Annotated in this window: 95 protein-coding genes and 1 pseudogene (1 of these 96 only partly in view); 60 read left to right on the top strand and 36 right to left on the bottom strand. The window is 59.5% G+C overall.

Annotation, left to right across the window (positions count from 1 at the left end):
- The 4 genes from PZ897_RS19155 to ligD all read left to right on the top strand — a co-directional run.
- Positions 1–2,539: the final stretch of a glucoamylase family protein gene (locus PZ897_RS19155; protein WP_275754355.1), read on the top strand. 5,945 nt of this gene lie to the left of the window's left edge; the window shows 2,539 of its 8,484 coding nt (coding positions 5,946–8,484); the start codon falls outside the window, past its left edge; the stop codon is at positions 2,537–2,539.
- 205 nt (positions 2,540–2,744) lie between these two features.
- The gene (locus PZ897_RS19150) at positions 2,745–2,975 is read left to right on the top strand and encodes a hypothetical protein (RefSeq protein WP_275754354.1); all 231 of its coding nucleotides are present in this window, start codon (positions 2,745–2,747) and stop codon (positions 2,973–2,975) included.
- Between the two features lie 61 nt (positions 2,976–3,036).
- Positions 3,037–3,906 carry a Ku protein gene (locus tag PZ897_RS19145; RefSeq protein ID WP_275754353.1) on the top strand — a complete coding sequence of 290 codons (870 nt, stop codon included), beginning with the start codon at positions 3,037–3,039 and terminating at the stop codon, positions 3,904–3,906.
- A complete protein-coding gene (gene ligD, locus PZ897_RS19140; protein WP_275754352.1) occupies positions 3,906–6,392 on the top strand; it encodes a DNA ligase D in 2,487 nt (828 codons plus the stop codon). Before PZ897_RS19145 ends, ligD begins: the two co-directional genes overlap by 1 nt.
- A 73-nt stretch (positions 6,393–6,465) precedes the next feature.
- Here ligD and PZ897_RS19135 read toward each other — a convergent pair whose 3' ends face one another.
- Complete coding sequence (locus PZ897_RS19135) at positions 6,466–6,888, bottom strand: response regulator (protein ID WP_275754351.1); 423 nt, start codon at positions 6,886–6,888, stop codon at positions 6,466–6,468.
- Positions 6,889–7,109: 221 nt separating this feature from the next.
- Here PZ897_RS19135 and PZ897_RS19130 point away from each other — a divergent pair, with 221 nt between their 5' ends.
- On the top strand, positions 7,110–7,328 hold the full coding sequence (locus PZ897_RS19130; protein ID WP_275754350.1) for a hypothetical protein: 219 nt from the start codon (positions 7,110–7,112) through the stop codon (positions 7,326–7,328).
- A 307-nt stretch (positions 7,329–7,635) separates the two neighbouring features.
- Here the strand turns inward: PZ897_RS19130 and PZ897_RS19125 are convergent.
- Together PZ897_RS19125 and PZ897_RS19120 are read right to left on the bottom strand one after the other, a co-directional pair.
- A pseudogene (locus PZ897_RS19125) lies at positions 7,636–7,848 on the bottom strand (hypothetical protein); the annotation flags it as partial.
- A gap of 228 nt (positions 7,849–8,076) precedes the next feature.
- A complete protein-coding gene (locus PZ897_RS19120) occupies positions 8,077–8,970 on the bottom strand; it encodes a LysR family transcriptional regulator (protein WP_275754349.1) in 894 nt (297 codons plus the stop codon).
- 80 nt (positions 8,971–9,050) lie between these two features.
- On the opposite strand from PZ897_RS19120, the gene PZ897_RS19115 reads away from it, so the two are divergent.
- The 8 genes from PZ897_RS19115 to PZ897_RS19080 all read left to right on the top strand — a co-directional run bounded on the left by PZ897_RS19115 (position 9,051) and on the right by PZ897_RS19080 (position 16,996).
- Positions 9,051–10,226 (top strand): CoA transferase, encoded by a 1,176-nt coding sequence (locus PZ897_RS19115; protein WP_275754348.1) that lies wholly within the window; start codon positions 9,051–9,053, stop codon positions 10,224–10,226.
- Positions 10,223–11,359 (top strand): acyl-CoA dehydrogenase family protein, encoded by a 1,137-nt coding sequence (locus PZ897_RS19110; RefSeq protein WP_275754347.1) that lies wholly within the window; start codon positions 10,223–10,225, stop codon positions 11,357–11,359. The genes PZ897_RS19115 and PZ897_RS19110 overlap by 4 nt, the downstream gene beginning before the upstream one ends.
- A 65-nt stretch (positions 11,360–11,424) precedes the next feature.
- Positions 11,425–12,012, top strand: a complete 588-nt coding sequence (locus tag PZ897_RS19105) for a HutD family protein (protein WP_275754346.1) — start codon at positions 11,425–11,427, stop codon at positions 12,010–12,012.
- A 329-nt stretch (positions 12,013–12,341) separates the two neighbouring features.
- Positions 12,342–13,091 carry an ABC transporter ATP-binding protein gene (locus PZ897_RS19100; RefSeq protein ID WP_275754345.1) on the top strand — a complete coding sequence of 250 codons (750 nt, stop codon included), beginning with the start codon at positions 12,342–12,344 and terminating at the stop codon, positions 13,089–13,091.
- Positions 13,084–13,800 carry an ABC transporter ATP-binding protein gene (locus PZ897_RS19095; protein WP_275754344.1) on the top strand — a complete coding sequence of 239 codons (717 nt, stop codon included), beginning with the start codon at positions 13,084–13,086 and terminating at the stop codon, positions 13,798–13,800. Before PZ897_RS19100 ends, PZ897_RS19095 begins: the two co-directional genes overlap by 8 nt.
- A 95-nt stretch (positions 13,801–13,895) precedes the next feature.
- Positions 13,896–15,056, top strand: coding sequence for an ABC transporter substrate-binding protein (locus tag PZ897_RS19090; RefSeq protein ID WP_275754584.1), 1,161 nt, complete (start codon positions 13,896–13,898; stop codon positions 15,054–15,056).
- A gap of 75 nt (positions 15,057–15,131) precedes the next feature.
- On the top strand, positions 15,132–16,019 hold the full coding sequence (locus PZ897_RS19085; RefSeq protein WP_275754343.1) for a branched-chain amino acid ABC transporter permease: 888 nt from the start codon (positions 15,132–15,134) through the stop codon (positions 16,017–16,019).
- A 5-nt stretch (positions 16,020–16,024) separates the two neighbouring features.
- Positions 16,025–16,996 (top strand): branched-chain amino acid ABC transporter permease, encoded by a 972-nt coding sequence (locus PZ897_RS19080; protein ID WP_275754582.1) that lies wholly within the window; start codon positions 16,025–16,027, stop codon positions 16,994–16,996.
- A 111-nt stretch (positions 16,997–17,107) separates the two neighbouring features.
- Here PZ897_RS19080 and PZ897_RS19075 read toward each other — a convergent pair whose 3' ends face one another.
- Entirely contained in the window at positions 17,108–17,554 is a 447-nt protein-coding gene (locus tag PZ897_RS19075) for a universal stress protein (RefSeq protein WP_275754342.1), read from the bottom strand.
- A gap of 334 nt (positions 17,555–17,888) precedes the next feature.
- On the opposite strand from PZ897_RS19075, the gene PZ897_RS19070 reads away from it, so the two are divergent.
- From PZ897_RS19070 to PZ897_RS19060, 3 genes are all read left to right on the top strand, one after another.
- Positions 17,889–18,419 (top strand): TRAP transporter small permease subunit, encoded by a 531-nt coding sequence (locus PZ897_RS19070; protein WP_275754341.1) that lies wholly within the window; start codon positions 17,889–17,891, stop codon positions 18,417–18,419.
- Between the two features lie 62 nt (positions 18,420–18,481).
- Positions 18,482–19,540 carry a TRAP transporter substrate-binding protein DctP gene (gene dctP / locus PZ897_RS19065; RefSeq protein ID WP_275754340.1) on the top strand — a complete coding sequence of 353 codons (1,059 nt, stop codon included), beginning with the start codon at positions 18,482–18,484 and terminating at the stop codon, positions 19,538–19,540.
- 168 nt (positions 19,541–19,708) lie between these two features.
- Entirely contained in the window at positions 19,709–21,016 is a 1,308-nt protein-coding gene (locus tag PZ897_RS19060) for a TRAP transporter large permease subunit (protein WP_275754339.1), read from the top strand.
- 120 nt (positions 21,017–21,136) lie between these two features.
- Here PZ897_RS19060 and PZ897_RS19055 read toward each other — a convergent pair whose 3' ends face one another.
- The 4 genes from PZ897_RS19055 to PZ897_RS19035 form a co-directional block, all read right to left on the bottom strand.
- Positions 21,137–22,438 (bottom strand): FAD-binding oxidoreductase, encoded by a 1,302-nt coding sequence (locus PZ897_RS19055; protein ID WP_275754581.1) that lies wholly within the window; start codon positions 22,436–22,438, stop codon positions 21,137–21,139.
- Positions 22,439–22,731: 293 nt separating this feature from the next.
- A complete protein-coding gene (locus tag PZ897_RS20315; RefSeq protein WP_343217472.1) occupies positions 22,732–23,943 on the bottom strand; it encodes a sugar transferase in 1,212 nt (403 codons plus the stop codon).
- A 242-nt stretch (positions 23,944–24,185) separates the two neighbouring features.
- Positions 24,186–25,451: a SulP family inorganic anion transporter gene (locus PZ897_RS19040; protein ID WP_275754338.1), complete on the bottom strand. Its 1,266-nt coding sequence runs from the start codon at positions 25,449–25,451 to the stop codon at positions 24,186–24,188.
- A 117-nt stretch (positions 25,452–25,568) separates the two neighbouring features.
- Positions 25,569–25,841 carry a helix-turn-helix transcriptional regulator gene (locus PZ897_RS19035; protein ID WP_275754337.1) on the bottom strand — a complete coding sequence of 91 codons (273 nt, stop codon included), beginning with the start codon at positions 25,839–25,841 and terminating at the stop codon, positions 25,569–25,571.
- A 569-nt stretch (positions 25,842–26,410) separates the two neighbouring features.
- On the opposite strand from PZ897_RS19035, the gene PZ897_RS19030 reads away from it, so the two are divergent.
- The 5 genes from PZ897_RS19030 (at position 26,411) to PZ897_RS19010 (ending at position 32,850) form a co-directional block, all read left to right on the top strand.
- On the top strand, positions 26,411–27,793 hold the full coding sequence (locus PZ897_RS19030) for a hypothetical protein (protein WP_275754336.1): 1,383 nt from the start codon (positions 26,411–26,413) through the stop codon (positions 27,791–27,793).
- Positions 27,794–27,853: 60 nt separating this feature from the next.
- Positions 27,854–29,794: an asparagine synthase (glutamine-hydrolyzing) gene (gene asnB, locus PZ897_RS19025; RefSeq protein ID WP_275754334.1), complete on the top strand. Its 1,941-nt coding sequence runs from the start codon at positions 27,854–27,856 to the stop codon at positions 29,792–29,794.
- Between the two features lie 12 nt (positions 29,795–29,806).
- Positions 29,807–30,763 carry an NAD-dependent epimerase/dehydratase family protein gene (locus PZ897_RS19020; RefSeq protein ID WP_275754333.1) on the top strand — a complete coding sequence of 319 codons (957 nt, stop codon included), beginning with the start codon at positions 29,807–29,809 and terminating at the stop codon, positions 30,761–30,763.
- The gene (locus PZ897_RS19015) at positions 30,760–31,713 is read left to right on the top strand and encodes an NAD-dependent epimerase/dehydratase family protein (protein ID WP_275754332.1); all 954 of its coding nucleotides are present in this window, start codon (positions 30,760–30,762) and stop codon (positions 31,711–31,713) included. The genes PZ897_RS19020 and PZ897_RS19015 overlap by 4 nt, the downstream gene beginning before the upstream one ends.
- Before the next feature lie 81 nt (positions 31,714–31,794).
- Positions 31,795–32,850 (top strand): NAD-dependent epimerase/dehydratase family protein, encoded by a 1,056-nt coding sequence (locus PZ897_RS19010; RefSeq protein ID WP_275754331.1) that lies wholly within the window; start codon positions 31,795–31,797, stop codon positions 32,848–32,850.
- Between the two features lie 160 nt (positions 32,851–33,010).
- Here PZ897_RS19010 and PZ897_RS19005 read toward each other — a convergent pair whose 3' ends face one another.
- On the bottom strand, positions 33,011–34,021 hold the full coding sequence (locus PZ897_RS19005) for a transglutaminase domain-containing protein (RefSeq protein WP_275754330.1): 1,011 nt from the start codon (positions 34,019–34,021) through the stop codon (positions 33,011–33,013).
- 634 nt (positions 34,022–34,655) lie between these two features.
- On the opposite strand from PZ897_RS19005, the gene PZ897_RS19000 reads away from it, so the two are divergent.
- Complete coding sequence (locus tag PZ897_RS19000) at positions 34,656–35,798, top strand: transglutaminase-like domain-containing protein (protein ID WP_275754328.1); 1,143 nt, start codon at positions 34,656–34,658, stop codon at positions 35,796–35,798.
- Between the two features lie 42 nt (positions 35,799–35,840).
- On the opposite strand, the gene PZ897_RS18995 is transcribed toward PZ897_RS19000, so the two are convergent.
- The 16 genes from PZ897_RS18995 to PZ897_RS18920 form a co-directional block, all read right to left on the bottom strand.
- Entirely contained in the window at positions 35,841–36,236 is a 396-nt protein-coding gene (locus PZ897_RS18995; RefSeq protein WP_275754327.1) for a DCC1-like thiol-disulfide oxidoreductase family protein, read from the bottom strand.
- Entirely contained in the window at positions 36,233–38,056 is a 1,824-nt protein-coding gene (locus PZ897_RS18990; protein WP_275754326.1) for a hypothetical protein, read from the bottom strand. Before PZ897_RS18990 ends, PZ897_RS18995 begins: the two co-directional genes overlap by 4 nt.
- A gap of 181 nt (positions 38,057–38,237) precedes the next feature.
- Entirely contained in the window at positions 38,238–39,359 is a 1,122-nt protein-coding gene (locus tag PZ897_RS18985) for a DUF2793 domain-containing protein (protein WP_275754325.1), read from the bottom strand.
- Positions 39,360–39,570: 211 nt separating this feature from the next.
- Entirely contained in the window at positions 39,571–41,061 is a 1,491-nt protein-coding gene (locus PZ897_RS18980; RefSeq protein WP_275754323.1) for an ABC transporter ATP-binding protein, read from the bottom strand.
- Positions 41,042–41,788, bottom strand: a complete 747-nt coding sequence (locus PZ897_RS18975; RefSeq protein ID WP_275754322.1) for an ABC transporter permease — start codon at positions 41,786–41,788, stop codon at positions 41,042–41,044. Before PZ897_RS18975 ends, PZ897_RS18980 begins: the two co-directional genes overlap by 20 nt.
- 129 nt (positions 41,789–41,917) lie before the next feature.
- Complete coding sequence (wecB, locus tag PZ897_RS18970) at positions 41,918–42,982, bottom strand: UDP-N-acetylglucosamine 2-epimerase (non-hydrolyzing) (protein ID WP_275754321.1); 1,065 nt, start codon at positions 42,980–42,982, stop codon at positions 41,918–41,920.
- Positions 42,979–44,916 (bottom strand): asparagine synthase (glutamine-hydrolyzing), encoded by a 1,938-nt coding sequence (gene asnB, locus PZ897_RS18965; RefSeq protein ID WP_275754320.1) that lies wholly within the window; start codon positions 44,914–44,916, stop codon positions 42,979–42,981. Before asnB (PZ897_RS18965) ends, wecB begins: the two co-directional genes overlap by 4 nt.
- A gap of 56 nt (positions 44,917–44,972) precedes the next feature.
- Positions 44,973–47,771: a glycosyltransferase gene (locus tag PZ897_RS18960; protein WP_275754319.1), complete on the bottom strand. Its 2,799-nt coding sequence runs from the start codon at positions 47,769–47,771 to the stop codon at positions 44,973–44,975.
- A complete protein-coding gene (locus tag PZ897_RS18955) occupies positions 47,749–48,669 on the bottom strand; it encodes a class I SAM-dependent methyltransferase (protein WP_275754318.1) in 921 nt (306 codons plus the stop codon). Before PZ897_RS18955 ends, PZ897_RS18960 begins: the two co-directional genes overlap by 23 nt.
- Positions 48,670–49,215: 546 nt before the next feature.
- Positions 49,216–50,367: a glycosyltransferase family 4 protein gene (locus tag PZ897_RS18950; protein WP_275754317.1), complete on the bottom strand. Its 1,152-nt coding sequence runs from the start codon at positions 50,365–50,367 to the stop codon at positions 49,216–49,218.
- An 81-nt stretch (positions 50,368–50,448) separates the two neighbouring features.
- Positions 50,449–51,591, bottom strand: a complete 1,143-nt coding sequence (locus tag PZ897_RS18945; protein ID WP_275754316.1) for a glycosyltransferase — start codon at positions 51,589–51,591, stop codon at positions 50,449–50,451.
- A gap of 94 nt (positions 51,592–51,685) precedes the next feature.
- Positions 51,686–53,569 carry an asparagine synthase (glutamine-hydrolyzing) gene (asnB, locus tag PZ897_RS18940; protein WP_275754315.1) on the bottom strand — a complete coding sequence of 628 codons (1,884 nt, stop codon included), beginning with the start codon at positions 53,567–53,569 and terminating at the stop codon, positions 51,686–51,688.
- A 184-nt stretch (positions 53,570–53,753) separates the two neighbouring features.
- The gene (locus PZ897_RS18935) at positions 53,754–54,845 is read right to left on the bottom strand and encodes a glycosyltransferase family 4 protein (protein ID WP_275754314.1); all 1,092 of its coding nucleotides are present in this window, start codon (positions 54,843–54,845) and stop codon (positions 53,754–53,756) included.
- 5 nt (positions 54,846–54,850) lie between these two features.
- Complete coding sequence (locus PZ897_RS18930; RefSeq protein ID WP_275754313.1) at positions 54,851–55,990, bottom strand: DegT/DnrJ/EryC1/StrS aminotransferase family protein; 1,140 nt, start codon at positions 55,988–55,990, stop codon at positions 54,851–54,853.
- Positions 55,987–57,594: a Gfo/Idh/MocA family oxidoreductase gene (locus PZ897_RS18925; protein ID WP_275754312.1), complete on the bottom strand. Its 1,608-nt coding sequence runs from the start codon at positions 57,592–57,594 to the stop codon at positions 55,987–55,989. Before PZ897_RS18925 ends, PZ897_RS18930 begins: the two co-directional genes overlap by 4 nt.
- 40 nt (positions 57,595–57,634) lie before the next feature.
- On the bottom strand, positions 57,635–58,984 hold the full coding sequence (locus PZ897_RS18920; RefSeq protein WP_275754311.1) for a nucleotide sugar dehydrogenase: 1,350 nt from the start codon (positions 58,982–58,984) through the stop codon (positions 57,635–57,637).
- A gap of 633 nt (positions 58,985–59,617) precedes the next feature.
- Here PZ897_RS18920 and PZ897_RS18915 point away from each other — a divergent pair.
- The 4 genes from PZ897_RS18915 to lpdA are packed head-to-tail and all read left to right on the top strand — an operon-like array spanning position 59,618 to position 64,564.
- On the top strand, positions 59,618–60,844 hold the full coding sequence (locus PZ897_RS18915) for a thiamine pyrophosphate-dependent enzyme (protein WP_275754309.1): 1,227 nt from the start codon (positions 59,618–59,620) through the stop codon (positions 60,842–60,844).
- A gap of 2 nt (positions 60,845–60,846) precedes the next feature.
- A complete protein-coding gene (locus PZ897_RS18910) occupies positions 60,847–61,860 on the top strand; it encodes an alpha-ketoacid dehydrogenase subunit beta (protein WP_275754308.1) in 1,014 nt (337 codons plus the stop codon).
- A 3-nt stretch (positions 61,861–61,863) separates the two neighbouring features.
- Positions 61,864–63,168, top strand: a complete 1,305-nt coding sequence (locus tag PZ897_RS18905) for a dihydrolipoamide acetyltransferase family protein (RefSeq protein WP_275754307.1) — start codon at positions 61,864–61,866, stop codon at positions 63,166–63,168.
- 4 nt (positions 63,169–63,172) lie between these two features.
- Entirely contained in the window at positions 63,173–64,564 is a 1,392-nt protein-coding gene (gene lpdA, locus PZ897_RS18900; RefSeq protein WP_275754306.1) for a dihydrolipoyl dehydrogenase, read from the top strand.
- A gap of 47 nt (positions 64,565–64,611) precedes the next feature.
- Here the strand turns inward: lpdA and PZ897_RS18895 are convergent, their stop codons facing one another.
- Genes PZ897_RS18895 through PZ897_RS18865 form a run of 7 tightly spaced genes read right to left on the bottom strand, consistent with a single transcriptional unit; the run spans position 64,612 to position 72,470 of the window.
- Entirely contained in the window at positions 64,612–66,390 is a 1,779-nt protein-coding gene (locus PZ897_RS18895; protein WP_275754305.1) for an ABC transporter ATP-binding protein, read from the bottom strand.
- Positions 66,387–67,346 (bottom strand): acetamidase/formamidase family protein, encoded by a 960-nt coding sequence (locus PZ897_RS18890; protein ID WP_275754304.1) that lies wholly within the window; start codon positions 67,344–67,346, stop codon positions 66,387–66,389. Before PZ897_RS18890 ends, PZ897_RS18895 begins: the two co-directional genes overlap by 4 nt.
- Positions 67,347–67,354: 8 nt before the next feature.
- A complete protein-coding gene (locus PZ897_RS18885) occupies positions 67,355–68,965 on the bottom strand; it encodes an ABC transporter substrate-binding protein (RefSeq protein WP_275754303.1) in 1,611 nt (536 codons plus the stop codon).
- Between the two features lie 29 nt (positions 68,966–68,994).
- Positions 68,995–69,915 (bottom strand): ABC transporter permease, encoded by a 921-nt coding sequence (locus PZ897_RS18880; RefSeq protein WP_275754302.1) that lies wholly within the window; start codon positions 69,913–69,915, stop codon positions 68,995–68,997.
- A complete protein-coding gene (locus PZ897_RS18875) occupies positions 69,915–70,811 on the bottom strand; it encodes an ABC transporter permease (protein ID WP_275754301.1) in 897 nt (298 codons plus the stop codon). Before PZ897_RS18875 ends, PZ897_RS18880 begins: the two co-directional genes overlap by 1 nt.
- Positions 70,783–71,394: an ANTAR domain-containing protein gene (locus tag PZ897_RS18870; protein ID WP_275754300.1), complete on the bottom strand. Its 612-nt coding sequence runs from the start codon at positions 71,392–71,394 to the stop codon at positions 70,783–70,785. Before PZ897_RS18870 ends, PZ897_RS18875 begins: the two co-directional genes overlap by 29 nt.
- Positions 71,391–72,470, bottom strand: a complete 1,080-nt coding sequence (locus PZ897_RS18865) for a transporter substrate-binding protein (RefSeq protein ID WP_275754299.1) — start codon at positions 72,468–72,470, stop codon at positions 71,391–71,393. The genes PZ897_RS18870 and PZ897_RS18865 overlap by 4 nt, the downstream gene beginning before the upstream one ends.
- 598 nt (positions 72,471–73,068) lie before the next feature.
- Here PZ897_RS18865 and PZ897_RS18860 point away from each other — a divergent pair.
- Positions 73,069–74,190, top strand: a complete 1,122-nt coding sequence (locus PZ897_RS18860; RefSeq protein ID WP_275754298.1) for an LLM class flavin-dependent oxidoreductase — start codon at positions 73,069–73,071, stop codon at positions 74,188–74,190.
- Here PZ897_RS18860 and PZ897_RS18855 read toward each other — a convergent pair.
- Positions 74,187–75,068 carry a LysR family transcriptional regulator gene (locus PZ897_RS18855; protein ID WP_275754297.1) on the bottom strand — a complete coding sequence of 294 codons (882 nt, stop codon included), beginning with the start codon at positions 75,066–75,068 and terminating at the stop codon, positions 74,187–74,189. The genes PZ897_RS18860 and PZ897_RS18855 overlap by 4 nt on opposite strands.
- Before the next feature lie 57 nt (positions 75,069–75,125).
- Between PZ897_RS18855 and PZ897_RS18850 the strand changes: the two genes are divergently transcribed.
- The 7 genes from PZ897_RS18850 to PZ897_RS18820 all read left to right on the top strand — a co-directional run bounded on the left by PZ897_RS18850 (position 75,126) and on the right by PZ897_RS18820 (position 82,518).
- Positions 75,126–75,671 carry a flavin reductase family protein gene (locus tag PZ897_RS18850; protein ID WP_275754296.1) on the top strand — a complete coding sequence of 182 codons (546 nt, stop codon included), beginning with the start codon at positions 75,126–75,128 and terminating at the stop codon, positions 75,669–75,671.
- Between the two features lie 19 nt (positions 75,672–75,690).
- Positions 75,691–76,464 carry a 3-oxoadipate enol-lactonase gene (pcaD, locus tag PZ897_RS18845; RefSeq protein WP_275754295.1) on the top strand — a complete coding sequence of 258 codons (774 nt, stop codon included), beginning with the start codon at positions 75,691–75,693 and terminating at the stop codon, positions 76,462–76,464.
- Entirely contained in the window at positions 76,461–77,012 is a 552-nt protein-coding gene (locus PZ897_RS18840) for a carboxymuconolactone decarboxylase family protein (RefSeq protein WP_275754294.1), read from the top strand. Before pcaD ends, PZ897_RS18840 begins: the two co-directional genes overlap by 4 nt.
- Positions 77,013–77,122: 110 nt before the next feature.
- Positions 77,123–78,142 carry a TAXI family TRAP transporter solute-binding subunit gene (locus PZ897_RS18835; RefSeq protein WP_275754293.1) on the top strand — a complete coding sequence of 340 codons (1,020 nt, stop codon included), beginning with the start codon at positions 77,123–77,125 and terminating at the stop codon, positions 78,140–78,142.
- A 97-nt stretch (positions 78,143–78,239) separates the two neighbouring features.
- On the top strand, positions 78,240–80,204 hold the full coding sequence (locus tag PZ897_RS18830) for a TRAP transporter permease (RefSeq protein ID WP_275754292.1): 1,965 nt from the start codon (positions 78,240–78,242) through the stop codon (positions 80,202–80,204).
- Complete coding sequence (locus PZ897_RS18825) at positions 80,201–81,607, top strand: amidase (protein ID WP_275754291.1); 1,407 nt, start codon at positions 80,201–80,203, stop codon at positions 81,605–81,607. Before PZ897_RS18830 ends, PZ897_RS18825 begins: the two co-directional genes overlap by 4 nt.
- Positions 81,604–82,518 (top strand): polysaccharide deacetylase family protein, encoded by a 915-nt coding sequence (locus PZ897_RS18820; protein WP_275754290.1) that lies wholly within the window; start codon positions 81,604–81,606, stop codon positions 82,516–82,518. Before PZ897_RS18825 ends, PZ897_RS18820 begins: the two co-directional genes overlap by 4 nt.
- Positions 82,519–82,819: 301 nt before the next feature.
- Here the strand turns inward: PZ897_RS18820 and PZ897_RS18815 are convergent, their stop codons facing one another.
- The gene (locus PZ897_RS18815) at positions 82,820–83,530 is read right to left on the bottom strand and encodes a sulfate transporter family protein (protein ID WP_275754289.1); all 711 of its coding nucleotides are present in this window, start codon (positions 83,528–83,530) and stop codon (positions 82,820–82,822) included.
- Positions 83,531–83,778: 248 nt separating this feature from the next.
- Here PZ897_RS18815 and PZ897_RS18810 point away from each other — a divergent pair, with 248 nt between their 5' ends.
- From PZ897_RS18810 to PZ897_RS18720, 19 genes are all read left to right on the top strand, one after another.
- Entirely contained in the window at positions 83,779–84,891 is a 1,113-nt protein-coding gene (locus PZ897_RS18810) for a peptidase C39 family protein (RefSeq protein ID WP_275754288.1), read from the top strand.
- Positions 84,884–86,341 (top strand): RimK family protein, encoded by a 1,458-nt coding sequence (locus PZ897_RS18805; protein ID WP_275754287.1) that lies wholly within the window; start codon positions 84,884–84,886, stop codon positions 86,339–86,341. Before PZ897_RS18810 ends, PZ897_RS18805 begins: the two co-directional genes overlap by 8 nt.
- Positions 86,342–86,474: 133 nt before the next feature.
- Positions 86,475–89,324, top strand: a complete 2,850-nt coding sequence (locus tag PZ897_RS18800) for a [protein-PII] uridylyltransferase (RefSeq protein WP_275754286.1) — start codon at positions 86,475–86,477, stop codon at positions 89,322–89,324.
- A gap of 7 nt (positions 89,325–89,331) precedes the next feature.
- Positions 89,332–90,897 carry a murein biosynthesis integral membrane protein MurJ gene (gene murJ, locus PZ897_RS18795; protein WP_275754285.1) on the top strand — a complete coding sequence of 522 codons (1,566 nt, stop codon included), beginning with the start codon at positions 89,332–89,334 and terminating at the stop codon, positions 90,895–90,897.
- Positions 90,898–91,020: 123 nt separating this feature from the next.
- A complete protein-coding gene (gene trpS, locus PZ897_RS18790) occupies positions 91,021–92,085 on the top strand; it encodes a tryptophan--tRNA ligase (RefSeq protein WP_275754284.1) in 1,065 nt (354 codons plus the stop codon).
- Positions 92,086–92,356: 271 nt separating this feature from the next.
- Positions 92,357–92,848 (top strand): universal stress protein, encoded by a 492-nt coding sequence (locus PZ897_RS18785; RefSeq protein ID WP_275754283.1) that lies wholly within the window; start codon positions 92,357–92,359, stop codon positions 92,846–92,848.
- A 144-nt stretch (positions 92,849–92,992) separates the two neighbouring features.
- Positions 92,993–93,556 carry a NifU family protein gene (locus tag PZ897_RS18780; protein ID WP_275754282.1) on the top strand — a complete coding sequence of 188 codons (564 nt, stop codon included), beginning with the start codon at positions 92,993–92,995 and terminating at the stop codon, positions 93,554–93,556.
- A 97-nt stretch (positions 93,557–93,653) separates the two neighbouring features.
- Positions 93,654–94,337 (top strand): tRNA (adenosine(37)-N6)-threonylcarbamoyltransferase complex dimerization subunit type 1 TsaB, encoded by a 684-nt coding sequence (gene tsaB / locus PZ897_RS18775; RefSeq protein WP_275754281.1) that lies wholly within the window; start codon positions 93,654–93,656, stop codon positions 94,335–94,337.
- Positions 94,337–94,828, top strand: a complete 492-nt coding sequence (locus tag PZ897_RS18770; protein WP_275754280.1) for a GNAT family N-acetyltransferase — start codon at positions 94,337–94,339, stop codon at positions 94,826–94,828. The genes tsaB and PZ897_RS18770 overlap by 1 nt, the downstream gene beginning before the upstream one ends.
- 69 nt (positions 94,829–94,897) lie before the next feature.
- On the top strand, positions 94,898–95,323 hold the full coding sequence (locus tag PZ897_RS18765; protein WP_275754279.1) for a Fur family transcriptional regulator: 426 nt from the start codon (positions 94,898–94,900) through the stop codon (positions 95,321–95,323).
- A gap of 25 nt (positions 95,324–95,348) precedes the next feature.
- Positions 95,349–96,167 carry a 1-acyl-sn-glycerol-3-phosphate acyltransferase gene (locus PZ897_RS18760; RefSeq protein ID WP_343217471.1) on the top strand — a complete coding sequence of 273 codons (819 nt, stop codon included), beginning with the start codon at positions 95,349–95,351 and terminating at the stop codon, positions 96,165–96,167.
- Between the two features lie 43 nt (positions 96,168–96,210).
- Positions 96,211–97,620 (top strand): tRNA (N6-isopentenyl adenosine(37)-C2)-methylthiotransferase MiaB, encoded by a 1,410-nt coding sequence (gene miaB / locus PZ897_RS18755; protein WP_275754278.1) that lies wholly within the window; start codon positions 96,211–96,213, stop codon positions 97,618–97,620.
- A gap of 30 nt (positions 97,621–97,650) precedes the next feature.
- Positions 97,651–98,709, top strand: a complete 1,059-nt coding sequence (locus tag PZ897_RS18750) for a PhoH family protein (RefSeq protein WP_275754277.1) — start codon at positions 97,651–97,653, stop codon at positions 98,707–98,709.
- Complete coding sequence (gene ybeY / locus PZ897_RS18745; protein ID WP_275754276.1) at positions 98,706–99,221, top strand: rRNA maturation RNase YbeY; 516 nt, start codon at positions 98,706–98,708, stop codon at positions 99,219–99,221. The genes PZ897_RS18750 and ybeY overlap by 4 nt, the downstream gene beginning before the upstream one ends.
- Before the next feature lie 13 nt (positions 99,222–99,234).
- Complete coding sequence (locus PZ897_RS18740; protein WP_275754275.1) at positions 99,235–100,377, top strand: hemolysin family protein; 1,143 nt, start codon at positions 99,235–99,237, stop codon at positions 100,375–100,377.
- Positions 100,378–100,735: 358 nt separating this feature from the next.
- On the top strand, positions 100,736–102,331 hold the full coding sequence (lnt, locus tag PZ897_RS18735; protein ID WP_275754273.1) for an apolipoprotein N-acyltransferase: 1,596 nt from the start codon (positions 100,736–100,738) through the stop codon (positions 102,329–102,331).
- Positions 102,332–102,483: 152 nt separating this feature from the next.
- The gene (locus PZ897_RS18730) at positions 102,484–102,903 is read left to right on the top strand and encodes a helix-turn-helix domain-containing protein (protein WP_275754272.1); all 420 of its coding nucleotides are present in this window, start codon (positions 102,484–102,486) and stop codon (positions 102,901–102,903) included.
- A gap of 359 nt (positions 102,904–103,262) precedes the next feature.
- Complete coding sequence (gene metK, locus PZ897_RS18725; RefSeq protein WP_275754271.1) at positions 103,263–104,504, top strand: methionine adenosyltransferase; 1,242 nt, start codon at positions 103,263–103,265, stop codon at positions 104,502–104,504.
- A gap of 32 nt (positions 104,505–104,536) precedes the next feature.
- Entirely contained in the window at positions 104,537–105,241 is a 705-nt protein-coding gene (locus tag PZ897_RS18720) for a tRNA (guanine(46)-N(7))-methyltransferase TrmB (protein ID WP_275754270.1), read from the top strand.
- A gap of 16 nt (positions 105,242–105,257) precedes the next feature.
- On the opposite strand, the gene PZ897_RS18715 is transcribed toward PZ897_RS18720, so the two are convergent.
- Positions 105,258–106,049, bottom strand: coding sequence for a hypothetical protein (locus tag PZ897_RS18715; RefSeq protein ID WP_275754269.1), 792 nt, complete (start codon positions 106,047–106,049; stop codon positions 105,258–105,260).
- Positions 106,050–106,470: 421 nt separating this feature from the next.
- On the opposite strand from PZ897_RS18715, the gene rimP reads away from it, so the two are divergent.
- The 6 genes from rimP (at position 106,471) to truB (ending at position 113,893) form a co-directional block, all read left to right on the top strand.
- Positions 106,471–107,109 carry a ribosome maturation factor RimP gene (rimP, locus tag PZ897_RS18710; RefSeq protein WP_275754268.1) on the top strand — a complete coding sequence of 213 codons (639 nt, stop codon included), beginning with the start codon at positions 106,471–106,473 and terminating at the stop codon, positions 107,107–107,109.
- 102 nt (positions 107,110–107,211) lie between these two features.
- A complete protein-coding gene (gene nusA / locus PZ897_RS18705) occupies positions 107,212–108,888 on the top strand; it encodes a transcription termination factor NusA (RefSeq protein ID WP_275754267.1) in 1,677 nt (558 codons plus the stop codon).
- Positions 108,885–109,541, top strand: coding sequence for an RNA-binding protein (locus tag PZ897_RS18700; RefSeq protein ID WP_275754576.1), 657 nt, complete (start codon positions 108,885–108,887; stop codon positions 109,539–109,541). The genes nusA and PZ897_RS18700 overlap by 4 nt, the downstream gene beginning before the upstream one ends.
- Before the next feature lie 93 nt (positions 109,542–109,634).
- Positions 109,635–112,316: a translation initiation factor IF-2 gene (gene infB / locus PZ897_RS18695; protein WP_275754265.1), complete on the top strand. Its 2,682-nt coding sequence runs from the start codon at positions 109,635–109,637 to the stop codon at positions 112,314–112,316.
- Positions 112,317–112,509: 193 nt separating this feature from the next.
- Positions 112,510–112,956, top strand: coding sequence for a 30S ribosome-binding factor RbfA (gene rbfA / locus PZ897_RS18690; protein WP_275754263.1), 447 nt, complete (start codon positions 112,510–112,512; stop codon positions 112,954–112,956).
- 1 nt (position 112,957) lies between these two features.
- On the top strand, positions 112,958–113,893 hold the full coding sequence (gene truB, locus PZ897_RS18685; RefSeq protein WP_275754261.1) for a tRNA pseudouridine(55) synthase TruB: 936 nt from the start codon (positions 112,958–112,960) through the stop codon (positions 113,891–113,893).
- Between the two features lie 116 nt (positions 113,894–114,009).
- Here the strand turns inward: truB and PZ897_RS18680 are convergent, their stop codons facing one another.
- Entirely contained in the window at positions 114,010–114,723 is a 714-nt protein-coding gene (locus PZ897_RS18680; RefSeq protein ID WP_275754260.1) for a gamma-glutamylcyclotransferase, read from the bottom strand.
- Between the two features lie 137 nt (positions 114,724–114,860).
- On the opposite strand from PZ897_RS18680, the gene PZ897_RS18675 reads away from it, so the two are divergent.
- Positions 114,861–115,223: a hypothetical protein gene (locus PZ897_RS18675; protein WP_275754259.1), complete on the top strand. Its 363-nt coding sequence runs from the start codon at positions 114,861–114,863 to the stop codon at positions 115,221–115,223.
- Positions 115,224–115,343 lie beyond the last annotated feature (120 nt).

Raw genomic sequence — 115,343 nt, 5'->3', positions numbered from 1 at the left:
CCGGGTTGTGTTGCACACACGCAATGGCAAGCTGTCGGAACAGCTTGAGCGCATCGAGACCGTCTTTGGACAGTCAGGCGAGAAGGGAGACAAGCGGAGCCATGGCGCGCCGCAACTTATGTTGCCCTCGCCCGAAGGGTCTGATGATACGCGCCATCGGGGCGAAGCGATCTCCGGCACCGATCTGCTGTTTTGGAACGGCTATGGCGGTTTCGACCCCGGCAGCAATGAGTATGTGATCCGGCTCGCCGCCGGAGCAGCGACGCCGCAACCCTGGATCAACGTGATCGCCAACGAAAAATTCGGGTTCCACATTTCGGCGGAAGGGGCGGCCTTCACCTGGAGCCGCAACTCACGCGACTACCAGCTCACACCCTGGACCAACGATCCGGTCATCAACCGTCCGGGCGAGGCATTCTATATGCGCGACATGGACGATGGCTCGTTGTACGCGCCGATGGCAGCCTTGTCGGTGGATGGGGCGGCCACCTATGAAACACGCCACGGCCCCGGCCGCAGCATCATGACGATGACCTGTGACGGGCTGAGCTCCCGGTTGACGACGATCATCGCGGGCAAGGAACCGGCAAAGCTGGCCCGGCTCGAGGTTTCCAATGCCAAGTCGGCACCCCTGCGCCTGCGGGTCTATGCCTATGCCGAGCTGGTGCTGGGCAATGACCGCTCCAGGACCGCGCCCTTCGTGCAATGCCGCTTCAATCGGGCCGCCGAGGCCATGACGGCGACCAATCCTTACTCGCTGACGTTCCCCGAGCGCACCGCATTTCTTGCCGCAGACCACCCCGCTGTTGCCTTCACCGCGTCGCGCGGTGACTTCTTTGGGTCCGGCGGAACGATCAAGCGGCCAAGCATGGTGATGAGCGGCGCTGCCACCGCCAACGGCGCAGCAACCCGCGGCGACCCGTGCGCTGTCATTGCCTGTGACATCGAAATACCGCCTGGGGAAACGCGAAGCGTGGTCTTCATGCTGGGCGATGCGGAAAAATCCGCCGATGTCGGCCAGATGCTTGAAAGATTGCGTGACCGCGGCTTTGCTGAGTTCGAACAACAAACCCTGTCGCAGTGGCAGCGTTTCCTCGGAACGCTTCAGGTGGAAACGCCGGACAAAGCGTTCAACACGATGGTCAACACCTGGCTTCCCTACCAGAATCTGGCCTGCCGCATCACGGCGCGCAGCGCGTTCTATCAGGCCTCGGGTGCGTTTGGTTTTCGCGACCAGCTGCAGGACACGCTGGCGCTGCTGATGCACGATTCCGGCCTGGCACGGCGGCAGATCCTCAATGCCGCGTCCCGGCAGTTCAAGGAAGGCGACGTTCAGCACTGGTGGCTTCCCGACACGGGTGCCGGCGTGCGCACGAAGATTTCCGACGACGTCGTCTGGCTGGCCTATGCCGTCAGCCAGTATGTCTCGGTCACCAACGACGTGGCAATTCTGGATGAAATGGTTTCGTTCCTGTCTGGCCGGACTCTTGAGGAAGATGAGCACGACGCGTTTTTCGAACCATCCAGCTCGCGCACGAAAACCAGTGTTTATGACCATTGCGCCAGAGCGCTGAACCTGGCCATTGCCCGCACCGGGCCGAACGGGTTGCCGCTCATCCTCGGCGGCGACTGGAACGACGGCATGAACCGCGTCGGAGAAGCGGGCCGGGGCGAAAGCGTTTGGCTTGCATGGTTCCTGCTGCATGCGCTCGACCGGTTCATCCCGATCGCAGAAGCAAGGCAAGAAGCCGGCGACGTTGCCGAATGGCGCGCCCATGCGAAGAAGCTGACAAAGTCTATCGCCGGCGCCGGATGGGATGGCCAGTGGTATCGCCGCGGCTATTATGACGACGGGACCCCGCTGGGGTCTTCCCAATCGGAGGAATGCCGGATCGATTCGATCGCCCAGTCGTGGAGTGTGCTTTCCGGTAAAGGCAATGCGGAACGGTCTGCCCAGGCGATGGACAGTGTCACCGACAAGCTCATCGACACTGACGACGGACTCATCCGGCTGTTCACCCCGCCGTTCCAAGCCACGCCGAAGGAACCGGGCTACATCAAGGGGTATCCGCCCGGCGTTCGCGAGAATGGCGGACAGTACACCCATGCGGCGACCTGGGTTGTCTATGCCCTGGCGAAAATGGGCCGTACCGAAGACGCCTGGCGTGCCTTTTCCATGCTCAATCCGGTCAACCATTCTCTCGACCAGACCGCCGCCGACACCTATCGTGTTGAGCCCTATGTGGTGGCCGCAGATGTCTATGGCGCCGACGACAAGATCGGGCGCGGTGGCTGGACCTGGTACACCGGGTCCGCGGGCTGGCTCTATCGCACGGCGGTGGAGGCAATCCTGGGGATTGAAATTCGCGGCGGAGACCTTCAGGTCAACCCGGCCATTCCCGACGACTGGAACGGCTACACCGCGCATATCGAGATAGCTGGGAAGCGCCGGGAAATCAGGGTCGATCGTTCCGGGGACGGGAAGCTGACTGTCCGCATCGATGGTGAACTGACTCCCCACGGGGCGGAATCGGGGTAGGGGGAACCCGACTTCCGGATTGGCTCCAAAGGGCAGCTGCCGGTCGCGGGTCGACCGGCAGCGTCCGGCATGCGCATACAGGAATGTCCGGGCCATGTGACGGGGAGGCCGACCAGCTATCCAGCCGTAAAAATCCCCTCGCGCTAAAGCCGGCGGGAACCAGATCGCCGGCGCCGCGTTTATTTCCTGAACCAAGGAGACCGCCATGCGAACCCGTACATTCATCGCCGGCCTGATCGCCCTGCCAGTCAACGCGGTGCTGTTTGGCGCCGGGGCTGTTACGGTGCTGTCGATCCCGGCGCTGGCCGACCACGCCAAGTATCTGTTGCCGATGGTCATCGTGACCGGATTTGTGGCAACCGTACCAATAGCCTGGGCGTTGGCGCCGCGGCTGCGTGCCCGGCATCTCTATACGGAAAGTCACACAAGAGGCTGAGCACCTCTGCGGGCGGATTGAGGCTTGTTCCGCGCGTGGAAACCCGAGTTTGGAGCAGACCATGGCCGCACGACCGATCTGGAAGGGACAGCTTCGCCTCTCGCTGGTTTCGATCCCGGTGGAAATGTACTCCGCCACAAAGTCCGGTGCGCGTATCAGTTTCCGCCAGATCCATGAGCCCTCGGGAAAGCGGGTGCGCTATCAAAAGACTGTGCCCGGTGTCGGCCCGGTCGATGCCGGCGATATCATGAAGGGGTATGAGTACGAGAAGGACCAGTACTTGCTCATTGACCCCGAAGACGTCGACGAGATCAAGCTCGAGACAAAGAAGACCCTTGAGCTTGTCCAGTTCGTCGACGCCTGCGAGATCTCTCCGCTCTACTTCAACAAGCCCTATTATCTGGTGCCGGCCGACGATCTGGCAGAAGACGCTTACCGTGTCGTGCGCGATGCACTGCGCTCCACCGGCATGGTGGGGCTGGGCCAGGTGACGATGCGCGGCAAGGAGTATCTGGCGGCGGTCAAACCCTGTGGAGACGGGTTGTTGCTTGAGACGCTGCATTACGCGGAGGAAATCCGTGATGCCGATCCGCTGTTCGCGCAGATTGAGGACCACACCGCAGACGAAGACCTGCTTTCGGTTGCCAAATCGCTGATCGAGCGCAAGACCGGCCCATTCAAGGCCGATGCCTTCAAGGACAATTATGCGATCGCGCTCAAGGTTCTGATCGAGCGCAAGACCAAGAGCAAGGCAACCAAGCGGGTTCAGACGGAGGACAGTGATGCCGAGAGCGAAAGCGGTGACAATGTGATCGATCTGATGGCGGCGCTGAAACAGAGTCTCGCTAAGACGGAGGGCAAGTCATCCTCCTCCAAAAACTCCAGGGCGGGCAGGCGCACGAAGGCGGCGGCGAAGAAGAAGTCCGCGTGATGTCGGTGACCGCTCAGAAACTCGCCGATTATGTCGCCAAGCGCGACTTTTCCAAGACCGCCGAACCCAGCGGGGAGGCGGCCGGCAAAGCGTCGGATCGGCCGGCTTTCGTGGTTCAGAAACATGCCGCACGACGGCTGCATTACGATTTCCGGCTGGAATGGCAGGGGGTGTTGCTGAGCTGGGCGGTGACCAAGGGCCCAAGCGCGGTCACCGCCATCCGGCGGCTGGCTGTCCGAACAGAAGATCATCCGTTGGATTACGGCGGGTTCGAGGGCACGATTCCGGCAAAGCAATACGGCGCCGGTACAGTGATGCTGTGGGACGAGGGCTGGTGGGAGCCTCAGGAAGATTTCGCCAGGGGCCTGAAATCCGGAAAGCTGAAATTCATCCTGCACGGGCAGAGAATGAAGGGCCGCTGGACGCTTGTGCGGATGCGCACCAGGGAGAGCCGGGAAAACTGGCTGCTGATCAAGGAGCACGACGCTTTTGAAGAAAAGGACGAAGACGCTCTGGTCGCGCGTCACGTCACCAGCATTTCCACTGCGCGCAGCATGGAGGAAATCGCAGCGGGCAAACCCGGCCGCAAGCCGCCGGTCAAAACGGCGCGGCAGACGTCTGGAGCGACGACATTCACGCTGGCGACGCCAAAATTCCGCAAGCCGCAACTGGCAAAACTCAGCGACAGCGTCCCGGATGGCGACGGATGGCTGCACGAGACGAAATTCGATGGCTATCGCTGCCTCGCAGCGCTCGGCAAGGGCGGCGTGAAGCTCTACACCCGGTCCGGACTGGACTGGACCGACCGCTATGTCGGGTTGCCCGAGGCCTTCGCCGCGCTTGACTGTCGAAATGCGCTGATTGATGGCGAGGTGGTGTCCGCCGGCAAGGCCAGCGGTTCGGCCTTCTCGGCCTTGCAGGCCGATCTCGAACAGGGGCGGTCTGTCCTTTACATGGCCTTTGATCTCATCGAGCTCAATGGCGACAAACTCGACAGGCAGCCTTTGACCGACCGCAAGGAAGCGCTGGCGCTGCTGCTTTCGGGGCAGGAGAAGGGCGCACCGATCCGCTATTCGGACCATGTGAGAGGCCACGGAGCCGAGGTCTACACCGCGATCGGAAAAGCCGGCGGCGAAGGGATCATCAGCAAGGCCTGCGCCAGCGCCTATGCGGGAAACCGGAACGGAAGCTGGCTCAAGATCAAGACCAGGCTCAGACAGGAATTCATCATTGGCGGCGTCTCGCCGTCACCTGCCAGGCACCGCCCGTTCGCGTCACTGCTGGTGGGGACGCGGGAGAAGGGCGAGCTCAACTATCGCGGCCGGGTTGGCGGTGGCTTCAGCGAGACAGATCTCGACAGCCTCAGCACATTGATGCGCGGGCGCGAGCGCCAGACCAGCCCGTTTGCCGAGGTCCCGGCCGACATTGCCCGGTCGGCGCACTGGCTGAAGCCGGACCTTGTCGTCGAGGTGGAATATGCAGAACTGACAGATCAGGGCAGTATTCGTCACGGGGTGTTCAAGGGTGTGCGCGAGGACAAGGAGGCAACGGTGGTGAAGCTTGAGAAAACGGAAAATGCGACCGGTAAAACCAAGACGGTTCTGGGTGTCCGGATCAGCAGCCCCGACCGGGTGGTGTTTCCCGATGCGGGCTGCACCAAGGCCGACGTGGCCGACTACTATGCAAAGGCGGCAGACAGGATGCTGGCGCTTGCAGGGAACCGTCCGGTGTCCTTGCTCAGGTGCCCCGATGGCCGGGACGGCGACTGCTTCTTCCAGAAGCATGCTGGCAAGGGGTTTCCCGATGGCATCGGCACGGTCGATATCAAGGAAAGTTCCGGCAAGACCGAGCCCTATATGGTGATCGCCAGAAAGAAGGGCTTTGCCGCCGCTGCACAGATGGGAACCATCGAGTTTCACATCTGGGGTTCGCGCACCGATCTGCTGGAAAAACCCGACCGGCTGGTCTTCGATCTCGATCCGGACGAGGGATTGTCATTCTCCGACGTCAAGGCTGCTGCCAAAGACATCGAAAAGCTGCTTACGGCCATCGGGCTCGACAGTCTGCCGATGGTCACAGGCGGCAAGGGCGTGCATGTGGTCGTGCCGCTGCGCCGGACCGCAGATTGGGACACGGTCGCGTTCTTTTCCCGCACCGTCGCCAGCTACCTGGCGCGGTGCGAGCCAGACCGGTATGTGGCCACGATGTCAAAGGCGAAGCGCAAGGGGAAAATCTTTGTTGACTGGCTGCGCAACGATCGCGGCGCAACAGCGGTCGCGCCCTACTCGCTTCGCGCGCGCGAAGGCGCACCCGTGGCGATGCCTGTGTCCTGGCAGGAATTGTCGCGTCTGAAAGCGGCAAATTCATTTGCTCTGGGCCAGGCGCTGAAGCGGTTGGACAAGCCCTGCCCGCTTTTGTCGATGCCTGTGAACCAGTCCATATCGAAGGCGGTTGTCAGCGCTCTGGAGGACCGGATTACCGGCTGATGCGCCACTGTCAACGGGATCCGGGCGCGCCGCAACATCGACTTTGCGCCCATTGGATGCACGGTGCTGCGCTCTAATGCTCTTCCGCGAAGGCAGTGCAGGACCGCTGGATTGCACCTGCGTTTCCCTGAAGAGCAATGGCGAGAGGCTGGCTGGCCAGCTGGTAGAGACGATCAGCGAGCCGGTCATAGTCGACCGGTTTGGAAAAGCGCAGGTCGTCCCCGGCGAGCCGGGCGGAATGGACCGATGGCCCGTTGCCAAGCGTGATCACAGGGATGGTCGACCGGCGAAGCTTCAGAGCCAAGTGCACCGCAGTTTCGTTGGGCTGATGAAGATCGAACACGGCTGCATCAATGTCCTGCAGCTGCGGCCATGTTTCGCGTCCACCGGGTTTCATCGGCACAACGGCGAAGCCACGATCTTCGAGTTCGGACAACATGGTGACAATGAACATCGGCTCATCGGCAAAAACCAGAATTTTCGGAGTTCTCTCCATGTCTACTTCCTTCGTCACCGACAATTGATCGTGAAGCCTCAGGGCAATTGCCGGTTAGTTGTGCAGCCGGTTTCGATGATGATGGAAAAATACAACATTATAAAGGCCACGGTTGTGGTTCGGACGCACAAGGGTCCAACACCCCAAATTTAGTGACTTGAAAACATAACGGCACTTACTAACATACAGCAGGAAGCCACTTTAACTCCGGGGTTCAGCAGATGTACCGCGAAAGAAATGAACGCCTTCAGATCATGGTCTCTCCAGAGGAGCTGAGCGCCCTGGACGACTGGCGTTTTCAGCAGCGCATGCCGAGCCGCGCATCCGCGGTGCGCGAGCTGCTGCGCCGCGGCCTTGCCGCCGAAGGTGTCGAGATAGCCGAGGCGCACGAAAAATCCAGCGATTTCGGTGTGATCGAGAAGCGCGGTGACGTGGGGTAGCGCCATCAGACGAGAGTTGTGGCGCGGGTTGCCGCCGCACTTCCGCTGAAGGATCAGGAGTATCAACGGGCACCACTGTCCCCGATCGCCCGTGCGGCGACCCGACCGATATGCGGGCCTTGGATCAGGAGAGCGGGCAATGTCCGAATAGCCCGGCTAGCCCCGATGCCTCTGCAGATTGCGACAGGGCTCGGCAGTGTGGCCCTTTAACCTCGGCAAGGGCGATGATCAGGCCGAAGGCGGCGCTGCCTCATGCTTCCCGGATCAGCCCGCGCGGCCCCTGCACTCGGCCTTCCTCATCAAGGCTGACGTGATAGAGCTTGTCGTCGCGAAAGGCGCTGGCGAAATCGGTGGTTGTTCCGTCTCCCGGCTTGGCGTCGATATCGAGAAAATCGACTTCGGCTTCAGCGGCAACGATGCGGGCATCGGCGGGCGAAAAGGCGCGAACCCGGACGACGCCGTGATTGGGCGCATTGTCCCATCGCGGATCGTCCGGCCGGGCGCTTGGCTCCAGCCGGTATGTTTTGAGATCACCAGCGGGTTGGTGCGGCGACACAGGTTCGCCGAGAGAGCCGACTGCAGGCTGATGCGGATAATCGATCATGGGTCCAGATCCTTTTCTCAAACGGGGTTGATGAGAGAAAAACGGTTAAGACGCATTTTGGTTGCGGCTGGATTGACCGGGACCGTTGTCGCCAATTGCGGCAGACCGGAAACCTTGCCGGCTCGCCTGCGCCCGCAGACTTGATCAGGCTTTGAAGTAATGCACTGCAAATTGACAAAACAGGTCCACCAGAGGGCCTGGGCGCAATCGCCCCGATCTCGCCAGCGCAATCCGGTGCGGCGCCAGATTTCCCACAAGCGGCATCCGAAGGACGGGTTGGCAATCATAGGCGGTCTGGTGCGGGATATCGGTCGCCAGCAGCCCGACGCCCAAACGGTTTGCCACCATCGACCGAAGCATTTCGACCGAGCCGGTTTCATAGGCAATTCTGGGGCTGATGCCATGCATTTGAGCCAGGGTGAGAAAATATCCGCGACTGTGCGGCAGGCTCATCAGAATCAGCGGATCCTGCAACAGCTCGGCCATGCTCACGGACGTCCGGCCCGCCAGACGGTGCGAGCCCGGCAGAAGGCCATAGGGGCGCACATCGGCAAGCGGCGTGATTTCGAGGTTTGACGGCAGGCCGAACTCGTAGGTCAGCGCCACATCGATTTGCCCGGTCTCCAGCCAATCAGACAAGGTGTCGAGATTTTCTTCGTGCAGGCGAATATGGGTATTCGGATACGTCTCCTGAAACCCGCGAACCAGAGATGGCGCATAGCGTGGGCCCAGGGTTGAGAAAACCCCCAGATCCAGAATCTCGCGCTCGGGACTGTGTCCGGCGAGAACCTGCTGAGCCTGTGCGCGCAAAGTTCTGAACTCGCCAAGTTTACGCTGCCCGTAGGATGTCAGCGCCACGCCCTGCCCGGAAGTTCGCGCAAACAGGGGACGACCGAGGTGAGCCTCCAGTTTGGCGATCGCCATCGACACGGAGGGCTGTGACACGTTCAGCAGCCGGGCGGCGGCGGCTGTGCTGCCACCGTCGGCGGCGGCAATCACATAGTCGATCTGCCGCATGGTTACAGGTATAGGTTTCATCTATTGCCATATGTTTTTTTGATATTTGTTACTATAGCACCATCTGCCCTAATCTCCAGTCTGCAAAGCCGGAGATTTCAATGCAAGAAGCCGCAGCAGCCCCAACCACCAAACCTCTCGAAGGTGTGCGAGTTCTGGATTTCACCCGCGTTCTGGCCGGGCCGTATTGCACGGCCCTGATGGCAGACCTGGGGGCCGACGTGATCAAGGTGGAAGCAGCCCATGGCGACGACTACCGTCATGTCGGGCCTTTCCATAAGGGCGAAAGCCTGCTGTTCCAGGCCATGAACCGGGGCAAGCGATCGATCGTTCTGGATCTGAAGTCACACGATGATATTGCCACGATCAAGAAGCTGTTGCGCGAAACCGATGTGCTTGTCGAAAACTTCAGACCCGGTGTGATGGAGAAACTGGGACTTGGGGTGGATGCCTTGCGCAGCGAATTTCCAGGCCTGGTCTATGTGTCGGTTTCAGGCTTCGGCCAGACCGGCGCCAACGCCGCAAAGCCGGCCTATGACATCATCATTCAGGCCATGAGCGGCCTGATGGATGTGACCGGTGAGCCCGGCGGCTCCCCCACAATGATCGGCGAGGCGCTGGGCGATGTTGCCGGCGGGCTGTTTGCCGCCTGGGGGACGGTGGTGGCCCTGTTCGACCGCAGCCGGACCGGCAAGGGGCAATATGTGGATGTCGCGCTTTATGATTCGCTGACCGCGATGATGCCATTGCTGGCCTGCCGCACATTGATGGGTGGAGAGGCACCGACTCGCACCGGCAACCGTCATTCGCTTTCGGCGCCGTTCGGCACCTATCCCGCAAGGGACGGGCATTTCGCCGTAGCGGTTCTCAATGACCGCCTGTTCGCCACGTTCTGCGATGTCATTGAACAACCGGAACTGGCCGCGGATGCGAGATTTGCTTCGGACAGCTTGCGCCGCAAGAATGAACCCGCACTGGCGGAGCGGATCGACCGCTGGGCCGGTGGCCGGACCGTCAAACAGATTGTCGCCAGCCTGTCCGGCGCCGGAATTCCCGCCTCCGAAATCCAATCGATCGCGCAGGCCTGGGCGTCGCCACAAGCGATCGAGCGCGGTCTGGCATCAGCGGTCCTGCATCCTGTGCTCGGTCATCTCAATGTGCCGGAGCAACCGGTGCATTTTGGCGCTGCGCCGCGCGGTGGCCGTGTGGCAGCGCCTGGACTGAATGCCGACGCCGATGAAATTCTTGCAGGTCTCGACAAGGGAGTGACCCAATGACCTATCCCATTTCCGAGGACGAACGGGCCGTTATCGACCAGATCGAACGGTTTTGTGCTGAAGTGCTGGCTCCACAGGCCGCGAAACTGGATGAAGATTCGATATTCGCCACACTTCATTTGCCGGCCATGGCCGAATTGGGTTTGCTGGGTCTGAACTTGCCTGAAGAGATGGGCGGCATCGGCCTTTCGGGTCCCGCCCTTTATGCTGCGGTCGAGGCCGTCGCGGGCGCCTGCGGGTCGACAGCGTCGATGTTGACAGCGCATTTCCTGGCAACCGATTCCATTTTGCTCGGTGGAGACGCTCGGTTGCAGGCGCGCTTCCTGCCCGATGCGGCGGCCGGGGTGGCATTGGGGGCCTTTGCGCTGACCGAACCGCAAGCGGGCTCCAATCCCGCGGATATGACAACCTACGCAGTGCGTGAAAACGACGGATACCGGATCAAGGGCTCCAAGTGTTTCATTTCCAATGCCGGGGCCGCGGATTTCATCGTGGTGTATGCCAAGACCGACAAGAATGCCGGCGCGCGCGGCGTCAGCGCTTTCATCGTCGAACCGAAAACAAGCCCAGGCATAGATGTTGCGCCGCATGAACGAACCATGGGCCTCAAGGGTGGTCACGTGTTTGGTGTCAGCTTTGATTGCTGGGTGCCGGAGGCAAACCGGCTGGGCGACGAGGGGACTGGATTCCGCACGGCGATGAAGGTTCTGGACAACGGCCGCATCGAAGTGGCGGCGCAGGCAACCGGGATCGCCAACGCCGCCTTGCAGGCAGCGATTTCCTACGCCAGGGAGCGCAAGGTCGGCGGCAACCCCATCTCCGACTTCCAGGGTCTGCAGTGGATGCTGGCCGATAGCGCCACCGAACTCGCCGCCGCACGGGCGCTGTCGATGCAGGCGGCCGTCAAGCGCGGAACCGGTCAACGTTACTCGACCGAATCCGCCTTCGCCAAGCTTTACGCGACCGAAGCGGCATGGCGCATTGCCGACACGGCGCTGCAAATCCACGGCGGGTACGGCTATACCCGCGATTTCCCGTTGGAGCGCTACCTGCGTGACCTGCGGATTTTCCGCATCTATGAAGGATCATCGGAGATCCAGCGCACCATCATCGCACGCGGTCTGCTTGCCTGAGGACACATGAATTTGCTCTACTGAAACCCGCAAGCACCTTCGATATCCGAAGGGGAAGTGGTCCCGTGAAATTTCTGCGCTGTGAAAGTCTGGTTGAAGTTCCCTGGAAGAACGGCGGTGGCAGGACGCGCGAAATTGCCATGGGTATGGCGGGTGACAGATCCGTCTGGAGACTGAGCCGCGCAGATGTGACGCAAGACGGTGCCTTCTCCAATTTTGCCGGGTTGGTCCGCATCCTGACGGTTGTTTCCGGCCGGGGGATGATCTTGCAGCATCCAGACGGATCGATGGCGGCCGAACCCTGGACTCCCCTACGTTTTGACGGCGGCTTGGACGTCCATGCGCGCCTGAAAGACGGCTCGCTGACGGATCTGAACCTGATGTTCGATCCGGCCTTTTGCCAAGCAGACGTGATGGCCAAGCAGGGCCCGCTCCGACAAGTTGTCGCGCCGCCTGCGCGTGGCATCGTGGCGTTTCACGTCTTGTCAGGCGCGCCGATGGTCAACGCGCACGGCTTGGCAACAGGTGACACTGCCTTTGCCGGCACAACAGACGCGGCACTTACTCTTGCCCAGGGGGATGCTGTGCTCGAAATTGGCCTTCGTTATCTCGATCACAGCAATGCCATCAGGCTTTGCATCGCCGATGGCTAGCCCGCGATGTCGCCCGGCCGCGATGCCGGTCTGGCGCGAAGCCGCCGTGTCGGCGGGCATCTGAAGCTGAACCTTGGTCCCCGATTTCAGCGTTTCGCGGTGTTGGTTCGTTGATGATCGCCGCGGTTCTGCGGTTGCCGTTGGGCGCAATGGCGCAGCAGGCAATGTGCAAGAGGTGGGCGTCGCCGGCCTCGTCTGCGAAGAAACACGGACGAGGTCAAATCTGTGTTTACATTCAGTATCCAGATGCTAGTAGTTGTCCCTTCGACACGGCCTGGCCTTGCAACTTGCGCACGTGACACGAGGACGAATCACGACGTGGGGGAAGAATGGCAATCGCGCTGCAAGCGAAAGGATTGACGAAGGAGTTCAAGGGTTTCGTTGCCGTGAACGACGTCAATCTATCGATCGAAAAGGGTACCATCCACGCGCTGATCGGCCCCAATGGCGCCGGCAAGACAACCTGTTTCAATCTGCTGACCAAGTTTCTGCAACCCACCCGCGGCACCATCACTTACGAGGGGCGGGACATCACCCAGATGAAGCCCGCAGAAATCGCGCGGCTGGGCATGGTGCGGTCGTTTCAGATCTCGGCCATTTTCCCGGATCTGTCGGTCTTGCAGAATGTGCGCGTGGCGTTGCAGCGGACGCGCGGGGAAAGCTATGATTTTTGGCGCTCCGACCGCATCCTGTCGAAATTCGATGATCAGGCGCGGCAGTACATCGACGAAGTCGGGCTCACCAAATTCACCAACGAACGTGCTGCTGCCTTGCCCTATGGCCGCAAGCGCGCGCTCGAAATCGCGACCACATTGGCGCTGAGCCCCGACATGCTGCTGCTGGATGAACCGATGGCGGGCATGGGGCGCGAGGACGTGGAGCTGATCTCTCAGCTGATCCGCCGGATCGCTAACAACCGCACCGTGCTGATGGTGGAACACAACTTGTCTGTGGTGGCCGACCTGTCGGACCGCATCACCGTGCTGGCGCGCGGCGAAATTCTTGCCGAAGGCACTTACGCCGAGATTTCGAAGACCCCCGAAGTGATTGAGGCCTATATCGGAGCAAGCCATGACTGACGCGGCGAAGCTGCTATTGAAAGTCAGCGACCTTCAGGGCTGGTATGGCGAAAGCCATGTTCTGCACGGGATCAATTTCGAGGTGCATCAGGGCGAGGTTGTCACGCTGCTGGGCCGCAATGGCGCGGGTAAGACCTCGACATTGCTGGCGATCATGGGGATTTTGGCCAAGCGGACCGGTTCCGTCACATTTGCCGGAACCGAAATGATCGGAATGCAGCCACGGCATATCGCCCGGCTGGGCATCGCACTTTGTCCCGAGGAGCGCGGAATCTTCTCGTCGCTGAGCGTCGAGGAAAACCTGCTGCTGCCGCCGCGCATCGCCGAGGGTGGCCTGTCCATTGAGCGGATCTACGATCTGTTCCCCAACCTCAAGGAACGGCGCGCCAGCAGCCAAGGCACCAAGCTTTCGGGCGGCGAGCAACAGATGCTGGCGATCGCCCGCATTCTGCGCACCGGCGCCAAGATGCTGCTGCTGGACGAGCCCACCGAAGGGCTGGCGCCCGTCATCGTCCAGCAAATCGGACGCACCATAGCCGCGCTCAAGGAGGAAGGCTTCACCATCGTGCTGGTCGAGCAGAACTTCCGCTTCGCCGCATCGGTCGCTGACCGGCATTATATTGTCGATCAGGGAAAGGTCGTCGATATGATTCCCAACAGCGAGCTTGAACAGAATACCCAGAAACTTCACGACTATCTGGGTGTGTGAGCCAGCAGACACCAATCAACCGGCGCATCCGCGCTACAATCAGGAGGAAAGAAATGATCAGGAAACTCGCTATCTGCTCCGTTGCATGGGCGGCGATGACCGGTTCCCCGGCGCTGGCGCAGGAGATCGCTGTCAAGCTCGGCGTGCTCAACGACCGTTCGGGCATCTATGCAGACCTGTCCGGCGAAGGCTCGGTCGTGGCCGCACGCATGGCCGTCGAGGATTTCAAGGCTGCCGACAAGGGGATGAAGGTCGAAATCATCTCGGCCGATCACCAGAACAAGCCCGACATCGGCTCCAACATTGCGCGTCAATGGTATGACGTGGACGGCGTGAACGCGATTCTCGACGTGCCGACGTCGTCCGTCGCACTGGCCGTGGCAGACATCACCACTGAAAAGAACGGCGTTCTGATCGATTCGGGTGCGGGTTCCACCTCGCTGACCCGCGAACAGTGCCGCCCGACGACAGTCCACTGGACCTATGACACGGCTGCGCTTGCCACCGGCACTGGCGCCGCCATGACCAAGGCGGGCGGCAAGAAATGGTTCTTCCTGACCGCTGACTACGCGTTCGGCCATTCGCTTGAGGAAAACACCATCCGGGTCGTCGAGAACAGTGGCGGCGAAGTTGTCGGCAAGGTCAACGTGCCGTTCCCGGCGCAGGATTTCTCCTCCTTCCTGCTTCAGGCACAGGGCAGCGGCGCCGACGTGATCGGTCTGGCAAATGCCGGCGGCGATACCGTCAACGCGATCAAGCAGGCGTCGGAATTCGGCATCACGCAGGCCGGACAGAAAATGGCGGCCTTGCTGTTCTTCGTCACCGACGTGCATGCACTGGGGGCAGAGACCGCACAGGGACTGTCGCTGACCGAAGCCTTCTACTGGGATCAGAACGACGACACCCGCGCATGGTCCAAGCGGTTCATGGACATCCACGGCGCGCAGCCGACAATGGTTCAGGCCGGGGTCTATTCCGGGACGATGGCCTATCTGGCCGCAGTCGAGGCCGTAGGCAGCGCGGATGACGGCAAGGCCGTCGTCGCCAAGATGAAAGAGATGGAATTCAACGATCCGCTCTTTGGCAAGGTCACCGTGCGCGGCGACGGTCGTGCAATTCACGACATGTATCTGTTCGAAGTCAAGTCACCCGACCAGTCGGAAGGTGAATGGGATCTCTACAACCAGATCTCTTCCATCACCGGCGACGAAGCCTTCCTGCCGATGCTCGACGAGTGCGACTTCACCAAGATGTAAACCCGGCACCCTGTCCGCCCCGCCGATGAGGTGGGGCGGACAGTCTTTCACGAAACCGCGCAACAGGGCCAAAACATGTTCGAGTTATTGGGAGTACCACCGCAGGTTCTGCTGGGCCAACTCTTGTTGGGGCTGATCAACGGGTCGTTCTATGCGGTTCTGTCGCTCGGTTTGGCCGTGATCTTCGGACTGCTCAACATCATCAATTTTGCCCATGGTGCGCTGTACATGGCGGGCGCCTTTGCGGCCTGGATGCTGTTGCACTATCTCGGCATTGGCTACTGGCCTGCACTGATCCTGGCGCCGCTGATCGTCGGGGCCTTCGGCATCGTGCTGGAACGCACCATGCTGTCGCGGCTCTATCATCTCGATCATCTCTACGGCTTGTTGCTGACGTTTGGTCTGGCGCTGATCATTCAGGGCCTGTTCCGCAATTATTACGGCATTTCCGGTCTGCCCTATCAAATTCCCGATCTGTTGTCGGGCGGGCACAATCTCGGCTTCATGTTCCTGCCCAATTATCGCGCATGGGTCGTCGCCGCCTCTGTTCTGGTGTGCTTCGGGACCTGGTTCATGATCGAAAAGACCCGGCTGGGCGCCTATCTGCGCGCGGCGACGGAAAATCCGATTCTGGTCGGCGCCTTTGGTGTGAACGTGCCGCTGATGATCATGCTGACCTACGGGTTCGGCGTGGCGCTGGCCGGGTTCGCAGGCGTGCTGGCCGCCCCGATCTATTCGGTCAACCCGACCATGGGCGAGCAGTTGATCATCGTCGTCTTCGCAGTGGTGGTGATCGGCGGCATGGGGTCGATCATGGGCGCCATCGTGACCGGCTATATGCTCGGCCTCATCGAGGGTCTGACGCGGGTGTTCTATCCCGAAGGATCAGCCGTCGTGATTTTCGTCATCATGGCAATCGTGCTGATGATCAAGCCTGAAGGGCTGTTTGGGAGACCTGCCTGATGGCTATGAAAGACAAGACAATCGATGCCGCGCCCGTGGTGCAGACCGCCGGCATGCCGAGATTGCACAAGATCATCTTTTCCCTCCTGCTGGCCGGGCTGATCGTGCTGCCGTTTTTTGTCTATCCGGTCTTCGCCATGAAGGTGATGTGCTTTGCGCTGTTTGCGGCGGCCTTTAACCTTCTGCTGGGCTTTGGCGGGCTGTTGTCGTTTGGCCATGCCGCCTATTTCGGCGGCGCAAGCTATGTCGCTGCCCATGCCGCCAAGGTCTGGGGCCTGACCCCGGAACTTTCGGTGCTGTGCGGCGCCGCAGCCGCAGGTGTGCTGGGCCTGGCCATCGGATCGCTGGCGATCCGCAGGCAGGGCATCTATTTCGCCATGGTCACGCTGGCCTTTGCGCAAATGGTGTATTTTGTCGCGCTGCAGGCCGAATTCACCGGCGGCGAGGACGGAATTCAGAGCGTGCCGCGCGGCGACCTGTTCGGACTGATATCGCTGGCCGACAACATCGCGCTGTATTTCTTCGTGCTGGTGGTGACGTTCGGCGGCATCCTGCTGCTTTACCGGATCGTGCATTCGCCCTTCGGTCAGGTGCTCAAGGCGATCCGCGAGAATGAGCCGCGCGCAATTTCTCTGGGCTATGACGTGAACCGCTACAAGCTGATCGTGTTCACGCTGTCGGCGACGATGGCAGGTCTGGCCGGCGCCACCAAGAGTCAGGTGTTTCAACTGTCCTCGCTCACCGATGTGCATTGGTCGATGTCGGGCGAAGTCGTGCTGATGACCCTGCTGGGCGGCATGGGCACGATATTCGGCCCACTGGTCGGTGCGGCGATGATCGTGACCATGCAGAACTATCTCGCCACATTCGGTGCCTGGGTCACGGTCATTCAGGGCGTGATCTTCGTCATCGGGGTGCTGGTCTTCCGGGAAGGCATCGTCGGCGTCCTGTCGAGATGGCTGAAAAAGCCGCTTTAGGGGGTGAACCCGCCCCGGCATTTGCTGCGGCGTTTCCGGCCTTGGTCGCGAGGTGCTGTCCTGTGCAGATGAAGAAGGTCTATGCCGCACACAACCGTGGTGATCAAACTCCTACCGTATGACCAGCACCGGGGTATGGGTCTTGACCAACACCTCCGATGTCTGGCTTCCGAGCAGCATCTTTTGCACACCCCGCCGTCCATGGGACGACATCACGATCAAATCGCATTGGCTCAACTTGGCGACGCGGACGATGGCTTCGGCAGCGGACTCGTCAATCTCGTGGATCAGCTCCACCTTGATCCCGTGGTCCCGTGCGCGGTCCTCAATAAATGCAAACCGCTCCTTCATAAGGCTCTCAAGCTGTTGATCGTAGCGCGTGGCAGCATTGTGAACGCCTTCCAGTTGCGCCAGGCGCGCGGCTTCCTGGTTCAAGGGCTCTGACACAGTCAGGATCGAAACTTTCGCCTCCAGCAATTTGGCAAGTGCCAGCCCATGCTCAAGCCCCTTCAGGGCAAGTTCGGATTCGTCGGTCGCAACGAGAATGTGTTTGTACATCGGCTTTCCTTTTCGGAACTTGAAACGAGGTGTCCGGCGCATCGGCAACGCTTCAATTATCTTGATCCTGATCCTGTGAGAGGGCAAGCCTCAGCTTGGTTTGTCTGCCCCTGCGTCAATTGCGCTTCCGGTCATCCTTCATTCAGTCTGGCAATGACGAGTGTCGCTGGGCCCGAGTCTGCGTGAAGTCGAACAAAAGCACGCTGCAGGCGTAGGTCGGCCGGATCCGGGGCGGAACACTGCATGATTGCCAGATCTCGAAAATCCGGTTATCCGTATGATGCGTCTGAACTGAGAAGAGGTGGACTGACTACAAAGGCTGGGAGGCGACAGTATGTCAGATTGGTACGGTCGGAGCATCGACGCACTGTGCGAGTTGTTGGGATGGCTCGGCTGGATTCTCATCCTTTATTGCATGTGTTTCGGGATTACCGACGTCTTCCTGCGCTATGTGCTCAATGCGCCCTCGATGTGGATCGGCACATCGATCCAGGCTGCAATGGTGTTGATCGCCTGTGTTGGCGGAGCCTATGCGCTCAACCACGGATCATTTGTAAAACTCGATCTGTTCTATGCAAGTGCGAGTGCCCGCACCAAGGCCATTCTTGACATCCTGACGGTACCTTTCACCTTTCTGTTTCTGGGAATCCTGTTTTGGAAAGGCGTCGATGCGGCGCTTCTTTCCATCAAACTCAACCAGGTCACGCCGACAGGCGTGCCGATTCCGATCTACCCGATCAAAAGCGCGATTCCGCTTGCGGCTGTGGTGGTGATGCTGGTTGTCCTCAAGCAACTGGTTATCGACATCCGGACTCTGGTGACCGGACAGGCCTCAGAGGTGGAAAATGATGATGACTTGCTGTGATGGATTATCGGACAGACAAGCGACGACTGAAGGCCAGAATTGGCAAAGGGAGGAGAAACTTTATGAATATTCTGACTAACATTCTCAAGACAACATTCGTATCGGCAAGTGCGCTGGTGCTGGGTGGATCGATCGTGCTGGCGCAGGCAGAGGGCCCCCCGGACGAGGTGACGAATTGGGTGTTCCAGCCGGCTTTCGATTCAACCGATGCCGGGTGGGACAACGGGCTGATGCCCTGGGTCAAGGCTGTCGAGGAGGCCACCCAGGGCAGCGTCAAGATCCGCGTCGAACCGGCAGGCGCTCTGACCAGCGGCTCGGAAGCCTTCAGCGCCGCCGTTGCCGGGCAGACCGACGGTTATGCCGGCTGGGCCACGGTCTATGGCGGCGAGATGCCCGAAGGCATGCTGGCTTTCGGCATGGCGATGGGCGCGACCACCCCGGAGGAGGCATGGGAAGCCATGTGGGGCAATCCCGATTACCGGATTGGCGATATCGTCCAGGAGGCCGCCCATGCGCGGAACCTGCATTGGGCCGGCTGGTCGGACCAGGGCCCCAATGCCATGTTCACCAAGTTCCCGATCAACAAGCTGGAAGACCTTGCCGGCAAGAAGATGCGGGCTGGCGGACCGCAGGCGATTTTCCACGCTGCCATGGGCGGATCACCCGTCTCGCTGAATGCCGGCGACATCTATACGGCGATCAAGCTTGGCACCATTGAGGGCACCTATTGGGATACCGGCGGTATTGATGACATGTCCTACGAGGAGGTGATACAATACGCCAGCCTGCCCGGTTGGAACCCGGCGCAACATCAGGAAATCTTCATCAATCTGGACAAATGGAACGCGCTGACCGATTGGCAGCGCAAGCAGATCGACGGCATCTTTGAATCGACCTATTTCGAAACCAGCAAGATGCATCTCGACGGCGTCGAACATGCCTTGCAAGTGCTCAAGGATTCCGGTGGCGAAGTGATCACCATGGCAGACGAAGAGATCGCCCGCATGCGTGCGAAATCGATCAGCGAGGTCTGGCCGCAGGTCGGTGCCCTGTCGGATGGCAACGCAAAGGGCGTCGCCCTGTGGACGCAGTTCCTCAAGGACAAGGGCTATATCGAGTAAGACGCCGAGTGGAATTCGCACGCATTTGCCTGTCCCTGACATGAGCTGGGGACAGGCACCCCCCAGAAGCTTCCGGCCACGTCTCAGAACACGAAACGATATCGGTGCGGGCCCAGATCTCGCGGCAAATTCATTTCCTGAATTATCCCCTGTTTCATAGGATACCCCATGAGCTTGGAAGTCATTACCGCTCTTTATTTTCTGGTGCTGTTCGCGGTTCTTTTCATGGGGTTGCCGGTAGCATTCGGGCTTGGTGGTACGGCCGTCATCTTCGCGATGATTTTCGAACCCCGCGCGTTGTTTGCAGTTCCGAGCGCTTTTTACTACACGCCCTGGAATTCGATCCTTGTGACGGTCCCGCTGTTCCTGTTCATGGGAAGCCTGATCCGCTACTCAGGCATTGCCGACATGGCCTATGACGCCGTCTACAAGCTGATCGGTCATATCCATGGCGGCCTGGCGATGGGGACGGTCGTTGTCTGCACTATCTTCGCCGCTGTCACCGGAATTACCCCGCCGGCGACGATCACGATGGGACAGATCGCCTATCCGTCAATGATGAAATACCGCTATGATCGCAAGATCGCGATTGGCGCGATTGCTTCGGGTGGCGCATTGGGGGCATTGATCCCGCCGAGCGTGCCTTTCATTTTCTACGGCCTGCTGGCAAAGGTCTCGATCGGGGATCTGTTCCTTGCCGGGATTGTTCCGGGGCTGATGCTGGCCAGCTTTTACATCATTTACATCGGTGTGCGGTGCCGCTTGCAGCCGAAACTGGGCCCTGCGCTACCTCAGGAGCAGCATTTCAGCCGAACGGAAAAAACCCGGGCTGTCATCAATATCTGGCCGTTCGCCGTTCTGATCGTCCTCGTTCTGGGCGTTATCTGGGGAGGCGTGGCAACCCCGGCCGAAGCGGCCGCATTCGGTGCCACCGGTGCAGTGATCATCAACCTGGTCTACGGACGTCTTTCCTGGAATGTCTTCAGCAAATCCATTGCCACAACACTCAAGCTGACCGGGATGGGGCTCTGGATCCTGATCGGCGCTAACATCTATTTGAACGTGTTCAATACAATGGGAAGTCAGGATCTTTTGACGGAACTGGTGTTGTCGATGCCCGGCGGTACCAACGGGATCCTGGCAATGATGATGCTGATTATCCTGATCCTGGGAATGGTCATGGACGACTGGGCGATCATCATGCTGTGCACGCCGCTTTTCATTCCGATTGTGGATCAATTGGGCGTTGACAAACTTTGGTTTGGGGCCCTGTTCATTGTCAACATCCAGATCGCCTATCTGACGCCACCGTTCGGCTTCGTGCTGTTCTGGCTGAAGGGTGTCCTGCCAAGGAATGTCAGTTTTGGCGATGTTTATGCCTCGGTTGGGCCGTTCGTCGTGTTGCAGCTTGTCGGACTGGCCCTCATCTTCCTGTTTCCGGGAATTGCAGTCGGCCTTCCAAACCTGTTCAAGTAGAACGGAAGTCTGAAACCAAGGCCGGAATGGTGATTGAGTCAAACAGATAGCGTCCTTTGCGCATCCCATGGGATCCGCGGCGCTGTCGGTTGCTGTCACTGCAGCTCGGCTCTGACCGGCTTAGACGCCAAGCTTGTCGCGCAGCGCGTACCACCAGGACCCGATCACCGAGTAGGGAACACGGAACATGCGGCCGCCCGGAAACGGATACCACGGCACCTTGGCGAACACGTCGAACCGCGTCAGGTCGCCGTCAATCGCCTCGGAGAGGATACGCCCGAAGGTGTGGGATCCGGTAACGCCGTGGCCGCTGTAGCCATGGGCGAAATAGGTGTTGTCACCAATCCGGCCCATCTGTGGCACGCGGCTGAAGGAAAGCGCGAAATTGCCGCTCCAGGCGTAGTCGATCCTCACTCCCTTGAGCTGCGGGAACACCTTGTCCATGTTGGGCTGCAGCTTTGCCTTGATGTCGCTGGGATCGGCGCCGCCATAAACAGTCCCGCCGCCAAACAGCAGACGTTTGTCGCCTGACAGACGGTAGTAATCGAGGACATAGCGGATATCCTCGATGCAGATATCCGTCGGCAGCAAATCCCGCGCCCGCGCCTCGCCCAAAGGCTCGGTTGCCATCACCTGGGTTGACACTGGCATCACCCGCGATGTCAGCGTCGGCACGACGTGACCGAGATAGGCATTGCCGCACAGAACCAGCGTCTTGCAGGTCATCGACCCTTTGCTGGTTCTGACCACGGGCTGTGCCGCCGCATGATCCACATCGATCACCGGCGACATTTCATAGATCGTGCCGCCCTTCTGCTCAAACGCGGCCGCCTCGCCAAGGGCCAGGTTGAGCGGGTGCATGTGGCCGCCGGAGTGGTCGATCAAGCCTCCGGCATAGAGGTCGGAATTGACGTGTCTGCGCAGTTCATTCCTGTCCAGCATCTCCTGATTCCTGATGCCGTAGCTGGCCCAGAGCTTCATCCGATCTTCCAGTTCGCGCATATGGGCGCTGGTCAGGCCGGTAAAGATGTTCTTGTCCTTCAGATCGCATTTGATGTCATAGGTGCGGACCCGCTCGCGTATGATCTCGCCGCCCTCCTGCACCAGGCCGGCGACAAAGGTGGCGGTGTCTTGGCCATAGCGTTTCCTGATCGTCTGCAGGCTGGCGTTCAACCCGTTGACGATCTGTCCGCCATTGCGCCCGGAGGCGCCCCAGCCGACCCGCGCGCCTTCGATGATGGCGACCTTGTAGCCCTTTTCCGCCAGGTGCAGCCCGGTCGAGAGGCCGCTGTATCCGGCGCCGACGATGCACACGTCAATCTGCTGATCACCCGACAGCTCCGGCCGCCTTGGCGCCGGGTTGGCGGAAGCCGCGTAATAGCTTGTGGTGTGGCTGCCGTCGCCGGCGTAGGGATGGGTCATCGCATTCAACACACGGTCTCCAGATAGCTGTGATGCTCAAAATGGTCCTGGGCAGCGCGAACTTGCGCAATCCCTGCATATCGCATTCAACAAACATCGTCTGCAACCACCTGCAAAAAGATGGCGCATGTCAGATCCTTGGGCAAGGCGTCAATCGCCGTTGCCCGGTCCAGCAGCGGGGTGTCGAGTTTCATCGCTTAGGCACCGGTGATCGGGGCGATCCTCTGCCTGCAGGTCTCAAAGGCCCACGATACGGTGCCTTGCCCTTTAGGTGACTGACAGCGCCGCATCACCTAGACCAGGGTGCGATCGCCACCGCCTTTGCCCAGCGCCGTCGCTATGACCAGCCGCAGGTCAAGCAGGATTCCGCGCAAATCGAGATAGCGGCGGTCCCATTTCGCCAGCTTTTCCGGGTCGCTCATGTCGACGCCATTGAGTTGGGCAAGGCCGGTAATTCCGGGTTTGATCGCGAATATGCCGCGCCGTCGCCGCTCTCTCACAAGGTCGGTTTGCGACGGCAGACATGGCCGGGGTCCGACCAGACTCATCTCGTTTTTAAGAAGGTTTATGCATTGCGGAAGCTCATCAAGCTTCGTGCGGCGCAAGAACCTGCCCAATCGGGTGACCGAACTGACGGGAACCTCGTGTGTGCCTTTCTGCGGCGTGGACAGGTGCATGGTGCGAAACTTGTAGCAGAGGAAAGGTTGTTCGTTGCGCCCGACACGGATTTGCTTGAACAGGCCAGGCCCCGGAGAATCCAGTCGGACCAGCAGCCAGACAATGGCCATAAGCCACCACAGCAAGACCAGCACAAATATCGCCGCCGAAAGGTCCATCATCCGCTTGAGCGCGCCGTAAACACGGTTCCGGTCCTGATCATCGGTGACCAATTGCGCTTTCTCGGTGTCGATATCACCGGGATCTGGACGAACAATTGCCTCGACAAGCCGTTCGGCGTGAACGGTCGCCTTCAAAGCGGCAACGACAACGAGCAGGGACCGAGCCACAGCTTTCGGGAGGCTCTCCAGAATGCGCAATCGCCCCGAAAGACTGTCTCCGATGACTGGAGGCGAATAGAGCACGCGCACGTCGATTCCGCTGATACCGGCAAGCTGCTTGGCTGCGGCTCTCTTGCTTTGTGCGTAGTGGGATTGATTGTTGTCGTCGAGCGCATGAGTGGACGACACAAAGACGAAGCGCCCGACACCGGCGTTCTTCGCTCTGTTGCAGACCTCGACACTCAGATCGACATTGATCTTTTCAAACTCATCATAGGCTGCGGGCACATTGTTGTTAAGCGCTGTGAGGTGCAAGAAGATGTCGTAGCCCATCGCTGCCGTGTCTATTTCCGGGTGGGAAATCGCCTGACAACGGGGAAACAGTGCCTTGAGCTTTTCCGGATCTCTGCCAACGAGCAGCGGAACGATGTTTTCTTCAAGCAGAAGAGGAACGATCTTGCGTCCGACGTTGCCGCTTGCTCCCGAAACCACGACCTTCAAATCCATTCCAGACCTTGCTTGAATCGGTAGCCAACGTCACAGCGCACCAGGCCGCATTTCGTACACTTGCACAGTCTGCATTGATAAGACCCGAGCGGGTCGTGGGCGCGCCTGGCTTGATAGCGCGGATTGACCGCCCTGTTCCAGTGTTTTCTGGCTGTCGAATGCAGCTGCTTGGCAGCGGCGGGCTGTTGCCATGGGGCAACCGCAATGGCGCAGATTGCGGCCTTCAGCCCTCACGTCCGGTTTCACCGGTCAGGTGCATGCCAATCGGTTTCCACCGCATTGCGGCGGCTCAAGCGGAGGGCAAGGCCTATGGATACGCCTGTGCCGATGGCTACAGTCAGATCGACAAGGACCGTCAGGACCAGCGTGAGAAGCAGAAGCAGGATGTCGCTTGTCCTGCCGCGGGCGTATGTGCTCCATTTGTGTGGTTCGGTCATGTTCCAGGCGGTGACAATGAGCAGTGCGGCGAGGGCCGGCATGGCCAGGTAACTCGCCAGAGGCGCAGCAAAAACCATCACCAACAAAATGACGGCGGCATGGACGAGCCCTGCCACAGGGGTCATGCCGCCCGCCTTGATGTTGGTTGCGGTTCGCGCAATTGCGCCGGTTGCGGGAAGACCGGTGAACAGCGCGGAGCCGATATTGGCGATGCCTTGAGCCGTCAGTTCGGCATTCGGCCTGTGCTGTCCTTCGATCATCCGGTCGGCGACCATGGCTGAGAGAAGCGATTCAACCCCGGCCAGAAAGGCGATGATGAAGGCAGACGGCAGCAGCTCGATCATGCGCGAGAGGGAAAGGTGAGGCAGTTGCGGCCATGGCAACTGGCTTGGAAGGTCGCCGAAACGCGTTCCGAGCGTATCGACCGGCAAGGCCATGATGGCCACGAGAGCGGAGCCGACCCCAACGGCGACGATGAGGCCGGGAAAGCGCGGTGCGACGCGGCGCAGAACCACAATCAGGACAAGAGTTACAAGCGCTATGGCAAGACTTGTCATGCTGAGGCTATCACGCACCTCCCAGAGCACCGGAATTTTTTGCAGAAAATCAGCCGGTTCTTCGTCCACGGCCAGGCCGAGAAAGTCCTTGAGCTGGCTGGTGGCAATGATGACACCGATCCCGATGGTAAAGCCGTTGACCACCGCCTCTGGAACAAAAGCAATCAGATTGCCTGCCCGGAAATAACCGCCAACAAGCAGGATGATGCCGGCCATGAAGGTGGCCAGAACAAGTCCGTCATAGCCATATTGGGCGATGACGGAGAACACAACGACGATGAAGGCCCCTGTCGGGCCACCGATCTGAACCCGGCTGCCGCCAAACAGCGAAATCAGAAACCCGCCGACGATTGCCGTGACAATTCCCTTGTCCGGGCCGGCCCCCGACGCAATGGCGATGGCCAGGCTCAGCGGCAGCGCAACCATGGCAACGGTTGCGCCTGCCAGCAGGTCGGCGACAAAAAGCTGCCAGCTATAGGTCTGAAGTGTCGTGAAAATCTTTGGTTGGCGCATTTCGAGAGCCCATTGTTAAAAAAAACTGCCGTATTTCAGTTTTCTCTTTGTCCAGCTTCAAGTGGCGGGATCGTCGGCAAAGGCTGTCGGCGGTCGCCGTCGCGACTTGCGTGATGTTCAGAGCGGTTTTCCGGATACAGGTGTTGGTTTTTTCAGCCTGACCCCGCGCCCGCCAGTCTCGCTGCGCGCAAGATCGCCGATAAGTTCTATGCCGGCCTTGTCGAGGGCGTCAGTCACCTTGGTCAGGGTGTCGATGATGCCCCGGACATTGCCGTCGCTGGCTTCCATCCGTTGTACTGTTGGCAGCGATATGCCGGCCATCGCCGCGAGCGTTTTTTGATCTATTCCAAGAAGCGCGCGGGCAGCACGCAATTGTGTCGCGGTGATCATCGGTTTGTCGTCTCGCAGCAAGATTTAAAGTACCTGTATAAAACGCCCATAGTGACGTGTCAAACATGAGTAGTGAAGTATTTATCCGTATGTACGCAGCCTCTTCTGGCTCAAGCGTGGCGTTGGTGCCGTTGAGGCTCTGGCAGACGCGGCACGCAATTCCCCCTTGCCAAGGGGGCCGATCTCTGAATTTTTGTGGGTATGAAACGCACTGATTTGCAGCGGCTGAGCAAGAGGGTGGTGATCGAGATTGTGCCGGGGTGGCGCCCGAACTTGTTCCAAGCCCAGGTCAAGGCCCAACGTGCCCGCAAGCAGGGGCTGACGGGTCGGCACCATTTTAAAGGAGCTGGTGTCGGGTTTGCACGCCCGAACCAAAGCGCGCCACCTGCGACATTCAGACAAAGATGACAAACCGATATCGTGCTATGTGGGCTGTCGAGCCGGGCAAAGGCACGTACAACCCTCAACACCGCGCATCTTGAAGGCACAAAATCCTCCCAGACCATTGCGTTCGTCCTGGCATTGGCAGATATCACGGACCAGAGTCACGAATTCAGGTAGATTGCTACATGTATACAATGCGGGCGTTGGCTCTTTATGATCCCTATGCAGTTTTCACCAATGCTGTTCTTGAGCACTTGAACAGTTTCAGAATGATCCCCGGAGTCCGGGTTGCGTTCATGCCGTTCATGAAGCAAACGGTACCCAACGTCGAATTCGATTTCTTTGATATCGTGATGATACATTACAGCGTTCGGGTGGCATTTGAGAATTATCCACCTGATTTTGTTGAGATGTTGTCACGATATGCCGGTCTGAAGGTTCTCTTTGTACAGGACGAGTACGACTTTACCGAAACCACCCGCAGCTTTATTGAGCGCGCTGGAATCGATCTGGTGTTCACCTGTGTGCCCGCTGCCGAGATTGAGAAAATATATCCGGCCTCCCGCTTTCCAGACACCCGGTTCATCAATGTTCTGACCGGCTATGTTCCGGCCTCGGCCCCTGCGGATCTGTCCGGGACAAGACCCCTTGCCGACCGGCAGGTCGCGATCGCTTACCGGGGGCGGGAACTGCCCTATTGTTACGGCGATCTCGGCCGCGAGAAGTTCAGCATTGCGCAACTGGTCAAGAGCCACTGCGATTTGAAAGGTGTCCCTTGCGACATCGAGACCACCGAAGGGAAAAGACTGTATGGATCCGCCTGGTCCGAGTTTGTCGAAAGTTCCCGCGCGACCCTGATCACAGAATCCGGCGCCACGTGTTTTGACTGGGATGGATCGTTGCGGCGCAGTGTTGACGCGTTTTTGGCACGGAACCCCGGCGCTGACTACGATACTGTCCGGGCTGCCATTCCGGAGCTTGGCCGTGTTGATGCGTTGATGAATCAGATCTCCCCAAGGGTTTTCGAAGCTATTTCCAGCGGTACGGTGCTGATCGGCTTTGACGGCAACTATGCCGGCGTTTTGAAACCCGGCAGACATTTTATCCCGTTGAGCAAAGACGGGGGGAATCTGGATGAGGTTCTGCATCAGTTGAACGACCAGGATCTGGTTGAAAGGTTGAGGCGTCAGGCGTTCGAGGAAATTGTCACCACAGGCCGGTTTGGTTATCCGGCATTTGCCAGGACCATCGCCGAGGCGCTTGCGCAGACGCCGAAACTTTCCAAGCTGTTTGCCGATCCCTTGCCGCCGCAAGCCGTGCTCACGCCCGCCCAGGCTCTTTCCAGTCTGCCGTTCAGAACTCTCACGCCATTTCCGGGACTGGTGAGTTCGGTTCCTCTTGGGCGGCCAGAGCCGATTTTGGAAGGAATGTTGAGTCCGAAGGTTGCAAAACATTTGAAGGCCGTGATATCCGGCACAGTGCGCAGAATGCCGCCAAGTCTTTTGGAAGTTGTATTGCGTTTGATGCCGCGTGGTCTCAAAAATATACTGCGTCATTTGTCAAGTTAGCCATTGCGACAGGAAATTCGTCTGAACTGAATGGCACAGAACTGAAGGGTAGCAGATTAGATGTGCGGCATTGTAGGAATCGTGACGCTGCAAGGCGCCGGGCCGGAGGGCATCGAACGCCGCCTGAAGGCAATGAAAGCCTTGATCGCCCATCGTGGACCCGATGGCGACGGATCATGGATTTCGTCCTGCGATCGCATCGCTCTTGGGCACCGTCGGCTGTCGATCATCGATCTCAACGAGCGAGCGGCGCAGCCGATGGAAGGCGCGAACGGCGCCGTGATCGTCTATAATGGCGAAATCTACAATTTCGTCGAACTTCGGGAGCAACTGAAGACGTTCTGGGATTTCAAGACCCACAGCGACACGGAAGTCATCCTCGCCGCCTATGCCAAGTGGGGGCATGCCTGTGTCGACCGGTTGCGGGGCATGTTTGCCTTTGTGATATGGGATGGGTCGGAAGTCTTTGCCGCGCGTGATCCCTTCGGCATAAAGCCGTTCTACTACACAGTGGTTGGCGACACCTTTTATTTTGGCTCCGAGGTCAAGGCCTTGCTGCCGTTTTTACCGGAAATCGAGACCGACAAGGATGCGCTTGCGGACTATATCAGCTTCCAGTATCCGATTGACAACACATGCCTGTTTGCGGGCGTTTCATCGCTGCTTCCCGGGCACACCTTGCTCATCCGCAATGGCCAGGTGACGACGTCCCGTTACTGGGATGTTCATTACGATATCGACTATCATCATACTGCCGCGTATTTCGAGGAAGAGCTGACCGGCATGATCGAGGATTCGATCGCGGTTCATTTGCGCTCCGATGTGCCGGTTGGCGCCTATGTTTCCGGCGGGATCGATTCAAGCTTCATCGCGGCCATCTCGTCTGGCCAGCCGACATTTGCCAATTTGGGCTTTCACGGCAAATTCCTCGAAAGTCCCGATTATGATGAGAGCTCTCATGCGCGCGCCGCGTGCGACAAGGCCGGTATCGATCTCCGGCAGATCGCAATCACCAGCGATGATTTCCGCGACAATATCTCCAAGGTCATCTACCATCTGGACTTTCCCATCGCCGGCCCCGGCTCGTTTCCCCAGTTCATGGTCTCCAAGCTTGCCAGCGAACATGTCAAGGTCGTCATGGGCGGCCAGGGCGGTGACGAGATTTTTGGCGGCTACGCCCGATATCTGGTGGCCTATCTCGAACGGGTGCTGATGGCCTCGGTTGATGGCACTTATGAAAACGGCAATTTCGTCGTCACGCCGGAATCCATCATTCCGAACCTGTCGACCCTCAAGGAATACAAGCCGCTGATCCGGGAGTTCTTTTCATCGGGGCTGTTTGACGGAATGGATTCGCGTTACTTCAAGCTCATCAACCGTTCCAATGACATCAGGGATGAAGTCGATTGGCATGCGCTGGACATGGGCGGCGTGTTCGAGCGCTTCCAGAAAGTCTTCAATTCCCAGCGCAACGTGCGCAAGGAGGCCTATTTCGATTCGATGACGCACTTTGATTTCAAGTGCCTTCTGCCGGCGCTGCTGCAGGTCGAAGACCGCATGTCGATGGCGCATGGCCTGGAGGCGCGGGTGCCGTTCCTGGACAAGCGCATCGTTGAACTGGCGGCGACAATTCCGGCCGACATCAAGTTTCCGGGCGGCAAGCTCAAGCAATTGCTTCGCAACATCTCCCGGCCGCATCTGCCCGACAGCATCTATCAGCGCCGGGACAAGATGGGCTTCCCGGTTCCATTGCGTGAATGGTACACAGGCCCGCTCAATGAATTCGTCGGCGACATTTTCTCTGGTCAGAAAGCCAAGTCCCGGCCGTTTTTCAACTCCGATGCAATCATGGCCAATTTTGCCGATGGTGGCCAGTTCTCACGAAAGACATGGGGACTGTTGTCCCTTGAACTTTGGCATAAACTGTTTCATGACCGGGCCCATGAGTATCGGGCGATGATCACCACAGATGAGCCAGTCTCACCAACTTCCCAAATCTGAACGGATATTCCTATGAAAGTCTATATCACAGGTGGCTACGGCCAGGTCGGTTCCACGGTTGCGGCAATGTTCCTTGCTCGCGGCGACAGCGTCTTCTCAATTGACAATTTCGCAACCGGTCGGCGTGACAACCTCGTGGACCATCCCAACCTCACGGCCCTTGAGGGATCGATCATTGACGCTGATGTGGTCGACAAGACCATGGAAGAGTTTGGGCCCGACGTGGTCATCCATACTGCGGCCTCCTACAAGGATCCGGAAGACTGGTACTCCGATGCCCTGGTCAATGGCGTCGGCACGGCCAATGTTGCAAAATCCGCCAAGAAGCATGGCGTCAAGCGCTTTGTCTATTTCCAGACAGCACTGTGTTACGGCTTGCATCCGAAGGAGCAGCCGATCACTCTGGACCACCCGATCGAGCCGGACAATTGCTCCTATGCGATCTCCAAGACCTGCGGCGAGAATTATGTCCATTTGAGCGGCCTGGACTGGGTCACCTTCCGGCTCGCCAATGTGATCGGCGAGCGCAACGTCTCCGGACCGCTGCCGATTTTCTATTCGCGCCTGTCCGAAGGCAAGAAGTGCTTCGTCACCGAAGCCCGCCGCGATTTCTGCTATGCCGGTGATCTGGCCAAGGTCGTGGTCAAGGCATCCGACGGCATGGGAAGCGGCACCTATCACTTCTCCTCGGGCAAGGATGTGGCGATCCGCGAGCTCTATGATGCGGTGGTCAACGCCATGAAACTCAATGATTACCCGGAACCCGAAGTGCGCCCGCTCGGCCCTGACGACGCGGCATCAATCCTGCTTGACCCGTCGCGGTTGCGGGCCGATTTTGGCGATGTCGAGATCACCTCGCTGGCCGATATCGCTCAGGTGTCCGTGGATCGCTGGAGCCGCGAAGGCGTCGTCGGCGGCTACACCCACCTCAAGGAAGCACGTGGGGAAATCCGCAAGGAAGGCCAATGAGCATGCGCATCCTGATCACCGGCGGAGCCGGTTGCCTTGGCTCGAACCTCACCGAGCGGTATCTCGTGGCGGGTCATTCGGTGTGCGTTCTTGACAATTTCGCCACCGGCAACCGCGGCTCGCTGCCCGAAAGCCATGAAGGCCTGACCGTGATCGAAGGCGATGTCAGCGTTGGCGCTACAGTCGACCGCGCCTTTGAGGATTTTGCGCCGACCCATGTCATTCACAGTGCGGCGGCCTACAAGGATCCCGACGACTGGCTGACCGATGCGCGCACCAATGTCGAGGGCACGATTCACGTGATCAACGCCGCGCGCAAGGCCGGCGTCAAGCGGTTCGTGAATTTTCACACTGCGCTGGGCTATGGCCGTCCCGACACCGTTCCGATTCCGGTCGATGCGCCGGCGCGGCCCTTCACCAGCTATGGCATCTCCAAACAGGGCGGCGAGGACTATCTCGCCATGTCCGATCTGAACTGGGTGTCCTTCCGGCTGGCCAACGTCACCGGGCCCCGGCTTGCCATTGGCCCGATTCCGACGTTCTACACCCGGCTCAAGGCCGACAAGCCCTGCTTTTGTTCGCGCACGATCCGCGATTTCATCGACATGGACGATTTCTTCGCCATCACCGATCTTGCCCTGCAGGATGATGCGCCGGTCGGCCGCTACAATGTTTCGACCGGGACCGGCCACACGATTCGGGAAATTTTCGATATCGTGGCGGCGCATGTCGGCTGGCAGGGCGGCGAAGTTCCGGAAGTCGACCCCGGCGCCGATGATGTCCCGGCCGTCGTGCTCGACCCCTCGGCCACGACCAAGGCCTTCGGTTGGTCGCCACGCTACAGCTTTGCGGAAACGATCAGCCGCATGCTCTCCTGGTATGACGAGCACGGCGTTGTCGCCATCTTCAGCCATTTGCGGGCGCCTGAAGACGACGGCAAGGCGGGCTGAACCGGCCCCCGGCGAACGCCGTCGCGGACACCGGGGCGGTTCAAACAGATTTTCGGATGATGCGACGAGGGAAGCAAGTCGATGAGCTTTGAAGGCAAGAATGTTCTGGTGGTCGGCGGCGCCGGTTTTGTCGGGTCCAACCTGGTCAGAAAAATCCTCGAGCAGGCACCGCGAAAGCTGACCATCGTCGACAATTTCCTCTCCGCCGACCCGGCCAACGTCCCCGATCACAAGGCGGTCCACCTGGTCAGCGAAACCATCACCAACGACCGGGTGCTGCGCGGCATTGATGATGATCTCGATTATGCCTTCCATCTGGCCTGCTATCACGGCAACCAGTCCTCGATTGCCGATCCCATCGCCGATCACGACAACAACACGCTGACGACGCTGAAGCTGTTTGAGCGGCTGAAAGACATCAGGAGCCTGAAGAAGGTGGTCTATGCTGCGGCCGGCTGTGCCGTCGCCGCCAAGACCTTTGATGGCGCAAGCGCCACGTTTGAAGACGCGCCGGTGTCGCTCTACCACGACAGCCCCTATTCGATCTCAAAGCTGGTCGGAGAGATGTATGGCAATTACTACTGGGCGCGCCACGAGATGCCCTTCGTCAAGGCGCGGTTCCAGAATGTCTACGGACCCGGCGAAATCCTCGGAGCGGGGCGCTGGCGCGGGACGGTCAACACCGTCTGGCGCAATGTGACGCCCACCTTCATCTGGCGTGCCATGCATGGTGATGCCTTGCCGGTGGAGAATGGTGGCATCGCCACCCGCGATTTCATCTTCGTTGAAGACATGGCACGCGGTCTGATGGCCTGCGCGCTGAAGGGGGAGCCGGGCGAAATCTACAATCTCGGCTCCGGCGTGGAAATCACCATCCGCGAACTGGCCGAGCGGATCAATGCGGCAACCGGCAATGCAACCCCGATCGCACTGACTCCCGCGCGCGACTGGGACCGCTCCGGCCAGCGCTTCGCCGACACCACCAAATCGCTGGAAAAACTTGGCTTCAAGGCGTCGGTGGATCACGCCGACGGCATCAGGCGCACGGTCGAGTGGACGCAAGCCAACAAGGACACGATCCTGCGCTGCATGCTGCAGCACAAGCATTTCGTGCCGGAAGTGACGCGGTTTGTCTGAGACCGGGTCTAATAGCCAGACCATTGTTTCAACCTGGCGCTACGCACCCGCGAGCGGGGCAGGCGCTGTGGTTCGCCTATCGAAGCGATGGGGTGACATGGCGTTCAGCGATTAAGCCAGGCTGGCTCCCGCTGGCGTGCCGGCGTGTTGGGTTATTAGCCTATTCGATCTTCTTGATGTGAAGCTCTCTGAAAACCGCATAGCAGACACCATCCTGAGCCTTCACGCTCAAGATAAATGCCCCGTCGTCGCCCGTTTCAGCGGTAAAATCTATCTCGCCTTGGGAAACAACGTGACACGTGTCCTGCGTGCATATTTCCAGCCCGCCTGCGCAGCCACCGACATCCACCGCCCCCTTCAAACTGTATTTCCCCGGTTCCGGCGGTGTGATCCTGTATGTGTACCCGACGCCGTTCTCTTCAACCAGATTGTCACCAATAAAGTTTTGCCCGTAAGCTGTAATCAGGGTCCCGTCGGTATTGTCCCAGTTTATCAGCGGGCGAACGGTGCCCTCTCCATTGACGGCAACGTCGAGATCATCGGCATCCAGATACCCCAGCAAGTCATAGTCGGTGTAGAAGCGCGAAAAATTCCACGCCACATTGTTGTTGATGCTGACGTCCACATTTTTCCGGCCCAACGCAATCAGCTCTGCGATCGAAAGTTGACTGGCGGGGTCGTTGATATCCTTGAAGAAGATGGCGCCTGCAGTGGTGTCAAAATAGACCCATTTGCCATCGATCTTGGCTTCGGCGGCAATGTGGCTGTCATGGGAGCCGTCAGGATGGGAATACCATAGCTGCACGATGCGGGATTTGATACCCAGCTCATCCAGGATCGCAGAGAATACCATCTGATGTTGTCCGCAAATTCCATAGCCGGAATTCAGGTACACCTTGGGATCAAGGACTGGTGCGGGAAATGCCGTCCCGAGCTTGTTGGCGAGCAAAGCATAGCGCGCCGACGAAATGGTCAACTGAACGAAGCTGAGCGTTTCCAGCGCCGCCAGAAATTCAAAACTCGTCATGTCGCTGCCCACACTGCGTGCGCCTTCCGCCGCCATCCGGATGAGGCATGCATGCCGTTTCACAGGGTCTTCCTGCTGGCAGTCCGCCACCTCGGTGATCGTGCCAATCGGCGCTTCGTTGGTGATGTGCTCGGCGGAACTCATATTCACTCCACGAGAAAGAATTCCCCCGCATCACCACTACTGTATTTTCTCCGCCATGTTCAGTGTTTTTTCACGCAGTTTCGCCGCCATCAACTTGGCAGTCTGTTCTGCTCCGGAAGGAGTTACATGAGTGTAATCGATATACAATCCCCGGGAGCCAGTGTAGTGGTCTGAAATCGAGCCAACATCAAAATATAATATGTTTTCATCCGCAAAATATCTCGGCAAACGGCCGCGCACGAACTGCATGAATGGCGCGCGAGGGACATTTGCACAGAAGAAGCGCCAGTCTGTAACAACTCACGCCGGTTTTCTCAGTTTTGGCTTTGTCCGCCATGAGATGAAGGACGTGAAAACTTTGTCTGACGATCTGCCCGGGAACGTTCGTCATGCTTGATTTCATGGCGACCATGGGCCAAGCTAAATTATCCAACGCACGGTTGCCAAGCAACACAATGGGGACATGGTTCTGCGCTGTAAGGTGCGGCGAACGCATATTGCGCCGGAAACGATGTGGCTTGGATTGCGCTTCCGGGTGTGGGCAGTTGAAAATCAAACTACGCGATACACCGGTTGGGTGTTTTGGGGTGAGTTTAGGTTGCTTTTTAGAAGCTTTGCTACCGGAGAGTGATGAATGAGCGGTGTCTCCCGAAAAGTCGCAGCAACGATTTCGACCATTGGTCTTCTCTTGTCCGCGAGCTTCGCTGCTGCGTCAGAGGGCAGTCTCTATCAACCGGTCGACAAAGAGCAACTCGCGGCAGCTCAGTCCTGGCTCAAGCGCAATGACATTCCCCTTGCCAGGCTGCAATCGATGTCGCCGAGCGAGCGCGCGAAAATTTTGACATTTTACGTTTACAAACACTGCCGGGTTGGATCTGGAACGCCGGAAAATCTGGCCCAGCTCTACGACGATTGTGCGACCCAGTGCGGTGGCTATTCCTATGTATATCGTGGCTTGGCAGAAGCCGCGGGCCTGACAACACGGTATGCGCGCCTTTACAATATTCCCAATCAAGGCAATCACGTCGCCGTCGAAGTGCAGGTGGACAATGGCAAATGGGGCTATTTCGATCCAACCTTCGGTTCATATTTTTCCAATCCCGAATCGGCCGACCAGGTGTTGGATTTGCGGGAAATCACAACGGCCGCTTTGGAGACACTTGAAGCCAATGTGCATCAGGCAAACAAAGATCATCCGCTCAAAATTAACAAGCCGATCACCGAGATTTTCGATGGTATATTCGATCACCAATATATGAGCATCAACAATTACCGGGTCACCGAAGCTATTTCCAATGACAACCCGAATGAGCACGTCGTTCTGGAAATTCCTTTGGAACTGAAAGCGGGCGAAGCCAGCATGGGCAGCTTCGATCACACCGAATTTAGCGATCTATCAAAAGTCTGGCTGGAGCAAACCAACGCATCGTTGAATGATGATGATGAGTTCAACGATATTTCCTATGTTGCCAGTTACCTGACGAACACGCGGGAAGACCGCACGACGATGATCTCACTCAGCGATCTTGAGCCAGGCCAGAGTTACACCGGGAAATTGCGCTTGATCAACCCGTCCAATGTGGACCAAACCATCCAATTGAGCAGTCTTGGTCGTGGTCTGCAAGTATCTGGGTCCGGATTGATTACATTGCAGCCAGGCACGCAGGATGTGGATATCGTGCTGAAGGCCCGCCAGGCGTTTGGTCAATTTTATGTCCGCAAACTTGATCCGGGTGGAATCGCCTATTTGTTTGGTATCAAAATTGGCAAGCCCTAGAAGAGGATCTGAAGCCTTATTCGATAGCAGGTGCGGGCCGTTCTATTGGTCTATGAGTCTGCTTCCTCGAATGAAGAGTGTCGCCCGTCGTCCTGCCTTCAGGAACGGGTATAAGAAACTTGCCATGAGTCTGTTGGAAAATACGGCGCGATTGAGTTTGTTAAAAAATTTGCTGTCGGAGGAAAGCTGAGCCAGAATATTGACAGCCTTTGCCCCGTGATAAATCTCGCCATCAATGCTGGCAACCATCCCTTCATTCAGATCAATCCCCAAATCCTTTGCCGCCTGTACACGAGGATCGCCAGAGCGGGCATCGACGAGGTCGACTTTGCCCAACGTCTCTCGCAACGACACGAACTTGACGTAATTATTGCAGTAGATGCACTCGCCATCATAAATGATATAATTGCGGCTGGGGCTTTCCGTTGTGGTCGTCATCGATACAGTATTCCTCCGAAGAAGTCATGGTCCCCCGATATGGGATCGTTTACCCGAATTACAATTGGAAACCGCCCTTCGCCAATAGCTTCCAGCTCCTCCATTTTGAGCAGGTACTTGTTTTCGGTCCATTCGCCCGGAAGGGGGATCAAGGGGCCCGGGTCGTCGTTTCTCCAGGGGTCGTTGGCCAGATACATATCTATATCCGGTTCCGCAAAGCCCTGCTGAAGCACACGTATAGCTATGGACTTGGTGTCTGTGTCCCACGCATAGTCTCCCGCTGCGACCAGGTAAGTGTCCGAGTCGACATCATAGTGACCGACCAGAGCGCGTGAACCAATTTCAAACGACTCGATTTTCGTAGGGTAGCTTGGAACATGGAGAATAGACGAGTAAAGATCTATCGACTCAATTCCGTGCATCCGCACCTTGCCAGCGCAGTCTTGGATATAATGTTCAGCGTTTTCGTCCGGACCTTTCCGCCGATTTACGTTGTTGACCACACTTCTCAGCGCGCCATATTGCTGTTGTAATTTATTGTCTACATTTGTGTTCCGGAATGTCGCGAGGTATAGCGAATTGATCTGTGGTGTACAGAACCATTTGGTAGAGGTGCCGTCTTCATAGTTCAGTATAACCTCTCCGTAGGTAAACGGATAATGCTGGTGAACCGAGAAGGGTCGTTGAGCGCGAACGCCTGAATAGAAGTTCATCGACGAGAATGGGTACAGCAGGCTGGTGCCGCGATCATCATATCGCACCACGATAATCACCAGATTGACCAGTATAAAGGCGCTTGCAAATGCTGATGTCGCTAGAAGCTGAAGGCGCGGAGCGCGATGCGTGGTCTCGGAGTAGCCTTCGTAGCCAAAGCGCTTGCCCAGAAAATGGTCCCAATCAATGAAAAACACGGTCAGAAGCATCCATTCCGGATTCCACATCCCCATGGCAAACAGCAAGGCCGGGACGCCGGCCGCAAATACCGAACCTTCCAGGAGGCGGATCCACGGCTTGCGCATCGAGAACATGGCCAGAATGGGCAGTCCTTGCGTGGCCAGATGCGCCGCGGCGCCAAGCTTCCAGATAATGGGGTTGTTCACAATCCAGGCAACATTCCAGGGAAGCTCCTGACCGCGGATCAGCCACGGCAATGACATGGCGTTTCTCAGATTGTCAGACCAGACCCAGGAGAAATTATAGGTGAAATCCGGCGTTGACCATTTCGCGTAAAAGCCGCCGAAGTAGACTGTCGCAACGCCGAACATGCCGAGATAAACCGGCCAATAGTAGACCGGCCGGTCTGTGTTGGGGGGCTTCTTGAAGATCAGCTCGCGGACCAGCCGATCGACGGATAGAAAATCACCGGCGCGACCAAACATGAAGCCGATCCCGGCGATCAAGCCTGAGTTGTAAGGATGGGACCAGAGCGGCTCCCAGGCGAACTGCAGCGACGCAAGAAAGATCAGGCTGAGGACGCTGGTGATCATGGATAGGCGTGTAAAAAATCCGATTACCGCAGAAATTGTGGAGATTTTCGCAGTAAAAAGAATGGCCGCAACAATTTCAAAGCGAGGAGGACTGTTCGGGAACAGGAGAAAGAGTAAGGATTTCGGTGTATAAGCGTCAGTATTGACCCGTGAGTAGTAGGCTTCAGTTCCTATGCCAATGCCTTCAATGGCAGAAAAAACGTGTATGTATAGGTAGGTAAAGAGGGTTATACGGCAAATAGCAATGGATAGATGGCCGCCGTCCTTGAAAAGCACGGAGTGAAGTATATCCGGGGTGCGTTTCAGAGCAGTGACGTAATGATTGGTATTCATAATCTAATCAATTCGTGAGCATTGGGGGTGTGCCTTGCTACCGATTGTTGTAGTTGGTCGCTAAACACACCGAATAATTCAGAATGATAGATAGGAATATCGAAGTTGTGAAGTCAAGCCATATTCAACCGCCAAGAGTCGAGGCTGGTTGCAATTTTCCACTGGGAATGGAGCTGGAAAATCAACTCACCACTGTCCTGTCACTCACCCGCCGCCAGCTCGATCCATCGCTGAAAGCCATGATGGCGCCGCCTGAGGCATCGCTGACATAGATCATCGCCCCCGCACCATTCGCAGCAGCATCGGGCAGCGTCGACACGGTGTATTGGCCGTGGCGAATGGCGCCATTCACGCTCAACAGGGCGCTGGCGGTTGATGTGCCGATGCTGATGCGGCCGTCGCCATGGATGTACATCCGGTCGGTCGTGTCGGTGCGCAGAATCAGTGGCTTGTCGGCATAGGTGCCTAGGATCAGCCGTGCATTGGTATAGGCATAGACGGTGCCGGTGCCATAGAGTTGAAAACTGAAGTAGTGGCCATTGGCGGCGTTGAGCCGGAACGTCGAAGCCGCGTTGGCGCCGCTGTCGAGATTGGTGATCGAACATTCGGTGCGGGCATTCACATCTTCCCGTATCGCGAGCCTTTCGCTGCCCGGTGCGGTGTTGAACCCGACATTTCCGGTGATTGGCGAGACCGTGATGGCGTCCTTGAAGGATGCACCGTCGGCGCTGACCTTAACCCTGAAACTGGTGTCTTCACTGAAACCGACCTGTGCGCCGGTAACGTAGGCGGTCGAGAACTGGATCTGGGCGGATTTTGCCGAATCCGCCCGATTGATGCTCAAGACTGCATCGCCCGTGCCCGGAGTCTGGTCGTCATGGGAAAACAACACCGCATCGGATTTCACCGCCAGCCTGTTGCTGGTGTCGGGCGTGGTGTTGACGCCGAGCATCGTGCTGGTCCCGACACCGGACTGGATCTGCCAGTCGCCGCTATGAAACACCGCCAGCGCGCCTGGATCGGTTATCCAGGCGCGCCATCCCGGTTTGGGGGCCAGGAACCGCCATTCTCCGTCCTCAAAACTTGCAATCGCCCGGGCGTTGCCCGCCCAGGCGCCTTCGGGATCGGTGCCGACGATGTGCCGGTCCAGCGGCATCGGTGACGCGGGCGCGGTGTTGCTGCCGAGGGTGAGCGCCGCCAGTTGCACACAGTCATCGAGGATTTGCAGCGCTTCATTGTGTGTGACGTGTTTCTGCGCCTGTGACGGGGCCAGGTAGGGCAGGTTCAGGAAGGGGCTGTTCATGGCGGGCTCCAGGATCATGGGGTCGCGCCGAAACGAAGGGTCTCGGGCTCCGGGCGATCAGGGCCCAATGCTAAGTCCGATTTTCCGGGTGTGGATGAAACCCGACCCGCAGCACCTTCCGGTGATGTGATTATGTGAGAGAAATCAAGCGCCTGGCAACAGGTCACGGCCGATGGCGGACAATATCATCCACATTTTGCCTCGGTTGGTGCTAGCCCGAACTCTGCCCGGACCGCACCGCCGGCTGCCAGTTCCACTCGGAACTGTGGAAAAAATCCGCACTGATCGCGTTGAGGCTGTCGGGCAGCTCCACATCCACGACAAAGGAGCGGCTCAAGAGATCGTAGCGCTCCGCCGTGTTGACCTCTTCCAGCAGACCGTCGCCATGCACTGAGACGCCGAGCGTGTAGGTGCCGGGTCCGATCTGCAGCGGGTTAAAGGTGAGGTTGATCCGGTGAACGTCGTTCTTGCGCAGTTCCAGCGTCTCCAGCCGGGAAAAGCAGCGGACGATGGCCCGACCTTGCATCGTGTGAAAGGCAAGCCCGCACCGGCACGGGAAGACGCCATCTTCCTCGGCGCGAACGAAAATGCTGAAAGTTGCCGGTTGCAAGCTGGTCAGCTTGTCATTGATCCCGCGCGCGCTGGCTATGCTGAAGCCGACAAGCGAAAGGCGCTGGGTTCCCTCCCACCGCGACAATCCCCCCGGGGCCACAAGGTTCATTTCGGCAAAGTCGTCGTTGGGGACAAGCTCATAGGAGCACGGGTCAGTATGCGGAATGAAGGCCGGATCCTGCATTTTGTCGCGCATCTCGTTGCCGGCCATCGAGAGCGCATGAAAAGGACTGTCCGGCCGGGCGCTGGCGGTCTCTTCCTCGACAATCATCGGCGCCGTTTCCGCTTCCTCGCCGTCTGCAGCGCCATCCCGCTTGATCATCTCCTGGATCGGCGCAAACATGAACCCTTCATAGGACTTGATTACATCGAAACAGGCGCCCTCCTGACGGATCTTGCCGTTGTCGATCCAGATCGCCCGGTCGCACATCTCCAGAATCTGTGACATCGAATGTGACACCAGCAGCATGGTGCAGCCATTCGAAACGAGCTTCTCCATTCTCAGTTTCGACTTGGCGATGAAGTAGGCATCTCCGGCGCCCAGCACTTCGTCGACAATCAGGATATCGGGGTGAATCGCCGTCGCGCACGCAAACATCAGCCGCGCCTGCATTCCCATCGAATAGGTCTTGAAAGGCTGATCGATATAGGGTCCAAGCTCGCAAAACTCGACAATGTCCTCAACCGCCAGCTTTATCTGGCTGGAGCCGAGGCCGCTGTAATGCAGCGACGAGCGGATATTCTCCATGCCGGAATAATCCTGATGGAAGCCGCTGCCCATCGTCATCAGAGCCTGGATGGTTCCGTTGACCTTCACCGTACCGGATGTCGGCGCATAATTGCCGGTCAAGAGCTTGAGCAATGTGGTCTTGCCCGCACCGTTGCGGCCGACGATGCCAATGCGCTCGCCGCGTTTCACATTCAGCGTGATGTGATCCAGAGCCTGTTTCTGGATAACCGGGCCACGCTTTTTGCGGTTGAAACCGAACAGTTCCGGCAATGAGAACGCCATCGATCCGGTAAGGTCATAGGTCTTGACGACATCGGCGATCTCGATCGCGTAGTCGGTCTCAGAATTCGACGAAGACATGCTTGGCTCGCTTGAAAAACCGGAACCCGGTATAGAAAACAAAAACTGCAAGAAACAGGCTCACGCCGGCATCGAGCAACGTCGGAAGTTCCCCGAAACAGATCACGGATTGGAACGACCGCACGAAGTAGCTGAAGGGATTGACGTAGAGGATAAGCTTCATCCGCTCCGGCACCATGTCTGCGGTGTAGGCCGCAGGGCTCAACAGCACGATGAGCATGTTGAACAGTCCAAGGCCATGGGAAATGTCGCGATAGGCCAGCGTCAGCAGGGAAATGTACCAGGCCAATCCGACGATGAACATCAGAAGGACCACCCACATCACCAGCACCGCGGCGACAGCCCAAAACTGGGCGTATCCGAGAGCCGTGGAAATCAAGGTGATAATGATGATTGCCATCAGCATGGGCAGTTGCCCTGCCAGCACCGAGCGCACCGGCATCAGTTCAGCCGGGAACACGGTGTTCAGGAGCAGGGCCTTGTTCGAGATCATCGAGAACGCTGAAAGCGAAATCGTTTCGGCGTAGGTCAAGAGCGGCAGCAGCCCGCCGATAACCAGAAGCGTGTATCCGGTTTCATCCAGATTGCTTGGCCTTACCCGGAAAATGAAGACGTACAGCATCGCATAGATGCTCATCAGCCCGACGGGGTACAGCACGGACCACAGTATGCCGAGCCTGGATCCGACATAGCGTTGACGAAATTCCTCGCCTATCGAACCGATCAATCTCTGCCGGAATGTATAAATCAGGTGAAATGGACCTGGGTTTTTCAAAATGCGCATTGCTGGACGTTTCATGGCGACCGATCAAATAGGGGTGTTACGCGACAGGCTTCTTGTGACATCAGATCCATCTCACAGCAATCCAGACCGGGTGTCGAGATAGGTCTCGACCGAAGCCACGATCTTGTGCGCCGTGGTGCCGTCACCGAACACCGGTTCGCGGGACAAGGGCTCGTGGTGTGTCGCGGTCCAGAGACGGTTCCAGCCTGTCTCAATCGTCTCTGGCCATTCCGTCTCGTCGCGCAAGGTAACGCAACGGGTTTCACAGAACAACGCTTCCTTCTGCAGCCCGCCGGAATCCGTGTAGAGCTCGCTTGCATGCTCCAAAAGCGCGATCATGTCCAGATAGCCCACTGGTTCGATGCACCTGAACCCGTCTAGCGAGATCTTGAACTCCGCCAGCCGCTGCCGGGTTCTCGGATGTACCGGGAAAATCACCGGCTGACCCGCAGCCTGAGACCGGATGTAATCAATCATCGCCGCCAGCCGCACCGGTTCGTCCACGTTTTCTGCGCGGTGCAGGGTCATCAGCGCGTAGCCCTTGGACTGGAGTTCAAGATCGTCCAGCGGCGTTGACAATTTGGCATTGATTTTCCGGGCCAGAAGCACCGAATCGTGCATGATGTCGCCGACAACCTCCACTTTTCCGCGGATATTCTCGCGCTGCAGGTAATCGGCTGACAGTTGCGTCGGGCAAAACAGCAGCTCGCTTACCCGATCTGTCAGCACGCGGTTGATTTCCTCTGGCTGGTAGAAATTGAACGACCGGAGTCCGGCTTCGATATGGGCGACCGGAATGCGCAGTTTTGCGGCCGCCAAAGCCCCCGCCAGAGTGGAGTTGGTATCGCCGAACACCAGAACCATGTCGGGGGTGTTTTCCAGCAATATCTTTTCAATCCCCTCGAGCATACGCCCCGTCATCGCGCCGTGGTTGCCACCGCCCATGGCAAGGTTCCATCTTGGCGGCTCAATCCCCAACTGATCGAAAAAGATCGACGACATCTTGTCGTCGAAATGCTGACCCGTGTGCAAAAGGCGCTCGGTGGACCGGTCGGACTTGGTAAAGGCCGCACTCAAGGCCGCCGCCTTTATGAACTGCGGGCGTGCGCCAACCACGGTAACAATGGAAAAGGTCATGCTCTTTGCATTCCATCCTTGATATCAGGGCCAGGTGCCGGTTGTTCGGACGCCAACAAATTGCGGCGGAGATCGCCGCGGCTACGCATGTCCAGCCATTCGCTCAAGCTGATCCAGCGCCAGAACGCCCATGAGTTGTTCTGCGCGGAATTTTGGTGTGCATCCCAGAGCTCACGCATTTTCTCAGCGTCAAATCCATCCAGTTTGGCGGCTGCGCCATTGAACAACCGGTCTTCCGCCCAGCCTTTCATCGAACCCCGCATCCACCGGTCCAGCGGCGCAGCATAGCCGACCTTGTCTGCGCGCCAGGTCACGCTCTTTGGAATGTATCCCGCTGACGCGGCTCTGAGCGGATATTTTTGCCAGGCTTTGTGAAACAGGATATCGTCGGGAAGCGTCAAGGTGAAGTCGACAAGATCCGTATCCAGGAACGGCAATCGCGACTCCCGCGAGAAGGCCATTGAATTGCGGTCCGCATAGCGCAGCAATTGTGGCAAGCAGTTGTACTGCAAGGCTTCTGCCATCTGACGCCGGATTCTGCTGCCCGGCCGCAAGGGGGGAACGCCGACGGTGTAAGCGCCGCCATAGACGGGCCGCTCTACTCGCGCCTGGTTGATCAGGCTTAAAGCTGAAAGCGCTACGGTGTGGTCAAAACGACGACGCGACTCCGCGTAGCCACGGCTGGCAACCTTCAGCCGGCGGTTGAACAGCCACGTTTGCCACATTGCCGCCGCGTAGCGCCGCTGGTCAAGCAGATCGATCTGCCGATTTCGGTAGTAAAACTGATACCCGCCGAGAAGTTCGTCTGCACCCTGTCCGTCCAGCAGGACGGTGGTATCGTTTTCCTTTGCGATCCGGGCGACACAATATTGAAGGTAAATGGAGGCAGACAGGAACGGCTCCTCCTGATGCCAGTGCAGGCGACGCATCTCTTCAAGAAGCAACTCGGGATCGGGCGTCACCCTGTACGATTTAACATTGGTGTAGTTGACCACGTCATCGATGAATTCGCCCTCCGATATCGACGGATCGTCATCAAAGACAGCTGAGAAGGTGTTTTGTGTTGTGCTGGCAATACCGGCGGAACGGGCTCTGGAAATGACGCCGACGATAGCCGAGGAATCCAGCCCGCCAGAAAGGCTTGAACCGACGGGAACATCGGAACGCAGCCTCCGCGTCACCGACTGCCGAAACAGCCTGCCGAACTCCTCTACCGCATCAGCGCGGCTGATCTTTCGATCGATATGATCGTAATCGGGCGTCCAGTAACGCGAGATTGTTTTGATCGCCCCTTTACTGTCCGCAATCGCATAATGAGCCGGAGGAAGCCGTTTGATATGCGCAAACAGGGTCGATGCGCCATCCTCATAGTAACTGCCCGCCTGATAGGCCGCCAGGCTCTCCTCGTCGATTGCATCGGAGATGGACGGATCGGCGAGAATCGCCTTCATTTCAGAGGCGGCAATCAAGCCCTTCAGTTCGGACTGATGATAGAAGAATGGTTTTTCGCCAAAGCGATCGCGGGCCATCAACAATGTTTGTTCCACGGCATCCCAGAATGTGAACCCAAACATGCCATTGAGGCGAGGAAGAGCCGACAGGCCCCAACAGGTTAGCGCGGCCAGCAAAACCTCGGTGTCGGATTCGGTGCGAAAGGAATAGCCGTCCGCGCGGAGCTCTTCACGCAACTCGATGTAATTGTAGATTTCACCATTGTAATTGAGCACATAGCGCCGGTCGGGACTGACCATTGGCTGGTCGGATTGCTCTCCGGGATCAACAATCGAGAGTCGTCGATGTCCGAAACCGAAACGATCGTAGGTCACTTCGCCCGCTGCATCGGGACCCCGATGGGTCAGGTTGTCACGCATTTTCGCCAGCAGCTGACTGCAAACCGGTTCATATTTGTTGATGATCGTTACAAAACCACACATAGCCAACTTTCTCTCGTTAGTAGCACCACTGCTTCACTCCCGAATTGGGCAGGCATCTATTCGGAAAAGACCCGGCTTCCAACAAAACGTTTGAGGCGGGAAGGTAAAATTCGCCAGGCGCGGCGCGCCAGTCGATACTTCAGGGGTTGCCGCTCGGCTCCTCGCACCAATTCCGCCCGGACGCCGACGGATTTCAACCAGCTTTTCAGCCGCAACGGCATCATTCGGACAATGAGTGGTCGATGGTGATTGCTCTCATCGCTGAGAAAGCTTGGTCTCGTCGGCGAAAAATTCGGAATCGCCGACCACAATTGTTTCGCTTTCTCAACCGTCACATGGGTGGTCGGCAATGGAGGGGACGTGTATCCCCCGATACCACCGGGAGAATCCAACAGCCCGACGAAGTCCATTCGCTGCAACGATCCATTCAGTACGGTCGTGTTGAGCACGAGGTCCCGGCTATTGGTGAAATGGATTGGCGTAACGCGTCTGCCCCGGCGGACGGCAATGGGGGCGCTGATGATTTCGTACTTCGAGGTCGGAATTTTATCATCCAGCCAAGTGTCAAACTCATTGATGAACGCAGCATAGCTGTACTTTCCACTGGCGATCACGTCCTCATAAGCCCGGTCTGTCAACTCCTTGATGAACTCGACGTCCTGAAGCTTTTCAAACACCTCATCCACATTCGAATAATCCTTCGCCAGCTCGATAAAATGGTCTCCGGCACGCAAGATTCCCGAATAAGTGCCCGGAAAACAGATCAAGGCTGTGCGGAGCCGTATCGCCTCGAAAAACTTGGGCGAAATCTGGTTCATCCGAACCAGATTTTCGTGCTTTGCAAAATGCTCCTCATAAACCTCCTCGAAAGGCCGGTCAGCGTGAGTCTCCGCAAGCTTCTTGATGCCACCGTCGAAGTCAAAAATATTACAGCCCGATTCAGTGCCAAGCGTGGCGCGGCAGGATCCCAGGAATTGATACCACGAACCGTAGATTCTCTTGGTGTCATCCCACTCAATATCGACGGAGAGATTGCGCTTGTCCGCCTCTTCCCGCATTCGGACGCCGATCTGGAATTTTTCAAAACCCAGCATGCCATAGTGATGCGGCAATTTTCGTCCGCGATAGCCGATCAAGTTGGTGCGGGCCTCGATGGGCAAGGCGGCGCTCTCAATACTCTTATCTTCCGGGACATATCCGGTCAGAGTCTGCACCCGCTCCAAGTCGGGGAAACGATCATACGGGTAGCTGAAATCCTGGCTTTCCGGCGGAACGCAGCTGAATACCGTTGTTATGCCAAGGTATTCCATGTTTCGATGTGCGGTTTCGGTATTCTCGTACTCATCCTGAATGAAAAGTATCTTTTCTCCCCTGAAGGCCCGAACTTTTGCGGCTATGACGGGGGGTACATAGCCTTCCAGGGACAACCGCACTGAGTAGTGAATTACGATTGCATCGAATTTTTCAAAATCCCACACTGCATTGCGGCTATTCAAAATGTCAAAGTTATCCTCGTCAGGAAAATAACGTCCTTTCTGAATTTGGCCGTCTACAACGGTCGCAGGGGCGTAAAATATCCTGTTTCTGGAATGCTTGCGGAAGCTGGAAACATGCTCATGAAGCGTTTTGATGTGGCTCCATCTATCGTCATACAGGACCAGAATGTTCTTCCGCAGTCCTGCGGTGCAGTTCTCATTCAATATGATCCTTTCTACTTCTGCAAATCTCTGATCGTATCCATTTGCTCTGGCGAGAGCGATGCGTTTATCCACCACAACGGGGTCATTGCGTGTGGGAGCAAGCTCACGGATGGCACTTTCAAATGCAATATCGCCATCCGCGAATGAGAATATTTCTTGATCAAATTGAGCCAGTGCGTCGATCGGGGTTGAAACCACCGGCAGCCCGCATGCAACATATTCAAACATCTTCAGCGGATATGAAGTACGCAGAACGTACTCATCGATAAACGGAACGAGTCCCACACGACACTTTTTTGCGGTTTTCGCAATGTCTTCAGATGTGAGATTGCCCAGATAAAATACATTCGGATGGGTTTTGATCAACGCCCATTCGGCGATTGAGGTATCCTCGTTTCCGCAAAAGTAAAAATCCCAATCAGACATCCTGTGGATCAGGGCGTGGATCAACGGGAAGTCGAGCCGTTTGTTGATGCCGCCCTGGTAGAGGATGGCAGGCCTTGTTTCGCTGCGGTCCTGATGAAACAGATACGCTTCGGTTCCGATCCAGAACTCCGCGTCGCATCCGTTGTAAATGTCATGAATTTTGTTCTCTGGTATTCCGGCAGCCTGAATACTGTCCCGTACTCCGTCGGAAACTGCGATGATCATATCCGATTGCTTCGCCAAGCTCTCAGCTCCGACCTGGAGTTCAAGCTGCAATTCTGATGAATTGCCTCCGACTACAAATTTGCCCTTGTTGTAAAGGTAGTTTTCCGTCGCGTGATAAATTGTAAAAACTGGTTGGTGTCGTGATTTAAGTGTTCGGATAAAAGCTTCAAGAAATAGGCGCGAAAAAGGGTTGTAGGACCAAATTAATGGTGCTCTGAATTGAAACCTTGCCATGAAGGATTCCAACGCTGCTGGTAACTCCTGGAAGGCAGCATCAACATTTCCGTTTGGTGCCATTGAAGCAGGCATATGAACAACCGTCAGGTTATCGATACCCGTGTCCTCTGTAACAACGTCCTCGGTGTATGAATCAAACTGTAGGAAATAGACCGGAATCCGCTGTGCAAAGCGAGTTGCATAATGATACCGGTTTGATCTTGCTTCCGTAAACCAATTCGAGGCAGTGACCATGATTACACAGTCAAAGTGGTCCTCTAGCTTCATTCAAATTGCTCCCAGCTACTGGTTTCCGAAACACAATATTCATTTCCAACGGCTTGGCGACCAGATCCACAATCTTGCTGAAGATGATCGGATGATCGGTCGCGATCCTATTCATAAGTGTTTCGAATTCATTGCGATTGAGCTTGGTTGCATCAATCAATGCTGGAAGTCCTTCTACGTCGGCTGGCAGTTTGTCAAGAAGTTTGCCAAGAGATTTTGCGTCTTCCATGAAATTCAGGTAGCTGGTTGACTGGCCTCTGTAGATCGGATTGTGCAGGCTGTGCTCCAAATACTCCATCTGGTATATCTTCTCCAGAAGAAGCCTGGTTCCATAAAGATCGAACCGGCGCAGGTGCACGAAATCATACTCCTTGTACTCATGGTAGGGTTGCAAATCCTCTTCGAATGGCACCCGGATGATAATTGTACCGCCAGGACGAACAACTCGTACAAGTTGTACCAGCGATCCATGCAGGTCAAAGACATGCTCCAGTACGTCTGTACAGACAACCATGTCAAATGAATCGTTCTCGTAGGGCAATTCTTCGAGTTTCGAGATTATAACGTCAATGCCTTCTTTGCGTGCGACCTCGAGATAGGCCATCGAGATGTCCGCACCGTAACGTGGATGGTTCGGAAAGCCGGCAAGCAGCCGCCCGAGCCCGACTCCGGCGTCAAATATGGTTTCTCCTGGCTTCAGATACTTGGCCATCAGCTCGGTTGTGGATTTCTCCAGGTCCGACCAGACCGTATCCTGTATGAAGGGATTGTGCCCGGATTCGGCGAGGGACTCGAGATGGTCCTTGGCAATCTTGTCATAATTGTCGATATATCGATCAGGTGTCGAAAAGATTGGAATATCGTTGATTTTACCAATAGGTTGCATACGGTATTTCATGCTGGGTTGATATCTTTTGCTATCATGCATTGCAGAATTACTCGATGGTTATTTGGTGAACTCGACAAGAGTGCCTTAGCGGTCTGAAAAGTTTCGGCTTGATGCATTCCGAGGCTTTTGCGTCACAATCCAAAAGCCGCCACCTGTGAAAATGGGGCTCATCGGGAAGGCCTATGCTCCATGAGAATTGGTACGCTCGCTATTACCTTTTGCCTATGGTCACTGCAAGTCCAATCCGGGCTGTGGTCACCGTCACCGACTTTGACGGACACTGTGAACTTCGTGGTCTCGGAGCCTTCTCACTGCGGTCAGGTTTTTATTCCATGACGTCAAAGCTGGGCCGGGAAAACTGAATAACCGGGCATTCAAGGCGGAAGCGGCGGTTGCCCACCGTTTCATCATAGGATCAATGTCGAGCAAAAATACGGCCTACGATCCGTCGAGTTGCCACGAACGACATTTTTTAAGCTCTGATCAAGACCAACGCTCACAAGGAGGAACTTTTACAGCGTTAGCTTGGCCTGGATTTTACATCGTGATCGACCCTCAAGGGCAATCCTGAGAAACCACATGATCGTAGATCGAAAGCAGTTTGCGTTTTTCTGCTTCCCAATTGTTGGTTCTGGCGGACAGAAGCGAATTCGTCTGCCAGGCGTGAAGCGCCGCCGGGGTCATCCCACGCAGTTCGTCCGCCAGATTTTCCGGCGTCGGGGCAGGCATCGCGATGCCAAGGTCATGGTCGGCGATGAACTTGAGAATATCCGGCGCTGGACCGCCAATGACAGCCAGGCCTGCCATCGCATATTCAAACATCTTGTTTGGCAGTGCGGAGAGTTCCTGGGTGGTTTTTCCCTCGGTTACGAAGATCCCGATATCGGCCTGGCTCGCGTGGGCGATCAGTTGATTGACCGGGACGGCTTTGTGGAACGTGACGCGTGGTGTTATGCCCAGTCTGGCGGCAAGCCGTTGCAGCTCTGCATCATAGCCCGGCTGGCGCACGGGGCCAGTCAATCTCAGGTGAAAATGTTCCGGCAAGAGCGCAAGCGCCTCAAGCACCATCTCCAGGCCGCGGCCTGAATTGAGAATGCCGTGATAATGCAGCAGCAGCCTGCCGGAGGTTGGCGGCTGGCGCTGGATTGTCTGGTATGATGGGACATTGCGAATTACGGTTGGCGTTTCGGGCAGCCCGTAGCTGCGTTGCAGCGCAGCCGCGAGATAGTCCGATACGGTAATCACCTGATCCGCCTGTGGCAGGCAGTGGCGCTCGATCGCTCTGATGAAGGCTGGAAAGGCAAGGCGCCATGTCAGGCTCTCCAGACGCGCTCCCTGTCCGAACTCATGACTGTCATAAATCAGCTTCGCGCCGCATTGCCGCGCCAGCCTGGCGGCCACCAGCAATGCTTCGGCGTCGTGAGCCTGGACCACATCGAATTTCCGGCCACGCACTGCTGTCCACATCTGCTGGAGGTCTGGAATTGCCGCGGCAAGCCTTGTCGAGGCCGCAATCGGCAAAATCCACGCGGGCATCTGCATAGCGGCACGGCGAACGCGCTCCGCCGCCGTCATCGGCCTTTCGTCGACACCAGCGCCGTAGCCGACAACATCGACGACATGACCGGCTTCGCGCAGGCAATCCACCTGACGCATGACGCGAATGTCGGTGAGCACCGGAGACAGGGAGAGGTGGCATATCTTCATTTCAACTCCGTTTACCGGTGCAGCGCGGGCTTGCTGCAAGATCCAGAACCCATCGGCGGGCGGAGCCCGCGCCTGCGATCACTATAGGCCGTAGAGTGCGCGGAAAGCGGACGATACCGAGGTGTCATCGACCGGCAATCGGCGGATCGCGATCGCATTTGCCATCCCCATCGCCCGGATCCGGTCCGGATCAGCAAGACATTGCCGCACGGCCGCCGTCAGGTCCCGCGCGTCTGCCGGATCGATCAGCCACCCATTCTCCGGCTGCCTGAGAATCTGGCGAATTGCCGGCTGGTCCGAAGCGATCAGGGCACAACCGCAGGCAGCCGCCTCGGCGAGAATGCGTGGAAACCCTTCTCTCAAACGGGTGGGCAAGCATACGACATCGGCGTCCTGAAGCGCGGCGACCATCTGGGAGGACGTCAGCGGTCCAAGATAGCTGATCTCTCCGCGATCCTGCGCCGCGTAGAGCTGTGCCATGTCGAACTGGTCCGGGTTGTGAGGGTCGGGCTTGCCGGCAATCAGGAACGATGCCGCGCCGGTGTCGCTGCGGACAGTCTTTGCGACCTCAAGAAAGGTGTCGACGCCCTTGGCGTTGAGAAGCCGCGAAGCAAAGAGAAAGGAAAGTTCTCCCTTGCGTTGAACCGGTGGCGGCACATAGGTGTCCAGATCGAGGCCTGCGCCGGCGATCACATGGGCGTGGGCGGCGTCAACGATTCCCGCTTGAACCATCACGTCGCGGTCAAAGGCGTTCTCGAAGGTGACTGAACGGTCAAGAAGGCTGCAGCTTGCACGCAACAGGATTGCAACAATCCAACGCCGAAAGCTGGTCGCCGCGCCCGTGGAAGGCTCGAAAACCTTGCCCAGTCCGGGGAAGGTTTGCACCAGGCGCGGCGTTTTCTTCCGCATCAGGCGGCGTGAAGCTAGCGCCAATGCCATATAGAGATTGGGTTTGATGGTGAAGCAATGCACTGCGTCGGGTCTGGTCTCGGCGACAATGTGCGCATATTGCGCCGTCAGCTTCAGATCGGACAACGGGTCCAGATGATGCTGGTTGAGCGTGACCGGAATAAAGTGGATGCCATCAGGAAGCTGGCTGGCGGATCCGCTGTTTCCGCCGGCACAAAGGCTCACGTCATGACCGCGCTCAAGCAGTGGTTTGAGCAAATTGGACCGGTGCGCGAGAAAATAGTCCAGATCATTGCAGACAAAAAGTATTCTCACGTCCGAACCCCGCTCTGAAGGGAGAAGGCAGCCGGATTGTCATGGCGCGGGATCAGCAAAGGGCCAAACCCGGTGTCTCAAGCGAATTGCTCATCTAGCTTACTCCGAACCGTTCGCCCCAGATGCCGAGGTTGACAATTCTCCACAGGGTAAAATCGACAGGCATGGAGCCCTCCAGCATGTGATCCCGCAGCCTTCTTGTTGCCTTGGCGTCGAGAAGGTCCGGGAAGCGCCGCAGCGTGGCCTCGACGCCGTCAATGATGTCGCCCTTGAGGGGACCGCGAAACCAGGCCTGTTCGGGGGTGGCGAAGCCGAGCTTGTCGTGACGGTTGACAATCTCGCCGGGAAGCACATTCGCCATACCGGCGCGCAGAACCTTCTTGGTCTCGGCGCCGTCGAATTTGTGCTCATTGCCAAGGGCCAGCGAGAACTCGACAAGCGGATGATCCAGAAATGGAACGCGCGCCTCTATCGAATGGGCCATCGAATTGCGGTCCTCCCAATGCAGTAGCATCTGCAAATTGGAGCCAAAGGTCATCACTTCGCAAAGGCTGGCGATATCATGCGGTTCTCCCAGGCCCGCGTGCTGCGCGCTGGACGCCAGTGCGCCTGACGGATTGCCGTGCATGGCGATAAGCTCGGTTTCCAGCCAGTTCCCTTTGGTCATACGCTGGTAGCGCTTGCGCAGCGGGCCGGCAAGCATGGCAGGCAAGAGCTGCGGCGCCAGACGCATCAACTGGGCGGCCGCCGACGTGCCATGAAGGTCCCGGCGTTGCGCGATGGTTTGTCCGGCCTTGAGCAAGCGACCGGATTTGATCAGACCAGCGAGATAATGGGCAAATCCGGTGTGGTAACCGGCCAGTTGCTCGTCAGCGCCTTGCCCATCCAGCATCACCTTGATGCCGAGCTTCTTCGCTTCGGCAAAAACACACCATTGGGCAAACACTGATGTCGAACCGAATGGCTCGTCCTGATGCCAGGTTATGTCGGAGGCGGTCTGGAACACATCTTGCGGTTTCGGAAAAACGAAATGCGGAATTGATCCGGAGGCGCGGACAGCGACATCCATGAACGGCTTTTCATCGACGCTCTTTTCCGCGTAACACGCCGACACCGTATTGACGTGGTGACCGTCCGGCATCATGCCGGCCATCAGACAGACGATGGAGGACGAATCCAGGCCCCCTGAGAGACAGCTGCCGACGGGCACATCCGAACGCAGATGCAGTCGCACCGCGTCAGAAAGCAAGTCGTGAAACTTCTCCGCCGCTTCCTTCAGGCTGAGCTGAATGCGGTTTGCCGGAACAGGGTACCAGCGCCGGCGCGCTGTTAGCAGGCGCCCGCCGGATGCATCGACGCTGATGCACTCGCCGCCGCGCAGTTGTTCGATACCGTCAAACAGCGTCTCCGAGGTGTGGTCGGTAATGCCGGAAGCGAGAAAATCATGCACGCGTGCAACATTCATCCGTCCCGCCAGGCTGTCGAGGCCGGCAAGTTGTTTGATTTCCGAGGCGAAAGCGAGTCCCGAAGGTGTCTGGGCGAGATAGAGCGGCTTGATTCCGAAGCGGTCGCGCGCTGCAAACATCTTCTTGTCTCTGGCGTCCCAGATCACGAAAGCAAACATGCCTCTGAGTTCGTCAAGACACTTTGCGCCCCAGGCGACATAGGCGCGCAACAGCACCTCGGAATCTGTCCGGGTCAGAAATACCTCGCCCTGCGCGATCAACCGTTCGCGCAATTCCAGGTAGTTGTAGATCTCGCCGTTGAATATGAGCTGATAACGCCCGCTGGTGTCGGACATGGGTTGCAGACCAGCGTCCGACGTGTCGATGATGGCGAGACGGCGGTGCCCGAGAGAAACCGGCCCGCAGGGGCTCGGGTGGACCGCCCACCCTCGTCCATCGGGACCGCGATGAGCCACAAGGTCGATCCGCGCCGGATCCGGTGCAATGCCGATAGAGGCATAAAGACCGCACATGGTTCAATCTCCTTCAGATCGCCGGATCACGCCAGAGCTGCGGCGCCATGCCGTGACGTCTCGCCTGCGACACCGCCCACAAATCGTATTTTGCGGCTTTTCACAACATGCAATGTTGCGCGCAGCGGCTCGTCTTGCGCGAAACCGGTTCGAATGGCGGGTGGGGCTGGAGCCGGTTCCCGGATTATCCAAGGGCTTTTGTCAGGATGCGTCCGGTTTCGCGAGCCCGGACCAGCCAGGACGCGTGACGCTGGACATAGTCTGCCCCGGCGCGTCCCATAGCTACCGCCGTTTCGGGCGCGTCTTTGAGCTTGGCGACAGCTTCGGCCAGCGCTGCGGGATCGTCGATGGGAACAACCAGCCCGGCGTTTTCGGTCCGGACGAGCTCCGCTTGAAATGGCAAGTCGGACACGATGACCGGAATACCGCAAGCCATTGCCTCAAACAGCTTGAGCGGCGCGACGCCGGTTGCCGAACGCCCTTCGGGATCTCCGATAACGCACAAGGCGGCAACGGCCCCGCGTAGCAGGCCGGGAATGTCGGCATAAGGCTGCTTGCCGATCCATTCAACCAGGCCTGAGGCGGTTTCCGCTGCAACAAGGCCGCGTTCCGGTCCGTCACCGACGACCACCAGTTTCACATTCTTCGGCCAGGCCGGCGCCTTGACGGCCGCAAGCATCGTGACGAGCCCATGCCAGGCGACCAGGCCGCCGACAAAGATTACATAAGACCCTTGGACCGACCCGCCTGGACCCGACAGCGAAAAATGCTCGGTGTTGGCGCCATTGGGCACCACGGAGACGCGCGAGTGACCGGCTTCTTGCTGCGCCCAGTCGCGCAACCCGGCCGTAACCGCGATCACCTGGCTGGCAAGCCGCAGTTGAAGCCGGTAGCTGAAGTTCAGCGCACGAGTGAGCAGGCGCAGCCACGGGTAGGTGACCAGAATATCGGTTGGCCGCCCGTTGATTTCCTGGATTACCGGCTTTGCCAACAGGCGGGCAACCAGGCTGGCTGGCAGTGCAGCGAAATGCGCCCGCATATAGATTGCATCCGTCTTGCGCAGCACGCCAAACAGATCGAGATGTGCTTTCAGATATCCCCATCCACGTCTGAGAACCGAGGCGCCCGAACTTGCGCCGCCGCGATCCGTCGCGATCAGCTGCACATCAAAGCCGGACTTGCGAAGACCGGCGATGATTTCGTGGACATGGGTGAACGAAGCCTGGCCTTCCCGGGGCGTTTCCAGACAAAAATAGACAATCCTCGGATCAGCCATTCCGCCTAGCCAACAGAAGCGATGGTGTCGCGGACTGCCTCGCAAATGAAATCCTGGGTGGCTTCCTCGAGATACGGATGCATCGGCAGGCTGAGAACTTCGTTGCAGACGCGCTCGGAAACCGGCAGGCCATTGCCGGCAGCGGGGTATTTCGAATAGGCCGTCTGCTGATGCAGTGGTCGCGGATAGTACACGGCCGTCGGTACGCCCTTGGCCTTCAGTCCGTCTATGATGGCCTGACGTTTGTCGGCGTCAACGCGAAGTGTATATTGCGCCCAGACGGATCGGCAGTCAGCCATCACTTGCGGTGTTGAGGTCACGTCCGACAGGGCGGCTTCATACCGATCCGCAACGATCTGGCGCGCGGCGATTTCTTCTTCATAGATTGCCAGCTTTTCGATCAGGATTGCAGCCTGCAAGGTGTCGAGACGCGAATTGACGCCGATCCGGACGTTGTCATATTTGTCGCTTCCCTTGCCGTGCACCCGCAGGGATCGAATCACGTCGGCGACTTCGTCGTCGGCTGTAAACAACGCGCCGCCGTCGCCATAACACCCCAGCGGTTTTGCCGGGAAAAAGCTTGTGGTCGCCATCGTGCCGATCGCTCCGGACTTCCGGCCCTTGTAGATGCTGCCATAGCCCTGGGCACTGTCGGCGATCAGCCACAGGCCATTGGCATCGCAGAAGCTCTCGATCGGATCATAGTCGGCGGGCTGGCCAAACAGGTCCACGGAAATGACGCCGACCGTTCGCAGGCCATGCTTCTTGGCTGCGGCAAGCGCCAGTTCCAGTCCTTTGGGATCCATGTTGAAGCTGGCCTGGTCGATATCGACAAAGACCGGGGTGGCTCCGAGCCAGGCAACCACTTCGGCGGTGGACGCAAAGGTGAAAGAGGGAACGATGACCGCGTCGCCGGGACGGACCTTCTTGGCCATCAGGCACAGCCCGATTGCATCGGTGCCGTTGGCGCAACTGATGGCGTTCTTGACGTCGGAAAAGGCCGACAATTGCTGCTCGAAGGCCTTGACCTGCGGCCCCATGATGTAGTTGCCCTCATTGACAGCGGCCATAATGGCGGCATCGAGCTTTTCGCCCAGATGACGGCGCTGCGCTTTGAGGTCGATAAAATCTATCTTCTGGTTCATTCCGTTATTTCCTCAAGAACATCCTTGGACACTTCGCGGTAGCGTCTGCCGCTGTCCGTGCAAACAAGATCCGGCCCCAGTTTGATGCCGGCATGGCTCATCCAGCCGATACGCTTGGCGGGAACCCCGGCCATCAAGGCAAAAGCGGGGACATCCCTGGCGACCACGGCGCCGGCACCGATAAAGCAGTATTCGCCCAGCGTATGGCCGCAAACAATGGTCGCATTCGCGCCGATGGTTGATCCGCGCTTGACCAGTGTGGTGCGGAATTCGTGCTTGCGTGAAATCTCCGAGCGGGGATTGTTCACATTGGTGAAGACGCAGGAAGGACCGCAAAAAACGCCGTCTTCCAGCGTCACACCTTCATAGAGCGATACATTGTTTTGAATTTTGACATTGTTGCCGACCGTGACCTTGGGACCGATGACCACGTTCTGCCCGACGCTGACTTTCTCGCCGATGCTCACTTGCCCCAGGATATGGCTGAAGTGCCAGATCGACGTGCCTTGTCCGATATCCGCGCCGTCGTCGACATAGGCGGATTCATGGATTTTCACGCCGGGATAGGCCTTGGCGACACGTGGTTTTGACGCTGTGTCAACCGCGGACGACGCAGCCGATTGCGCCTTCAGCGCGCTGCTGGCGCGCGTGAGCACGGAAAGCACCCGCAGGCCCTCGGCGCCATCGGTGCGCGGCTTGGTGCGGTTTGCCACCGACTCAAGGAAATGCGTGCATTCATTCTTGAGTGGATTGCCGTCACCATAAGGCAACGCAATGCCCGCGCCATTGGCCTCCGCCGCCTTCAAGGCCTTGGGCACGCCGTTGGCCCATTCCACGCTGTGAGCGTAATATTTGAGCTTGTCTGCCGGATCTTTTGCGCTGTCTTCGAACACGACCGCGCCGCGCTCTCCGACCACGACCAGCCGCTGCTCCTTGAAAGGGTGCAGCCAGGACACGAAGATGTGGCTCTTCAGGCCGCTGGGAAAACTCATCTGCACCTGGGTGAAATCGCCGATGACAGGATGAAGTGTCGGGGCTGCGAACGCGCCCACATGGTCAGGGCTTTCGCCTGCCAGGGCCAGCACCATTGAGATGTCGTGCGGTGCGAATGACCACAGCACGTCCTCTTCGCGGCGCAAGATCCCGTAAGACAGGCGATTGGAGTAGACATAGCTCAGGCGCCCGAGCTTGCCGGCGCCAACGAAGTCTTTCAGGGCAATGAATGCCGGGTGATATTGCAGCAGATGACCAACCATGAGGCGGAGGTCTTTTTTCTCCGCAAGCGCCACCAGCTCTTCCGCCTGGGACAATTCCAGCGCCAGCGGCTTTTCGACATAAACATGCTTGCCGGAGTCGAGAGCCTGTTTTGCAAGACTATAATGCAGATGGGCCGGCACTGCGATGACCATGGCATCGACCGCTGCATCATTTGCCGCTTGCTCAAAGGTAAGCGCCCGTCCCCCATGCTTGGCTTGAAGCGCCGCTACCGTGTCCGCGTTGGCATCAACCACTGCTTCAAGGGCTCCCAACTCGCTGAAATCGCGAACCAGGTTCTTTCCCCAATAACCGCAGCCGACAACAGCGACGCGCACCTGAGAAGTCATACGATATATTCCATTTCAAACAGTAAGATTGCGCGTTGATTCAGGCCTTGAACACATTTGCGGCGGTTGCGATTCCTGCTTTCCTGATCGCGTTTCGCGTATCGATGACGACTTTGCCATGCTCCACCAGCAGGCTGTAATCGACATTGTCATGGTCTGTAGCGATCAGGATGGCGTCATATCCACGAACGGTTTCCGGCGTAAACTCGACCGATTTGCGACCGGCGAGGGACGCATGTTCCCGCGTCACCGGAATAACCGGAATGTAGGGATCGTGATAGTCAACCGAGGCACCCCGTGCCTCGATCAAATCGATCAGCTTGAGCGAAGGACTTTCCCGCATGTCGTCGACGTTCTTCTTGTAGGCTATGCCAATGAGCAGAATCCTGGCTGCATGGAGGCCCTTGGCCGAACTCTGATCCAGCGCCTGGGCGAGCTTTTCAACCACTATATAGGGCATTCGCGTGTTAATCTCGCCTGCCAATTCGATGAAGCGGGTGGAAATGTCAAATTCGCGCGCTTTCCACGTCAGGTAGAAGGGATCGATCGGGATGCAATGCCCGCCCAAACCAGGTCCGGGATAAAAGGGCATAAAGCCAAAAGGTTTGGTTTTCGCCGCATCTATGACTTCCCAGACATCGACGCCCATCGCCTCGTAGACAACCTTCAGCTCGTTGACCAGCGCGATGTTGACGGACCGGAAGATATTCTCCGTCAGCTTGACCGCTTCGGCGGTGGCGGTAGAGGAAACCGGAACAGTTTTGGCCACCAGTTGGGAATAAAGCGCGACAGCAAGCTGCAGCGCGGCATCGCCGTCGCCACCGACGACCTTTGGTATGGTCGCTGTCTCGTAATCCCGGTTGCCCGGGTCCTCGCGCTCGGGCGAGTAGGCAAGAAAGAAATCCTTACCGCTGACAAGGCCGGACCGCTCGAAGATCGGGCGCATCACTTCATTGGTGGTTCCCGGATAGGTGGTTGATTCGAGAACAATCAGCTGGCCGGGACGAAGCTGGGCTGCAACCGCCTCGGTGGTTTTGACCACAAAGGACAGGTCCGGTTCGCGGTACTTGTTGAGGGGTGTCGGCACCGCGATCAGGATCGCATCTGCTTCGCCCATTCGCGAGAAGTCGGTCGTGGCTTCGAACGTTCCTGATTCGCGGGCCTGCGCGATTTTCTCCGACGGAATGTGCTTGATTGTGCTCCGGCCGACATTCAGATCGTCGACCCGACCGTGATCAATGTCGAAGCCGATGACGTGAAAGCCTCTGGAGCAAGCAACCAAGGCTAGGGGAATCCCCACATAGCCCAGACCGACAATACCTATAGTGTAATCTTGCCGTTCAATACGCTCCAGAAGAGCCTGAATGGATTCATCTGTTGCGTTCTTCACGCCAAGTCCCCAATAATTGTCAGTAATTTCAAGAGCCCCCCAATATCCTCGAACGTGGGGCGGCGCAATAGCTACTTTGGGAAAAAATGTCACAGCCGGCCCGCATCATCTGTTTGTTTGAACGGAGATTTGCCGGGGCTATACTTGTATTGGTGGCAGATTGTTGAGCGTGTGCACCTGTATTGAAAAGTAATTTTCCGCAGTTTTTGAGGTTCTGGGAATGGGCCAGACCACCATTTCTGCGGTGCGGTCGGTCCGGAGGCTCGCCGCATCAGTCCCGGCTTGGCGGTATCAGATTGTCGTACGTTGGTGGCGGCGCCGGCGAAAGATCAGATCGCTTTGATCTTTCGCAGACACTAGCCCCTGAGCCTGCGGCTGGAACCTGAACTGGCCGAAGATCTTCTGCCACTTTCGGATTGGCCGGCGGGGGAGTCTTGCCAATACAGCCTGGCCAAAGTCAGGGTGGTTTCCTGTGCCGGGAAATGGCGGGCAAGTATGTCCGCCCGGGCGCAAACAGAAACATGACAAGACCCAATCGATACCGAAAGCTGGTCTTTTGCCAAAGCCGGATACGTCGGTATATGCTGCGGTAGCCGTCGTCCTTTCGTCCATTCAATCGTAAGGAAGTCCGTCATGTCCTCGCCGCTCAGCCTGTTTGTTCCCGAACCGGAGGTCCGCCCCGGCGGGGTGCCGGATTTCACGAATGTGCATATCGCTCCGGCCGGGGAGGTGGGCCGGCCGCCGGTCGATATCGATCCGAGCGAAATCAGGGATATGGCGTTTTCCATCATCCGGGTGCTGAACCGCGATGGCGAGGCGGCCGGTCCATGGGCGGGGTTGCTGAGCGATGAGCAACTGATCGAAGGACTTCACCACATGATGCTGCTGCGGGCGCTGGATGCGCGGATGATCATCGCCCAGCGCCAGGGCAAGACATCCTTCTATATTCAGCATCTGGGCGAAGAGGCCGTCAGCACAGCGTTTCGCAAGGTGCTCAAAAAGGGCGATATGAACTTCCCCACCTACCGGCAGGCAGGTTTGCTGATTGCGGAGGATTATCCGCTGGAGGCGATGATCAACCAGATATACGCCAATTCCGAAGATCCGCTCAAGGGACGGCAGTTGCCAACGCTTTATTCGGTGCGGGAGCAGGGGTTCTTTACCCTGTCAGGCAATCTTGCAACCCAGTTCCCGCAGGCCGTCGGCTGGGCGATGGCGTCCGCGATCAAGGGAGAGACAAACATCGCTGCAGGCTGGATCGGCGACGGCTCGACCGCCGAGAGCGACTTTCATGCGGCGTTGGTGTTCGCCTCGACGTTCAAGGCGCCGGTGGTGCTCAACGTGGTCAACAACCAGTGGGCGATCTCGACCTTTCAGGGCATCGCGCGCGGTGGGGTCGGCACCTTCGCCGCCCGCGGGCTGGGCTACGGAATTCCCTCGCTGCGCGTGGATGGCAACGACTATCTTGCGGTTCATGCCGTCGGGCTGTGGGCCGCGGAACGGGCGCGCCGCAATCTGGGCCCGACGCTGATCGAATATGTCACCTATCGCGCCGGCGCCCATTCCACCTCGGACGATCCGAGCGCCTACCGCCCCAAGGAAGAATCCGCCGCCTGGCCGCTCGGAGATCCGGTGATAAGACTCAAGGCGCATCTGATCGCCAAGGGCGTGTGGAGCGAAAGCCGCCATGTCCAGCTGGAGGCAGAAATGCTCGACACGGTCATCGCCGCCCAAAAGGCAGCCGAAGCCAATGGCACGATGCATTCCGACAACCGCCCGTCAGCCCGCGATATGTTCGAGGGGGTCTATGCCGAAATGCCGCCACACCTGCGGCGGCAACGCCAGGAATCGGGGGTTTAGCCATGACACGCATGACGATGATCCAGGCGATCCGCGACGGCATGGATGTTGCCATGGGCCGCGACGACTCGGTCGTGGTTTACGGCGAGGACGTGGGCTATTTCGGCGGCGTGTTCCGCGCCACGCAGGGGTTGCAGGAGAAATATGGCCGCAACCGCTGCTTCGATGCGCCGATCAGCGAGAGTGGCATCGTCGGCACTGCCATAGGCATGGCAGCCAACGGGATGCGCCCCTGCGTCGAAATCCAGTTCGCCGATTACATGTACCCCGCCTATGATCAGATCACCCAGGAGGCAGCGCGCATCCGCTACCGCTCCAATGCAGATTTCACCTGCCCCATGGTGATCCGCATGCCGACCGGCGGCGGTATCTTTGGCGGGCAGACCCACAGCCAGAGCCCCGAAGCACTGTTTACCCATGTGGCCGGGCTCAAGGTGGTGGTGCCGTGCAATCCCTATGACGCCAAGGGGTTGCTGATTGCGGCAATCGAGGATCCCGATCCGGTGATCTTTCTCGAGCCCAAGCGCCTCTATAACGGGCCGTTCGACGGACATTACGAACGCCCGGTGACCGGATGGGGCAAGCATTCCGACGGCGAGGTGCCCGAGGGGCATTTCACCGTGCCGCTGGGACAGGCCAAGGTCAAACGCGAAGGCCGCGACGTCACAGTTCTGGCCTATGGCACCATGGTGCATGTGGCGCTGGCCGCTGCCGAAGATACCGGCATCGACGCCGAGGTGATCGATCTGCGCACGCTGCTGCCCTACGATCTGGACGCGATCACAGCCTCGGTATGCAAAACCGGACGCTGTGTCATTGTGCATGAGGCGACCCTGACCTCGGGCTTCGGCGCGGAACTGGCGGCGCTGGTCGCCGAGCACTGCTTTTATCACCTTGAGGCACCGATCCGCCGCGTGGCGGGCTGGGATACCCCCTATCCGCATGCCCAGGAGTGGGATTATTTCCCCGGCCCCGCTCGTGTCGGCGCAGCCCTCACCCAGACGATGGAGGCCTGAGCCATGGGCCAGCATACGATAAAAGTGCCGGATGTCGGCGAGGGTATCGCAGAGGTGGAACTGGCGGAATGGACTGTCGCGATTGGCGATCTGGTGCGCGAGGATCAGGTGCTGGCCTTGGTGATGACCGACAAGGCGACGGTCGAGATCCCGTCGCCTTCTGACGGCAAGGTGCTCTGGTTGGGGGCCGCCCCGGGTGACAAGATGGCTGTCGGCGCGCCGCTGATCCGGCTGGAAGTGGCGGGCGAGGGCAACACCGAAACCACGCCCGAAGTCTCCGCCTCCGAGACCGCGCCTGCCCGCTCTGCCAAGGAGCCTGAAATGGGTGAGCCGCATCCGCCTGAGCCGCATCCGCCTGAGCCGCTTCCGCCTGGACGACCGGTTTCCACGGCCCCATCGCCCGCCACTGCTGGCGCCCATTTGCCACGACCGGAAGGAGAAAAGCCGATGGCGTCACCCTCGGTCCGGGCGCGGGCGCGCGAGGCAGGCGTTGACCTGCGCCGTGTCGCAGGCAGCGGGCCGGCCGGGCGAATCACCCATGAAGACCTCGACCGGTTGGCCGTCGCGCCTGATGCCGCCGGGCCGGGTGCGGGCTATCGGCGCAACACCTCGGTCGAACGGATCAAGGTGATCGGCTTGCGCCGCAGAATCGCGGACCGGATGGCGCAGGCCTCCGCAAGGGTTGCCCCCATCACCTATGTCGAAGAAATCGATGTGACAGCGCTGGAAGATTTGCGCAAAAGCCTCAATGCGGCACGGCGCCAAGATCAGGCGAGACTGACACTCCTGCCGTTCCTCATGCGGGCGATGGTGCAGGCTGTCGCCCGGCAGCCGCATTTGAATGCGCATTACGATGACGAGGCGGGCATGATCGAACAGAGCGGTGGCGTCCACATCGGCATCGCGGCGCAGACGGATGCCGGACTGATGGTGCCGGTTGTGCGTCATGCCGAGGCCCGCGATCTCTGGGGCTGCGCGGCGGAGCTCAATCGTGTCAGCGAGGCGGCGAAGGCAGGGAGCGCCACACGCAACGAATTGTCGGGTTCGACGATCACCATCACGTCGCTGGGAGCGCTCGGCGGGATCATGAGCACCCCCATCATCAATGTTCCCGAAGTGGCAATTGTTGGCGTCAACAAGATGGCGATTCGGCCGGTCTGGGATGGCAATGCCTTTGCGCCGCGCAAGATGATGAACTTGTCGTCGAGCTTCGATCATCGGGTGATCGACGGCTGGGATGCGGCGGTGTTTGTACAAAAGATCAAGACCTTGCTGGAGACCCCGGCGCTGATCTTCATGGAGGGATAAGCCGATGAAGGATATTTCCTGCAAGCTTTTGGTCATCGGCGCCGGTCCTGGCGGTTATGTCTGCGCGATCCGCGCCGCACAATTGGGTGTCGATACGATAATTGTTGATGCCGTGCCGCGCCCGGGCGGCACCTGCCTGAACATCGGCTGTATTCCCTCCAAGGCACTGATTCATGCAGCCGATGAATTCGCCGCAGCGGCGGAGCGCGCGACCGGCGACTCTCTCGGCATCAGCGCAGGCAAACCGCAGATCAACCTGGCGCAAACCATGGAATGGAAAGCCGCAATCATCACCCGTCTGACCGGTGGCGTCAGCGGCCTGTTGAAAAAGGCCGGCGTCAAGCGGGTCACCGGCCCCGCACGATTTCGCGACGGCCGCACGATCGAGGTGGAAACCGATACCGGCGTACAGGTGATCCACACTGCCAATGTTGTGATTGCCACCGGCTCCTCTCCCGCAGAGCTGGCCACATTGCCCTTTGGCGGACCGGTGATCACCTCAACCGAAGCGCTGGCCCTGACCGAAGTGCCCGCGAGCCTCGCGGTGATTGGTGGCGGCTATATCGGGTTGGAACTGGGCACCGCGTTTGCCAAGCTTGGAGCCAAAGTCACGGTGATCGAGGCGGCGAAGCGGATATTGCCGCAATATGACGCCGATCTGACCCGCCCGGTGACGCGGCGGTTGAAGGATCTCGGTGTCAAGGTTGTCTGCGATACCAAGGCAATCGGGCTAACCGGCAAGGGGATGTTGCAGATCGACGGCCCCGAAGGGGAAAGTCGCATCAAGGCCGGCAAGGTTCTGGTGACTGTCGGACGCAGGCCTGTCACCGACGGCTGGGGCCGGGAGGAACTGGCTCTGGAAATGGATGGGCCCTATCTCAGGATTGATCAGCATTGCCAGACCGCAATGCGTGGCGTCTATGCGATTGGCGATGTGACGGGAGAGCCGATGCTCGCCCACCGGGCCATGGCGCAGGGAGATGTGGTGGCGCGAATCGTTGCCGGGCAAAAGATGCAATGGGACAAACAGGCCATTCCGGCGGTGTGCTTCACCGATCCCGAGATCGTCACCGTCGGGCTGTCGCCCGATCAGGCTCGCGAGTCCGGGCGCGAGATCAAGACTGGCGTGTTCCTTCTTAGCGCCAATGGCCGCGCCATGACAATGCAGGCCAATCAGGGGTTTGTCCGGGTGCTGGCACGGGCCGACAATCACCTGGTACTGGGGATTCAGGCGGTTGGAAAGGGCGTTTCCGAACTGTCAGCGGCGTTCAGTCTGGCACTGGAAATGCAAGCCCGCCTGGAAGATGTCGCCGCGACGGTTCACGCCCATCCAACGCTGGGCGAGGCGCTGCAAGAGGCGGCAATGGCCGCCCTTGGGCAAGCCCTGCACGCCTAGGGCAGGTTGCGTTCAAATGGGGTCATCGGAACGAGAACGGACATGCATTAATCCGGAGCGACCATATGGCCGCCACCGACATCGACCAGAGCCTGACGCGCGGGGCCTGCGCCCAGCGGCCAGACAGGGCTTGGAACGTCACCGGTCAGCCGCGGCAGGCCGGCGCGCGGGCTGCGCGGATCAGGTACCGGGACGGCGGCGAGAAGCCGTTTTGTGTAGCTGTGGCGCGGATCACCGAACACCTGCTCACGCGTTCCCATTTCGACGATTTGTCCCAGATACATCACCGCCACGCGATCGGAAATGTTCTCGACCACAGCCATGTCGTGGCTGATGAAGAGGTAGGTCACACCCATTTCCTTTTGCAGGTCACGCAGCAGGTCCAGAATTCGTGCCTGGATCGAGACATCGAGCGCAGCCACGCTTTCATCACAGACGATCAACTGGGGCTCGAGCGCCAGCGCCCGGGCGATGCAAATCCGTTGACGCTGGCCACCGGAAAACTGGTGCGGATAGCGGTTGTAGTAGGCAGGCGACAGGTCCACCCGTTCGAGCAACTGGTAGACGCGCGCGCGCTGCTCCTCGGCGGTGCCGATGTCGTGGATGGCCAGCGGCTCGCGGATAAGCTCGCCAACCGTCATCCGCGCATCAAGCGCGGCCATCGGGTCCTGAAAGATGATCTGCAGATCACGGCGCAGAGCCTTGCGGCCCGCAGCGTTCAGACGAACCAGATTCTTGCCGTTTATCTCTATATTGCCGCTGTAGGGCACCAGTCCAACCAGCGCTTTGGCAATGGTGGATTTGCCACAGCCGCTTTCCCCGACAAGCGAAAGGGTTTCGCCGCGGATGATCTCAAGCGAAACATGCTCCACCGCATGGACTTGAGCCTTGATCCGGCCAAGCACACCCTGTCGGATAGGAAAGCGCACCGAAACATCTTCAATGCGGACCAGGCTCTCTTGTTTCTTGAGCGCGGCGCGGGCCGCGGCGCCGCCGATGCGCGGCACCGCGGCCAGAAGGTCACGTGTGTAGTCTTCGCGCGGTGTTTCAAACAAGTCGACCGTTGAAGCGCTTTCAACCGTGCTGCCGTGGCGCATGATGATCACACGGTCGGCCATTTCAGCCACAACACCCATATCGTGGGTGATCAGAATGACCGACGTCGACAGATCGCGCTGAAGGTCGCGCAGCAGGTCCAGCACCTCTCGCTGCACTGTCACATCCAGCGCGGTTGTCGGCTCATCGGCAATCAGCACGTCGGGACGCAGGGCGATGGCCATGGCGATCATCACCCGCTGGCGCATGCCGCCGGAAAGTTCATGCGGAAATTGCTCAAGCCGCTTTTCGGGCTGAGACAGACGGACGGCGCGGACGGCTTCCAGCGCGCGTGCCCGCGCATCGCTCACGGAGACCGGATCATGCGCGCGGATCGCCTCGATCAATTGGCGGCCGATACTCATCACCGGGTTCAGCGCAGTCATCGGTTCCTGAAAGATCATGGCAATGCGGGCGCCGCGCAGTGCCCGCATCTGCGATTCCGGCAGATCGGTCAGTTCAGTCTCGCCCAGCCTGATCGAGCCCTCGGTGATCCGCACGGCCGGCTGGGGCAGAAGCCCCATGCAGGCAAGCGAGGTGATTGATTTGCCCGAACCGCTTTCCCCGGCAATGGCCAGCACCTCGCCACGCCTGAGGTCAAAGGAGAGGCCTTGAACCAACGGCACCAGTCCCTCTTCTGACCGGGCCGAGACATGAAGATTGCGGACCGACAGGACAATGTCCTGCCGATCCGAATCCAGTGCCGGCAAAAGCGGTTCAGCTACAGTCATTCGAACACAACTCTGGGGAAGTAGAAGCTGACGACCACATTGGGCATGTCCACGATCTCGGAAATCCGCAGATCGCCGCAGGTGGAGACCAACATATAGGCGTCGGCGGCCGAGAGTTGCTGTGTCGCGCACAAGAGATCGATCATGTTTGCCACGGCGTCTTTTGCTGCTGCCCAGAGATCAGGGCCGATTCCGGTCGTGACCTCATAGCCCTTGGCGTCGAGATGCCGGGTGACGGGGCCTGGAGTGGTAAAGCGCGGGGTTTTCAGCGGCTGATCCTTGATCAGATCCAGGGTCAGAATCGCATCGAAGGGACTTTCGATCGCTGTCCCGCAAACTTCGCCATCGCCTTGCGCGGCATGCGTATCGCCAACGCTGAACAGCGCGCCCTCCACCTCGACGGGCAGATAAAGCGTGGTGCCCGCCGCCAGATCGCGGATATCAAGATTGCCGCCCACCCTGCGCGGAGGCACGATTGAGTGCAATCCCGGTTCCGCCAGCGCATTGCCGATGGTTCCCGCAAACGGCTTCAACGGCACGCGGCCGTTCTTGCCGAACAGCGCCGGCTCCTTGGCATCGGCGTCAAGTTTCCACACCGTCAGTGCCGGTTCGGCAAACTGATCGGCCAGGAGCCCAAAGCCGGGAATGATTGCGGTCCAGCCGAAACCCGCCCCGTCACGCAGTTGCGGGGTAAAGCCTTCAATGGTCACCTTCAGCACATCGCCGGGCTTGGCTCCATCGACGAAGACGGGGCCGGAAACCGGGTTGATCTTGCCAAAATCCAGATTGGCCACATCCTCGACGGTCGAGCGGGGGCCAAGCTGGCCCCCGGAACTGTCGAGGCACTGGAACAGGATCGTCTCGCCCGGCGCAGCGGTTAAGGTAGGGGCAATGCTGTTGTCCCAGCCGAAATGATGCTGATGGGCGTGGATGGTATGGTTACAGTGCTTGCACATGCCGCGCCTTACTCCTTGATGAAGACGTAGTCGTAGTTGACCGGGATCGACACGGGATCAACAAAAAGCGCATCGTCACCGCCCAGGCGGGCCGATTTCATGGTGAAGCGCTGCTCGTTGAACACCGGCGCCCATGGGGCGTCTTCCATCACCGCCATGTAGATATCGGACCACATCTTCAGGCGCTCATCGCCCTTGGCCGGATCGACGATGGAATCTGCGTCTGCAGCTTTGGTGTCCAGCGCCTCGTTGCAGTATTTTGCCCAGTTCCAGCCGCCTTCCACTGCGCCGCCGCATCCCAGGATCGGCCCGTAGAAGTTGGCAGGATCGGGGAAATCGGCAATCCAGGCCATGCCGCCAGACCAGATCATCGGCGCCGTACCGGCTCCGCCGGCCTCAATCACGTTGGCTTGCGCCAAGGATTTGATCGCGGCATCAATGCCGATCGCCTGGAGGTCCTGCTGGATGGCCTGGGCGATCCGCGGGTTGGGGTCGGTGTTCATCACGAACAGCTCGGTTTCAAATCCATCGGCATAGCCGGCGTCGGCCAGAAGCTTTTTGGCAGCTTCGGGATCATAGGCATAACCGGCGTAGTCCTTGGTGTAACCGGGCATGGTGGGCGGCAGCGGCTGGGTTGCCGGAACCGCACGACCGTTGATGACCTGGACGATCCGGTCCTTGTTGATCGCCATGTTGACGGCACGGCGCACTTCGACCTTGTCGAAAGGGGCGGCGGTGACGTTCATGGTCACATAGCCCGTGTGAAGCTGGCCACCTTCGACCACAAGCGCTGCCTGCGCCGGATCACTCATCACCTCGACGAACTTTGCAGGCGGGATGCCGTCACCGGGAAGGTCCACTTCCCCGTTCTGGACGCGCAACAGGGCCACGATCGGCTCTTGGCCAACCTCGACGGTGAAACTGTCGAGATAGGGCACGCCGGAGATCCAGTAATCAGGGTTCTTCTCAAACGTCAGGCGCTGGCCCAAAGACCATTCGGTGAGCTGGAAGGCACCTGTACCCACCGGCTTCTTGCCGAAATCGGCCCCTTCGGCTTCCACCACTTCCTTGGGGACGACGAACGAGAAGTTCAGCGCCATGATATGCAGGAACGTGGCATCGGGGCGCGACAAGTTGATGACGACAGTGTTGGCGTCAGGCGCAGTCACGCCCGAAAGCCCATCCGCATCGCCCGCAGCCGCTGCATCAAAGCCTTCGATCATGCCGAAAAAGCCTTGTCCAGGTGACTGGGTCGCCGGGTTGACCACCCGGTTGATCGAATAGACCACGTCCTCAGAAGTCATCGCGCGGCCGTTGTGAAACTTGACGCCGGGACGCAGCTTGAATGTATAGGTCAGCCCGTCATCTGACAGGGTGTAGCTTTCGGCCAGGCCCGGACGCAGGACAGTGGTGCCCGGCTCATAATCCATCAGCCCGTCAAACACCGACTTGATCATGGACCAGTTTTGCCAGTCATAGCCGATAGCAGGGTCAAGCGTGGCGACGTCGTCCTTGTAGGTGACAATCATGTTGCCGCCATGTTTGGGCTCCTCCCCCTGTGCAAAGGCTGGAACCGCCATCAGGGCGGCAATCGCGGTAGACATGAGCAGTTTTTTCATCGTTTTCTCTCCCATTGGATAAGTTGAAGTCAGCGTAGTCGGATACGCGGGTCGATAAGGGGGGCGATAAGGTCAGCCAAGAGGTTGCCGATCACGATGGCGCACGCCGAGACCAGCGTGACCCCCATGATGATCGGGATGTCGACGCGCTGGATCGCCTGCCAGGCCAACTGGCCGATACCTGGCCAGCCGAAGACGCTTTCGACCACCACAATGCCTGACATGAACATGCCGATATCGATGCCGACCATGGCAATGACCGGCAGAATGGCGTTGGGCAACGCGTGTGCCAGGATAACGCGGGTGCGATTGAGGCCTTTTGCGCGCGCAGTGCGGATGAAATCGGCCCGCAGCACGTCCAGCATCGACGAGCGCATGATGCGGGAATACCAGCCTGATCCGAGGATGCCCAAGGTCAGCGCCGGCAGCACCAGATGTGCAAAAGTGCCGTAGCCACCGATCGGGAACCAGCCCAGTTTGACCGCAAACACATAAAGCAGCAGCAGCGCGACAACGAATTGCGGCGCAGAGACGGAGACAAAGCTGCCCAGCATCAGCGCGTTGTCCAGCGGCCGTCCACGATACAAAGCTGCGATCATTCCGAGCGTCAGCCCGATCAGCAGCTCGCAGAAAATGGCCGCGACCATCAGCAGCAGCGTGGCCGGCAGGCGCGAAACCAGCAGCGTGCCGACTTCTGTTTTTTGCAGATAGGAGCGCCCCAGGTCGCCGCCCAGCAGGTTCCACAGATAGGTGCCATATTGCACGATGAAGGGCTTATCCAGCCCAAGCTGGCTGCGGATGCTGGCGACCGTTTCAGCCGTGGCTGAGCGGCCGGCGATCTGGCGCACCGGGTCTGCGGGCAGGATATACAGCAGCACGAATGTGATGAAGGAGACGCCGAGCAGGATCAAGGCAGACTGGATCAGGCGGCGCAGAATATAAGCTGGCATCAGTCACGCCCCTGCTGTGTCGGATCGAGAATGTCGCGCAAGGCATCCCCGACCAGGTTGAAACCCAGCGCCAGCGCCAGAATGGCTGCGCCCGGAATGAAAACCAGCCAGGGCGCCGACTGGAAGTAGGTCTGGTTCTCGAAAATGATGTTGCCCCAGGACGGTGTCGGCGGCTGCACGCCGACCCCGAGAAACGACAGCGTTGCTTCCAGCAGAACCGTGGTTGAAATGCCCAGCGTGCCCCAGACGATCAGGGTCGGCACCAGATGCGGCAGGATATGGCGAAAGAGAATGCGTCTATGCCCCGCGCCCAGCGTTTTGACTGCGGCGATGTAATCCCGCTCGACCAGCGACGAGGTTTGCGTGAAGATCACCCGGGCCGTCTGCACCCAGTTCACCAGCGCAATCACCATCGCCACGATCCACAGCGAGGGAGAAAAGATTGCCGCAAGACAGATCGCCAGAAGCAGTGCCGGAAAGGCCATCATGAGATCGGTAAAGCGCATCAGCACCGCGCCCACGACGCCGCGAAAATATCCCGCCGTGACCCCGACAAGCGTGCCGATGAGCAACGAGACCCCATTGGCCACAACCCCGATGATCAGCGAGGTCTGGGCGCCGAAAAGCAGGCGCGAGAACAGGTCGCGCCCCAGAAGGTCGGTGCCAAGCCAATAGACCGGGCCCGGCGGCAGCGGCGCCCCTTCGATCGTCAGCCCGTCAAAATGCTGCGCGCTCGGATCGAAGGGGGTAATCCAGGGGGCAAGCGACGCGCCAAGAATACAGATGAGCATGATCACGAGCCCAAGCACGGCCAGCTTTCGCTGGGCCAGCTTCCGCCAAACCGAATCCGCACTGACCGTGGCCGGCTCAAGGGAGATCGACGCGTTTGCTGTCATCCGACACCTTTTCGCTTGAATGGTTGGTGACCAGGCGGTGGGCAGCCTCTTCAATGGTCATGCGCCAGGCCATTGCCGTCTGGCGCAGCAATTCGTAAGCCTCGGCCTGGCTTTTGCCGCGAAGCACAAAGATCATCACTGCCTGCACGACTGTCTGGCGGGCCGAAAGCCGCGCTTCAAGATCGGTGATATGGGCTGCGGCCTCGTTTGCGCGGTCAAAATTGCTGCGCGCGACCAGAAGACCTGCATACACACCCTTGTCGCTGAGCGGCTTGAGCAACTGGGCATGAGCCCCCATCGTCATTGCCCATCGCAACCGGCCCGGGGCTTCAGAGCCGATCAGGGCGATCAACGGCATCGGCGAGGCGCCCGCCTTCCAGGGGAATTGCTCGTCATGGGCCATGTCTGCGTCGTAGAACACGAAATCCGCCATCACCGCCTCAGCGGGGAGCTCCGGCCAGGCCTCGTGCACATCCAGTCCGATCACATGCAGTTGCCGCAAGAGCGGTTGCATGGACGGATGCGGGCGGTGCAGCACAAACGCCTTGGCTTCGCCCAGATTGTCGGTGCGGATCCGCGTCATGATACCACCCTGAGATGGGAGCGGGGCAGCGATGACCTGTCGCGCCGGGTCCAGTACGGATCGGCGGCAAGCTCCGGAAGGCGCAGGATTTCTTCAAATATCCCGCCATTGAGCTGCGCGATCACCACCGGTTGGCTGGCATGCTGATTTTCGCGGTCGAGCCGCAGCGCGCGCCCTTGTTTTGCTGCCAATGCGATCAGGTCGGTCAGGGGCAGCATCTCGGCGCCCGGATTGGCATTGAGGTAGCCGGCCAGTTCATGCACTGCCAATCTTGACATTTCGGCAATGGATCCATGCCCGCCGGCACTGCCTTCGAAAAACGGGCCGGCGGCATACATTCCCTCAGCCGCAGCGCCAGCAGCAGGAATCTCACCTTCCGTGAAGTTGCAGGACAAGACCGGCAGCATCTCTGCGTTCCCCGCTTCGGCGCGCATCTCCGCCAGGTGCGCAAGGAAGCTGTACGCGCTTTCGCCGATCAGCGAATTGATGATGAAGTCGGGCTTCAGGGCCCGGATTTCGGCAACAATCTGGTCGAGCCCGGTATCGCCAATGGGAAGATAGCGGTCCGAGAGGATCTGGCCAGCCATTGTGCTGATCTTCTCGCGCGCTATCTGGGCAATTTCCCATCCCCAGATATAGTTCGATCCCACCAGACAGACCCGGTTGCCAAATCTGGGAACTGCAAAGTCCAGCAGTGGCAGAAGATGCTGGTTGGGGCAGGAATGCATATAGGCCACATGTTCGTTGGCCTCGAACCCTTCATAGGGGGCAGAATACCAGAGGGCACCGTGAAACCGCTCCAGTTCGGGGATGGCTTCCTTGCGGCTCGACGAGGTGATGCACCCGAAAATATGCCGGACACCGGCGTGTTGCAGCATGTCCCGGCACAACGGCGCATAGCGATCCAGCCGTCCTTCGGGGTCGCGCTCCACCACCGAAAATCTGACGTCCAGCGCGGGGTCGGTGTTGACCTCGGCCACCCCGCGCAGAATGCCTGCACGGGCAACCGTGGACAAAGCGACGTAGTCGCCGCTCAGTGAGTGCAAAAGGCCGATCTCTATGTTTCGTTTCATCATAGGTCACAAAACCAAAAAAGCCTCGCACCGATGCGCAATTTGCGATCAGTCCGAGGCTTGGATGCCAATATGTCGCTGCCTTTCTAACCTCTCAGGAGCATTCGCGCTAGCCCAGGAGGAAATTATTCGTCGCTGAAGCGTCCACTGATGACCAAATCTTGCGCCGCGACGCCTGCCGAAAGGCGCGGGGACGCGGTGCGGTCGGCGTTGCGTCAAGAGCCGGCGAAATGTCTCCTCACTCAATGCCGGCGCTCGGCCGGGCATCTCGACAGGAGCGGTATCGGCCCAGGGCATTCCGAACAGCAGTTTGCCGGCCCGAACCTTCCCGTGGTTCAGAACCTTTGTGTCCAGGGCTCCGGCTTGATTGTCTTGCTCAAGACTGAGGCAGCTCCGCTGGATGGCGCCGCGCTGCGAGACGATGGCAGCGAATGGCTGTGCGGTCGTCGCACCTGCACGATGAACCGGGCAGGTGCCCGCACGACCGAGCCCCGTGGTGTTGATTTCGGAATATCCGGAAACATAGAATTTCGATTCCAGGACATTTCAACCACATCAGCGGTGACGTATCTCTCCCCCGACGACAAAGCGGAGATCGATTATGAAGCTAGGTTATTTCACAATGCCCATGCACCCGGCAGATCGGGTATGGGCAGACACACTGCGAGAAGATCGCGAGACGGTTATTCTCGCGGACAAACTGGGGTTTCATGATGCATTTATCGGTGAGCATCTGACGGATGTGCACGAGAACATCACCAGCAGCATGCTGTTTCTGAGTTCCCTTGTTGCGGAGACAAAGAACATCAAACTTGCGACGGGAACATCGAACCTGTCGCAATCCCACCCGGTCTTGATCGCATCTCATGCCGCCATGCTCGACCATCTTTCCAATGGCAGACTCATCTTCGGTATCAGCCCAGGAGCGTTGACGTCCGATGCGGAAGCTCTCGGGATCCTTGATGAAGATCGCAACAAGATGTTTCAGGAGGCAATTGATGTCATCCTGGCGATCTGGGAAGGCGAACCGCCCTACAACATTGATTTCCCGGACAACCGCTTCAAGGTATCGACCGCGCGCACAATGTCGCCGGAGCTCGGCGTCGGCCAGCTTCCAAAGCCCATGCAGCAGCCGCGGCCTGAGATCGTCGGTACAGTGCTGGCGCCGTTCTCAAAAGGCGTTATAGAAATGGGCAAGCGTGATTTCCATCCGCTGTCGGCGAACTTCCTGCTGCCCAAATGGGTGAAAACACATTGGCCCAACTACGTGCAGGGGAAACAGGAGGTCGGGGCGACTGCGGACCCGGCAGACTGGCGCATCGCACGTACCATCTTTGTCTCAGATGACGACAAGACGGCACTCGATTATGGACGTGAGAACCCCAACAGCCCCTATCGTTTCTACTATCAGCAGATGCATCGCAAGCTGATCCGAAGCGGGCGTCTTTTTGTCTTCAAGTCGGAGAAGGATCAGGCAGACGATTCGATCACCTACGATTACATCATGGACAATCTCATGATCACCGGGTCTGTGAACTCGGTCGTGGACCAGATCCTGGCGCTCCATGAGGAAGTGGGCGAATTTGGCGAGATCGTCTATGCCGGCATGGACTGGGTTGATCCGGCCTTGGCGAAACGCTCGATGGAGCTGATGGCCGAGGAAGTGATGCCGCGGGTGAACGCGGCGCTTGCCGAAGGTGGCGCAAAGCGCGCATCCGGTTAATCCGTTTTGGTGATCTCGATGAGAAAGTCCAGGAAGGCGCGAACCTTCCTGGGCACATACAGGTTTGCCGTGTAGAGGATCGAGACCGGCATTCCCTGATCGGCATAGTCGTCGAGGACCGACACAATCGCGCCAGATTCGAGGTCTTTTCGCAGCAGCCACCAAGTTCCCTGCGTGATTCCGAGACCGGCGACGGCCGCCTCGCGCAGGGCGTCTCCGCTGTTGAAGACATAATTGCGCGGCACCCGCACGGCGTAGCGACCGCCATTTGGACGCCGGAACGACCATTCCGAGCCGAAGCGGCCGATGATGCAGCGATGGTTCACCAGGTCCTCGGGTGTTTCCGGCTTTCCGAACTGCTCGAAATATTCAGGTGTGCCGACTGTCACCTGCGGGCCGCGCGTGAGCACACGGGTGTTGAGGCGGGTGTCCGAAATCTCTCCCGTTCTCACGGCGATATCATATCCCTCCGAAATCATGTCGACGGCGGCATCGCTGAAATCAATCTCCAGCTCGATCAGCGGATAGCGTTCAATAAAACGTGGCAATTCGGGGATCACGGTCACGCGCCCGAACGAGAAGGGCAGCACGACCCGCACGCGCCCTCTTGATGCCGTGGCTCCGTGGCGCAGGGCGGTTTCCGCATCTTCCAACTCTGCAAGAATTTGCACACAGCGCTCGTAGAATTCCTGACCGTAATCGGTAATGCGGATTTGCCGTGTGGTGCGGGCGAACAACTGGGCGCCAAGCTCATTCTCAAGCCGGGACACAGCCTTGGTGACCGCCGAAACGGAAATGCCGAGCCGTTTGGCCGCGGCGGTAAAGCCGCCATGTTCGGTGACGCGGACGAAAATCTGAATCGCATTGAACTTGTTCATGGGACCTCGACTTCGGACAAAAGAGAAAGAAAGATTTTCATATTTCAGACCTAGTCAATGGGCAAGCCGGAAAATAGATACAGGCCAACAACAGAGGAGATGCGGATGTTACATGAGAAGGCTGCACAAGCTCCAATCGATCCAGTCACCTTCCGCAAAGTGATGGGAAACTTCGCGACCGGCGTCGCTGTGGTTACGACCGCCGTCGACGGCACTCGGTTCGGAATGGCTGTCAATTCACTCGCATCGGTCTCCCTCGACCCCTGCCTGCTGCTTGTCTGCCCGAAGAAGGGCAGTGCAACAGGTGATGCGATCAAGCGAAGTGGCGTATTTGCAGTGAATGTGCTGGGCGAAAGCCAGCAGGATCTTTGCATGCGGTTTGTCGGTGAAGAAGCAAGCCGATTTGACGAACTCGATCTTGACGAGGACAATAGGGGCGTTCCGCTCTTGCCGGGAAGCCTGGCGCATATTTCCTGCCAACTTGAAGCGGTTCATCCAGGTGGGGATCACGACATCATCGTCGGCAGGGTTGTCGACTGTAGCCTCGAAACCGGAAATCCTTTGATTTTTCACGATGGACAGTTCTGCCGCAGAGCTGCCTGACTGGTGCATGGGAGCAATCATGAAATCGCAATTGAACTACAAGATATCCGGTGCAGCGAATGCGCCGGTGATCACATTGGCCCACGGACTGGCAACCGATCTGAGCATGTGGGACGCAGTCGTGCCGCAGCTTGAGAGCCGCTATCGGGTGCTGCGCTACGATGCCCGAGGCCACGGGCAATCCCCGGCGCCATCCGACTCCTACACGCTCAGCGAACTCGCGCAGGATGTCGTTGACCTTCTTGATGACCTCAGCATCGAGAAGACAAACTTCGTCGGCTTGTCAATGGGTGGAATGGTAGGGATGGGGCTAGGCCTTCATCATGCGGAGCGGATCGAGAAGCTGGTCATCTGCGATGCACGTGGCGATGCACCGGACGCCTACCGCAAGTCCTGGAGCGATCGAATCGAGCGTGTTACCGCTGATGGAGTCGGCGTCCTCGCCGGGCCAACGGTAGACCGCTGGTTTACAGAGCAATTCAAACGCAATGATGAATCCGTGAACCGGATGCGCGCCATGGTTTCGGCGACAAGCGCCGACGGGTATGTGGGCTGCGCCCGCGCCCTTCAGGACTTGGATTACGCCAGACATCTCCCGACGATGACAGTGCCGACGCTGTTCCTGGTCGGATCTGAGGACGTCGGCGCGCCGCCCGGAACAATGCGGCAATTGCATCATGCCACGCCGGGTTCGCAATTCGTTGAGATAGAGAACGCGGGCCACATTTCCGCGGTCGAACAGCCTGACCTGGTGGCGGCAGCGATACTTGGCTTTCTTGGAGATAAGACATGAGCAGAATAGAGAAGATCACTGGACCCGAAGGTCTCGATGCGGAGCAGCGCGCCGTGTACGACAGGATCGCCGGTGGCGCGCGGGGCGGGGTCCGCGGACCCCATACGGTGCTCATCAACAATCCCGGCCTTGCGGCGCCTGTCGACCAGCTCGGCGTGTATGTGCGCTACGACTGCAGCGTGCCGGAGCGCTTGCGCGAGTTGGCAATCCTCGTGGTCGCCGCGCGCTGGAAGGCGGACTACGAATGGTATGCGCACGCACCGCTGGCGAAAAAACAAGGCCTTTCGGACGATGTGCTGAGCGCAATCGGTTCGGGCCACGCGCCGACCTTTGCCGAAGAGGCCGACAGTGCCGTCCATGATTTCGCGAGGTCAATGGCGCATGATGGTCGAGTGGAAGATGACATCTATGCTCGCGCCGAGCAGCATCTCGGCTCAAAGGGGTTGATCGATCTGACCGGTTTGATCGGGTATTACACGCTTGTTGCCTACACTTTGAATACCTTCGAAATCGGCGTTCCGGATTCCGCTGCAATCCCGTGGCGTTAGGCATTGCGGCGCCCTTCTTTCCAAAATGGAAAGTCAATATTCACATTTGCGACATGTCGATGACATTCGCAATTTGTTAGCGACTGGATGGTGCACACGGCCATTGTCGTTTGGTCCGCACCCATGCAACAGAGGAGATAAGCATGAAAATGTCTGCGAAAATTTTGGGAGCTGCCGCTGTTGCTGCTGGCTTCATGGTGAGTGGAGCCTTTGCTCAGTCCAAGCCGACGCCGCCCAAGCCCGTTATGTCAGCCTCAAGTCAAGTCGGCGGTAGCCTCTATGTCACCTATGTGGCCGCGTGGATTCCGATTGTTCAGGACGCGTTCGACGGATTGTCAATATCGCAGGAGCCCGGTGGCTCCTCCCAGAACATCATGCTGGTAAGCGGTGGGCAGACCGATTTCGGCATTACCGCCAGCAGCCAGGCCTATATCGGATACCACGGGCTTGGTTGGGCGAACGGCACCAAATATCAGGATTTTGTCGCCCTGCACCCCTCCTTCCCCACCTACATGACGGTCGTGACTTTGGCTGACAGTGGCATCGAGAACTTCAGCGATCTTGCAGGCAAGGAGCTTGCTGTCGGTGTCCCCGGCGGTGGCAGCGACACGATTGCACGTGAACTGATGGGATATCTCGGCGTCGAGCCGGATCGCTATGTCAATGCCAGCTGGGAAGACACAGGTGGTCTGCTGCGGGATGGTCTTGCTGACGCGATCCTGTACATTGCCGGTCACCCCGCCGGATTCATGCAGGAGCTCGAAGTCAATCAGCAGCTCAAGTTTCTGCAGCTCAGCAACGACCAGATTGATGGTTTTCTCGAAGAGTACCCTTATTACGCGCCGGTTGACCTCAAGGCGGGCACCTACAAGGCCATGACCGAGGATCTCAACACCGTTGGTCAGATGAACTTCATGATGGGGTCTCCGGATCTGCCGGACGATTTCGTCGTCACGCTTCTTGATGCTGTCTATGCCAACACCGACAAGCTGGCCCAGTCACATCCGAACTTTTCCCAGACTCGTCTCGAAAATGTTCGCGGCATGCCGACACCACTGCATCCGGCAGCCAAGCGCTACTACGAAGAAAAAGGCGTTGAAATGCGCCAGGCAGCTTCGCCGAAGCAATAAGAGCGCACCGACTCCCTGTCGGGATTGCATCACATAGGTCAGCGGCCGGCGCAATGACTACAACGCGCCGGCCTGCATACGAATAGGGTGGAGCCACGTGACCGAGTTTGCAACCAAGGAAGGCCTTCCGGCCGATGAGCCTGAAACCCGCCAGCGTGTGCTCGGCCGACGAACCGGATGGGCTGTTGCCGGCTTCTGCGTCATCGCCGCGCTCTGTCATCTGTATTGGCTCGGGATCCAGTCTCCGGGCGTCCTCAATCTGCGCGCCTACCATCTCCTGATTCCGATCGTTCTTGTTCCGCTGCTCCATGCAGGCTGGTCAGGCGCTGTCGGCCGGGTGCACTGGACCGACATTCTGCTTGTGCTCGCCGGAGTGGGATCGACGCTCTATGCGGTCGTCGAGGGTCCGAACATGATCTACCGCTATGGGGTGAACCCCACTCAGTGGGATCTCCTGTTCGGAGGTGTGCTGCTGCTCATCGTTCTGGAACTGACACGGCGCACGGTGGGCTGGGCGCTGGTCATCATCGTTCTGGTCATGCTGGCTTACAGCCTGTTTGGCGGCTACGCACCGGGTATCTTCGTCAACCGCTCGTTCACCTGGCAGCGCATCGTAAGCTTCCTCTTCAGCATGGACGGTGTCTACGGAATTCCCATCGGCGTGTCGTCAACCTACATCTACCTTTTCATTCTTTTTGGAGCGATGCTCCAATTCTCCAAGGCCGGCGACTTCTACATCAAACTCGCCTACAGCGTTGCAGGCCGCGCGCGCGGCGGACCGGCCAAGGTCAGCATCTTTGCCAGCGCTCTGATGGGCACTGTCTCGGGTACGGGCATCGGCAATGTGGTCACCACGGGGGCATTGACCATTCCGTTGATGAAGCGCGCCGGTTTCAGGCCGGTGTTTGCCGGGGCGATCGAGGCCGTTGCGTCCACCGGCGGGCAGATCATGCCCCCGATCATGGGGGCAGGCGCCTTCCTGATGGCGGAATTTGTCCGCGTTCCCTATGGCGACATCATCATCGCTGCCACACTGCCTGCCTTTCTCTATTTCCTCAGTGTCTATCTGATCGTTGATCTCGAGGCTGCAAAGCGGGGACTGAAGGGGCTCAAGCGTGAAGATCTGCCGCGCGCCTTGGTGGTGCTGCGCCACTGGGGTCACCTGCTGCTGCCAGTTGTGGTTCTGGTCTATATGCTTGCGGTGGTGAATGTCTCGCCGATCCGCGCCGCACTCTATGCCATGGGCACGCTGCTGATCGTCTCCTGGATCAGGCAGGAATCCCGCCTGTCGCCAAAACGGCTGGTCGAGACTGCGGTCACCGGCACAAAGGGGTCGCTCGAAGTGATCGTCAGCTGTGCCAGCGCAGGCCTGATCATGGGGCTGTTTTCGCTGACTGGTACCGGGCTGCGGCTCTCTGCATGGGTCGCCACCATCTCCGGCGGGTCGATGATGCTTGCCCTTGTGCTGACGATGATTGTGACCATCGTTCTCTCCATGGGATTGCCCACCACCGCAGCCTACATCATCTCCGCCGCGGTGCTGGCGCCAGCGCTCAACGATCTCGGCGTGGGACTGCTTCAGGCGCATCTGTTCATCTTCTATTTCGCCTGCATGAGCGGGATCACGCCGCCGGTTGCGCTCGTGGCAATCCCGGCCGGCTCTATCGCGGGGGCAAACCCCTTTGCCGTCGGTGTGCGTGCCTTCCAGATTGCGCTTGCAGGCTTCATCATTCCCTACATGTTCGTCTTTTCGCCGCAACTCATCTTGCAGGGTGAACCGTTGCAGATCGTGCTTTCGCTGGTAACGGCTTGCATCGGGATATGGGCGCTCGCCGTTGCCCTGATCGGCCATGCACTTGGGAACCCGGTGCCTGCCCTGCTTCGCTTGGTGGTCGGCGCGGGCGCGCTCGCGCTGATCTTCTCGGGATGGCAGACCGATCTGCTCGGGCTCTCGATGATCGGCGCGATGGTTGTCTATCAGCGAATTGGTCACCGGAGTCGCGATGCAACGGCGCAACAAGCAAGCTCCGCCAACGGGGGATCGGGGGGCGGTGGCTCATGAAACCCATAAATGACCTGTCGATCGCTGAGGCGAGCGAGCAGATTGCAGCCCGCAAACTCGGCCCGCAAGAATTGCTGGCAGCGTGTCTGCAGCGTATCGAAGCGCTCGATCCAGCGCTCAATGCGTTCATTCACGTCGCCGCCGAGCCTGCCCGGCGTGAGGCAGCCCTGCGCGAAGAAGAGCTTGACCGGCACGGCCCGCGCAGCCCGCTGCACGGAATCCCGGTTGCCATCAAGGACATTATCGACGTCGAGAGTGAGGCGACGACCGCCCACTCCCGGATTTTTGTGACACCACGGGCAGAGCGGGATGCGCGCGTCATTTCGCAATTGCGCGCCGCGGGGGCGGTCATCATCGGCAAGACCGCGCTGCATGAATATGCCACCGGTGGGCCGTCCTTCGATCTGCCGTGGCCGCCGGCACGCAATCCGTGGCTGCGCGCCAACCATCCCGGCGGATCCTCATCCGGCTCCGGGGTCGCGGTGGCCTGCGGAATGGTGCCGGCGGCCATTGGTACCGATACCGCTGGTTCCGTGCGCCATCCGGCGACAGCCTGCGGTATTGTCGGGCTCAAGCCAACATACGGGGCGGTGAGCGTCGACCGGGTCTTCCCACTGTCATCGTCGCTCGATCACGTCGGGCCGATGGCGCGGACGGTGCGCGATTGTTCTTTGCTCTTTGATGCAGTCCGACTGCACGGGGACGGCATGCCGACAAACCGGCCGATGGAATTCCGGCAACACCTGAAGGGATTGAAGATCGGCGTGATCGACGAGTTCAACGCCGAGGCCGACCCGGAGATCCTGCAAGCCTTTCAGGCAGCACTCGATGTGTTGAAACAACTGGGTGCGGCTCTGGTGCCCCTGAAAGGATTGCCGACACTCGCGCAATTTACCGGTTGCGGGAGGCTGTTGCTGGAGGCCGAGAGTTACGCGATTCACGCAGCATGGCTGGCAGACCGGCCGCAGGATTACGGCGAGCGCGGACGCACGAAATTGCTGCGTGGCAGACAGATTGACGCTTTGTCCTATGACGAGGCTCTTCGCGACCGGAACGAACTGAGGCGCCGTTTTTCCGGCGCGATTCACGGTCTCGACGCCGCCGTCTGTGTGTCCAGTCTGGAGCTGCCCTGTGCGATCGACGATGAAGAGGCGATCGACCGGACCTACAACCGTCAGGCGCGCACGCCGTTCAATGTAACCGGATCTCCCGCAATCGCCCTGCCCATCGGATTTGCCCGCTCCGGATTGCCGATCGGCATGCAGGTGGTGGGCCACCATTACGCCGAGGCAATGATACTTGGTGTCGCCCATGCCTATGAGCAGGCGAATGCCTGGCACAGCATGCGTCCCCCGCTGCCCGAACTTGCCGCCCCTGAGCTTGAGAAAGGATACCAGCCATGATGATCCCCAGAGACCGCGTTCCTTTTTCGTCGCCGTTCGGTCGTGAACCGCTGAAACGTCCAGATGACGTGCGGCTGATAGTCTGGCCGGTCGTCAACATCGAGGAGTGGGATATTCACCGGTTGATGCCGCGTCAGGTCTCGCCTGCACCGGGTGGCCAGAAGAACATCCCCGACGTCCCCAACTGGACCTGGCACGAATACGGAATGCGCGTCGGTTTCTGGCGCTTGCTGAAGGCCTTCGAAGACAGGAACATTCGGCCGACTCTGTCACTGAATGCCAAGGTTTGCGAGACAGTGCCGGACGTGCCCAAGGCCGCACTCGACGCCGGCTGGGAGTTCATGGCCCATTGCTATGAACAGGCCTCCATTCACACAATCGAGGACCAGCTGGCGATGATCCGGCAGTCGGCGGACATTCTGGAAGACTTTACCGGAAAACGGCCGCGCGGCTGGCTCGGACCCGGTCGCACCCAGACCTTCGAGACGCTCGACCATGTCGCAGAGGCCGGCTTTGACTGGTTCGGAGACTGGATCATCGATGACCAGCCCTTGTGGGTTCAGACCAAATCCCAGCCGATTGTCTCTTTGCCCTACTCGGTGGAACTCAATGACATTACCATCATGGTGAGTGCTCAGCACGAGTCCAATGTCATGCTTCAGCGCACCATCGACGCTGCCGCCCGCCTCATCGAGGAAAGCTCCGCATCTGCACGTGTTATGGCATTCGGTGTTCATCCCTATGTATCCGGTGCGGCGCATCGAATCCGGTACTTCGAAGACATGCTGGATCATCTGCAAACATTGGATGGTGTGGTCTTCTGGCAGGGAGATGAAATCTGCGACTGGTTCACGGGCCAGAGCGCCCGGCCTGCGGTCTCCACGGCCGCTGAGACGCGGTCTGCCTTGTGAGCCCCGGCGTCCCCTTGCCCGCAGACGACGCGGAGGAGGCTCGCCTCACCGGTGCATATGAGAATCGAGGTAACCTTGCGCTCATTGGTGACGCCCAGTCTCTGGCCGTCTGGCAGCCAGTGAAGATCGGCATATTGTTCCGACATGCCGGCACCGCGGGAAATCTCAATCAGTTCTTCTGATCTGCGGTGCCTGTCATCCGGGTCTGAGGCCCGGGTATCCGTCGCCATCATGGGCAAAGGGCTGTCATCGGGGTTCCGACCGGCGGGAGCTGCTCTCGCCGCAGGGGGTGTCTTGCCGGCTACCTTTCAGCCCCCGCCTTGGCCGAAATCATCTTGTTGAGATGCACCATCATGCCCGCAGCGAACATCGGAGTCAGCAGGTTGAGCAGCGGCACCGACAGAAAGGCGGCAATAATCAGACCGGCGAAGAACACCGTCGTCGAATTGCGCGCTCTCAGCCGTTTGGCGTCCCTCGGGCTCATGAACCGCATCGCCGCGAACTCGAAATACTCCCGCCCCAGCAGATAGCCGTTGACCAGGAAGAAGGCCGCCAGATTGATGCCCGGCACGATCAGCAGCACCAGCGCGAAGAGATTGCCCAGTCCGACCACCAGGAGGAAGCCGAGCGATTGCCGGATCGACTGGCCCAGAGGCATGGCTTGCCCGGGCGTTGCGTCGGGATAGTCGCGACTCTCAATCACCTCGGCGATGTCATCGAGAAAAAGCCCGGCCATTGCGGCCGTCACCGGGGCGATGAACAGTGCCAGCACCAGCGCCAGCCCGACGCCGGCGATGATTGCCGCGATGGTGCCGGCCCATCCGGCCCAGTCCGGCAACCCAGGCAGAAATGAGCCGAGCCACGGCATCGCCGTTGCAGAAAACAGTTCCCCCAGGCCGAACCACAGGCCTGCGAGCAACAGAACGGTCAGACCAAGGGATTTGAACAGCACCGATCGCGACGCGGGCGACAACAGGTTGGATCCGCTCAGTCTGGCAGCTTCAATGATCATCGCTGGTTTCCCTTGTGCACTTTCTCCGGATCTGACCGGCCTTGAACGCGGGGGTGCTGCCCGACGGACTGTGACCATGTGGGGACTGGAGCTGTCGGCGTCAACTTTTTGCCCGGCTTGCCGCGCCCGGCCGGTGCCGGCAAATATCGGCAGGCCCCGGTGACAGACTGACACAAATCAGCCATCATTCGCGTGCCTGAGAGGCAAGCCGTGAATGGCTGTGATCACTTGTTTTTCCGGGAACTTCCATGTCCGCACCGCGGATACGCCCAGCCACCATTGGCGACATTGACGCGCTCGTTGCAATCGAGACCGTCGTGTTCCCGGCTGACCGGATATCCCGCCGCTCGTTTCGCACGTTGATTGACCGGCCGACCGCCGAAACCCTGGTGGCGGAAGCGGACGGCCAGATCTGCGGCTACGCCATGATCCTGTTTCGCGCCGGCGCCGCTCTTGCGCGGCTCTATTCCCTGGCGATCGCGCCCGGCCAGGCGGGCAAGGGCTATGGCAGAGCCTTGCTCGCCGCAGCCGAGAATGCGGCGATGGAACATGATCGCATCCTGCTGCGGCTCGAGGTGCGCGAGGACAACACGACCGCAATTTCCCTGTACAAGAACGCCGCCTACCGCCGCATCGGCCGTGTGGCCGACTATTATGCCGACGGCATGGCGGCGCTGCGGTTTGAAAAACTGCTGCGCGGCCCTGACGCGCCGGATGTCCTGACTCCGTTTTACGAACAAACTGCGGATTTCACCTGCGGGTCGGCCTGCCTGCTGATGGCGCTGGCCCGGTTTCGCTCGCCCAATTTTCTTGATCCGGTCTGGGAAATCCGGCTGTGGCGCGAGGCCACAACGGTGTTCATGCTGGCCGGCCCCGGCGGCTGCGAACCGTTTGGTCTCGCCGTGGTGGCCCGCGAGCACGGGCTCAATCCCGAGGTCTGGTGCTCCACCGAGGACATGCTGTTTCTCGAAACCGTGCGCGATCCGGAAAAGCGCCGTGTCATGGAACTGGCCCAGACCGACTTCCGCGCCCGTGTTGCTGAAGCCGGCACGCCGGTGCATTCCGAGGCGTTCACGCTCGACTGGCTGCGCGCCCGGCTGGCCGACGGCCATGTCGCCATCATCCTGGTCAGCGGTTATCTGATGATGGGCAAGAAGGTCCCCCATTGGGTCCTTGCCCATGGTGATGACGGCCGTCATATTTTTGTCCATGACCCCTGGGTCGAGGACGAAGTCGGCGAGACCACCGATGATGCCGCCAATATTCCAGTGCCCTATGCGGTGTTTGACCGGATTGCCCGGTTCGGTCGCTCGGGCCTGCGCGCCGCGGTTTTAATCAAGGGAAATTTGCTCCATGTCTGACTGGATTATTTTGTCCACCGCGCTGGCCGGCTTCGATCATGCAGCGACCAAGCACAAGGTGCTGGCCACCCGCGACTATCTGGCCCGGCCCGAGATGTTCCGCGGCGCGCGGCCCAACATCATCAACCTGTCGCGCTCCTATGCCTATCAGAGCCGCGGCTATTACGCCTCGCTGCTTGCCGCGGCACGCAGCCAGCGGGTGATACCGTCTGTTGAAACCATCATCGATCTGTCGGCTCGAAAACTCTACGAGAACGCGATTCCCGAACTCGAGGACGCGCTCAACAAGAGCCTGCGCGAGCGCGCCGGTGAACCGTTGCCCTCCCGGCTGCGGGTGTATTTCGGAACCTGTACCGACGCCCGACTCGAGCGCTTCGGCCGGTTGCTGTTTGACTGGTTTCGCGCGCCGATCCTTGAGCTCACCCTCAAACAGGGTGATTGGGTCTCGATTTCGAAGATCGGCCTGCAGTCATTCGGCAAGCTCGACGAGGCGGACCGCGAGGCGCTTTTCCAGGCCATGGCGCGCTACACCGCGCGGCAATGGAAGGACGCCAAATCGCGCGCCCCGGCGCGCTATTCCTTCGCCACCCTGATTGATGCCAACGAAGCCTTGCCGCCGTCCTCCATCGACAGTCTCAAGCACTGGTCGCGGATTGCCGCGCGCCTGGGCGTCTCGGTCGAGCCGATCGGCCGAAAGGATCTGCCGCGGCTGGCCAATTTCGATGCCCTGTTCATTCGTGAAACCACCTCGATTTCCAATCACACCTACCGGTTTGCCCGCCGCGCCCAGCAGGAAGGCATGCCGGTGATTGACGATCCGGTGTCGATGATCCGCTGCACCAACAAGGTCTATCTCGACGAGTTGATGGCCGCCAACGGCATTCGCGTGCCCGATACGGTGATGCTGATCGGGTCCGAGGATTTCCAGCGCGCCGCCGACAGTCTCGGTTTTCCGATGGTGCTCAAGGTGCCGGATTCCTCCTTTTCCAGGGGCGTCAGGAAAGTCGCCTCGATGGCCGAACTCAAGGCGCTGGCCGGCGCCTGGCTGTCGGAATCCGAAGTCCTGATCGCACAGAAGTTCATGCCGACCAGTTTCGACTGGCGCATCGGCGTGCTTGGCGGCAAGCCGCTGTTTGCCGTGCAGTATCTGATGGCCAAGAAACACTGGCAGATCGTCAAGCATGACACCGGCGGCAAGCCGCTGGAGGGCGGGTTCAAATCCTTCTCGCTGGCGCAGGTGCCGCCGCTGGTGCTCGACACCGGCCTGCGCGCCGCCTGCTCTGTGGGCGACGGATTCTACGGCGTTGATCTCAAGGAAACAGACGACGGCGTCTTCGTCATCGAGGTCAACGACAATCCCAACCTCGAACACGGCGTCGAGGACGCGGCCGAAAAGGACGAGGTCTGGACCCGGCTGACCAATTGGTTCATCGAGCGGATCGTCACCTGATTGCGCCGTTGCCATCGGGTCTGTGCCCTGCGCCGGAGTCCGCACAGGGTGTCGTTTGCAGCCAAAACAGGGTATAGCAGCCCCGGCTTGGCGCGCCGGGCCCCGACACAGACCACGATCAGGACCTTGCAGCATGCTCAAACCCGCTGAAGACGGCCTATGCCTTGACCAGATCTTAGATCCGGCGGCTTTGCGCACAACTCTCGATGCTCTCGCAGCCAGGCATGGCGGCGCCAGCATCGAAGCGCGCCAGGCCGTGCTTGCAGAGATCAAGCGGGTCAACCATGAGGGCCGTGAGCAGGCTCGTGCCATGCTTTCACAGGATGGCGGCGGTACATTGTGCGCGCAACGGATCTGCCATCTGCAGGATGTGATCACCAAGGCGCTGTATGATTACGCCAGCGTCCACGTCTACCGGGTCGAGAACCCGTCAACATCCGAACGCATGACAGTGACGGCGGTCGGCGGCTACGGTCGCGGGACGCTGGCGCCCGGCTCGGACATCGATCTGCTGTTCGTCCTGCCCTACAAACAGACACCCTGGACCGAACAGGTGGTCGAATGGACCCTCTATATGCTGTGGGACATCGGCCTCAAGGTCGGTCATGCCACCCGCAATGTCGATGAATGCATCCGGCTGGCACGGTCCGACATGACCATCCGCACCTCCATTCTCGAAGCGCGTTTTTTGTGTGGCGAAAGAACCCTTTTCGAGGATCTGGGCGAGCGGTTCGACAGGGAGGTCGTCGAGGGCACCGGACCGGAATTCATCGCCGCCAAGCTGGCCGAGCGTGACGAACGTCACCGCAAGGCAGGTGACACCCGCTATCTGGTCGAGCCAAATGTGAAGGAAGGCAAGGGAGGCTTGCGCGATCTCAACACGTTGTTCTGGATCTCCAAGTATTTCTACGATATCCGCGACACGAGAGAGCTGGTCGGGCTCGGCGTGCTCTCACGCCGCGAATTCAACCTGTTCGTCAAGGCCGAGGATTTTCTCTGGGCGGTGCGCTGCCACATGCATTTCCTCACCGGCAAGTCGGAGGAGCGGCTGTCCTTTGATATCCAGCGCGACATCGCCGCAGCACTGGGTTATCAGGACCACCCCGGTCTCTCCGCGGTTGAGCGCTTCATGAAGCACTACTTTCTTGTCGCCAAGGATGTCGGCGACCTGACCCGCATTTTTTGTGCCGGCCTCGAGGATCAGCAGGCCAAGCAGGCACCCGGTCTCACCGGTGTCATCAACCGCTTCGCCAACCGTCCGCGCAAGGTGCCCGGCACGCTTGATTTCGTTGAGGACAAGGGCCGGATCAATCTGGCTGACGCGGATGTCTTCAAGCGGGATCCGGTCAACATCATCCGGCTGTTCCATCTGGCTGATATCCGCGGTCTGGAGTTTCATCCGGATGCGCTCAAGCGCGTCACCCGGTCACTGCGGATGATCAATGCGGAGTTGCGCGAAAACGAGGAGGCGAACCGGCTGTTCATGTCGATCCTCACCTCGAGAAGACAGCCGGCGATTATTCTCAGGCGGATGAATGAGGCTGGTGTTCTGGGCCGATTCATACCGGAATTCGGCAAGATCGTCGCGATGATGCAGTTCAACATGTACCATCACTACACGGTCGATGAGCATCTGATCCGCACCGTCGCTGCATTGTCGGGCATCGACAAGGGCGAGGAGGAACGGGAGCATCCGCTGGCGTCCAAACTCATGTCCGGCATCGAGGAGCGCGAGGCGCTCTATGTCGCCGTGTTCCTGCATGATATCGCCAAGGGCCGGCTTGAAGACCATTCCATTGCCGGGGCCAAGGTGGCGCGCAAACTATGCCCGCGGCTTGGCCTGTCCGCCAACCAGACGGAGCTGGTGGCCTGGCTGATCTCGGAACATCTGACCATGTCCATGGTGGCGCAAACCCGCGATCTCAATGACCGCAAGACGATCACCGATTTCGCCGAGAATGTGCGCACGCTGGAACGGTTGAAAATGCTGGTGATCCTGTCGGTTTGCGACATTCGCGCAGTCGGTCCAGGGGTTTGGAACGGCTGGAAAGGGCAACTGCTGCGCACGCTTTATTATGAGACCGAGCTGATGCTTTCGGGCGGCTTTTCTGAAGTCTCGCGCAAGGAGCGTGCGGCCCACGCCCGCGCAGCCCTCGGCGATGCGTTGTCAGACTGGAGCGAGACAGATCGTGCCGCCTATCTCAAGCTGCATTACGAGCCCTATCTGCTGGCGGTGCCGATCGAGGAACAGGTGCGGCATGCCGAATTCATCCGCGAGACCGACAAGGCGAAAAAGCAGCTTGCCACCATGGTGCGGACCCACGCTTTTCATGCCATCACCGAAATCACGCTGCTGTCGCCGGACCATCCGCGGCTGCTCTCGGTCGTCACCGGTGCCTGTGCTGCTGCCGGCGCCAACATCGCCGATGCGCAGGTTTTCACGACCTCGGATGGCCGCGCGCTCGACACCATTCTGATCAACCGCGAGCTGCCCGATGACGCGGATGAGTTGCGGCGCGGGGCGTCGATCGGCCGGATGATAGAGGATGTGCTGGCGGGCAGGGCTCATTTTCCCGAAGTGATCGCCCGCAAGACCCGCGGCAAGCGCAAGACCCGGCCTTTCGTGGTCAAGCCGCAAGTCACCATTTCCAACACCCTGTCCAACAAGTTCACTGTCATCGAGATCGAGTGCCTCGACCGTCCCGGTCTGCTGTCCGAAGTTGCCTCGGTGCTGTCGGACCTGTCGCTGGACATCGCCTCGGCGCACATCACCACCTTCGGCGAGAAAGTTGTCGACACGTTCTATGTGCGTGATCTTGTGGGCTTGAAAATCACCAGTGAGAACCGCCAGACCAACATTGTCGCGCGTCTCAAAGCCGTCCTTGCCCGGGAGGAAGACGAAGTGCGTGACAAGATGCCATCGGGAATGATAGCGCCGCATGGCTCCAGCCGGCGCAACCGCCCGGTGGCACGAGAAGGTTGACAACTGCATGAGCCTGATCAGGAAATTTGCAAGCGTCGGCGGCGCCACCATGGCGAGCCGGGTTCTGGGCTTTGTTCGCGAGGCGATGATCGCGGCGTTTCTGGGCGCCGGACCCGTGGCTGATGCTTTCTATGCTGCCTTTCGCTTCCCCAACCTGTTTCGCCGGTTGTTTGCAGAAGGCGCCTTCAACGCCGCTTTCGTGCCGCTGTTTGCCAAGGAGATCGAAGGCGGCGGCGAGGCAGCGGCGAGGAAATTCGCCGAACAGGTGCTGGCCGTGCTGCTGCTGTCGCTGTTTGTCCTGAGTGCGCTGGCGATGATTTTCATGCCGGTTCTGGTTGCCACCGTCATTGCGCCGAGTTTTGTCGCTGACCCGGACAAGTACGATCTGACCGTGCTGCTGGCACGGATCATGTTTCCCTATCTCGCCGCGATGAGCCTGGTCGCCATGCTGGCAGGCATTCTCAATTCGCTGCGGCGCTATTTCATCGCCGCACTCGCCCCGGTCCTGCTCAATGTGGTGCTTGTCGCCGGGCTCAGTGGTGCCGGCTATTTCAGCCTGTCCGCGCCAGCCATCGGCCAAGTGCTGGGCTGGTCTGTCAGCGTGTCGGGTGGTTTGCAACTCGGTCTGCTGGTCTGGGCGCTCAAGCGCGAGAACTTCGCCATGCGTCTGACGCGGCCGAAGCTGACGCCCGCGGTCAAGCGCCTGTTGTGGCTGGCGCTGCCCGCTGCGCTCACCGGCGGCATCACCCAGATCAATCTGCTGGTCGGCCAGATCATTGCGTCGGCCCAGGATGGGGCAATCGCCATCATCAATTATGCCGACCGGCTCAATCAGCTGCCGCTCGGCGTGATCGGCATCGCCATTGGCGTCGTGCTGTTGCCGGAGCTGTCGCGGGCGCTCAGGGCCGGCGACATCAGGGAAGCCCGGCATCTGCAAAACCGCAGCCTCGAATTTGGTCTGGCGATCACGGTTCCCGCGGCCTTCGGCCTGGCGCTGTTGCCCCAGCCGATCATTGCGCTGGTTTTTGAACGCGGCGCCTTCACCCGGGAGACGACGCTCGTCACCGCTTCGGTCCTGGCAGCATTTTCGATTGGTTTGCCGGCTTTCGTGCTGACCAAGATTTTCACGCCGGTGTTTTATGCCCGCGAAGACATGCGCACGCCTTTGTGGGCCTCTGGCCTGTCGGTCGGCATCAACATCGCCGGAAGCCTCATCCTGTTCCCGCGGCTGGGGGTCATGGGCCTGGCGGTGGCCACCAGTCTGGCCGGCTGGATCTCGGCGCTTTTTCTCGGTCAGCAACTGGCCTCGCGCAACCTGTTCCGGCCCGCAGCCATTACCATTCGCAGGATCCTGCTGATCATTCTGGGCGCCGCATTGATGGGCGTGGTGCTGGGGTGGGCGGAAGCAAGTTTCCCGCATCTGCTGCTGGAGGCCGCGCTGCCGGTGCGGCTGGCCTCGGTACTGGTCACCGTCGTCGCTGGCGCAGCGGTCTATTTTGGCTTTGCCTTCGCGACCGGCGCGCTTGACCGGGCCGAATTCGCCCGCATGTTCCGGCGCCGCAGGAAGGGCTGAAGCGGCCGTTGCGGGGTGCAGGCCTCAGCCCGGGCTCTTGACCTTGGGCTGTCGCAGCCGCATAACCCCGCCCGATTTCAACGAGGATTTCCGGGCCCTCCACAAGCCCGGCGGGAGCACATCATGTCCGCCACTTTCAAGCCGCTCGTCTTCTCTGGTGTTCAGCCCACAGGCAATCTGCATCTGGGCAATTATCTCGGCGCCATCCGCAAGTTCGTGGCCCTTCAGGATCAGCATGATTGCATTTTCTGCGTTGTCGACATGCATTCGATCACGGCTCAACTGGTCCACGAGGACCTGAAGGGCCAGACCCGCTCGATCGCGGCCGCCTTCATTGCGTCCGGCATTGATCCGGCAAAGCACATTGTCTTCAATCAGTCCGCCGTACCCGGCCATGCCGAGCTTGCCTGGATCTTCAACTGTGTCGCGCGCATCGGCTGGATGAACCGCATGACCCAGTTCAAGGACAAGGCCGGCAAGGACCGGGAGAATGCATCGCTGGGCCTGCTCGCCTATCCGAGCCTGATGGCCGCCGACATTCTGCTCTATCGCGGCACCCATGTACCGGTCGGCGACGATCAGAAACAGCATCTTGAACTCGCCCGCGACATCGCGCAGAAATTCAACAATGACTTCTCCGATCGTATCGCCGCAGCCGGGTTGGGCGTCGACATGATGGTCGGTGAGGAGAAGGTTTCCGGCTATTTCCCATTGACCGAACCCTTGATCGACGGTCCGGCCCCGCGGGTGATGAGCTTGCGCGACGGTTCGAGGAAGATGTCGAAATCCGACCCGTCCGATCTCTCGCGCATCAATATGACGGATGACGCCGACACCATCGCCAAGAAGATCCGCAAGGCCAGGACTGACACCGCCCCCTTGCCCGAAACGCTTGACGAGCTTGAGGGGCGCCCCGAAGCCCAGAATCTGCTTGGCATCTACGCAGCACTGAGCGAGCGCACCCGCAAGGATGTGCTGGACGAGTTTGCCGGCCAGCAATTCTCGGTGTTCAAGCCGGCATTGGTGGAGCTTGCCGTGGAGGTCCTTGCACCCATCACCACCGAAATGAAGCGGCTGATGGACGACCCCAGCCACATCGACGCAATTCTCAGGGACGGCAGCGCCCGCGCCAATGTGCTGGCCGAAAAGACCATGACCGATGTCCGCGAGATTGTCGGCTTTCTCTGAGGAGTGCCGCGCCCAGGCCGTTTGCTTCGGACGCTACCGTACAGGCATTGGTTCGAAGAGATACAGCGTTCTTCGCGATCCGAACGGATGGGCGGTGCTTTGAGCCAGGGTGCAGGAGCTGGATTGCAGTGTCGCTGCGGGCGACGGGTTCGAGGTCAAACGGAACCTGTCCCGGGTGGAGCTTGATTGAACGCGCAGCGCGGTGGAGATCCGGCGCAAGCCTTAAAAACAGTCTTGCAGGAAAGCCCGCTCTGATGCCATTGTCCCGCCCATGGTATCAAGACGACGTTCACGCGAGGCCGGTCACCGGCGCAAATTCCTGGCGGTCATCGATGACACACCCGAGTGCGAGCGCGCCATGCGTTACGCCGGAAGGCGGGCTTTCAATACAGGCGGCAGCCTGGTTCTGGTCTATGTGATCGAGCCCGGCGACTTTCAGCATTGGTTGGGGGTCGAGGAAATCATGCGTGCCGAAGCCTTTGCGGAAGCCGAGGCACACCTTGCCAAGGCCAGCGAAAAGATGCGCCAGATCATCGGTATCGATCCGGAAACGGTGATCCGCGAGGGCAAGACCACCGAGGAAATACATGCGGCGATCGAGGAAGACCAGGATATCGCCATTCTCGTGCTTGCCGCCGGATCCGCCAAGGATGGCCCCGGACCGCTGGTGGCTTCCATCGCCGGACGCGGCGCTGCATTTCCGATCCCGGTCACTGTGATTCCGGATGCGCTTACCGATGATGAGATCGACGCCTTGAGTTAAAACCAGCGCACCGGGCGGTAAACAGGCCGCCTTTGCGTTACCAGAGTTGAACGCAGAGCCCCTTGAACCCGACGGTTTCGAGGCTTATCTTGTTTTGAAGTATTCTAAACTGGCCGGTCAGTGCACCAGGCAGGGAGACACCGAATGTTTATCCAGACCGAATCCACCCCCAATCCCGCGACGCTGAAGTTTCTTCCTGGCAAGGTCGTCATGGATCAGGGAACCGCCGATTACCGCAATGCCGAGGAAGCAGGCGAAGCTTCGCCGCTGGCGGGCAAGCTGTTTGGCATTCCCGGCGTGACGGGCGTGTTCTTCGGCTATGATTTTATCACCATCTCCAAGGATGGTCCTGAATGGCAGCACCTCAAGCCGGCTGTGCTTGGCACCATCATGGAGCATTTCATGTCCGGCGCGCCGATCATGTCTGGCGCCAATGACGGCATGCCGGTCGCCGATGAGGAGTTTTTTGAAGCCGGTGACGAGACCATCGTCGCCACAATCAAGGAGCTGCTTGAAACCCGCGTTCGTCCCGCTGTTGCCCAGGATGGCGGCGATATCACGTTTCGCGGTTTTAGCGACGGCAAGGTGTTCCTGCACATGAAGGGCGCCTGTGCTGGCTGCCCGTCCTCGACGGCAACGCTCAAGCACGGCATCCAGAATCTGCTCCAGCATTTCGTGCCGGAAGTGCGCGAAGTCGAGGCTGTCTGAAGCAATCAAGCTTTACCCCGGCTGTCGCGGTCCCTATTAACATCGGAATCAGGATGCCGTGCGCTGTTTGCGCGGCCGCTTTCAACGGATATGCCCGGTGTTGACGCTTGCCATCGACTGCTCCGCAAGGTTTTGCGCATCCGCCCTTTACCGGGCTGGCGAGGACCGGGTGTTGGCTGCCGCCAGCCCGGACATCGGCCGTGGTCATGCCGAACATCTGCCGTCCATAGTGCAGTCGGTGCTGGTGGAGGCCCAGATTGAGCTTCAGCAGGTTGACCGTATTGGCGTCACCATCGGTCCCGGCTCCTTTGCCGGCATCCGTGTCGGAGTTGCCTTTGCCCGCGGCCTTGCTCTGGCGCTTGATGTGCCGGCAATCGGCGTCGGCGCGCTTGAGGCCATCGCTGTTCCCGCCGCGCGCCAGGCGGGCAATGCCGTCATGGCGGTGCTGGATGCCCGGCGCGAGCGGGTCTGGGCCATCGTCGTTGCTGCCGACGGCGCGGTTGTCCGCGCGGGCGCCGAGCTTACGCCACAGGCCGCTGCCGCCTTGGCGCTTGAGACCGGATGCGCGATCATTGGCTCTGGAGCTTCCCAGTTGGCGGCCGTTGATCTGTCACTGCAATCCCACATCCTTGACCGCCCCGTTGCCCCGAGGATCGAGGACGTGGCGCGTCTTGCAGCCCGGCTCGATCCCGATCGAAACCCGGCTGAACCGCGGTACCTCCGCGAGGCCGACGCCAAGCCTCAAACCGGCTTTGCCGTGCCGCATCAGGCAGTGGTCTGATGGCTTTCAATCTGTTTTCCCGCCCGCCCGAAAGCCTCATTCTCGCGCTTGAGATGAACGACGCGCGCACGGCATCCCGCATTCACGGGGAAGCTTTCGCCCGTGCCTGGGGGGATGGAGAGTTCGAAAGCCTGATTTCCCAGCAATCGGTTTTCGGCTTTCTCGCCTGTCCGGAGGGCCGTGCCCGTGATGCGGCTGCCGGGTTCGTCTTGTGCCGCGAAGCTGCCGGCGAAGCAGAAATCCTGTCGATCGGGATCTCTCCGAAATTCCGGCGTGGCGGTCTGGGGTGGCGCTTGATGCGCAGCGCCATGCACGAAGCCTGGCGCCGCGGCGCGGAGGAAATATTCCTCGAAGTCGACGAAACCAACGCCGCAGCGGTTCAGATGTACCGCAAACTCGGTTTTGCTCAGGTTGGGGAACGACGAGGCTATTATGCCCGGGAAGGTTCCGCGCGCACGACAGCGCTTGTCATGCGTCGCGATCTTGGCTAGGCCGCAGGGGATCGTCAGCAAAGCCATTGCTGGCATAACCTCTCTCCACATTCACGGGCGGGGCAGGTAATGGACGAACTGAAATCTCTGGAAGACCGATGCTCGGAGCGCGGCATGCGCATGACCGAGCAGCGCCGTATCATCGCGCGTGTTCTCGATGGCGCCGATGATCATCCCGATGTCGAGGAATTGCACCGGCGCGCCGTGCTGGTGGATCCGCGCATTTCCATGTCGACGGTTTATCGGACTGTCAAGCTGTTCGAGGATATCGGCATCATAGAGCGGCACGATTTCCGCGACGGCCGCTCGCGCTATGAAGCCGTGCCCGAGGAACATCATGATCATCTCATCGATCTGCGCACCGGCGAGGTGATCGAATTCCACTCTCCCGAGATCGAGGCGCTGCAGGAACGCATTGCCCGCGAGCATGGCTTCCGGCTGGTCGACCACAGGCTCGAGCTTTACGGAATTCCGATCAAAACCGGCAAGAAATAGCATCCAATGCTTGAACTTGCCCCTCGTGAACTCTGCTGACTCGGCCATGATCGCGGCTTTGCGCATCTTTTTCATCGGAACGGTTTTCCTGATGCTGACGCTGGTGCTATTGCCGGTGCAACTGATAGCACTCGGGATGGGACATTCGCTGATGCGCCGGCTGCCGCGCTGGTGGCACACGATCATGTGCCGCAGCATCGGCCTCAAGGTGCGTGTCCGGGGATGCTTGTCGCAGGAACGGCCGCTTTTGCTGGTTTCCAACCATGTCTCCTGGAAAGACATCATGGTTCTCGGGTCGGTGGCTGATGTGGTGTTCATTGCCAAGTCCGAAGTCCGCACCTGGCCGGTGTTCGGCTGGCTGGCTCGGTTGCAGCGCTCGGTGTTTGTCGAGCGCCAGGTCCGGCGCAAGACCGGGGCGCAGATCTCCGATGTTTCGGCGCGGCTGATTGCCGGCGAAGTCGTGGTGCTGTTTGCGGAAGGCACCACATCCGACGGCAATCGGGTGATGCCGTTCAATTCCTCCCTGTTCGGCGCGGCGGCGGCTGCGTTGCCGCTGACGCCGGAAGGCAAGGTCCATATCCAGCCGGTGTCCATCGCCTATGTCGGCATTCACGGCATGGCCATGGGCCGCTACCATCGCCCGGTTGCAGGCTGGCCCGGAGACGTCGGACTGGGGAAGCATATGCTGCGCGTGATCCTAAGCGGCGCACTCGATGTCGATGTCATTTTCTCCGATCCCGTGGCCTTTGATTCGGTCGCTGACCGCAAGAAAGCCGCCCGCCTTGTCGAGGCCAGGGTGCGCAAAGGCTTCAATCAAGCCTTGCGCGGGTTGAACAAAACCTGAATGGCCATTTTCAAGCCATGTTTTTGCCGCTAAAAGCCCCAGCATGACACAAGCATTTCTCCCCCCTCAGATCACCACCGAAGCCGGATCCGGCCCGGACACCGTCGCGCAGCCGAGGAAGGTCTTCGTCAAGACCTACGGCTGCCAGATGAATGTCTATGACAGCGAGCGGATGAGCGACGCGTTGACCCGCGACGGCTATCAGGCCGTCGATTCGGTCGAGGCAGCCGATCTGATCCTGATCAACACCTGCCATATCCGCGAAAAGGCCGCCGAGAAGGTTTATTCCCAGCTCGGACGGCTGGCCAAGCTGAAAAGCCAGCGCAATGCCGCTGGCGGCGATCTGATGGTGGCGGTTGCTGGCTGTGTCGCCCAGGCCGAAGGCCAGGAGATCATCCGCCGTGCACCGGTTGTCGATGTCGTCATCGGTCCGCAGACCTATCACCGCCTGCCTGATGCCTTGGCGAGGGCACGGCAGGGCGAGAGCGTGGTGGAAACCGAGTTTCCCGCCGAAGACAAGTTTGACAACCTGCCGGCTGCACCGGAGAAGGCGATCCGCACCCGCGGTGTTGCGGCATTTCTCACCGTTCAGGAGGGATGCGACAAATTCTGCACCTTCTGTGTCGTTCCCTACACCCGTGGCGCAGAAGTTTCCCGTCCGGTGGGCCGGATCATCGAGGAAGCCGAGCGGCTGTCCGGGGCCGGTGTCCGTGAAATCACCCTGCTCGGCCAGAACGTCAATGCCTGGCACGGCAAGGGTGCCGATGGACGCGAATGGGGACTGGGCGAGCTGGTCCGCCGGCTGGCAACGATCGATGGCATTGACCGCATTCGCTACACCACCAGCCATCCACGCGACATGGACGACGCACTGATCGCGGCGCATCGCGATCTGCCCGAACTGATGCCTTATCTGCATCTTCCGGTGCAATCCGGATCAGACCGGATTCTCAAGGCGATGAACCGGCGTCATACCGCCGCAGAATACATCAGATTGGTGGAGCGGATCCGCGCCGCGCGCCCCGATATCGCGCTGTCCGGGGATTTCATTGTCGGTTTTCCCGGCGAAACCGACGAGGATTTCGAAGACACCATGCGGTTGATCCGCGAGGTCAAGTACGCTGCCGCCTACACCTTCAAATATTCAATTCGTCCAGGCACGCCGGGCGCCGACATGGACAACCAGGTCGACGAAGCGGTCAAGTCAGAACGGTTGCTGCAACTGCAGGAACTTATCAGTCAGCAGACCCGCGCGTTTGGCAAGGAGTGTGTCGGCAAGACCGTCGAGCTGCTGCTGGAGAAGCCCGGGCGCAACACTGGCCAGATTGTTGGCCGGTCGCCGTGGCTGCAACCGGTAATAGTTGATGCAAAGCTGGGCGAAATCGGTGACATTGTAACCGTGCGAATCACCCAACCCGGCACGACCAGCCTTTTCGCGGAACCAGTGGAATGATGCACCCGGGCAATAATGGAGTCAGATCGTTTGACAGCTGAGCACCTGTCCCGGACAGACGCCGCGACGCCCGCACCGGGCACGTCGGACGCGACCCACCTTGCGCTTACCTTCGAAAACAACCGTCTCGCCAGTGAGCTTTTTGGCCAGTTTGACCAGAACCTGGCGATGCTGGAGCAGAAGCTGAAAGTCGATGCACGGGCCCGTGGCAACACGGTCAGCCTGCGTGGCGACGACATCGCGATCAACCAGGCGCGCCGGGCGCTTGATTATCTGTATGACCGGTTGCTGAAGGGCGCCAGCGTCGAGAGCTCCGATGTCGAGGGCGCGATCCGCATGGCGCTGGCTGCCGACGACCAGCTTGTGTTGCCCACACTGGAACGCAAGGGCAAGATGACCCTGGCGCAGATCTCGACCCGCAAGAAAACCGTGATTGCGCGGACGCCCGCCCAGGACGCCTATATGCGCGCCATGGAACGTGCGGAACTGGTGTTTGGAGCCGGCCCTGCAGGCACCGGCAAGACCTATCTGGCGGTGGCCTACGCTGCGCATCTGCTCGAACGCGGCTCGGTCGAACGCATTATTTTGTCACGGCCGGCGGTTGAAGCCGGTGAGCGGCTGGGGTTTCTTCCCGGAGATCTCAAGGAAAAGGTCGATCCGTATCTGCGGCCACTCTACGACGCCCTGTACGACATGATGCCGGGTGATAAGGTCGAACGCGCCATCACGGCTGGCGTCATTGAAATTGCGCCGCTGGCCTTCATGCGTGGACGGACGCTGGCCAATGCTGCGGTTATCCTCGATGAGGCGCAGAATACGACACAAATGCAGATGAAGATGTTTCTCACGCGCCTGGGCGAGAACTCCCGCATGATCGTCACCGGCGATCCGAGTCAGGTCGACCTGCCGCGCGGCGTCACCTCCGGCCTTGTCGAGGCGCTGTCGATCCTTGAGGGTGTCGATGGTGTGGTCACCTGCCGTTTCGGTGAAGCCGATGTGGTGCGTCACCCGCTGGTTCAGCGGATCGTCGAGGCCTATGGCCGTCGCGATCGTTCCCCCGGGCCTGCAGAGCCCGACAGCAACGGATGAGAGACCGCCCGGCAGTCAGCCTGGCGGTATCGCTTGAGGCTGGTCAGTGGGGCGATGTCACCCGGACGGAAGCCTTGGCCGCCTCCGTTCTTGCGGCCGCAGCACAGGATCTGGCGCAGCACGAGGCCCAGCCGTTTCCTGAAGACCCGCCGGAGGTATCGCTTGTCCTGGCCGATGATGCGATGATGGCTGAGATCAACAACCAATGGCGCGATCAACCCAAGCCCACCAATGTCCTCTCGTTTCCAGCCTGTGTCCTGGCGCCTGGCGGCCAGCCCGGGCCGATGCTGGGTGACATCATTCTGGCCCGTGAAACCATAGAACGGGAAGCGATTGAACTGAACAAGCCGGTCGATGAGCATGTCTCGCACCTGATTGTGCACGGATTTCTTCATCTTTTCGGCTATGATCACAATGAAAACAAAGATGCAGAGCAAATGGAGACGATCGAGACTCGTATTTTGATCTCGCTTGGCTTATCTGACCCCTACGGCGATACTGAGCCGGTTTGACACTGAAGAGACGATGACAGAGAGCAATGCCCCGGCCCCGACCGGAGACGCAGAAAGCGCTTCGAGCGCAACTTCCACCGAAGAAGCCCATAGTTATCTTCCCGCGCTGGTGCACGGGAGTCGCGCAGACCTGCATCAGGACGAGCGCAATGGCATGGGGCTTTGGCAGCGCCTGGTACGCGCGCTGTTCCCGCCCTCGGATCGCGAATCCATCCGTGAGGACCTGAACGACGCCCTGCAGTCCGGCGGCGAACTGCATGAAGCGTTTTCAGCCGATGAGCGCGCCATGCTGCACAACATCCTGCGCTTGCGCGAGGTCCGCGTGGAGGACGTCATGGTTCCGCGTGCCGATGTCGAGGCAGTGGACCAGACCACCACGCTTGGCCGGCTGCTCGATATTTTCGAGGAATCGGGCCACTCGCGCATGCCGGTCTACGCTGAAAACCTCGATGATCCGCGCGGCATGATTCACATTCGCGATCTTCTGGCCTGGATCACCAAGCAGGCGCGCACCAAACGCAAATCCGCCGCCAAGAGCCCTGCGGCGCTGCAGAAGCGCAATTCGCTCAACACACTCGATCTCTCCCGGGTGGATCTGAGCAAAACCCTTCAGGAATCCGGCATTACCCGCAAGGTCCTGTTCGTGCCGGCATCGATGCTCGCCTCCGACCTGATGCAGCGGATGCAGGCCAATCGGATTCAGATGGCGCTGGTGATTGACGAATATGGCGGTACCGACGGTCTTGTCTCGCTCGAGGATATCGTTGAAATGGTCGTCGGCGATATTGCCGATGAACATGATGACGAAGACGAAACCCTGATCAGCAAGGTTGGCGAAGACATCTGGGTGGTTGACGCCAAGGCCGAACTGGATGATCTGGCCGAGGAAATCGGCTCGGACTTCGACATCCGCGAACAGAGCGAGGAAGTCGACACCATTGGTGGCCTGATCTTCTCCGAACTCGGCCGTGTACCGGCCCGCGGCGAAGTCGTCCAGGCATTGCCGGGCTTCGAATTCCACGTCATGGATGCGGATCCGCGCCGGGTCAAACGCGTGCGCATCATACGCAAGCGGCAGGGTCTGCGCCGCCGCCCCGGTCGCGGCGAGCCGGCTTCCAAGACGAAACCCGATGTCGACGATGTAAGTGCGGCCTGACCCCGGTTCACCGCTGATTTTGGCGGTGACACCGCGACGCAGATGCGTTTTGGCATCTCCCGGGCATCCAGCGGGTGTCCACAGGTCGCGGCAGCTCTTGAAAATGATGCATCCAGATTATCGGCCAAAGGCAGATGTTTGGACGTGCCTGCATGCGCTGACATCACCTCCGAAAGAAGAAGACGCATTGGAATCAATCGGTTCCGTCCGACCCGGCAATTCCGCTGTGGCTGGCACAACAAAAAAGCCGACGCAGATGACGGACATGAGCGTGGTTTTTTGAAAAGATGCACCAACTGATTCGTTTGGCCGGCAAGCGTCACAACAGCCGGCGGTCTTTGACGGGGGTAAGACGGATTTGGAACGAATCGCTGAATCCATCATGCTGAGCTGGGGCGGCAAGCGCATGGTCCTGGCCTTTGGGGCTGGCGCTCTTGCTGTCCTGGCGCTGCCGCCATTCAACTTCTTCGCGGTCCTGTTCGTTTCCTTCCCGGTTCTTGTCTGGCTGCTCGATGGCGCCAGCGGGTCTGCCGAGGCCGGCATTGTCGGCCGGATGCGGCCGGCTTTTGCGACCGGCTGGTGGTTCGGTTTCGGATATTTCGTTGCCGGTCTGTGGTGGCTGGGCAATGCCTTGCTGGTCGATGCGGATGGTTTCGCCTGGGCCTTGCCGCTTGCCGTGCTCGGCCTGCCGGCGCTATTGGCAATTTTTTACGGTGCCGCCACAGCCCTGGCCTGGCTGTTATGGTCGGACGGGGTGGGGCGGGTCGCAGCCCTTGCGGCTGCATTCGGGGTGACCGAGTGGGCGCGCGGATTTGTCCTCACCGGGTTTCCCTGGAATGCCATTGGCTATGCGGCCATGCCGGCGCCGCTGATGATGCAGTCGGCAGAGATTGTCGGCATATTCGGCATGTCGGCCTTGACCGTGTTCGTGTTTTCGGCGCCGGCCCTGCTCGGAACACGGCGCGGTGCGGTCGCGGGCATGGTTGCGGCGTTGCTGCTGTTCTCCCTTCACATCGGTTACGGCTGGCTGGCGCTGCATCGTATCGACAGCGCGGATCCCGCCCCGGCTCGGACCGTTGTTCGCATCGTCCAGCCGGCAATCGATCAATCTGCGAAGTGGGATATGGCCGAGCGCGAACGCATATTTGCCAGGCTGCTCCAGTTCAGCGCAGTGTCGCCGCGTGACGGCGCACCCAGACCGACCCATATTGTCTGGCCGGAAACGGCATTGCCGTTTTTGCTGACCGAAAATCCCGGCGCGTTGTCGCGCATAGCCGGAATGCTGCAGGTCGGACAGACGCTTGTCACCGGTGCGGTCCGGTTCGAAGATGGCATTGGCGGCGCGCCGCAGCGTTTCTACAACACCATCTACGTCATCGATGATGAGGGTCAGATTATCGGTTCCGCCGACAAGGCGCACCTGGTGCCTTTTGGCGAATACCTTCCGTTTGAAAGGCTGTTGCGGCGGTTTGGATTGGCGCCGGTGGCCGAGACCTTCGGCGGATTTTCCGCGGCTGATCACCGCACAACCCTGTCGCTGTCCGGCGGGCTGAATGCTGTGCCGCTGATTTGCTACGAGGCGATATTTCCCGGGCTCTCGACGCTGTCCGGGAGCCGTGGCGACTTGCTGCTCAATCTGACGAACGATGCCTGGTACGGCATGACCCCTGGCCCCTACCAGCATTTGCGGCAGGCTCAGTTGCGTGCGGTCGAAACACGTTTGCCGCTGGTCAGAGCGGCAAACAGCGGTATTTCCGCTGTCATTGATGCTGGAGGCCGGGTCGTCGGTGGCCTGCCTCTTGGCGAGGCGGGAGTTTTTGATGTGGCGCTTCCTCCAGACACTGACACTGTCTGGAGCGCGGGCAATCGACGATTTAGTTTTGGATTGATTATCGTTATACTGGCAATGATGGCGGGGTTTGCGCGCAGAAGTAAAATTCAACGCTTTGATTGACGGAAAACCCCTAAAATAGCATAGTTGTTTTCGTCAACCCAACTTCCCGTTGCGGATACGCAAACGTTACCTGGATGCTGCTGGTAATGCGAAATCTAATCACAGCGGGATGAATAAAGGAACGAGCTCTAGGCTCATATCAGGACGAACCTATGATTGAAACCAAGAAAAAGCCTAATCCAATCGACATTCATGTCGGCAGCCGGGTCCGTCTGCGGCGTACCATGCTCGGCATGAGCCAAGAGAAGCTGGGCGACGCGTTGGGCATTACTTTTCAGCAGATCCAGAAGTATGAAAAGGGCACCAATCGCGTTGGCGCCAGCCGCCTGCAGAACATCTCGACCATTCTCAATGTGCCAGTGAGCTTCTTTTTTGAAGACGCGCCAGGGGATCCGTCCACCGGACAGCCGGGGATGGCCGAAGCCAACAGCTCCAATTACGTGGTTGATTTCCTGTCTTCGTCCGAGGGTCTTCAGCTCAATCGCGCCTTTATCAAGATCGCTGACCCCAAAGTCCGGCGCAAACTGGTTGATTTGGTTAAGTCGCTGGCGGCCGAGCCTGACGTCGAATAGCCGTCTGCTGTCGCTGGCGTCTGATTGAGGGCGATCTTGCGGTTTGCAGGCATCGCCGGCCAAGGCATTTCGCGTTCGAACCTGGTCGTTTGAACGATAACGTACATGCATCTTATCAAAGTGCTGCATCGGCCTTTGTGCGTCCGAATGGATGCAGGTCGCTGGGGGCGCATTGGGCTGGCGGTGCCGCACTCTGGTGCGGTCGTGCAGCGGCACGACCGCACCAGAGTGCGCGAAGCGCCATCATGGAATCGGCACCTCGGCCAACATATCAAGATATATTTATGTCATTCTGACCTTGTCAGGGGCCTGTGTAGCCACTAAAGAGGCTTCACCAATTCAATCTGATGGAGCCTGCCATGGAGCGCTCGAATTTCCTTTTCACCAGTGAATCAGTATCCGAGGGCCATCCTGACAAGGTGTGCGACCGGATTTCTGATGAAATCGTTGATTTGGTTTATCGCGAAGCGAAAAAATCCGGCATGAATCCAGGGGATGTGCGGGTGGCCTGCGAAACGCTTGCGACCACCAACAGGGTTATTATTGCCGGTGAGGTCCGGGTGCCTCCGTCACTGGTCAAGTTGGACAAGTCGGGCAAGGAAGTCATCAATCCCGCCAAATTCAGATCTGCCGCGCGCAAGGCGATACGGTCCATCGGCTACGAGCAGGATGGCTTTCACTGGAAAACCGCCAAAATCGACGTATTGCTGCATTTTCAGTCGGCCCATATTGCGCAAGGGGTCGACAATTCCTCAGACCAGCAGGGTTCCGAAGGTGCGGGCGATCAAGGCATCATGTTCGGCTATGCCTGCCGCGAGACTCCGGACCTGATGCCGGCGCCGATTTACTATTCGCACAAGATTCTCGAGCTTCTCGCCGCCGCTCGCCACAAGGGCGAAGGCGACGTCGGCCAACTCGGCCCTGACGCCAAGAGCCAGGTTACCGTTCGCTACGTCGACGGCAAGCCCAGCGAAGTTACGGCGATCGTGCTGTCGACCCAGCATCTGGATGAAGGCTGGGATTCGGCCAAGGTGCGAACGGCTGTTGAGCCTTTCATCCGGCAGGCGCTGGGTGACCTTCCGATTGCCACAGATTGCGCGTGGCATATCAACCCGACTGGCAAGTTTGTCATCGGCGGCCCTGACGGCGATACCGGCTTGACCGGGCGCAAGATCATTGTCGATACCTATGGCGGGGCGGCACCTCACGGTGGCGGGGCTTTTTCCGGCAAGGACACCACCAAGGTCGATCGGTCGGCGGCCTATGCGGCGCGCTATCTGGCGAAAAACGCCATTGCCGCCGGCTTCGCGGAGCGCTGCACGATCCAGCTCGCCTACGCCATTGGCATTGCGCAGCCGCTGTCGATCAATGTCAATTTCCATGACACCGGAAAAGTCTCTGAAGCAGCCCTTGAAGAGGCGCTGCCCAAGGTCATGGACCTGACTCCGCGCGGCATCCGCACCCATCTCGATCTCAACAAGCCGATTTATGCGCGCACGGCAGCCTATGGCCATTTTGGCCGCAAGCCAGGCCGCGACGGCTCTTTTTCCTGGGAAAAGCTTGATCTGGTCAAGCCCCTCAAGGATGCTCTCAAGAACTGAGCCAGACCATCAAGCTTGGTGCTATAGAAATCATGACCAACGCACAAAGGCGCAGCCGGGCGACCGAGGCATTTTACGGTCGCCGCAAGGGAAAGCCTCTCAGGGCTGCGCAGGCCGAGGCGCTGGCAGCGCTACTGCCTGCGTTCAAGCTCGATCTGTCATCTCCACCACCGGACCCTCTCTCCAGTCTCTGGCAGAGTCCGGTGTCGGAGATCCGGCTCGAGATCGGCTTCGGCGGTGGCGAACATCTGCTTCATCGCGCATGCCATGCACCAGAAGTCGGGTTCATCGGCGTCGAGCCGTTCGTCAACTCCATGGCCAAGTTGCTGGCCGGGCTGGAAAGCCAGGGGCTCGAAAATATCCGGCTCTATGACGATGACGCCACGCGGGTGCTTGATTGGCTGCCCGAAGCCTGCCTCGATCGCATCGATCTGCTCTATCCCGATCCGTGGCCCAAGAAGAAGCACTGGAAGCGCCGTTTCGTCTCCCGGCTCAATCTCGACCGCTTTGCCCGTGTGCTCAAACCCGGCGGCCGCTTCGGCTTTGCCTCCGACATCGACTCCTATGTCAACTGGACGCTTGCTCACATGGCTGCACATTCGGGGTTCGACTGGACTGCCCGCAAGGCCAGCGACTGGCGCGAGCCATGGTCAGGCTGGCCCGGCACCCGCTATGAGGCCAAGGCGATCCGCGAAGGCCGCAAGCCTTGCTATCTCGAATTCGTCAGGCTCGCCTGAGACCCGCGTGTAGCGCTCACATTGAAAAGAAATTCAGCGGGAACAGACGGCCCTGTCCCGGCGCGCTGGACGGGCCAGCCGGCGCCTCCATGAAGCACTCATCTTCGAACCAGTCCCAATCGTCAATCCAGGTCCAGCAATCTGCGTCGACATAGGCCTGGGCTACCCGTTGCGCATACTCCACATCGGCGGGAAGGCGAATGAAGGGCCCCGGAGTTCGCTGGAAATAGGTCATTGCCAGGGGCAGCGAGCGCTCCGTGCAGTAGTTGGACATCCACAATTTGAATCCGATCTCTTGGCGCAGACGGTCGACGGCCCGGAAACATTGCACATGATCTTCGTGGCCGTACTCTCCCCAGGGATTATGGGTGAACACATTCATGTCTTCGCTCAGCATCGGACGAAGCCGCTCGACGATGGTGAAGAAATTGTCGTTATAGGCCTGCGCCAGCCGTGCCGCCGGCGCTGGGCTGTCAGCCGGGACCATTTTTTTCACCATCGATTTGATATCGCGCATCGTCGCCGTCGCGGTAAAGGCCAGCCCGGTTTCCGACATCTCGGGCGACGTCCAGTCGGCGCAGCCGTAAGAGCCCGCTTCGGCCAGTTCCAGCCAGGTTACGTTGTCGTGCGGCAGATTGGCTATTGCGGCCGCACGCTTGTTGCCAAGATCCGGTACAGCCCAGAAGTCGCGATAAAGGATGATCACCTGGCGGGCCTGTTGCATGATCGACGAAAACCACAAGATCTCGTCATCGGGATGGGCGGCGACGATCACCGCATTCTCGAGTAGGTCGTGTTGCTTTCTCATTGCGGTCTTTCGTTTCGCTCCGGGTCGGGGGGCGACAATTCGCGGCCGAATGACCAGTCTGAGTCAATCAGGTTTACTTATGGTTACGCGGCCGGGCGTCACTGGATTGGGGCGATGTCGCCGGTCAATCGCGCGACCGCGCGGCGCTGGAGGTGCAAAGTTGCAAGAATCGCGAAATATCTTGCCCCTGAGCTTGAAGCAGGCTATATAACGCCCAAATTCTTGATCGTTCTGAGCAAGGGTGGGCCCGCGAGGACCCGCTCTTTTTTGTTGCCAGGCGCTCAGTTGAACCATTGCAGCGTGTGTCATGCCGAAGATGACACACAAGCCACACCGCAGCACGTTTCAAATGTGCTGTATGATTCAGTCCTCAAATCGAAGCCGGTTTGCGGACTCATGCAGCAGCCAGGACCAGGGACCGATGACAGACGACACCGCAATGCCTCATGAGGAAAGACTGGTCACCGAAACCGGCGTTGACGCGCGCATTGCCGAAATTGTCGAGCCGCTGATTCAATCTCTGGACATGCGCCTTGTGCGGGTTCGCCAGTTGAGTCAGAATGGATTGACACTGCAAATCATGGCGGAACGCAACGACGGCACCATGAGCGTCGAGGACTGTGAAGCGGTTTCCCGCGCGATTTCGCCGGCGCTGGATGTCGAGGATCCTGTCGAGAAGGCCTATCATCTGGAAATCTCGTCACCCGGTATCGACCGGCCGTTGGTGCGAAAGTCCGATTTCCTGCGCTGGGAAGGCCATCTGGCCCGTTGCGATGCGTCGGTCCTGATCAATGGCAGAAAGCGTTTTCGCGGATACATCCGTGATGTGACCGAGACCGCATTTTCGGTCGAGCGCGAGCAGCCGGTCGAGGGCGAGATCAATATTGCGGTGATTCCGTTTTCGGCGCTGGCCGAGGCCAAGCTGGTGCTGACCGATGAGCTGGTTCGCGAATCGCTGCGCGCAGACAAGGCCGCAAAGGCCGCACAGGCTCTCGAGGAGCCCGCAGACGATGAAAATGAAGAAGCCGGTGACGCCGGAGAGGCCGGGGACAAGGCCTGAAACGATTTTGATGGTGCCCGCCGGGCTCAGTTGATCAGGTCCGTTTGATGGACCCAAACCAGACAAGGCCCGCCGGTTGCGAGCCGACACATGGAGACAGACATGGCAGTCAGTGCAAACAGGCTTGAGCTTCTTCAGATCGCCGATGCGGTCGCTCGCGAGAAGTCCATTGACCGCGAGATCGTGATCTCCGCGATGGCGGACGCGATCCAGAAGGCTGCGCGTTCGCGCTACGGATCGGAATCCAACATACGGGCTGACATCAACGCAAAGACCGGCGAAATCCGATTGCAGCGTCTTCTCGAGGTTGTCGAGCATGCAGAGGATTACTCGACCCAGATCCCGCTGATGCTGGCGCGTGACCGCAATCCCGATGCGCAGCTTGGCGATTTCATTGCTGATCCGCTGCCGCCGATGGATTTCGGCCGTATCGCGGCCCAGTCCGCCAAGCAGGTGATCGTGCAGAAGGTGCGGGAAGCCGAGCGCGACCAGCAGTTCGACGAGTTCAAGGATCGCATTGGCGAGATCGTCAACGGCACGGTCAAGCGCGTCGAGTACGGCAACGTCATCGTCGATCTCGGCCGTGGCGAAGGCATCATCCGGCGCGATGAAACCATCCCGCGCGAAGCCTTCCGCTATGGCGATCGGGTTCGTGCCTATGTGTATGACGTGCGCCGCGAGCAGCGCGGACCGCAGATTTTCCTCTCGCGCACCCATCCGCAGTTCATGGTCAAGCTGTTCATGATGGAAGTGCCGGAAATCTATGACGGCATCATTGAAATTCGTTCGGTCGCGCGTGATCCGGGCAGCCGCGCCAAGATTGCCGTGATCTCCAATGATTCCGCCATCGATCCGGTCGGTGCCTGCGTCGGCATGCGCGGCAGCCGTGTGCAGGCCGTCGTGGGCGAATTGCAGGGCGAGAAAATTGACATCATTCCCTGGTCACCCTCGCCGGCGAGCTTCATCGTCAACGCGCTGCAGCCGGCCGAGGTGAGCAAGGTGGTGCTCGACGAGGATGCCGAGCGCATCGAAGTCGTGGTGCCGGACGAGCAGTTGTCACTGGCCATCGGCCGTCGCGGCCAGAATGTCCGGCTTGCCTCGCAGTTGACCGGCTGGGACATCGACATCCTCACCGAGGAAGAAGAAAGCCAGCGCCGTCAGAAGGAATTCCACGAGCGCACGCAGCTGTTCATGGAAGCGCTTGATGTCGACGAAATGGTCGGCCAGGTGCTCGCCTCGGAAGGCTTCAGCCAGGTTGAGGAAGTGGCCTATGTCGAAATCGGTGAAATCACCGCGATCGAAGGCTTTGACGAGGAAACTGCAAACGAGCTTCAGACCCGTGCGAAGGAATACCTCGACAGGATCGAGGCCGAGCTGGATACCAAGCGCCAGGAGCTGGGTGTTGAGGATGAGTTGCGCTCGATCCCCGGGATCACCACCGCGATGATGGTGGCGCTCGGTGGCGACGGGATCAAGACAATCGAAGATTTCGCCGGCTGTGCCGTTGACGATCTGACCGGTTGGTCGGAGCGCAAGGATGGTGAAACCAAACGCTTTGAAGGCCTGTTTTCCAGCCTCGAGGTGACCCGGGCGGAAGCTGAGCAAATGATCTTGCAGGCACGTCTTGCGGTGGGCTGGATCTCCGAAGACGAATTGGTCGTCGAGGAGGCAGAAGGCGAAGACGAAGGCGAAGGCGAGGGCGGAGGCGAAGCTGCCGAAGGCGAGGCCGAAGCCGCTGCAGCGGAAACAGTGGTGGCGGCAGGCGACGAGCAGGCCTGAGGTCCAGCGTTGCCGGAGGCGTTGCAGTGAAGGTCAGGATCGAGCCCGTGAACGACCGGATGTGCATAGTGACCAGGGAGCGGGGTCAATCCGACGGGTTGATCCGGTTCGTGGCCGGGCCTGATGGCTCTGTTGTCCCGGATCTGCGCCTTGTCCTGCCGGGGCGGGGGTGCTGGGTGACGGCCGAGCGGGCCGCGGTTGACCTTGCGGTCAAGCGCAAGCTCTTCGGTCGGGCACTCAAGGTTGAGGTGACGGCGGATCCTGCATTGGGTGAAGTGGTCGACAGGCTGCTTTGTGACGGTTTATTCGGTATGATGAACCTGGCGCGAAAATCGGGCCAATTTGTTACCGGATCTGGTAAGGTGGATGACGCCTTGCGCTCAGGCGCTGCGGTGGCGCTGATGCATGCGACGGATGCCGCCGAGGACGGTGTGCGCAAATTGCGGCAGGCCAATACGGCCGGCGCAATGGGTGTCTATGAGGCTGAGGTGCCTGTCTTTCGGCAGTTTTCAGCCGATGAATTGGGGCTTGCTTTGGGCGATGGCGCTTTTATCCATGCCGCCGCGCTTGCAGGGCAGGCCGGTGAGGGTGTAGTGAAGCGCGCAAAGATGCTTGCGCGCTACAGAAACGGTCCCCAGGCGGGGCCGGACTGAAAACGGGCTGCCGGGCATTAAAGCCCGGGTGCGATCTATCAAGAAGCCGGCGCGCAGATCAGCGATGCGGTTTCCCGCGGAAACGGATACGGAATGAACGACAGTAACGACGACAAGACAATCAGTGTACCCGGCAAGAAGACCTTCTCGCTGAAACGCCCCGCGATCGAGCAGGGGATGGTTCGCCAGGAGATGGGCCGTGGCCGTACCAAGGCTGTGGTGGTGGAGACGCGCAAGCGCCGCATCACCCGTCCCGAGGATGAAAAGCCGGTGCCGCCGGTGACCCTCAAGCCGCGGCCGGCAGCGCCAGTTGCCGACAAGCCGGCCGATGTGCCTGCTTCTGCTGCACCAGCCGCTCCCCGCGCGCCGGCTGCCGCTGCAGCGCCGTCGACCCCGGCAAGCGCGCAAACTCCGTCGAAGCCGCAAGCTCCGGTTACCCCTCCGCGGGCTCCGGCGCCGAAGGCTCCGCCGCGCGGTGCTGTCCTCAACCAACTGTCCGCCAATGAAGTCGAAGCCCGTCGCCGCGCCTTGCAGGAAAGTCGTGTGCGGGATTTGGAAGAGCGCAAGCGTGCCGAAGAAGAGGCCGCCCGCCGCGCCATTGAGGAAGCTGAAAACGCCCGCCTCAAGGCCATAGAAGATGCGCGCCTCGCCGAGGAAGCCGAAAAGCAGGCCCTCCTGGATGCCGAGGCTGCTGCCAACGCGCCGGCCGAAGCGGTGCCGCCCACCGCCGAGGAGCCTGTGCGGGCTCGTCGTCGTGAAAGCGAAGACGAAACCCCGGCGCGCCCCAGTGGTGCGCCCCGTCCCGGTGGCCCAGCCCGTCCAGGCGCCAAGGGTGCGCGTCCTGAAGCGGCCAAGCCGGCGCGTCCCAAGGCCGAAGAAGATCGGCGCCGTGGCAAGCTGACACTGACCGCAGCACTCAATGATGACGGCAATTCGCGTGGCCGCTCCTTGTCTGCCATGCGCCGCCGTCAGGAAAAAATGCGCCGCTCGATGGCGCAGGAGCCACGCGAAAAGGTCATGCGCGAGGTGCAACTGCCGGAAACCATCACCATTCAGGAGCTTTCGCAGCGCATGGCCGAACGGTCGGTCGATGTGATCAAGTACCTGATGAAGGAAGGCCAGATGATGAAGCCTGGCGATCTCATCGATGCCGATCTGGCGGAGATCATCGCTGGCGAATTCGGTCACACCGTCCGCCGTGTTTCGGAATCCGATATCGAACTGGGCATTTTCAATGTCGAGGACAAGGGCGGCGAAACGGTCTCGCGGCCTCCGGTGGTCACCATCATGGGTCACGTCGACCACGGCAAGACCTCGTTGCTCGATGCGATCCGCGACGCCAATGTGGTTTCGGGTGAAGCCGGTGGCATCACCCAGCACATCGGTGCCTACCAGGTCGAAAAGAATGGTCAGCTGATCACCTTCATTGACACGCCTGGCCACGCTGCCTTTACCGCGATGCGTGCCCGCGGCGCCGAAGCCACCGACATCGCCATTCTGGTGGTGGCCGCTGACGACGCCGTGATGCCGCAGACAGTGGAATCGATCAATCACGCCAAGGCGGCGGGTGTTCCCATCATCGTGGCGATCAACAAGATCGACAAGCCGACCGCCGATGCACAGAAGGTTCGCACCGATCTGCTGCAGCACGAAGTGTTTGTCGAAAGCATGGGCGGCGAGGTTCTCGACGTCGAGGTGTCGGCCACCAAGCAGCTCAATCTCGACAAGCTGCTCGACGCGATCCTTCTGCAGGCTGAACTGCTGGATCTCAAGGCCAACCCCGATCGCACCGCCGAAGGCGTGGTGATCGAGGCCAAGCTGGATCGCGGCCGCGGTTCGGTCGCCACCGTGCTGGTCCAGACCGGTACGCTCCGCACGGGTGAAATCCTCGTGGCCGGCGATCAGTGGGGCCGAGTGCGCGCTCTGGTCAACGACCGTGGTGAGCAGGTCAAGGAAGCCGGCCCGGCGTTCCCCGTGGAAATTCTCGGGTTGCAGGGCACGCCGCAGGCCGGTGACCGCTTTGCGGTCGTCGAGAATGAAGCCCGCGCGCGCGAAATCGCCGATTACCGTCAGCGGCTTGCCCGTGACAAGGCGGCGGCGCGCCAGAGCGGCTCACGCGGCTCGCTCGAGCAGATGATGACACAGCTGCAGGATACCGGCAGCCAGGAATTTCCGCTGCTGGTTAAGGGCGACGTGCAGGGCTCGATCGAAGCCATTGCAAGCGCCATCGACAAGCTCGGAACCGAAGAAGTCCGGGCCCGGATCATCCATTCCGGCGCCGGAGGGATCACCGAGTCCGATATCTCGCTGGCGGAGGCTTCGGGCGCCGCTATCATCGGCTTCAACGTCCGTGCCAACAAGCAGGCACGTGATGCAGCCGAACGGGATGGCGTCGAGATCCGCTACTACAACATCATCTACGATCTGATTGATGATGTGAAGGCGGCGATGTCGGGCATGCTCTCGCCGGAGCGTCGCGAGACCTTCCTTGGCAATGCCGAAATCCTCGAGGTGTTCAACATCACCAAGGTCGGCAAGGTTGCCGGTTGCCGTGTCACCGAAGGCAAGGTTGAACGTGGTTCGGGCGTCCGCCTGATTCGTGACAACGTTGTCATCCACGAAGGCAAGCTCAAGACGCTCAAGCGTTTCAAGGACGAAGTCGCCGAAGTCCATGGAGGCCAGGAGTGCGGTATGGCCTTCGAGAATTACGAAGACATCCGCGCAGGCGATGTCATTGAGTGTTTCCGCGTCGAACACATCACGCGCACACTCTGATCGGACGAGGGCCCGGCGCTTGATGTGCCGGGCCGCTGTTCCTTTTGTGCTGCCTCCCGCGGCGGGCATCCGACTGGATGCGCAAATTGCGCTGGAGGTGTTTGAATCAATGCATGGCCGTCATTGTCCAGAACAGTGTTTTGAACGCGACATGCATTCGGGCGCTCAGGCCCGCTGACCCGGTTGGAATCTCATGAGCAAGCCATCTTCCTCGGCTCCCTCCCAGCGTATGCTGCGTGTCGGCGAGCAGGTTCGCATCGCCATCACCCAGGTGCTGCAGCGCGGCGACGTGCGCGATCCGCTGCTTGAAACCGCCGTGATTTCCGTCTCCGAAGTGCGCATGTCGCCGGATCTCAAGATCGCCACGGCCTATGTCACGCCGCTTGGCCTGAAGGACCATGACGCCGTCATCGCCGCACTGAACAAGCATTCGCGCTATCTGCGCGGCCGTGTTTCGCCGCTGATCCGGCAGCTGAAGCACATGCCGGAACTTCGCTTCCGCGATGACACCAGCTTTGACAACTACGCCAGGATCGATGCGCTGCTGCGCTCTCCCGAGGTCGCTCGCGATCTTGATCGGGCACAGGACGCGGACGAGTCGGGCGATGGTCCGGGGTCCGAAGGCGAAGGGGACGTCTGAAATGGCGCGACGGGGCAAGAAAAAAGGCCGGCCGATATCGGGCTGGCTGGTTCTCGACAAGCCGTGGGATTTCGGTTCCACGGAAGCTGTCTCCAAGGTCAAATGGCTGTTCAAGGCGGACAAGGCCGGTCATGCCGGGACCCTCGATCCGCTTGCGTCGGGCATGCTGCCGATTGCGCTGGGGGACGCCACCAAGACGGTTCCCTATGTCATGGACGGGCGCAAAGTTTACGAATTTACGGTCGCCTGGGGGCAGCAGCGCAACACCGACGATCTTGAGGGCGCCATCACCGCGCAATCCGATGATCGCCCGGACCGGGCCGCTATTGAAGCGATACTGCCTGCTTACACCGGCGTGATCGAACAGGTGCCGCCGGCCTTTTCCGCCGTCAAGATTGCTGGAGAGCGCGCCTATGATATGGCCCGCGACGGCGTGGAGGTGGAAATTCCCGCCCGCGAGGTCGAAATCCACCGGATCACCTTGGTTGGCTGCCCCGACCCGGACCATGCGGTGTTCGAGGTCGAATGCGGCAAGGGCACCTATATCCGCGCTCTGGCCCGCGATTTCGGCCGTGAGCTCGGCTGTTACGGTCATATCTCCGCGCTGCGCCGATCGATGGTCGCCCCCTTTGCCGAGGCGGCGATGGTGCCGCTTGCCGATCTGATCGCGCTTGAGGAGATCGAGGACGACGCCGAACGCCTTGCCCGGCTTGATGCCTATCTGGTGCCGCCCGGCGAGGCGCTGGGCATGTTGCCGCGCATCGATGTCAGCGAGGATCAGGCGCACCGCATCCGCATGGGCAATCCGATCATCCTGCGTGGCCGCGATGCCCCGATCGCGACCGATGATGCCTGCGCTTTTGTGCGTGGCGGGCTGCTCGCGATCGGCGAGGTGGCAGGCGGTGAATTTCGCCCCCGACGGGTCTTCAAGGGCTGACGCATGTCGCGGTCAAGTGATTTGATTTGGACGACGGCGGACAGGCATTGATCAAACCGGATACGGCGTATTGTTCGCATTGTGTTGCATCCGAAGCGCTGTAGAAAAAGGTCCGGTTACCACGGACCAGCGTAAGAAGCCTCGATCCGGTCGGCGACCAGATCTTGCAGCCGCCACAGCTTGCGATCATGGATGCCAAGGCTTTCCAGCATCGTGACGGTGGCAAAGAGATACTCTGCCATCGAACCGCGAAAGCCGCACGCCTGGGCAAGTGTGGCAGCGATTTCCTCGTCGGATAGCCCCGCGACATAGCGGGCGTTGTTGCGGTCCATGGCAAAAGTCAGCGCCCGCAGCGGCCCCTGATCGGTCGCGACCTTGATCCAGCGCCAGGGAAACGCTGACGGAAGCTGGCTGAGTTCGCGCCGGATCAGCCGGTGCAGTTCCTGCTCCAGCCCGGCCTGCGGCAAGCGGTAGGCCATGCCCTTGCACTGGCCGCCGCGATCGAGCGCCATCATCAGGCCCGGCGCTTCATGGCTGCCGCGGAAGCGGTGATCCGGCCCGAGGCAAAACCGCCGCCGCCAGCCGATCGCCGTGGCCAGCCGCTTCTCCTCGAATGCGGTTTCCGGCCTCCAGATCAGCGAGCCATAGCCAAACAACCAGAAATCATCACCCGGTGGACAGGTTTCCAGCATGCCCTCGACTGCCTCCTGGTAGTCCGCATCGGTTGCTGTCCGGAACTCCGGCAGCAGTTTCGGTCCGGGATCCTCGATGTCGCGATGGACGACATCAACATGGCGTTGCGACAGCCGCATTCGTCTGTGTCCGGACATTGTTGCAGGGCTCCTTCCGCTCGGTGGCCAGAACTTGCGAAAGGTCCGTTGAGCGCCTTCGCCTGTCAAGTGCGTTTCAAACCGGCTTGCACCGGCTCGCCCCTTGCGGCAGTTTGTATGCCGACGGGAGAAAGCTGATGAAAAGCATCTCAAATGCCGCAGCCATTATCGTTCTCGCAGGTGCGGTCCTGTCGGTGTCGAGTGACCCCGTCCAGGCGCTGACGCCGGGTTATGACGCGGGCGGCTGCGGCTGGTACATCATTCTGGGCTGCGCGAAAAGCCTGAACCAAGCAAACCGCACACTCTCCCGGCTTGGCGGGCCGATGGTCGGCGGCGGTGCGGGGTCGCGCGTGCTCAACACGTCCGATGTCGATGGCTTCCGCAACGGATTTTACTGTGTCGCCGATGGGCCTTACGTCTCCGAGGCAGATGCCGGCTCCGTTGCCTGGCGCGAGGCAGTCCCGGACGCTACCTCAAACGCGGCTGCTAGGGCGTCATGATTTATCGCTCAACGCTCCAGGGCTCGGCTCAAGCGCGCCGCTGTGGTGATTGCCGGCAGCGGCCACCGGGTTGCTCGCCAAATTTTCCTTTCATTTCGGCTGGAATTGGCCTATAGCCCA

It is taken from the genome of Hoeflea sp. YIM 152468, from assembly GCF_029210485.1.
Classification (GTDB): domain Bacteria; phylum Pseudomonadota; class Alphaproteobacteria; order Rhizobiales; family Rhizobiaceae; genus Hoeflea.
This window is presented reverse-complemented; position numbering and strand designations above follow the sequence as displayed.

Bases quoted from the DNA above. Each gene is read 5' to 3' on its own strand.
- PZ897_RS19150 (WP_275754354.1), top strand. From the start codon at position 2,745: ATGCGAACCCGTACATTCATCGCCGGCCTGATCGCCCTGCCAGTCAAC.
- PZ897_RS19145 (WP_275754353.1), top strand. From the start codon at position 3,037: ATGGCCGCACGACCGATCTGGAAGGGACAGCTTCGCCTCTCGCTGGTT.
- ligD (WP_275754352.1), top strand. From the start codon at position 3,906: ATGTCGGTGACCGCTCAGAAACTCGCCGATTATGTCGCCAAGCGCGAC.
- PZ897_RS19135 (WP_275754351.1), bottom strand. From the start codon at position 6,888: ATGGAGAGAACTCCGAAAATTCTGGTTTTTGCCGATGAGCCGATGTTC.
- PZ897_RS19130 (WP_275754350.1), top strand. From the start codon at position 7,110: ATGTACCGCGAAAGAAATGAACGCCTTCAGATCATGGTCTCTCCAGAG.
- PZ897_RS19120 (WP_275754349.1), bottom strand. From the start codon at position 8,970: ATGAAACCTATACCTGTAACCATGCGGCAGATCGACTATGTGATTGCC.
- PZ897_RS19115 (WP_275754348.1), top strand. From the start codon at position 9,051: ATGCAAGAAGCCGCAGCAGCCCCAACCACCAAACCTCTCGAAGGTGTG.
- PZ897_RS19110 (WP_275754347.1), top strand. From the start codon at position 10,223: ATGACCTATCCCATTTCCGAGGACGAACGGGCCGTTATCGACCAGATC.
- PZ897_RS19100 (WP_275754345.1), top strand. From the start codon at position 12,342: ATGGCAATCGCGCTGCAAGCGAAAGGATTGACGAAGGAGTTCAAGGGT.
- PZ897_RS19095 (WP_275754344.1), top strand. From the start codon at position 13,084: ATGACTGACGCGGCGAAGCTGCTATTGAAAGTCAGCGACCTTCAGGGC.
- PZ897_RS19090 (WP_275754584.1), top strand. From the start codon at position 13,896: ATGACCGGTTCCCCGGCGCTGGCGCAGGAGATCGCTGTCAAGCTCGGC.
- PZ897_RS19085 (WP_275754343.1), top strand. From the start codon at position 15,132: ATGTTCGAGTTATTGGGAGTACCACCGCAGGTTCTGCTGGGCCAACTC.
- PZ897_RS19080 (WP_275754582.1), top strand. From the start codon at position 16,025: ATGAAAGACAAGACAATCGATGCCGCGCCCGTGGTGCAGACCGCCGGC.
- PZ897_RS19075 (WP_275754342.1), bottom strand. From the start codon at position 17,554: ATGTACAAACACATTCTCGTTGCGACCGACGAATCCGAACTTGCCCTG.
- PZ897_RS19070 (WP_275754341.1), top strand. From the start codon at position 17,889: ATGTCAGATTGGTACGGTCGGAGCATCGACGCACTGTGCGAGTTGTTG.
- dctP (WP_275754340.1), top strand. From the start codon at position 18,482: ATGAATATTCTGACTAACATTCTCAAGACAACATTCGTATCGGCAAGT.
- PZ897_RS19060 (WP_275754339.1), top strand. From the start codon at position 19,709: ATGAGCTTGGAAGTCATTACCGCTCTTTATTTTCTGGTGCTGTTCGCG.
- PZ897_RS19055 (WP_275754581.1), bottom strand. From the start codon at position 22,438: ATGACCCATCCCTACGCCGGCGACGGCAGCCACACCACAAGCTATTAC.
- PZ897_RS20315 (WP_343217472.1), bottom strand. From the start codon at position 23,943: ATGGATTTGAAGGTCGTGGTTTCGGGAGCAAGCGGCAACGTCGGACGC.
- PZ897_RS19040 (WP_275754338.1), bottom strand. From the start codon at position 25,451: ATGCGCCAACCAAAGATTTTCACGACACTTCAGACCTATAGCTGGCAG.
- PZ897_RS19035 (WP_275754337.1), bottom strand. From the start codon at position 25,841: ATGATCACCGCGACACAATTGCGTGCTGCCCGCGCGCTTCTTGGAATA.
- PZ897_RS19030 (WP_275754336.1), top strand. From the start codon at position 26,411: ATGTATACAATGCGGGCGTTGGCTCTTTATGATCCCTATGCAGTTTTC.
- asnB (WP_275754334.1), top strand. From the start codon at position 27,854: ATGTGCGGCATTGTAGGAATCGTGACGCTGCAAGGCGCCGGGCCGGAG.
- PZ897_RS19020 (WP_275754333.1), top strand. From the start codon at position 29,807: ATGAAAGTCTATATCACAGGTGGCTACGGCCAGGTCGGTTCCACGGTT.
- PZ897_RS19015 (WP_275754332.1), top strand. From the start codon at position 30,760: ATGAGCATGCGCATCCTGATCACCGGCGGAGCCGGTTGCCTTGGCTCG.
- PZ897_RS19010 (WP_275754331.1), top strand. From the start codon at position 31,795: ATGAGCTTTGAAGGCAAGAATGTTCTGGTGGTCGGCGGCGCCGGTTTT.
- PZ897_RS19005 (WP_275754330.1), bottom strand. From the start codon at position 34,021: ATGAGTTCCGCCGAGCACATCACCAACGAAGCGCCGATTGGCACGATC.
- PZ897_RS19000 (WP_275754328.1), top strand. From the start codon at position 34,656: ATGAGCGGTGTCTCCCGAAAAGTCGCAGCAACGATTTCGACCATTGGT.
- PZ897_RS18995 (WP_275754327.1), bottom strand. From the start codon at position 36,236: ATGACGACCACAACGGAAAGCCCCAGCCGCAATTATATCATTTATGAT.
- PZ897_RS18990 (WP_275754326.1), bottom strand. From the start codon at position 38,056: ATGAATACCAATCATTACGTCACTGCTCTGAAACGCACCCCGGATATA.
- PZ897_RS18985 (WP_275754325.1), bottom strand. From the start codon at position 39,359: ATGAACAGCCCCTTCCTGAACCTGCCCTACCTGGCCCCGTCACAGGCG.
- PZ897_RS18980 (WP_275754323.1), bottom strand. From the start codon at position 41,061: ATGTCTTCGTCGAATTCTGAGACCGACTACGCGATCGAGATCGCCGAT.
- wecB (WP_275754321.1), bottom strand. From the start codon at position 42,982: ATGACCTTTTCCATTGTTACCGTGGTTGGCGCACGCCCGCAGTTCATA.
- asnB (WP_275754320.1), bottom strand. From the start codon at position 44,916: ATGTGTGGTTTTGTAACGATCATCAACAAATATGAACCGGTTTGCAGT.
- PZ897_RS18960 (WP_275754319.1), bottom strand. From the start codon at position 47,771: ATGAAGCTAGAGGACCACTTTGACTGTGTAATCATGGTCACTGCCTCG.
- PZ897_RS18955 (WP_275754318.1), bottom strand. From the start codon at position 48,669: ATGAAATACCGTATGCAACCTATTGGTAAAATCAACGATATTCCAATC.
- PZ897_RS18950 (WP_275754317.1), bottom strand. From the start codon at position 50,367: ATGAAGATATGCCACCTCTCCCTGTCTCCGGTGCTCACCGACATTCGC.
- asnB (WP_275754315.1), bottom strand. From the start codon at position 53,569: ATGTGCGGTCTTTATGCCTCTATCGGCATTGCACCGGATCCGGCGCGG.
- PZ897_RS18935 (WP_275754314.1), bottom strand. From the start codon at position 54,845: ATGGCTGATCCGAGGATTGTCTATTTTTGTCTGGAAACGCCCCGGGAA.
- PZ897_RS18930 (WP_275754313.1), bottom strand. From the start codon at position 55,990: ATGAACCAGAAGATAGATTTTATCGACCTCAAAGCGCAGCGCCGTCAT.
- PZ897_RS18925 (WP_275754312.1), bottom strand. From the start codon at position 57,594: ATGACTTCTCAGGTGCGCGTCGCTGTTGTCGGCTGCGGTTATTGGGGA.
- PZ897_RS18915 (WP_275754309.1), top strand. From the start codon at position 59,618: ATGTCCTCGCCGCTCAGCCTGTTTGTTCCCGAACCGGAGGTCCGCCCC.
- PZ897_RS18910 (WP_275754308.1), top strand. From the start codon at position 60,847: ATGACACGCATGACGATGATCCAGGCGATCCGCGACGGCATGGATGTT.
- PZ897_RS18905 (WP_275754307.1), top strand. From the start codon at position 61,864: ATGGGCCAGCATACGATAAAAGTGCCGGATGTCGGCGAGGGTATCGCA.
- lpdA (WP_275754306.1), top strand. From the start codon at position 63,173: ATGAAGGATATTTCCTGCAAGCTTTTGGTCATCGGCGCCGGTCCTGGC.
- PZ897_RS18895 (WP_275754305.1), bottom strand. From the start codon at position 66,390: ATGACTGTAGCTGAACCGCTTTTGCCGGCACTGGATTCGGATCGGCAG.
- PZ897_RS18890 (WP_275754304.1), bottom strand. From the start codon at position 67,346: ATGTGCAAGCACTGTAACCATACCATCCACGCCCATCAGCATCATTTC.
- PZ897_RS18885 (WP_275754303.1), bottom strand. From the start codon at position 68,965: ATGAAAAAACTGCTCATGTCTACCGCGATTGCCGCCCTGATGGCGGTT.
- PZ897_RS18880 (WP_275754302.1), bottom strand. From the start codon at position 69,915: ATGCCAGCTTATATTCTGCGCCGCCTGATCCAGTCTGCCTTGATCCTG.
- PZ897_RS18875 (WP_275754301.1), bottom strand. From the start codon at position 70,811: ATGACAGCAAACGCGTCGATCTCCCTTGAGCCGGCCACGGTCAGTGCG.
- PZ897_RS18870 (WP_275754300.1), bottom strand. From the start codon at position 71,394: ATGACGCGGATCCGCACCGACAATCTGGGCGAAGCCAAGGCGTTTGTG.
- PZ897_RS18865 (WP_275754299.1), bottom strand. From the start codon at position 72,470: ATGATGAAACGAAACATAGAGATCGGCCTTTTGCACTCACTGAGCGGC.
- PZ897_RS18860 (WP_275754298.1), top strand. From the start codon at position 73,069: ATGAAGCTAGGTTATTTCACAATGCCCATGCACCCGGCAGATCGGGTA.
- PZ897_RS18855 (WP_275754297.1), bottom strand. From the start codon at position 75,068: ATGAACAAGTTCAATGCGATTCAGATTTTCGTCCGCGTCACCGAACAT.
- PZ897_RS18850 (WP_275754296.1), top strand. From the start codon at position 75,126: ATGGGCAAGCCGGAAAATAGATACAGGCCAACAACAGAGGAGATGCGG.
- pcaD (WP_275754295.1), top strand. From the start codon at position 75,691: ATGAAATCGCAATTGAACTACAAGATATCCGGTGCAGCGAATGCGCCG.
- PZ897_RS18840 (WP_275754294.1), top strand. From the start codon at position 76,461: ATGAGCAGAATAGAGAAGATCACTGGACCCGAAGGTCTCGATGCGGAG.
- PZ897_RS18825 (WP_275754291.1), top strand. From the start codon at position 80,201: ATGAAACCCATAAATGACCTGTCGATCGCTGAGGCGAGCGAGCAGATT.
- PZ897_RS18820 (WP_275754290.1), top strand. From the start codon at position 81,604: ATGATGATCCCCAGAGACCGCGTTCCTTTTTCGTCGCCGTTCGGTCGT.
- PZ897_RS18815 (WP_275754289.1), bottom strand. From the start codon at position 83,530: ATGATCATTGAAGCTGCCAGACTGAGCGGATCCAACCTGTTGTCGCCC.
- PZ897_RS18810 (WP_275754288.1), top strand. From the start codon at position 83,779: ATGTCCGCACCGCGGATACGCCCAGCCACCATTGGCGACATTGACGCG.
- PZ897_RS18805 (WP_275754287.1), top strand. From the start codon at position 84,884: ATGTCTGACTGGATTATTTTGTCCACCGCGCTGGCCGGCTTCGATCAT.
- PZ897_RS18800 (WP_275754286.1), top strand. From the start codon at position 86,475: ATGCTCAAACCCGCTGAAGACGGCCTATGCCTTGACCAGATCTTAGAT.
- murJ (WP_275754285.1), top strand. From the start codon at position 89,332: ATGAGCCTGATCAGGAAATTTGCAAGCGTCGGCGGCGCCACCATGGCG.
- trpS (WP_275754284.1), top strand. From the start codon at position 91,021: ATGTCCGCCACTTTCAAGCCGCTCGTCTTCTCTGGTGTTCAGCCCACA.
- PZ897_RS18785 (WP_275754283.1), top strand. From the start codon at position 92,357: ATGGTATCAAGACGACGTTCACGCGAGGCCGGTCACCGGCGCAAATTC.
- PZ897_RS18780 (WP_275754282.1), top strand. From the start codon at position 92,993: ATGTTTATCCAGACCGAATCCACCCCCAATCCCGCGACGCTGAAGTTT.
- PZ897_RS18770 (WP_275754280.1), top strand. From the start codon at position 94,337: ATGGCTTTCAATCTGTTTTCCCGCCCGCCCGAAAGCCTCATTCTCGCG.
- PZ897_RS18765 (WP_275754279.1), top strand. From the start codon at position 94,898: ATGGACGAACTGAAATCTCTGGAAGACCGATGCTCGGAGCGCGGCATG.
- miaB (WP_275754278.1), top strand. From the start codon at position 96,211: ATGACACAAGCATTTCTCCCCCCTCAGATCACCACCGAAGCCGGATCC.
- ybeY (WP_275754276.1), top strand. From the start codon at position 98,706: ATGAGAGACCGCCCGGCAGTCAGCCTGGCGGTATCGCTTGAGGCTGGT.
- PZ897_RS18740 (WP_275754275.1), top strand. From the start codon at position 99,235: ATGACAGAGAGCAATGCCCCGGCCCCGACCGGAGACGCAGAAAGCGCT.
- PZ897_RS18730 (WP_275754272.1), top strand. From the start codon at position 102,484: ATGATTGAAACCAAGAAAAAGCCTAATCCAATCGACATTCATGTCGGC.
- metK (WP_275754271.1), top strand. From the start codon at position 103,263: ATGGAGCGCTCGAATTTCCTTTTCACCAGTGAATCAGTATCCGAGGGC.
- PZ897_RS18720 (WP_275754270.1), top strand. From the start codon at position 104,537: ATGACCAACGCACAAAGGCGCAGCCGGGCGACCGAGGCATTTTACGGT.
- PZ897_RS18715 (WP_275754269.1), bottom strand. From the start codon at position 106,049: ATGAGAAAGCAACACGACCTACTCGAGAATGCGGTGATCGTCGCCGCC.
- rimP (WP_275754268.1), top strand. From the start codon at position 106,471: ATGACAGACGACACCGCAATGCCTCATGAGGAAAGACTGGTCACCGAA.
- nusA (WP_275754267.1), top strand. From the start codon at position 107,212: ATGGCAGTCAGTGCAAACAGGCTTGAGCTTCTTCAGATCGCCGATGCG.
- infB (WP_275754265.1), top strand. From the start codon at position 109,635: ATGAACGACAGTAACGACGACAAGACAATCAGTGTACCCGGCAAGAAG.
- rbfA (WP_275754263.1), top strand. From the start codon at position 112,510: ATGAGCAAGCCATCTTCCTCGGCTCCCTCCCAGCGTATGCTGCGTGTC.
- truB (WP_275754261.1), top strand. From the start codon at position 112,958: ATGGCGCGACGGGGCAAGAAAAAAGGCCGGCCGATATCGGGCTGGCTG.
- PZ897_RS18680 (WP_275754260.1), bottom strand. From the start codon at position 114,723: ATGTCCGGACACAGACGAATGCGGCTGTCGCAACGCCATGTTGATGTC.
- PZ897_RS18675 (WP_275754259.1), top strand. From the start codon at position 114,861: ATGAAAAGCATCTCAAATGCCGCAGCCATTATCGTTCTCGCAGGTGCG.